This is a genomic window from Pseudonocardia sp. DR1-2 (genome assembly GCF_023717215.1).
GTDB lineage: Bacteria > Actinomycetota > Actinomycetes > Mycobacteriales > Pseudonocardiaceae > Pseudonocardia > Pseudonocardia alni.
Genome location: NZ_JAMQOF010000003.1, coordinates 630,211 through 735,985, shown reverse-complemented (window position 1 = coordinate 735,985; position 105,775 = coordinate 630,211). Strand labels below are relative to the sequence as shown.

Here is a 105,775-nt window from a genome sequence, read left to right as displayed (position 1 = left end):
TCCGCCGATGAAGCCGCAGCTCGTCGCGTCGACCGGGATGCCCGACCGGCAGGCGGTGCACCGTCGTCGGGAGCGGGTGGAGGCGATGCTGCACGAGCTGCCGGAGTCGGCCCAGGAGGCGATCCGGGAGCAGCACGCCGACAGCGACGCGCAGGCCGGCGGCGGTCCGTCGCAGGACGGCACCACCCGTCAGATGGCCCGCAGCGGCGCGACGGTGAGCGACGACCGTCCCACCGACATCCACCCGCGCATCACCGACGACACCCCCGACCCCGGCGGTCGTCACCAGCTCTCCGGCGGTGACCGGTGAGCATCCCCAGCCCCGTCACGCGGGCGCTCACCCCGGTCGGCAGGTTCTTCGGCCTGTTCGCCGAGATCGGCCGCCAGGGACTGCGCCGGCCGTTCCAGTGGCGCGAGCTCGTCGAGCAGACCTGGTTCGTCACCAAGGTCTCGGCGCTGCCGACCGCCCTGTTCACCATCCCCTTCGGCGCGACGATCGCGCTGCTGCTCGGTGAGCTGACCCGCCAGTTCGGCGCCCAGTCCCAGACCGGCGCCGGCGCGGTCCTCGCGATCGTGCAGCAGGCCGCCCCCATCGTCACCGCGCTGCTGATCTCCGGCGCCGGTGGCTCCGCGGTCTGCGCGGACCTCGGAGCCCGGACCATCCGCGAGGAGATCGCGGCGATGGAGGTGCTCGGCATCTCGCCGATCCAGCGCCTGGTCGTGCCGCGGGTGCTCGCCATGGGCATCACCGCGCTGGTCCTGAACGGGCTCGCGACCTGCGTCGGCGTCGCGGGCGGCTACTTCTTCAACGTGATCATCCAGGGCGGGTCGCCCGGTGCGTACATCAACAGCTTCTCGGCGATCGCGCAGGTCAGCGACATCGTCGTGTCGGAGCTGAAGGCGTTCCTGTTCGGCATCGTCGCCGGTGTCGTCGCCGCCTTCCGCGGCCTCAACCCGCCGCCCGGCGCGAAGGGCGTCGGTGACGCGGTGAACCAGGCCGTCGTCATCTCCTTCGTGCTCGTCTTCCTGATCAACCTCGTGCTCACCGCCCTGTACCTCGAGCTCGTCCCGCCGAAGGGCTTCTGATCCATGGCCACCCCACTCGGAACGCGGGCCCGACGGGCCGCCCAGGCGCCGCTGAACCAGCTCGAGGAGCTCGGCGACCAGCTGTCGCTCTACGTCCGGTCGATCCTCTGGATCCCGAAGACGCTGACCCGGTACAAGAAGGAGGTCGCCCGGCTGCTCGCCGAGGTCTCCTTCGGCTCCGGCGCGCTGATCGTCATCCTCGGGACCGTCGGCGTGATGGCGTCGTTGTCGCTGTTCGTCGGCTCGCTGGTCGGCCTGCAGGGCTTCCGCGCCCTGGACGCCCTGGGCGTCGAGGCGCTGACCGGCTTCATCACCGCCTACTTCAACACCCGCTCGATCGCCCCGCTGGTCGCCGCCTCGGCGCTGACCGCGACGCTCGGCGCGGGCTTCACCGCCCAGCTGGGCGCCATGCGGATCTCCGAGGAGATCGACGCGCTGGAGGTCATGGCGGTGCCCTCGGTGCCCTACCTGGTGACCACCCGGGTGGTCGCGGGCATCGTCGCGATCATCCCGATCTACACGCTCGGCCTGCTCGCCAGCTACGCCGCCTCGCGGATCAACGTCACGCTGATCAACGGTCTGCCCGGTGGTACCTACGACCACTACTTCGACCTGTTCCTACCGGTCAGTGACGTACTGCTGTCCTACCTCAAGGTGATCGTGTTCGCGACGGTGATCATCCTGATCCACTGCCACTACGGCTACTCCGCCAAGGGCGGCCCCGCCGGCGTCGGCGTCGCGGTCGGTCGCGCGGTGCGGCTGTCGATCGTGAGCACCGCCATCCTGGACTTCTTCCTGACGCTGGTCATGTTCGGCACCTCGACCTCGGTGCGGGTGGCCGGATGAGGTCCCCGAAGCGAGTGCTGCAGGGCCTGGCCTTCGTCACGGTCATCGTCGTCCTGCTCGGGCTGGCCGTCGCCCAGTACGTCGGCGCCTTCTCCTCCGGTGTCCCGGTGACCCTGAACGTCGCCCGGGTCGGCACCCAGATGCAGGAGCGGTCCGACGTCAAGGTCAACGGCCTGATCGTCGGGCAGGTCGACCAGGTCGTCTCGAACGGCACGGACACCAGCATCGAGATGTCGATGGACCCGCAGTTCCTCGACCAGATCCCGGAGAACGTCACCGCCCAGCTGCTGCCCAAGACGCTGTTCGGCGAGAAGTTCGTGTCGCTGGTCCCGCCGGCCGCGCCGTCGACGGCCCGGCTGGCCGCGGGCGACGTCATCCCCGAGGACCGCAGCCAGGCCGCGCTGGAGGTCGAGCGGGTGCTCGACGAGCTGCTGCCGCTGCTGCAGACCGTCCGCCCGCAGGACCTGGCGACCACCCTCGGCTCGCTCTCCCAGGCCCTGCAGGGCCGCGGCAACCAGCTCGGCGAGACCCTCACCCAGCTCAACACCCTGGTCGAGGGCCTCAACCCGGCCGTGCCGGACCTGCAGGAGGACATCCGCCAGCTGGCGACGTTCTCCGACAACCTGAACCAGGCGGCGCCGGACCTGCTCGACGCGCTCGACAACCTGACGGTCACCAGCCGCACGATCGTCGAGAAGCGCGAGGGGCTGCGGAACCTCTACCGCTCCATCACCGGCGCGTCGGACGACCTGCGGGCCTTCCTCGACGCGAACGGCGAGAACATCATCGGGCTGTCGGCGGCCAGCCGGCCGACGCTGGAGACGCTCGCGCGCTACTCGCCGGAGTTCCCCTGCCTGACCCGCCAGCTCGTCGAGCTGATCCCGAAGATCAACGACGCGATCCGGCCGGGCACCGACCGGGTGGGCGTCAACATCACCCTCGAGATCGTGGCGAGCAAGGGCAAGTACCTGCCGAACCAGGACGAGCCCGAGTACGGCGACGACCGCGGTCCGCGCTGCTACCCGATCCCGGTCCCGACCGGCACCCAGTACCCGCCGGACGGCCCGTTCCGGGACGGTTCCGTCCCGGGCCCGGCCCCGGCCGGGCAGCCGATGGGCAACCCCGAGGACTTCGGGGTCGACACCTTCGGCACCTACGACGGCACGAACAGCTTCGGTCTGATCCAGGACCAGAGCGCGCAGAACGGTGCGGGCGTGCTGCCCCCGCTGACCACCGCGCTCGGTCAGGCGGGCATCCAGCCGTCGTCCTACGACGGGGCGCACCAGAGCGGCTCGGTCGACATGGGCGTCGCGAACTCCGCCGGTGAGCAGGAGGTCGTCGCGCAGCTGCTGGCCGCCCACCAGGGCGGCTCCCCGCAGGCCGTCCCGGCCTGGAGCAGCACGATGGTCGGCCCGCTCCTGCGCGGCACGGAGGTGACGCTGACGTGAGCAGGCTCCCGATCTCGGCGCTGGTCAAGTTCCTGGTCTTCGCGCTGGTCACGGCGCTGGGCACGACGCTGCTCGGGCTGACCATCGCGAACGCCCGGGGCGGCCAGGTCACCGAGTACACCGCCCGGTTCAGCGACGCGACCGGCCTGCTGGCCGGCGACGACGTCCGCATCGCCGGTGTCGTCGTCGGGTCGATCAAGGACGTCCGCATCGTCGACCAGCGGGTCGCCGAGGTGGCGTTCGACGTCGACTCGTCCACCCCGCTGCCGGCGACGGTCGGCGCGACCCTGAAGTACAAGAACCTCATCGGCCAGCGCTACATGGCACTGGACCAGGGCGCGGGCCCGACCGGGGAGGACCTCCCCGCCGGCGGCCAGATCCCGATCGACCGGACCCGCCCCGCGGTCAACCTGACCGTGCTGTTCAACGGCTTCCAGCCGCTGTTCCAGGGGCTGGACCCGGACCAGATCAACAAGCTGTCCATGGAGATCGTCCAGGTCCTGCAGGGCGAGGGCGGCACGGTGCAGAGCCTGCTGGCCTCGACGTCGTCGCTGACCAACTCGATCGCCGACCGCGACCAGGTCATCGGCCAGGTCATCGACAACCTGAACCTGACCCTCGACACCGTGAACCGCAACGACGAGGGCCTCAACGAGCTGATCAGCTCGCTGCAGGCGCTGGTGTCCGGGCTGGCCCAGGACCGCGAGCCCATCGGCAACGCGATCCAGTCCATCGGCGAGCTGACCCAGGTCACCGGGTCGTTCCTGGAGGACGCCCGCCCGCCGCTGCGCGACGACATCCGCAACCTCGGCGACCTCGCGACCCAGCTCGACCAGGGCCGCCCCGCGATCGAGCGGTTCCTGCAGTACACGCCGTTCAAGCTGAACCGGATCGCCCGCGTCGGCTCCTACGGCAGCTGGTTCAACTTCTACCTCTGCGGCCTCGACGGCCAGATCGGCATCTCGCCGATCCTGCAGCCGACCTCGCTGGAGGACCTGGGCATCGGCCCGATCCGCAACCCCGAGCGGCGCTGTGGCCCGGACCCGTCCGGGATCGGGGCCGGCAACACCGTCCCGACCGACGGCTCGCAGCCCGGCGACCCCGCGGACAACCGCGCCCAGGACAACCCGTTGATGCGTGAGCCGACCACCGAGTCGGTCGGCGGCCTGCTGGACCAGGCGGCCGGCCGTGGCCCGGTCGACTCCAGCAGCGACCCGACCGCAGCGCTGCAGCCGGGAGGCAACTGATGGCACAGGCAGGGCAGAAGCGCCCCGTCCTGACGGCGGTGATCGGACTCGTGCTGATCGCGGCGCTGACACTGGCCGCGTTCAACTACGAGGCGATCTTCTCCGGGGCCACCCGCTACACCGCGGAGTTCCCCGAGGCGGCGGGCCTGCAGGCCAACGACCGCGTCACCGTGGCAGGAGTCGAGGCGGGCCGGGTGCAGAACGTCTCCCTCGACGGCGACCACGTGAAGGTCGAGTTCACCGTCGAGGACGCCTGGGTCGGCAACCGGACCACGGCGTCGATCGAGATCGCGACGCTGCTCGGCTCCAAGTTCCTCGCCCTCGACCCGCGCGGCGACGGCGAGCAGAACCCCGACGAGCCGATCGGGCGGGACCGGACCAAGTCCCCGTTCGACGTCGTCGACGCCTTCAACGGCCTCTCCGGCACGATCGACCAGCTCGACACCACGCAGCTCGCGTCGAGCCTGACCACGCTCTCGGACACCTTCCGCGACACCCCGCCGGAGATCCGCGGGGCCCTGGACGGGCTGTCCCGCCTGTCGAACACGATCTCCAGCCGCGACGGCGAGCTGAAGAAGCTGCTCGCCAACACCCGGCAGCTGTCGACCACGCTGGCCGACCGCCGCGGCGACGTCGTGAAGCTGGTGAACGACGGCAACCTGCTGCTCGGTGAGCTGCAGCGGCGCAAGGACGCGATCGCGAACCTGCTCGACGGCGTGCAGCGCCTGTCGATCCAGCTGCGCGGACTCGTCGCCGACAACCAGGCTCAGCTGCGCCCGGCCCTGGAGACCCTCGACCGCGTGCTGGCGGTGCTCGAGGAGAACCGCGACAACCTCGGCGAGATCCTCGACAAGGAAGCGGTGTTCGTCCGCGTGTTCGGCAACGCCCTCGGCAACGGCCGTTGGTTCGACAACTACCTGTGCGGCCTGCTGCCGCCGGTCGTGCCGCTCGGGGGTGACTGCTGATGGGGTCCTGGGCCAACGACCGGCGCCAGATCCAGTTCGGTGCCCTGATCGCCGTCGTCGCCGTCCTGGTGGCGAGCGCGATCTGGCTGATCACCTCCGGCGGCGGCCGTCAGGTCACCGCCTACTTCACCAGCTCCGCCGCGCTGTTCCAGGACAACGACGTGCGGGTGCTCGGCGTCCCGGTCGGCAAGATCGACCGGATCACGCCGGAGGGCGACCGGGTGCGGGTCGACATGACCATCACCGACGACGAGGTGCGCCTGCCGGCCGACGTCAAGGCCGCCGTCGTCTCGCCGAGCCTGGTCACCGGCCGCTACGTGCAGCTGACCCCGGTGTGGACCGGCGGCCCGGAGTGGAACGGCGAGCCGATCCCGCTGGAGCGCACCGCGTTCCCGCTCGGCGTCGACGACCTCACCCGGACCGCGACCGAGCTCTCCCGGGCGCTCGGCCCGCAGGGGGCGAACAAGGACGGCGCGCTCAACGACGTCCTGGACGTCACCGCGAGGAACCTCGACGGCAACGGCCGCGCGCTCAACGACACCATCCGCAACCTGGGTGGGCTCTCGACGACGCTGAACGGGTCCAGCGGTGACCTGTTCGGCACCATCACCGAGCTGCAGAAGTTCGTCGGGACGCTGCGGGAGAACGACCCCGGCATCCGCGAGCTCAACGGGAAGCTGGCCGACGTGACCGGCTTCCTCGCGAGCCAGCGCGGCGAGCTCGGCGGGGCGTTGAACCAGCTGTCCTACGCGCTCGGCGAGGTCGCCGACTTCGTGCAGGACAACCGGTCGACGCTGCGGTCGAACGTGGACAAGCTCGCGAGCGTCTCGCAGGAGGTCGTCGACCACCAGCGGGCGCTGTCCGAGATCGCCGACGTGGCCCCGGCCGCGCTGGGCAACCTCACCAACATCTACAACGGCTCCTCGGAGACCCTCGACACCCGGGCCAACATCAACGAGCTGGCCTACCCGCTGCCGGTGGCGATCTGCGAGATCCTCCGCCGCGGCGCGGGCCAGATCCCGGGTGGCCTGGACCAGCCCACCGCCGCCCTGTGCGACGGCCTGGCCCCGATCCTCGACGGCGCGGTGCCGCTGCCGACCCCGCAGCAGGTGCTCGAGCAGCTGCAGGCCGGCGGCTCCGGGGTCAACCCGGCGGTCCCCCAGCTGATGCCGGGCTCGCCGCTGTCGCTGACCGACCCGGGCTCGCAGCTGCGCGCCCCGGCCGACCCGCAGGCTCCCGCCCCCGGTGGGCAGCCCGCACCGGGTGCCACCGGCGCCCCGGCCACCCCGGCGCCGTCGACGACGACGGCCCCGCAGGCCACTCCCACCCCGGTCCCCGAGACCGAGGAGCGCGGGGGCGGCGGACTGTTCGGCCTGTTCGGAGGTGGATCGTGATCGGCTCCAGCGGCCGTGTCGGCCGGGTGTCGGCGCTGCTGACCGCCGTGGCCCTGTTCGCGGGCGGCTGCGGTGCGGTGGACGGCGGCCTGCGGGGCGTTCCGCTGCCCGGTGGCGCGAACCTGGGCGACGACCCGTACTCGGTGCAGATCGAGTTCGCCGACGTCGTCGACCTCGTCCCGCAGTCGATCGTGCGCGTCGGTGACGTCCCGGTCGGCGCGGTCGAGACCGTCGCCGTCGAGCCGGGGTCGTGGAACGCGCTGGTCACCGTCGCGGTGAACCGCGACGTCACGCTCCCGGCCAACGCCACCGCGCGGGTCCGCACGACCTCGCTGCTCGGTGAGAAGTTCGTCGAGCTGTCCCAGCCGACCGTCCCCGCCGAGGGCGACCTCGCCCGGAGCGGGAGGATCGGGCTGCAGGCCAGCGGGCGCGCGGCCGAGGTCGAGGAGGTCCTCGGGGCCCTGTCGCTGCTGCTCAACGGCGGTGGCGTGGCCCAGATCCGGACCATCTCCACCGAGCTGAACAACGCGCTGTCCGGCCGCGAGCCGCAGGTGCGGGCGCTGCTGGACAACCTCGACCGGCTCGTCGGCTCGCTCGACAGCTCCAAGGACGACATCAACCGGGCGCTCGACGGGCTCAACCGTCTGTCGGCCACCCTCGCCGAGCGTCGCCCGCAGATCGAGAACGCCCTGCAGAACATCAGCCCCGGTCTGCGTGAGCTCGAGTCCCAGCGCACCCAGCTGGTCGGCATGCTGCAGGCGCTCGACCGGCTGTCCGGCGTCGCGACCAACGTCGTCAACCGGTCCCGCGACGACCTGCTGGCCGACCTGGAGGCGCTGCGCCCGGTGCTGCGGAACCTGGCCGACTCCGGCCAGAACCTGCCGGACTCGCTGCAGCTGCTGCTGTCGATCCCGTTCACCGACGCGGCCACCGACGCCGTCGCCGGTGACTACGCCAACCTGTACGTGAAGCTGGACCTGGACCTCGGTTCGGTCCTGCGCAACATCCTGAACTCCAACCAGCTCGGGCTGCCGCTCGACCCGACGCAGCTGGCCCAGCTGCCGCCCACCGCGCAGCTGCTGACGCCGCTGCTCGGCGCCACACCGCGGCAGCCGGACCCGGCGGTCCCGGGTGCGCCCGCGCTGCCGCTGCTCGGGGCCGAGCAGCCCACCACCGCGCCGGCGCCGCCCGCCTCGGGCACCGCGCCGGCGACCCCGGCACCGTCGGCGACCCCGGCACCGAGCCCGACGCCGGAGCAGGGCTCCGGTGGCGGCGGCCTGCTCGGCGGACTCTTCGGAGGCGGATCGTGATCACCAAGACCGTCCGCTGGCAGCTGACCGCGCTGGTGCTCGTCACCATCGTGGCGGTCGGCTACGCGGGCTTCCGCTACGCCGGTCTCGACCGCATCTTCGGGGCGACGACGTACCCGGTCACGGTGGAGCTCGCCGACTCCGGCGGGATCTTCAGCGGCGCCGACGTCACCTACCGCGGCGTGAGTGTCGGCCGGGTCGGGCCGCTGTCGCTGACCGCCCGCGGTGTCGACGTCCAGCTCGACATCGAGAACTCCGCGCCGGCCATCCCGGCCGACGCCCGGGCCGTCGTCGGGAACCTCTCGCCGATCGGTGAGCAGTACGTCGACCTCCAGCCGGTGGCCGACGGCGGCGAGGCGCTCGCCTCCGGCTCGGTCATCCCGCAGGACCGCACCCGGACCCCGGTCCAGATCAACACCTTCCTGACCGAGCTGGACCAGCTCGTGTCGACGGTGCCGAAGGACTCGCTGCAGACCGTCGTCCGCGAGCTCGGCCAGGGCTTCGAGGGCACCGCGCAGCCGCTGCAGCAGCTGCTCGACACCACCGGGGAGTTCACCCGGGCCGCCACCGACGCGCTGCCGCAGACGACCGCGCTGATCCGCGACGCCCGTCCGGTGCTCACCACGCAGAACGAGGTGGCCCCGCAGTTCCAGGAGTTCAGCCGCGGCCTGCGCGAGGTCACCGAGCAGCTCAAGCAGTCCGACCCGGACCTGCGCCGGATCATCGACGACGGCCCGCGCCTGGGCGACCAGGTCAGCGGCCTGCTGCGGGAGAGCGGCCCCGGGCTCGGCGAGTCGATCGCGAACCTGCGGACGGTGACCGAGCTGCTGGCCCCGCGCCAGGCGGGTCTGCGCCAGCTGCTCGTGACCTACCCCGGCCTGGTGGCCGTCGCGCCGAAGGTCGTGCCCGGCGACGGGACCGCGCACCTCGGCCTGGTCGTCAACATCGCCGACCCGCCGGTCTGCACCCGGGGCTACGAGGGCACGCCCAACCGCGGTGGCCTCGACGTCTCCGAGCGACCGGTGAACGAGGACGCCCGCTGCACCGAGCCCCCCGGAAGCCCCACCAACGTGCGCGGAATGCAGAATGTCCAGAGGCCCCAGCCGCTCGAGGTGCCGGACTACTCCGGCAACTCGGGGTTCGGCGGCCACGGTGACGGTCACTACGGCGGCGACACCGCCGACGGACCGGCCCCGCGGCCGAACGCCGGGTCGCTCGGCGACGACCGTGCCGAGCGGGTCGCGACGCCGGGCCTGGTGACGAGCTTCGCCCAGATCCTGGGCGGTTGAGCACGACGGTCGCGCCCCGTCCGGGGCGTGACCGGCACGACGGCCGGGCCACACCCGGGCCTGGCCGGCACGACGACCGCGGGGGACCGCCGTCCGCCGGACGGCGCGGACCCCCACGGCCGGCCCACGGCCGCCCGGTGCGGTCGCCGAGCGGCTGTGCCCCCGCAGCCGGGAGGAGGAACGCTCCCCGATGAACACCGACGTTGCCGGCTCCGACGCCGACACGAAGGCCGGCCCGACGGCCGACACCCCCGACGGTGCCGCGCCCGTGGAGCCTGCCACCGGTCCGGACGGCGGCCAGGCCCCGCCCGGACCGCTCGCCAGGGCCCTGCCCGTGGCCGCCGTCGTCGCGGCGGTGCTCGCGCTCGTGCTGGGCGGCCTGTGGCTGTTCGCGCTGAACAGCGACGCCACCCAGGTCGCCCAGGCCCGCGACGAGGCGCTCCGTGACGCCCGCCAGGCCGTGATCAACCTGAACACCCTGGACCACAAGGACGCCCAGAAGGGCCTGGACCTGTGGATCCAGTCCTCGGCCGGGTCGGTCCGCGACGAGTTCGTGTCCAACCGCGACGCCTACGCCAAGCTGGTCACAGACCAGAAGCGCACCACCGCCGCGACCGTCACCGACGCCGCGGTGACCGAGGTCGACCCGCGCGCCGGGACCGCCCGGGTGCTCGCCGGCGTCGACGTGACCGTCACGCCCGAGGGCGGTCAGCCCGCCGTGACCCGCCAGCGCATCGAGCTCGGCATGGTCCGCACCGACGACGGCTGGAAGGTCGACGCACTGGAGCCGCTGGTCACCCCGGGCACGGGCTGACCCTCCGGCCCGACCCCCGGCCCCCCGGCGGTGCCCCGCACCGCCCCGCTCCCAGGTCGACCACCCCAGGAGGTCACCGCATGTCCACCCCCCGCCGCCGCCCTGCGGGCGGTATCCGCAGGCCCCAGGTCGCGGGCCGCCCGCGCACCCGCGCCGACGAGCCCGACGAGGAGGAGACCGGCACCGGCGGTGTCGCCCTCGACGAGCGCTCCGGTGACGCGGTCCCGTCCGCCGCACCGGTCCGCTCCGGCGACGCCGCGCGCACCGAGGCCCCCGGCACCGACGCCCCCGACACCGACGCCCCCGGCACCGACGCCGACGCCGCCCCGGCCGACGCCGACGGCGCCCCGCGTCGCCGGTCGTTGCTGGCCGCCCCGACGACCCGGCGCGCGACCGGCCTGCTGCTCGCCGTCACGGTGCTGCTCGTCGCGGCCGCCGCGTTCTTCGGCGCCGAGTGGTACCGCACGACCTTCACCGGGTCGGCGTCCAACACCGCGCTCACCGACGTCGGCACCACCGCGCAGGTCAGCGAGCAGGTCGGTGAGGCGATCACGAAGGTCTACTCCTTCGACTACGCCCGCCTCCAGCAGGCCGAGGACGACGCCCGCGGCGTCATCACCCCGGGCTTCCAGCCGGAGTTCGACAAGATCTTCGGCAGCGTGAAGGACCTCGCCCCGCAGCAGAAGGCCGTGGTCACCGCGACGATCCCGAAGCTCGCCGTGGCGAGCATCGACGGCGACCGCGCGACCGTCTACGCCTTCGTCAACCAGGTCATCCGCCGCCAGGCCGACGGCGGCGCCCCGCAGGAGGGTGCCGCGGCGGCCCGGCTGCGGGTCGACGCCCAGTTCGTCGACGGCCGCTGGAAGATCTCCGCGATGACGCCGGCCTGAGCAGGCCCACCCCGCCGTACCCCCGGGTGAACCGGGGGTACGGCGAGGAGCTACAGTTACTCCCGATCCACCGAAGACCGCAGGTCCGCGTCCTTCCCGAAGGGCGTACGAAGGTTCCGGGAGCGTCCGGACGGCCCGCGCAGGAGGACGAGGCGACACCGGGCGCGCGAGCGCCCCACGAACTTCCGACGCCCCGTGCTGCTGCGCACGGGGCGTTCGTCGTCTCCGGGGTCGGAGTGGGAACTGCGTCGGTGGCACCCCCAAGCACGTCCCACGTGCACGAGACCGACCCCCGAGAGGAGGGCAGCGATGGCAGCACCTGAGAAGGTCGCAGCGGTCGAGGAGATCACCAACCGCTTCCGCGAGTCGGACGCCTCGGTCGTGACCGAGTACCGCGGGCTCAGCGTCGCCAAGCTGACCCAGCTGCGCCGGGACCTGGGTTCGGACGCGAACTTCCGCGTCGCGAAGAACACCCTGGTCAAGCGCGCGGCGGCGGAGGCCGGGGTCCAGGGCCTGGACGACCTGCTCGCCGGCCCGACGGCCATCACCTTCATCAAGGGTGAGCCCGTCGAGGCCGCGAAGGCGATCAAGCAGTTCGCGAAGGACAACCCCGGTCTGACGATCAAGGGCGGGTACATGGACGGGCGCGCCCTGTCCACCGCCGAGGTCGAGCAGCTGGCGGACCTCGAGACCCGCGAGGTCCTGCTGGCCAAGCTGGCTGGCGCGATGAAGGCCAACCTGTCCAAGGCCGCCGGGCTGTTCAACGCCCCGGCCTCGCAGGTCGCCCGCCTCGCGCAGGCGCTGGCCGACAAGAAGGCCGAGTCCGGCGAGTCCGCCGCTCCGGCCGAGGCCGACGGCGACTCCGCCGAGAGCTGATCACCACCCCCATCTGTCTTTCGTAGAGAAAGGACCGCCACCATGGCGAAGCTGTCCACCGACGAGCTGCTCGACGCCTTCAAGGAGCTCACCCTGCTCGAGCTCTCGGACTTCGTGAAGAAGTTCGAGGAGACCTTCGAGGTCACCGCGGCCGCCCCGGTCGCCGTCGCCGCCGCGGGTGCCCCCGCCGCCGGTGCCGCCCCCGCCGAGGAGGAGAAGGACGAGTTCGACGTCGTCCTCGAGGCCGCCGGTGACAAGAAGATCCAGGTCATCAAGGTCGTCCGTGAGGTCGTCTCGGGCCTGGGCCTGAAGGAGGCGAAGGACCTCGTCGAGTCCGCGCCGAAGCCGCTGCTCGAGGGTGTCGCCAAGGAGGCCGCCGAGGCCGCCAAGACGAAGCTCGAGGAGGCCGGCGCCAAGGTCTCGCTCAAGTGACCTGAGCACCGCTCGCACGACGGGGCGCCGACCCACCGGGTCGGCGCCCCGTCGTCGTCTCCACCGGTCAGGTCTGCTCGCGGGCCCGCAGCTCGCGGCGCAGCACCTTGCCCGTGACGGTCTTGGGCACCTCGTCGAGCAGCTCCACCTGCCGCGGGTACTTGTAGGCCGCCATCCGCTCCCTGGTGAACGCGATCAGCTCCTCCGGGGTGGCCGAGGCACCGGCCCGCAGTGACACGAACGCCTTGACCGTCTCGCCCCGGTACTCGTCGGCGACGCCGACCACCGCGGCCTCCCGCACCGCGGGGTGCTCGTAGAGCACGTCCTCCACCTCGCGCGGCCACACCTTGTAGCCACCCGCGTTGATCTGGTCCTTCTTGCGGTCGACGATGTAGAACCAGCCGTCGGCGTCCATGTAGCCGACGTCCCCCGTTCTGAGTTCGGGCTGCGCGAGTTCCCCGGTGGGGAACGCGTGGGCCGTCTCCTCGGGCTTGCCCCAGTAGCCCGCGACGACCTGCGGCCCGGACGTGCAGATCTCCCCGATCTCGCCGGGCGGGAGCTCCGCGCCGTCGTCGTCGAGGATGCGCACGACGGTGCCGTAGATCGGGACGCCCACCGACAGCGCCCCGGACGCGGAGTCCACCGGTCCCTGGGTGCCGATCGGCGTCGCGTGCGACGGCGAGGTGGTCTCGGTCAGCCCGTAGATGTTGTGGATCCACAGCCCGAACGCCTCGTGGAACGCGGTGACCGTCGACGGCGGGATCGGCGCCCCGCCCGAGCAGATCGTGCGCAGCGACGCGAGCGCCTCCCGGTCGGCGTTCGGGGCGTTCATCAGCGCGATGAACACGGTGATCGCCCCGACGGTCAGGGTCGGCCGGTGCTCCCGGATGACGTCGACGCCCAGCGACGGCTCGAACCGGTGGAACAGCACCAGCGGCGCGGCCAGGTACTGGGCGAGGGTCACGTGCGCGATCAGCCCGGTGATGTGGAACAGCGGGGCGATGCCGAGGACGACCTCGTCGTCGCCGAGGCCGCACCAGGTGGCGTAGGCCTGGCTGGTGAAGACGACGTTGCCGTGGGTGTTCATCGCGCCCTTGGGCGGCCCGGTGGTCCCCGAGGTGTAGGTGAGGAACGCCGTGTCGCCGGCGGCGAACGACACCGGCGGGGGAGTGCTGCCCCGGTGCGTCCCCAGGAACGCGCCGAGGTCGGTGACGTCGTCGCCGGACAGGTCCGGCCGCGTGGTCCCGGGGAGGGCACGCGGGTCGTCACGGGTCTGGAACTCGCGCTCGGAGGTGGTGAGCACGGTGCGCACACCCGTCTGCCCGGCCAGCACGGTCCGCGCGACGCCGTCGTAGAGCGACTCCAGGCACACCAGCACCGACGACCCGGAGTCGCGGAGCAGCAGCTCCAGCTCCCGCTCCCGGTTCATCGGGTTGACCGACACCGCGACGCCGCCGGCCTTCCAGGTGCCGACCAGGCCGAGGACGAACTGCGGCACGTTCTGCAGGTACATCGCGACCCGCTCGCCCGCGGTGAACCCGCCGGCGAGCAGCCCGGCGGCGAAGGCGTCGGTGAGCTCGTCGAGCTCGCGGTAGGTGAGCGCGCCGTCGAAGTAGCGGATCGCGTCGCCGTCGGGGTTCCGCGCCACCGCGGCGCGGAACATCGACAGCGCGTCCGGGAAGTCCGGGGTGATGTCGTGCGGCTGGCCCTCGGCGTAGCGGGCCAGCCAGGGGCGGTCGGCGTAGGACATCAGCGGATCACGATCGGGTTCACCGGTGCCCCCGTGCCGTTGACGACCTTGAGCGGGGCCGCGGCGTAGAGGAAGCTCCACCGTCCGTCGGCGGCGCAGGCGTCGGCGAGGTCGTCGAGCCAGGCGATCTCGGTGAGGGCGACGCCGAGGTTGCGCATCAGCGCGCAGTGCAGCGGGAGCGCGACGCCGGTGTGCGGCTCGCTGGTCACCTCGTTGGCGATCGTGTCGGTGACGAGGTTCGGGATCTCCTTGCGCTGGAACCACTCCACGAGCTCGCGTGAGTAGGTGAGCCCGGGCTCGGTGAAGTCGGTGTAGAAGGTGGCCGGGTCGTTGAGCTCGTACCAGTACTTCATCCATCCGGTGCGGATGACGAGCACGTCGTGCGGCTCGATCGTGACGCCCTGTGCCTGCGCGGCGGCCTCGAGGTCGGTGTGGTCGAAGGTCTCGCCCTTGTCCAGCCACTCCTTGCCGCGGTGCCGGGCCATGTCGACGAGCACGCCCCGCCCGACGACGCCCTTCTCCGCGATCGGCAGCACCGAGGCCCGGTCCATCGCGTCGACGGTGGAGCGCGCGTCGTAGCCGTTCCAGAGCTTGCCGTCGTACCAGACGTGGCCGAGCGCGTCGTACTGCGTGGAGCCCTGCAGGAAGATGAGGGCGGTGTCGTCGGCGTAGTGCAGACCGCCGGGGAACTGCGGTGCGTCGGCCGAGTCCCAGGTGCCCTCGTCCATGACGTTCTGGCGCTTGATGCCCTCGCGGCCCGGCCACAGCGGGTCGCCCGGCGCCTCGGTGCGTCCCATGTGGATCTGCAGGGTGAACACCTCGCCGGAACGCACGTGCTGCACGCCCCGCAGGACCTCGCCCGCGTCCAGGTAGTTCAGGCAGCCCAGCTCGTCGTCGGGACCCCACTTGCCCCAGTTGCTGGGGGCGTCGTCGCCGAGGAGCTCGCGCATGGGAGGAGTGCTGTCGGACATCGTCGTCCTTTCGTCGCCGCCGGCCGTCACCGACCTGTGACCGATCGTTGGCGCCCCGACGACACCGTGTCAACCGTCACGCGGAGCGACCTGGAGGGGCGTCGGTGGACCGGTCGTCCCGGCAGGATGACCGCTCGTCGACGAAGTGGGACTTGACTCGGTGCGGCGTGCAGGTCACTCTTGGGCAACGGTGGTTGCCTGGATGCTGGAATCGGCGACCTGTCTCGACAGCTGCGCTCGCAGCGTCTATAGTCATTCTTTGCGCTGTCTGCGTCCAGACTCAAGCGCTCATGACCGGGGAAGACTTCCGGACCGATCCGTCGGCCGCCGGAGAGGGTTCGGCGGATATGGGTGCGGGGGTTCGTTCGTCCGTCAGCGCCCGACAACAGACGGCGTGCGACGTGGCTGGCTACCGGCTTCTCGATCCGGGGGGACCCCGATCGGATCGAGGGAGACGGTAGCGCCCGCCACCGGCGCACGCCAGACGAGAAGCGCAGTTCTCGGAAGGACGCATCTTGGCTGTCTCCCGCGCCGCCGCGACCACCTCGACCCTCTCCGCTTCGGCGAACCCGAACTACCCCGGCGCACCCACCCGGGTCACCTTCGCGAAGATCGCCCAGCCGTTGGAGGTCCCCGACCTTCTCGACCTGCAGATCCAGTCGTACGAGTGGCTGGTCGGCAGCGAGGCCTGGTTCCAGCGCCGGATCGAGGCCGGTGACGATCTCCCGGTGAGCGGTCTGGAGGAGATCCTCACCGAGATCTCGCCGATCGAGGACTTCTCGGGCTCGATGTCGCTGTCCTTCTCCGACCCCCGCTTCGACGAGGTCAAGGCCTCCGTCGAGGAGTGCCGGGACAAGGACATGACCTACGGTGCCCCGCTGTTCGTGACGGCGGAGTTCACGAACAACACCACCGGTGAGATCAAGTCCCAGACGGTCTTCATGGGCGAGTTCCCCGTGATGACCGACAAGGGCACCTTCATCATCAACGGCACCGAGCGCGTCGTCGTGTCGCAGCTCGTCCGTTCGCCGGGTGTCTACTTCGACCACGCGATCGACAAGACGACCGAGAAGGACGTCTACTCGGTCAAGATCATCCCGAGCCGGGGTGCGTGGCTGGAGTTCGACGTCGACAAGCGCGACACCGTCGGTGTCCGCATCGACCGCAAGCGCCGTCAGCCGGTCACCGTGCTGCTGAAGGCCCTGGGGTGGACCGCCGAGCAGATCGGTGAGCGTTTCGGGTTCTCCGAGACGATCATGACGACGCTCGAGAAGGACAACACCGCGGGCCAGGACGAGGCGCTGCTCGACATCTACCGCAAGCTGCGCCCCGGCGAGCCGCCGACGCGCGAGTCGGCCCAGGCGCTCCTGGAGAACCTGTTCTTCAAGGACAAGCGCTACGACATGGCCAAGGTCGGTCGCTACAAGGCCAACAAGAAGCTCGGCCTCGACATCGACAACTCGGTCGGCACGCTGACCGAGGAGGACGTCGCCACCACCATCGAGTACCTCGTCCGGCTGCACGCCGGCGAGACCACGATGGCCGTGGGCTCCGGTGACTCCGCGCGGGAGATCCCGGTCGAGACCGACGACATCGACCACTTCGGCAACCGGCGCCTGCGCACCGTCGGCGAGCTGATCCAGAACCAGGTCCGGGTCGGTCTGTCCCGCACCGAGCGGGTCGTCCGCGAGCGGATGACCACCCAGGACGTCGAGGCCATCACGCCGCAGACCCTGATCAACACCCGGCCGATCACGGCCGCGATCCGGGAGTTCTTCGGCACCTCGCAGCTGTCGCAGTTCATGGACCAGCACAACCCGCTGGCCGGACTGACCCACAAGCGCCGCCTGTCGGCGCTCGGCCCGGGTGGTCTGTCCCGTGAGCGTGCCGGCATGGAGGTCCGCGACGTCCACCCGTCGCACTACGGCCGCATGTGCCCGATCGAGACCCCGGAGGGTCCGAACATCGGTCTGATCGGCTCGCTGGCGTCCTTCGCGCGGGTCAACCCGTTCGGCTTCATCGAGACGCCGTACCGCAAGGTCGTCGAGGGTGTCGTCACCTCCCAGATCGACTACCTGACCGCCGACGAGGAGGACCGCTTCGTCGTCGCCCAGGCGAACGCCCGCCTCAACGAGGACGGCTCGTTCGCCGAGGACCGGATCCTGGTCCGCCGCAAGGGCGGCGAGGTCGACCTGATCTCGCCCTCCGGCGTCGAGTACATCGACGTCTCGCCGCGCCAGATGGTGTCGGTCGCGACGGCGATGATCCCGTTCCTCGAGCACGACGACGCGAACCGTGCGCTGATGGGCGCGAACATGCAGCGCCAGTCGGTGCCGCTGCTGCGCTCGGAGTCGCCGCTGGTCGGTACCGGCATGGAGCTGCGTGCCGCCGTCGACGCCGGTGACGTCGTCACCGCCGAGTCCGCCGGTGTCGTCGAGGAGCTGTGCGCCGACTACATCACCGTCATGGACGACGAGGGGCAGCGTCAGACCTACCGTCTGAACAAGTTCCGCCGCTCGAACCAGGGCACCTGCAACAACCAGAAGCCCATCGTCGACGAGGGGCAGCGGGTCGAGGTGGGCCAGGTGCTCGCCGACGGTCCCTGCACCGAGAACGGCGAGATGGCGCTGGGCAAGAACCTGCTCGTGGCGATCATGCCGTGGGAGGGCCACAACTACGAGGACGCGATCATCCTGTCGCAGCGCCTCGTGCAGGACGACGTGCTCACCTCGATCCACATCGAGGAGCACGAGATCGACGCGCGCGACACGAAGCTGGGCGCCGAGGAGATCACCCGGGACATCCCGAACGTCTCCGAGGACGTGCTGGCCGACCTCGACGAGCGCGGCATCATCCGGATCGGCGCCGAGGTCCAGCCCGGCGACATCCTGGTCGGCAAGGTCACGCCCAAGGGCGAGACCGAGCTGACCCCGGAGGAGCGCCTGCTCCGCGCGATCTTCGGTGAGAAGGCGCGCGAGGTCCGCGACACCTCGCTGAAGGTCCCGCACGGCGAGAACGGCAAGGTCATCGGCATCCGGGTCTTCTCCCGCGACGACGACGACGAGCTGGCCCCGGGCGTCAACGAGCTGGTCCGCGTCTACGTGGCCCAGAAGCGCAAGATCTCCGACGGCGACAAGCTCGCCGGCCGGCACGGCAACAAGGGCGTCATCGGCAAGATCCTCCCGCAGGAGGACATGCCGTTCCTCCCGGACGGCACGCCGGTCGACATCATCCTGAACACCCACGGTGTGCCGCGTCGTATGAACATCGGCCAGATCCTGGAGACCCACCTCGGGTGGATCGCCAAGTCCGGCTGGGAGATCGAGGGCACGCCCGAGTGGGCGGCGCAGATGCCCGAGGAGCTCTACTCGGTGCCCGCCGACACGAACACCGCGACGCCGGTGTTCGACGGTGCGCGCGAGCACGAGATCACGGGTCTGCTGGGCTCGACCCGTCCCAACCGGGACGGCGAGCGGATGGTCGGTCCGGACGGCAAGGCGCAGCTGCTCGACGGCCGCTCCGGTGAGCCGTACCCGTTCCCGGTCGCGGTCGGCTACATGTACATCCTGAAGCTGGCCCACCTGGTGGACGACAAGATCCACGCCCGGTCGACCGGCCCCTACTCGATGATCACCCAGCAGCCGCTGGGCGGTAAGGCGCAGTTCGGTGGCCAGCGCTTCGGTGAGATGGAGTGCTGGGCGATGCAGGCGTACGGCGCCGCCTACACCCTGCAGGAGCTGCTGACGATCAAGTCCGACGACGTCGTGGGCCGCGTGAAGGTCTACGAGGCGATCGTCAAGGGCGAGAACATCCCGGAGCCGGGGATCCCCGAGTCGTTCAAGGTGCTCCTCAAGGAGCTGCAGTCGCTCTGCCTGAACGTCGAGGTGCTCTCCAGCGACGGTGCGGCGATCGAGATGCGGGACGCCGACGACGAGGACCTCGAGCGCGCCGCGGCGAACCTGGGCATCAACCTGTCCAGCCGCCCGGGCTCGGAGTCGATGACCGTCGACGACGTCGTCAACTGACCCCCGTCCGACCAGCCGCCCTTTAAACGAAGAAACAGAGGACATACGTGCTCGACGTCAACTTCTTCGACGAACTGCGCATCGGCCTGGCCACCGCCGAGGGCATCCGCCAGTGGTCGCACGGTGAGGTCAAGAAGCCCGAGACCATCAACTACCGCACCCTGAAGCCGGAGAAGGACGGGCTCTTCTGCGAGAAGATCTTCGGTCCGACCCGGGACTGGGAGTGCTACTGCGGCAAGTACAAGCGCGTCCGGTTCAAGGGCATCATCTGCGAGCGCTGCGGCGTGGAGGTCACGCGCGCCAAGGTGCGTCGTGAGCGGATGGGCCACATCGAGCTGGCCGCCCCGGTCACGCACATCTGGTACTTCAAGGGCGTCCCGAGCCGGCTGGGCTACCTGCTCGACCTGGCCCCCAAGGACCTCGAGAAGATCATCTACTTCGCGGCGTACGTGATCACCTCGGTGAACACCGAGCTGCGGCACAACGACATGTCCACGCTCGAGAACGAGATGAGCGTGGAGCGCCGCCGGGTCGAGCAGACCCGCGACGCCGACCTCGAGGCCCGCGCCCAGAAGCTCGAGGCCGACATCGCCGAGCTCGAGGCCGAGGGTGCCAAGGGCGACGTCCGCCGCAAGGTCAAGGACGGCGGCGAGCGCGAGATGCGTCAGCTGCGCGACCGTGCCCAGCGCGAGCTGGACCGGCTCGACGAGATCTGGACGACGTTCACCAAGCTCGACGTCCAGCAGCTCATCGCGGACGAGTCCATCTACCGCGAGCTCTACGACCGCTACGGCGACTACTTCACCGGTGCCATGGGTGCCGAGGCGATCCAGAAGCTGCTGGAGAACTTCGACATCCCGGCCGAGGCCGAGAAGCTGCGCGAGATCATCCGGTCCGGCAAGGGCCAGAAGAAGCTGCGTGCGCTCAAGCGCCTGAAGGTCGTCGCGGCGTTCCAGACCACCGGCAACTCGCCGATGGGCATGGTGCTCGACTGCGTGCCGGTCATCCCGCCGGACCTGCGCCCGATGGTGCAGCTCGACGGTGGCCGCTTCGCGACCTCGGACCTGAACGACCTGTACCGCCGGGTCATCAACCGGAACAACCGCCTCAAGCGACTGATCGACCTCGGCGCGCCCGAGATCATCGTCAACAACGAGAAGCGGATGCTCCAGGAGTCCGTCGACGCGCTGTTCGACAACGGCCGTCGTGGCCGGCCGGTGACCGGTCCGGGCAACCGCCCGCTCAAGTCGCTGTCCGACCTGCTGAAGGGCAAGCAGGGCCGGTTCCGGCAGAACCTGCTCGGCAAGCGCGTCGACTACTCGGGCCGTTCGGTCATCGTCGTCGGCCCGCAGCTGAAGCTGCACCAGTGCGGTCTGCCCAAGCAGATGGCGCTGGAGCTGTTCAAGCCGTTCGTGATGAAGCGCCTGGTGGACCTCAACCACGCGCAGAACATCAAGTCCGCCAAGCGGATGGTCGAGCGCGGCCGCTCGCAGGTGTGGGACGTGCTCGAGGAGGTCATCTCCGAGCACCCCGTGCTGCTGAACCGTGCGCCCACGCTGCACCGTCTCGGCATCCAGGCCTTCGAGCCGCAGCTGGTGGAGGGCAAGGCCATCCAGCTGCACCCGCTGGTCTGCGAGGCGTTCAACGCGGACTTCGACGGTGACCAGATGGCGGTGCACCTGCCGCTGTCGGCCGAGGCGCAGTCCGAGGCCCGCGTGCTGATGCTGTCGTCGAACAACATCCTGTCCCCGGCGTCGGGTCGCCCGCTGGCGATGCCGCGTCTGGACATGGTCACGGGTCTGTACCACCTGACCCGTCTCCGCGAGGAGGCCCACGGCGCCGGGAACCACTACGGCTCCGCGGCCGAGGCGATCATGGCCTACGACCGCAAGGTCCTCCACCTGCAGGCGCCGATCAAGATCCGGCTCCCGCAGGTCACCCCGACCCCGGGCACGGACGCCGAGACCGTGACCGAGGACGGCGTCTGGACCGCGGAGACCACGCTCGGGCGGGTGCTGTTCAACGAGCTCCTGCCGGCGGACTACCCGTTCGTCAACGAGCCGCTGCCGAAGAAGCGCCAGGCCACGATCGTCAACGAGCTGGCCGAGCGCTACTCGATGACCGAGGTCGCGCAGGTCCTGGACCGGCTGAAGGACGCGGGCTTCTACTGGGCCACGCGCTCCGGCGTCACGATCTCGATCGCGGACGTGCTGGTCCCGCCGGCCAAGGCGGGCATCCTCGAGGAGTACGAGGCGAAGGCCGACCAGATCAACAAGCGCTACCAGCGTGGTGCCCTGTCGCACCAGGAGCGCAACGACGAGATGGTCAAGATCTGGAGCCGGGCGACCGAGGAAGTCGCCAAGGCGATGGAGCAGAACTTCCCCGAGGACAACCCGATCCCGACGATCGTGCAGTCCGGGGCCGCGGGCAACATGACCCAGATCCGCCAGCTGGCGGGCATGAAGGGTCTGGTCGCGAACCCCAAGGGCGAGTTCATCCCGCGTCCGATCAAGGCCTCGTACCGCGAGGGCCTGTCGGTGCTGGAGTACTTCATCTCCACGCACGGCACCCGTAAGGGTCTGGCGGACACCGCGCTGCGGACCGCGGACTCCGGGTACCTGACCCGTCGTCTGGTCGACGTGTCGCAGGACGTCATCGTCCGCGAGGTCGACTGCGGCACCGAGCGCGCCATCCCGATGGCGGTCACCGAGGAGACGAGCGACGGTCGGTTCATCCCGCACCGTTACCTGCGCACCTCGGTGTACGCCCGGACCTCCGGCGAGGAGATCACCGCGGCGGACGGCACCGTGCTGGTCCGCAAGGGCGACGACCTCGGCGACGCCGTGCTCGACGCGCTCGTCGCGGCCGGCGTCAAGACGGTCCGGGTCCGCTCCGCGCTGACCTGCGCCTCGGCCACCGGTATCTGCGGCATGTGCTACGGCCGCTCGATGGCCACCGGCAAGCTGGTGGACGTCGGCGAGGCCGTCGGCATCGTCGCCGCACAGTCCATCGGTGAGCCCGGCACCCAGCTGACGATGCGTACGTTCAAGCAGGGTGGCGTCGCGGGTGACGACATCACGACCGGTCTGCCGCGTGTCACCGAGCTGTTCGAGGCCCGGGTCCCGCGCGGCAAGGCGCCGATCGCCGACGTCGACGGCCGCATCCGCATCGAGGACGGCGACCGGTTCTGGAAGATCACGCTGATCCCGGACGACGGCGGCGAGGAGATCGTCTACGAGAAGCTGTCCAAGCGGCAGTGGCTCGGGATGACCACCGTCGACGGCACCGAGCGTCCGCTCGCGGACGGCGACCACGTGACGGTCGGCCAGCTGCTCCTCGAGGGCATGGCGGACCCGCACGAGGTGCTGCGTGTCATGGGCCCGCGTGAGGTGCAGCTGCACCTCGTGCGTGAGGTGCAGAAGGTGTACCGCACGCAGAGCGTGGACATCCACGACAAGCACATCGAGGTCATCGTCCGGCAGATGCTGCGCCGGGTCACGATCATCGACTCGGGTGCGACCGAGTTCCTGCCCGGTGCACTGGCCGAGCGGGGCGAGTTCGAGTCCGAGAACCGCCGGGTCGTCGCCGAGGGTCTGGAGCCGGCCTCCGGCCGTCCGGTCCTGATGGGGATCACCAAGGCCTCGCTGGCGACGGAGTCGTGGCTGTCCGCGGCCTCGTTCCAGGAGACCACCCGCATCCTCACCGATGCCGCGATCAACGGGAAGCGCGACAAGCTCGTCGGGCTCAAGGAGAACGTGATCATCGGTAAGCTGATCCCGGCCGGTACCGGCATCAACCGGTACCGCAACATCCAGGTCCAGCCGACCGAGGAGGCCCGCGCGGCCGCCTACGCGCTGCCGAGCTACGACGACGGCTACTACAGCCCGGACGTCTTCGGCACGGGCACCGGTGCCGCGGTGCCGCTGGACGACTACGACTTCGGTCGCGACTACCGCTGAGGTAGCCGTCCGGTCCGGACCCACGACGGTGGGTCCGGACCGTGACCGGACAGGTCCCGGACGGGGCCGGACACCGCGCTCCCGTGGCGGTGCCCGGCCCCGTTCGTGCGTTCCGGGTCCGCCCCGCGGGGAGCGGGCCTCAGCGCAGGCAGTCCGCCCGCAGGGCCAGGCCCAGGGTGCGCAGCGAGGCGTCGGCCTCCGCCAGCAGCCCGGCCAGCGTCGGGAAGGCGTGCCACATGCCGGTCGCGCGCTCGTAGGTGACCGGTGTCCCGGCCGCGCGGGCGCGCTCGACGAGGGTGTCGGCGTCGTCGACGAGGATCTCGTCGGCACCGGCGACGACGTGCAGCGGCGGCAGCCCGGCCAGGTCCGCCTCGAGGGGCAGGAGCTCGGGGGCGCCGGTGTGCGGGCCCGCGTAGTCGGCGACGGCGTCGGGCAGCCACGACGGGTCCAGCATCGCGTCGGAGACGACGTTACGGGTGAGCGCGTCCGCGGTGCAGGACAGGTCCAGCCAGGGCGAGATCAGCCCGATCGAGCCCGGGAGGTCCTCGCCGGCCGCGCGCAGTCGCAGCAGCAGCGACATGGTCAGCCCGCCGCCCGCGGAGTCGCCGGCCACCGCGATGTGCCGGGCCGGGATCCCCGCGCCCCGCAGGGCGGTCCAGGCGGCGTACGCGTCGTCGAGGGCGGCCGGGAACGGGTGCTCCGGGGCGAGCCGGTAGTGCGGCGCGAGGACCGCGCTGCCGGTGGCGTGCGCGAGCCCGGCGAGCAGCGGCCGGTGCGACGCCGAGGAGCCCACGAGGTATCCGCCGCCGTGCAGGTAGAGCACCCGGTGCGGGGACAGCGGCCCGGGCGGTGCGACGACCGCGGTGGGCACGCCGCCGAGCGTCCCGAGGTCCCGGCGGGTGCCGCGGGGGAGCGGGAGCGACGCGCCGACGAGGTCGAGTCCACGCCGTCGCAGGGCGACGGGTAGTGTCGGGGCGAGCAAGGGCGCGATGAGTGCGCGCGTGGCGAGGCGGTTGACGGCCGTCGGCAGGTGCATACCGGACCGTAACCGTCCCTCCGTCGCCACCGTCCACAGGGTGATCCACACCGTGATCGACACGGCGGGATCGTGCTGGGGCGCAGTCATCGCCCACCACCGATCCGACCGCGACGAGCGGCCGTCGATCTGCGACGAGCGGGTGAGTCCGCTTGCCAGTGACGGCGTCGTGCGGCATCGTCGGGTCATCACAGGTCTCCTCCGGGGCGTCGTCCCGGGGGATCCGAGGACCATCGAAGCCCCCGATGGTCCCGAAGGCAGGTCCGAGGCGAACGCCCGGAACGGACCCGCTTTGACCGTGTCGAAGAGGGCCGGGTATTCTCATGTCTTGTGCTCGGCTCCGGTCGGGCAGGTCCGCGTGTCCCGTGGTGTGCACCGATCCGTTGGTTCCGACCCTCAGATCTGTGGTTGCGCCCCGGAGCAGGGCACGCCGGACGTCCCGACAGCCTCCGCGGGGCCCTTCCGGCCCCGAGCGTGCCCGGGACGACACGCCCGACCTCGGGGTCCGGCGCGACGGTGGCGGAGTCCGGCGAGAGCCGGCAGCCACGCCGGCGCCCGGAGCCCGGGACACCGAACCAAGATCACCAGTGTCACGGCGAGCGAGACAGTCGAGCCACGTCGACGGGAAGAAGTAGACGGTTCATGCCCACGATCCAGCAGCTGGTCCGCAAGGGCCGCGAGGACAAGGTCTCCAAGACCAAGACCGCCGCGCTGAAGGGAAGCCCCCAGCGCCGCGGGGTCTGCACCCGCGTGTACACCACCACGCCCAAGAAGCCGAACTCGGCGCTGCGCAAGGTCGCCCGTGTGCGCCTGTCCAGTGGCATCGAGGTCACCGCGTACATCCCCGGTGAGGGCCACAACCTGCAGGAGCACAGCATCGTGCTCGTGCGCGGTGGTCGTGTGAAGGACCTCCCCGGCGTGCGCTACAAGGTCATCCGTGGGTCGCTGGACACCCAGGGCGTGAAGAACCGCAAGCAGTCCCGCAGCCGCTACGGCGCGAAGAAGGAGAAGAGCTGATGCCCCGCAAGGGCCCCGCCCCGAAGCGTCCGCTGGTCTCGGACCCGGTCTACGGCTCGCCGCTGGTCACCCAGCTGGTGAACAAGGTCCTCAAGGACGGAAAGCGGTCGCTCGCCGAGCGCATCGTCTACGCCGCCCTCGAGGGCACCCGTGACAAGACCGGCACCGACCCGGTCGTCACGCTGAAGCGCGCTCTCGACAACGTGAAGCCGGCCCTCGAGGTCCGCAGCCGCCGCGTCGGTGGCGCGACCTACCAGGTCCCCGTCGAGGTCCGTGCCGTCCGGCAGACCACCCTGGGGCTGCGTTGGCTGGTCACCTACTCCGGCCAGCGCCGTGAGAAGACCATGGTCGAGCGCCTCATGAACGAGCTGCTCGACGCCAGCAACGGCCTCGGCGCCAGCGTCAAGCGGCGCGAGGACATGCACAAGATGGCGGAGTCGAACCGCGCCTTCGCCCACTACCGCTGGTGACCGGCCGACCGTCGGGCGCCAACTCGCGATCCAGGGAGAGCTGAGCAGTGGCAGCACAGGACGTGCTGACGGACCTCACCAAGGTCCGCAACATCGGCATCATGGCCCACATCGACGCCGGTAAGACGACCACGACCGAGCGGATCCTGTACTACACGGGGATCAACTACAAGCTCGGCGAGGTGCACGACGGCGCCGCCACCATGGACTGGATGGAGGAGGAGCAGAAGCGCGGCATCACGATCACGTCGGCCGCGACGACCTGCTTCTGGAAGAACCACCAGATCAACATCATCGACACCCCCGGGCACGTCGACTTCACCGTCGAGGTGGAGCGGTCCCTGCGGGTGCTCGACGGCGCGGTCGCGGTCTTCGACGGCAAGGAGGGGGTCGAGCCGCAGTCCGAGCAGGTCTGGCGGCAGGCCACCAAGTACGACGTCCCCCGCATCTGCTTCGTCAACAAGATGGACAAGCTGGGCGCGGACTTCTACTTCACCGTTCAGACGATCAAGGACCGCCTGAACGCGACCCCGCTCCCGCTCCAGATCCCGATCGGCTCCGAGAACGACTTCATCGGTGTCGTCGACCTGGTCGAGATGCGCGCGCTCACCTGGCGCGGCGAGGTCGCCAAGGGCGAGGACTACACCGTCGAGGACATCCCGGCGGACCTCCAGGCCAAGGCCGAGGAGTACCGCACGGCGCTCGTCGAGGCCGTCGCCGAGACCGACGACGAGCTCATGGAGCTCTACCTCGGTGGCGAGGACCTGACGACCGAGCAGATCAAGACCGGTGTCCGCGCGCTGGTGACCAACCGCGCCGCCTACCCGGTCCTCTGCGGCTCGGCCTTCAAGAACAAGGGCGTCCAGCCGATGCTGGACGCGGTGATCGACTACCTGCCGTCGCCGTACGACGTGCCGCCGGTCGAGGGTTTCCTCACCGACGGCGAGACGCCGGCGAGCCGCAAGCCGTCGAAGGACGAGCCGTTCTCGGCCCTCGCCTTCAAGATCGCCGCGCACCCGTTCTTCGGCAAGCTGACCTACATCCGGGTGTACTCGGGTCAGGTCGCCGCCGGCGCCCAGGTCATCAACTCGACCAAGGACCGGAAGGAGCGCATCGGGAAGCTCTTCCAGATGCACTCCAACAAGGAGAACCCGGTCGACGAGGCCGTGGCCGGCCACATCTACGCGGTCATCGGCCTGAAGGACACGACCACCGGGGACACGCTCTGCGACCCGCAGAACCCGATCGTCCTCGAGTCGATGACCTTCCCGGACCCGGTCATCCAGGTCGCCGTCGAGCCCAAGTCGAAGGCGGACCAGGAGAAGCTCTCGCTGGCGATCCAGAAGCTGGCGGAGGAGGACCCGACGTTCCAGGTCTCCCTGGACGACGAGACCGGCCAGACCATCATCGCCGGCATGGGCGAGCTGCACCTCGAGGTGCTGGTCAACCGGATGAAGTCCGACTACAAGGTCGAGGCCAACATCGGTAAGCCGCAGGTGGCCTACCGGGAGACCATCAAGAAGGCCGTCGAGAAGTTCGAGTACACGCACAAGAAGCAGACCGGTGGCTCGGGTCAGTTCGCCCGCGTCATCATCAAGCTCGAGCCGCTCACCAGCGGCGACGGTGCGCTGTACGAGTTCGAGAACAAGGTCACCGGTGGCCGTGTCCCGCGGGAGTACATCCCGTCGGTCGACGCCGGTGCCCAGGACGCCATGCAGTACGGCATCCAGGCCGGCTACCCCGTCGTCGGTGTGAAGCTCACGCTGCTGGACGGTCAGTACCACGAGGTCGACTCCTCGGAGATGGCCTTCAAGGTCGCCGGTTCGATGGCGTTCAAGGAGGCGGCCCGCAAGGCGAGCCCCGCCATCCTCGAGCCGATGATGGCCGTCGAGGTGATGACGCCCGAGGACTACATGGGTGACGTCATCGGCGACCTGAACTCCCGCCGCGGCCAGATCCAGGCCATGGAGGAGCGGGCCGGTGCCCGTGTCGTGAAGGCGACCGTGCCGCTGTCCGAGATGTTCGGCTACGTCGGCGACCTGCGGTCGCGGACCCAGGGCCGGGCGAACTACACGATGGTCTTCGACTCCTACGCCGAGGTTCCGGCGAACGTGGCGAAGGAGATCATCGCGAAGGCCACGGGCGAGTAAGAGCTCCCCGGGGCGGGCCCCAGTGCCCGACCTGCTCGGAGGGTGCGGTCCGCGGATCGGTAAGGTCCGCGGCCCGCACCACCCGACACCCACAGACCTGCCGTCAGCACGGCGGAGTACAGACACGAGTCCAGGAGGACCCAGCAGTGGCGAAGGCGAAGTTCGAGCGGACCAAGCCGCACGTCAACATCGGCACCATCGGTCACATCGACCACGGCAAGACCACGCTGACGGCGGCCATCACCAAGGTTCTGCACGACAAGTTCCCGAACCTCAACGAGGCTTCGGCGTTCGACATGATCGACAAGGCGCCGGAAGAGCGCCAGCGCGGTATCACCATCTCGATCGCGCACGTCGAGTACCAGACCGAGAAGCGGCACTACGCGCACGTCGACTGCCCCGGGCACGCCGACTACGTGAAGAACATGATCACCGGTGCCGCCCAGATGGACGGCGCGATCCTGGTGGTCGCCGCGACCGACGGCCCGATGCCCCAGACCCGTGAGCACGTGCTGCTCGCGCGTCAGGTCGGCGTGCCGTACATCGTCGTCGCCCTGAACAAGGCGGACATGGTCGACGACGAGGAGATCATGGAGCTCGTCGAGATGGAGGTCCGCGAGCTGCTGTCGGCTCAGGACTACCCGGGCGACGACCTCCCGATCGTGCGCGTCTCGGCGCTGAAGGCGCTCGAGGGCGACGACAAGTGGGCCGAGGCCATCGTCGAGCTCATGGACGCGGTCGACGAGGCCATCCCGGAGCCCGAGCGCGACATCGAGAAGCCGTTCCTCATGCCCGTCGAGGACGTCTTCACGATCACCGGTCGCGGCACGGTCGTCACCGGCCGTATCGAGCGCGGCATCGTCAAGGTCAACGAGACCGTCGACATCGTCGGCATCCGGCCGAACAAGACCTCGACCACCGTCACCGGTGTCGAGATGTTCCGCAAGATCCTCGACGAGGGTCGCGCCGGCGAGAACGTCGGTCTGCTCCTGCGCGGTATCAAGCGTGAGGACGTGGAGCGCGGCCAGGTTGTCGTGAAGCCGGGTTCGATCACCCCGCACACCGAGTTCGAGGGCCAGGTGTACATCCTGGGCAAGGACGAGGGCGGCCGTCACACCCCGTTCTTCAACAACTACCGTCCGCAGTTCTACTTCCGGACGACCGACGTGACCGGCGTCGTGACCCTCCCGCAGGGCACCGAGATGGTCATGCCGGGTGACAACACCACCATGAGCGTTCAGCTGATCCAGCCGATCGCCATGGAGGAGGGCCTGCAGTTCGCCATCCGTGAGGGTGGCCGTACCGTGGGCGCCGGCCAGGTCACCAAGATCAACGCGTGACGTGACGGGGCCGTCCCCCGGGGCGGCCCCGTTACCCACCCCCCGGTCGAGGGTGCCGCACAGCGGTGTGTCATCCTTGACGGGTTGCACGATGAGCATGGCGCGTGGAAGCGCCGCCTCTGTTCCCGGTCTCCGGTAGTCCAGGGGTCGCGGACCACGCGCCATGTTCGTTGTCAGCCCCGGTTCCGTGGTCCGCCGCGTGAACCAGGGAGATTCCGAGCGACATGCCCGCCCCAGATGGGGGTGGGACGCGGTGACCCGGGCACAACCATGCGGGTAGGGCGCGACACGCCCGACCTCGTGGACCGGAGAGCCCCGGCAGGACGAGTGCTCCAGGGGACTGGACGCGCGACTCCGGGCCGACAGAGACCTGAACAGAGCACGGGCCGCAGCCGGCCCGCCGGACATCCGGTGGCAGCACGGCGCGAGTTCTTACGGGGCCGAACCGCGACACCCCCGCGGCAGGAAGAAGAGGACGACCGACGACCATGGCGGGACAGAAGATCCGCATCAGGCTCAAGGCCTATGACCACGAGGCAATCGACGCGTCTGCTCGCAAGATCGTGGAGACCGTGACGCGTACCGGTGCCCGGGTCGTCGGCCCCGTGCCGCTGCCTACCGAGAAGAACGTGTACTGCGTCATCCGCTCGCCGCACAAGTACAAGGACTCGCGCGAGCACTTCGAGATGCGCACGCACAAGCGACTCATCGACATCCTCGACCCGACGCCCAAGACGGTCGACGCGCTCATGCGCATCGACCTGCCGGCGAGCGTCGACGTCAACATTCAGTGACGGCGGGGTGGAGACGATGACTGCTGCATTCAAGAAGACGACTGCCACCAAGCAGACGAAGAAGGTCACCGGCCTCCTGGGCACCAAGCTCGGGATGACCCAGTTGTTCGACGAGAACAACCGCATCGTGCCGGTCACCGTGGTCCAGCTCGGGCCGAACGTCGTGACGCAGGTGCGCTCGCAGGAGACCGACGGCTACACCGCCGTCCAGCTGGCCTACGGGGCCATCGACCCGCGCAAGGTGAACAAGCCGGAGTCCGGCCACTTCGCCAAGGCCGGCGTCACCCCCCGGCGCCACGTCCTGGAGCTCCGCACCTCCGACGCCGCCGAGTACACCACCGGCCAGGAGGTCACCGTCGAGGCGTTCGCCGAGGTGGCCGAGGTCGACGTGGTGGGCGTGACCAAGGGCAAGGGCTTCGCCGGTGTCATGAAGCGCCACGGGTTCAAGGGCCTGGGCGCCTCGCACGGCACGCAGCGCAAGCACCGTTCGCCGGGCTCCATCGGCGGCTGCGCCACCCCGGGCCGCGTGTTCAAGGGTGTGCGCATGGCCGGCCGGATGGGTTCCGACCGCCAGACCACGCAGAACCTGAAGGTCCACCGGGTGGACGCCGAGCGCGGGCTGCTGCTCGTCAAGGGCGCCGTCCCCGGTCCGCGCGGTGGCCTCGTCGTGGTGAAGACCCCCGCGAAGGGTGATGGCAAGTGAGCACCGTGCAGATCAAGACCCCCGAGGGTTCCGCCTCCGGCAGCGTCGAGCTCCCGGACCACGTCTTCGACGTGACGGCGAACATCGCCCTCATGCACCAGGTGGTGACCGCGCAGCTCAACGCCGCGCGTCAGGGCACGCACGACGTGAAGGGTCGCGGCGAGGTCCGCGGCGGTGGCAAGAAGCCGTACCGGCAGAAGGGCACCGGTCGCGCCCGTCAGGGCTCGATCCGCGCGCCGCAGTTCGCCGGTGGTGGCATCGTCCACGGCCCGACGCCCCGCGACTACTCGCAGCGGACCCCGAAGAAGATGAAGGCCGCCGCCCTGCGTGGCGCCCTCTCCGACCGGGCCCGCGCCGGCGCCGTGCACGTCGTGTCCGCCTTCTCCGAGGGCGACGCGCCGTCGACCAAGGCCGCCCGCAAGGCGATCGAGGCCGTCGTGCCCGACGCCCGCCGGGTGCTCGCGGTCGTCGAGCGTTCCGCGGAGAACGCCCTGCTGAGCCTGCGCAACCTGCCGCAGGTCCACCTGATCGCGCCCGACCAGCTGAACACCCACGACGTGCTCGTCAACGACGTCGTGCTGTTCACGCAGGCGGCGCTGGACGAGTTCCTGGCCGGCCCGATCGCGAAGCCGAAGGCTGCCGGCCGCCGCGCTGAGGAGGCCGACAAGTGATCACGGACCCGCGGGACGTGCTGCTCGCGCCGGTCGTCTCGGAGAAGAGCTACGGGCTGCTCGACGAGCGCCAGTACACCTTCGTCGTGGCACCGGACGCGAACAAGACCCAGATCAAGATCGCCGTGGAGAAGGTGTTCGGGGTCAAGGTGACCAGCGTGAACACGCTGAACCGCCCGGGCAAGCGCAAGCGCTCCCGCACCGGCTACGGCAAGCGCAAGGACACCAAGCGCGCGATCGTCACGCTCTCCGAGGAGAGCAAGTCGATCGACGTCTTCGGTGGCCCGGCGAGCTGAGGGAGCGAGCTGACCCATGGCCATTCGTAAGTACAAGCCGACCACCCCGGGCCGTCGTGGCTCGAGCGTGTCGGACTTCGCCGAGATCACCCGGGACACCCCCGAGAAGTCGCTGCTGCGCCCGCTGCACAACAAGGGCGGCCGCAACGCGCACGGGCGGATCACCACCCGTCACCAGGGTGGCGGACACAAGCGCGCCTACCGTCTGATCGACTTCCGTCGTAACGACAAGGACGGCGTGCCGGCGAAGGTCGCGCACATCGAGTACGACCCGAACCGCACCTCGCGGATCGCACTGCTGCACTACGCCGACGGCGAGAAGCGCTACATCATCGCGCCGGCGAAGCTCAAGCAGGGCGACAAGATCGAGAACGGTCCCCGGGCCGACATCAAGGTGGGTAACAACCTGCCGCTGCGCAACATCCCGACGGGCACCGTGGTGCACGCGATCGAGCTCCGCCCCGGTGGCGGCGCCAAGATCGCGCGCTCGGCCGGTGTCGGCGTCCAGCTGGTCGCCAAGGACGGGCCCTACGCGCAGCTGCGGATGCCCTCCGGCGAGATCCGCTACGTCGACGTGCGCTGCCGCGCCACCGTCGGCGAGGTGGGCAACTCGGAGCACGCCAACATCAACTGGGGTAAGGCCGGCCGTATGCGGTGGAAGGGCAAGCGCCCGACCGTCCGTGGTGTCGTCATGAACCCGGTGGACCACCCGCACGGTGGTGGTGAGGGCAAGACCTCCGGTGGCCGCCACCCGGTGAACCCGGCGGGCAAGCCCGAGGGCCGCACCCGCAAGAGCAAGCCGTCCGACAAGTTGATCGTCCGCCGGCGTCGTACCGGCAAGAAGCGCTGAGCAGGGAGGTAAGACATGCCGCGCAGCCTGAAGAAGGGCCCCTTCGTGGACGACCACCTGCTCAAGAAGGTGGACGTCCTCAACGAGTCCGGCAAGAAAACCGTCATCCGCACGTGGTCCCGTCGGTCCACGATCATCCCGGACATGATCGGTCACACCATCGCCGTGCACGACGGCCGCAAGCACGTCCCGGTGTTCGTGTCCGACTCGATGGTCGGTCACAAGCTGGGCGAGTTCGCCCCCACCCGGACCTTCCGGGGCCACATCAAGGACGACCGCAAGGCGCGTCGGCGCTAGCAGCCGGCCCGAGTAGCGACTAGGAGAGGTGGAGAAAATGGCAGAGACCACTGCCGAGACCACCGGCGCTGCGCTCGAGCCGACTCGTGCGCGCGCCGTGGCGCGGTTCGTCCGCAGCTCGCCGACGAAGACCCGTCGTGTCGTGGACCTGGTCCGCGGCCTGCCGGTCGACGAGGCGCTGGCGATCCTGCGGTTCTCGCCGCAGGCCGCGGCGGAGCCCGTCGCGAAGGTCGTGGCGAGCGCCGCGGCCAACGCCGAGAACAACCTGGACCTGGACCCGGAGACCCTCGTGGTCGCCGTGGCGATGGTCGACGAGGGCCCGACGCTGAAGCGGATCCGGCCGCGCGCCCAGGGGCGTGCGTACCGCATCCGCAAGCGGACGAGCCACATCACCATCGAGGTCGAGTCGGTTCCGCAGAAGGCCGGCCGTCGTGGTGCGAAGGGGAGGGCCCGCTGATGGGGCAGAAGATCAACCCGCACGGCTTCCGCCTGGGCATCACCACGGACTGGAAGTCGCGCTGGTACGCGGACAAGCAGTACTCCGAGTACGTCAAGGAGGACGTCGAGATCCGCCGCATGCTCTCCAAGGGCATGGAGCGGGCCGGCATCTCCAAGGTCGAGATCGAGCGCACCCGGGACCGCGTGCGGGTGGACATCCACACCGCGCGTCCGGGCATCGTGATCGGCCGTCGTGGCGCGGAGGCCGACCGGATCCGGGGCAACCTCGAGAAGCTGACCAAGAAGCAGGTCCAGCTGAACATCCTCGAGGTCAAGAACTCCGAGTCCGACGCGCAGCTCGTCGCCCAGGGCGTCGCCGAGCAGCTGTCGAACCGGGTCGCCTTCCGGCGTGCGATGCGCAAGGCCATCCAGTCGGCCATGCGCAGCCCGCAGGTCAAGGGCATCCGGGTCCAGTGCTCGGGCCGCCTCGGCGGTGCCGAGATGTCGCGGTCGGAGTTCTACCGCGAGGGTCGGGTCCCGCTGCACACGCTGCGTGCCGACATCGACTACGGCCTGTTCGAGGCCCGGACCTCCTTCGGCCGCATCGGCGTGAAGGTCTGGATCTACAAGGGCGACGTCGTCGGTGGCCGTCGCGAGGGCGTCCCGGCCGCCGCCGAGGCCCCGGGCCGCGGCCCGCGCCGCGAGCGTCCGGCCCGGCGCCGTTCCGGTGCCTCGGGCACCACTGCGACCAGCACCGAGGCCGGGCGTGCCGCGCAGAGCGCGGGCCAGGCCGGCGGCGCCGCGACGGCGACCGCCGAGGCCCCGGCCTCCGGTGAGAACCAGAGCAACGGTGGGGAGAGCTGACCGATGCTGATCCCACGCAAGGTCAAGCACCGCAAGCAGCACCGTCCCAAGCGCAAGGGCATGGCCAGCGGTGGTACCGCGGTCACCTTCGGCGACTGGGGCATCCAGGCGCTGGAGCCGGCCTACGTGTCCAACCGGCAGATCGAGTCGGCGCGTATCGCGATCAACCGGCACATCCGTCGTGGCGGGAAGATCTGGATCAACGTCTTCCCGGACATCCCGATGACCAAGAAGCCGGCCGAGGTCCGCATGGGTTCCGGTAAGGGTTCGCCCGAGAAGTGGGTCACGAACGTCAAGCCGGGCCGGGTGCTCTTCGAGATGAGCTTCCCGAACCGCGAGGTGGCGCACGAGGCCCTGACCCGTGCGATCCACAAGCTGCCCATGAAGTGCCGGATCGTGTCCCGTGAGGGTGGTGACATCTGATGGCGAGCAGTGGCAACACCAAGGCCGCCGAGCTGCGCGAGCTCTCCGACGAGGAGCTGGTCGTGCGTGTCCGGGAGGCCAAGGAGGAGCTGTTCAACCTCCGCTTCCAGATGGCCACCGGGCAGCTGGACAACAACCGGCGGCTGCGGGCCGTCCGTCACGACATCGCGCGGTGCTACACCGTGATGCGCGAGCGTGAGCTCGGCCTTTCCGCCGCACCGACCGAGAGCGAGGGCGCGGCGTGAGCGACGAGCAGAAGAACGACGAGCGCGGGGAGCGCAAGGTCCGCGAGGGCCTGGTCGTGTCCGACAAGATGGAGAAGACGATCGTCGTCTCCCTCGAGGACCGGGTGAAGCACCCCCTGTACGGCAAGGTCATCCGCCGGACCAGCAAGGTCAAGGCGCACGACGAGGGGAACACCGCCGGTATCGGCGACCGTGTCCGCCTCATGGAGACCCGTCCGCTGTCGGCGACCAAGCGCTGGCGGCTGGTGGAGATCCTCGAGAAGGCCAAGTAGGAGTCGAAGTGATCCAGCAGGAGTCGCGGCTGCGCGTCGCCGACAACACCGGTGCCAAGGAGATCCTGTGCATCCGGGTGCTGGGCGGCTCCGCGCGGCGCTACGCCGGGATCGGCGACGTCATCGTCGCCACGGTCAAGGAGGCCATCCCCGGCGCCGGCGTGAAGCGTGGTGACGTCGTCAAGGCGGTCATCGTGCGCACCAAGAAGGAGAAGCGCCGTCCCGACGGCAGCTACATCCGTTTCGACGAGAACGCCGCCGTGCTGATCAAGGCGGACAACGGACCTCGGGGGACCCGTATCTTCGGCCCGGTCGGGCGCGAGCTGCGCGACCGCAAGTTCATGAGGATCATCTCCCTGGCCCCGGAGGTGCTCTGACATGAAGGCGAAGATGAAGGTCAAGAAGGGCGACACCGTTCTGGTGATCGCCGGCAAGGACAAGGGTGCACGGGGCAAGGTCATCGCGGCCTACCCGGAGCGCCAGCGCGTGCTGGTCGAGGGCGTGAACCGGATCAAGAAGCACACCCGGATCAGCCAGAACCAGCGCGGGGCCGAGAGCGGCGGGATCGTCACCCAGGAGGCCGCCATCCACGTCTCGAACGTGATGGTGTGCGACTCCGACGGCAAGCCGACCCGTATCGGCAAGAAGGCCGTCGAGGGCGAGGACGGCACCACCCGCCGCGTCCGGATCTCCAGGCGCAACGGGAAGGAGATCTGAGATGACCACGGCTGAGAAGACCGTGCCGAGGCTCAAGCAGCGGTACCGCGACGAGATGCTTGACAAGCTCCGCGAGGAGTTCGGCTACACCAACGTCATGCAGATCCCCGGCCTGACCAAGGTCGTGGTGAACATGGGTGTCGGTGACGCCGCCCGCGACTCGAAGCTGATCGACGGTGCGCTGCGGGACCTGGCCACCATCACCGGCCAGAAGCCGCAGCTGCGTCGCGCCACCAAGTCCATCGCGCAGTTCAAGCTGCGCGAGGGCATGCCGATCGGTGCGAAGGTGACCCTCCGCAACGACCGGATGTGGGAGTTCCTCGACCGTCTCCTGACCATCGCGCTGCCCCGTATCCGCGACTTCCGTGGCCTCGAGGGCAACCAGTTCGACGGGCGTGGCAACTACACGTTCGGCCTGAACGAGCAGTCGATGTTCCACGAGATCGACCCGGACTCCATCGACCGGCCGCGGGGCATGGACATCACGGTCGTGACCACCGCGACCACGAACGCCGAGGGCCGGGCGCTGCTGCGCCACCTGGGCTTCCCGTTCAAGGAGAGCTGAGCGAATGGCGAAGAAGGCGCTCATCAACAAGGCGAACGCGAAGCCGAAGTTCGCCGTGCGGGGTTACACCCGCTGCAACAAGTGCGGCCGGCCGCGTGCCGTGTTCCGCAAGTTCGGCCTCTGCCGCGTGTGCCTGCGAGACATGGCGCACGCCGGCGAGCTGCCGGGTGTGAGCAAGTCCAGCTGGTGATCCGACCGCCCCGCGTCCGCGGGGCAGCGGATCCGATCGCCGCAGGCCCGCACCGGTGCGGTGCCCCGCACAGGGGCACCGCGCCGGTACGAGGAACCACGGCGGGAAAGAGACAGACACCATGACGATGACCGATCCGATCGCAGACATGTTGACCCGTCTGCGGAACGCGAACTCGGCCTACCACGACCGCGTCGTGATGCCCCACTCGAAGCTGAAGGTCGCCATTGCGGAGATCCTTCAGAAGGAGGGCTACATCGCGGCACACCACACCGAGGACGCCGAGGTCGGCAAGTCCCTGGTCGTCGAGCTGAAGTACGGCCGCAACCGTGAGCGCAGCGTCGCCGGTCTGCGCCGGGTGTCCAAGCCCGGTCTGCGTGTGTACGCGAAGTCGACGAACCTGCCGCGGGTCCTGGGTGGCCTCGGCATCGCGATCATCTCGACCTCTCAGGGTCTGATGACCGACCAGCAGGCCTACCGGAGCGGCGTGGGCGGGGAAGTCCTCGCCTACGTCTGGTGAGAGAGGGGTAACGAACGATGTCACGCATCGGAAAGCTGCCCATCACCGTCCCGTCCGGCGTGGAGATCACCATCGACGGCCGCACGGTCACCGCGAAGGGCCCCAAGGGCACCCTGTCGCACACCGCCGTCGAGCCGATCACGATCGAGCGCGATGACGACGGCACGGTGCTGGTGAAGCGGCCGAACGAGGAGCGCGAGACCCGGGCCTACCACGGCCTGACCCGCTCCCTCGTCAACAACATCGTGGTCGGCGTCAGCGCCGGCTACGAGAAGAAGCTGGAGATCCACGGCGTGGGTTACCGCGTGCAGCTGAAGGGGCAGAACCTCGAGTTCGCCCTGGGCTACTCGCACCCGGTCGTCATCGAGCCGGCGGAGGGCATCACCTTCGCGGTCGAGTCGCCGACCCGGTTCTCGGTCTCCGGCATCGACAAGCAGCTGGTCGGCGAGACCGCTGCCAACATCCGGAAGCTGCGCCGCCCCGACCCGTACAAGGGCAAGGGTGTGCGGTACGCCGGCGAGCAGGTCCGCCGCAAGGTCGGAAAGACGGGTAAGTGATGGCCGAGACGAACGAGACGGTGTCGGGTTCCGCCCGCCGCCGGATGGCGTCCCAGGTGGCGCGCAAGCGCCGCGACTCGCGCATCCGCCGGCACGCCCGGCTCCGGAAGAAGATCTCCGGGACGCCGGTGCGTCCGCGGCTGGCGGTCAACCGCTCCTCGCGGCACATCACCGTCCAGCTGATCGACGACCTGGCGGGCCACACGCTGGCCTTCGCGTCCTCGCTGGACGCCGAGGTGCGTGGCGTCGAGGGCGACAAGAAGGCCAAGGCGGCCAAGGTCGGCGAGCTCATCGCCGCCCGGGCCAAGGAGGCGGGCATCTCCACGGTCGTGTTCGACCGCGGCGGGCTGGCCTACCACGGGCGCATCGCGGCCCTGGCCGACGCCGCCCGCGAGGGAGGCCTGGAGTTCTGATGAACCAGACCGAGAAGATCGAAGGGACTGTCTGATGCCGGGACGTACGCGGCGTGACGGCGGAGCCCCGGGCGGCAGCGGTGGGAACGACAACCGCAACAACCGGGACCGCCGGGACGGTGGCCGTGGCGGGGCGGCCCAGGACAAGACCCCGTACATCGAGCGGCTGGTCACGATCAACCGCGTGGCCAAGGTCGTCAAGGGCGGCCGCCGGTTCAGCTTCACCGCGCTGATGATCGTCGGCGACGGTGACGGCCTGGTGGGCGTCGGCTACGGCAAGGCCAAGGAGGTGCCGGCCGCGATCGCCAAGGGCGTGGAGGAGGCGAAGAAGAACTTCTTCCGCGTCCCCCGCATCGGCGGCACGATCGTGCACCGCGTGCAGGGTGAGGCCGCCGCCGGCGTCGTCATGCTGCGCCCGGCCTCCCCGGGTACCGGTGTCATCGCCGGCGGCCCGGTCCGCGCGGTGCTGGAGTGCGCGGGGATCTCGGACATCCTGTCCAAGTCCCTCGGCTCCGACAACGCCATCAACATCGTGCACGCCACGGTGGCGGCGCTGAAGTCGGTGCAGCGTCCGGAGGAGGTCGCGGCCCGCCGCGGCCTGCCGCTGGAGGACGTCGCCCCGGCGAGCATGATGCGCCAGCGCGCCGAGGCCGACGCGGCGAAGGTGTGAGCGACATGGCCACGTGGAAGATCACCCAGGTGAAGAGCCGGATCGGCTGCAAGCAGAACCAGCGCGACACGCTGCGCTCGCTCGGCCTGCGCAAGATCCGGCAGTCGGTGGTGCGTGAGGCGGACCCGCAGACCCGCGGTTACGTCCACACCGTGCGCCACCTCGTGACCGTGGAGGAGGTGCAGTCGTGAGCGAGAACGAGAACTCCGTCATCAAGCTCCACGACCTGCGGCCGGCCCCGGGCTCGAAGAAGGCGCGGACCCGTGTGGGTCGCGGTGAGGGCTCCAAGGGCAAGACCGCCGGTCGCGGTACCAAGGGCACCAAGGCCCGCAAGACGGTGTCCCCGCGCTTCGAGGGCGGGCAGATGCCGCTGCACATGCGGCTCCCGAAGCTCAAGGGCTTCAAGAACCGCTTCAAGGTCGAGTACCAGGTCGTGAACGTCGGCGAGCTGGCCACCCTGTTCCCGAAGGGTGGCGAGATCGGTCCGGCCGAGCTGGTCGAGGCGGGCGCGGTTCGCAAGAACCAGCTCGTGAAGGTCCTCGGCGAGGGCGAGCTCTCGGGCGTCGCCCTGACCGTGAAGGCCCACAAGTTCTCCGCGTCCGCGCGCGAGAAGATCTCGGCGGCCGGCGGCTCGGTCTCCGAGCTGTAGGCCCCACCGCACGTCCCCCGGCGCCGTCCGTGGCGCCCGCTCCACCCCAGGTGGACCGGGCCCGTGGGCGGCGCCGAGGCGTTTCCGGGCCGCTGTTACAGTCACTTCCGGACCGAGTGTCCACCGATTACCTGGCGCGCCTCGAGGCGCGCAGCCCCCGCCGGTACACACCGGCCCGGGTGTCCCGCGAGGCGCGGAACGCGCGTCGACCAACCCGGCCGACCCCTCAGGGGCCGGCGCAGGCGGTGTCGGGCCGCCGACGTCGTAGGAGGATCACCGAGTGCTCAGCGCAGTCCGGGCGGCCCTGACCACGCCGGATCTCCGCAAGAAGATCCTCTTCACGCTGGCGATCGTGGCGGTGTACCGGCTCGGGGCGAACATCCCCTCGCCGGGGGTGTCGTACCCCAACATCCAGGAATGTGTCCGTCAGGTCGAGGGCGGCGACAACGCCAGCGTCTACTCCCTGATCAACCTGTTCTCCGGCGGGGCACTGCTCCAGCTGTCGATCTTCGCGCTGGGCATCATGCCCTACATCACCGCGAGCATCATCGTGCAGCTGCTGCAGGTCGTCATCCCGCGGTTCGAGCAGCTGAAGAAGGAAGGCCAGTCCGGCCAGGCCAAGCTCACGCAGTACACGCGGTACCTGACGATCGGCATCGCGGTGCTGCAGGCCACCGGCTTCGTGGCGCTTGCCGAGCGCGGTCAGCTGTTCCAGGGCTGCGCGCTCCCGATCATCCCGGACTCGTCGGTCTTCACGCTGATCGTCATCGTGATCGTCATGGTCGCCGGGACCACGCTGGTGATGTGGCTGGGCGAGCAGGTCACCGAGCGCGGCATCGGCAACGGCATGTCGCTGCTGATCTTCGCCTCCATCGCGCACCGCATTCCCGCCGAGGGCCGGCTGATCCTGGAGAACTCCGGCGGCCTGGTCTTCGCCGGCGTCTGCGTCTTCGGTCTCGCGATCATCGCCAGCGTCGTGTTCGTGGAGAACGGCCAGCGCCGGATCCCGGTGCAGTACGCCAAGCGCATGGTCGGCCGCCGGATGTACGGCGGCACCTCGACCTACCTGCCGCTCAAGGTCAACCAGGCCGGTGTCGTGCCGGTGATCTTCGGTAGCTCGCTGCTCTACCTGCCCGACCTGGTCGCCCGGCTCGCCGGGAACGACGGCGGCTGGTTCCAGCAGTTCGTGCAGACCTATCTCGTCGATCAGTCCAATCCCGTGCACATCGTGTTGTACGTAGCACTGATCATCTTCTTCACGTACTTCTACGTCGGCATCACGTTCAACCCCGACGAGCGCGCCGAGGACATGAAGAAGTACGGCGGATTCATCCCGGGCATCCGCCCGGGCCGGCCCACCGCGGAGTACCTGAACTTCGTGCTCAGCCGCATCACGCTGCCGGGATCGCTCTACCTGGGCCTCATCGCGGTGCTCCCGAACTTCTTCCTCGGGATCACCGGCAGCGGCCAGAACCAGAACTTCCCGTTCGGCGGCACGGCCGTGCTGATCATGGTCACCGTGGGCCTCGACACCCTGAAGCAGATCGAGAGCCAGCTCATGCAGCGGAACTACGAGGGTTTCCTGCGTTAGGCTCGCCGGAACGTGGCCGAGCGGGAACCCCGGTGCGGGGCCCCGGCCCCGATCGTGGTGCCTCGGGCATCGTGTGCCGGCGAGGACGCCGGCGCCATGGACGACAAGACTTCAGGAGGTCGGGTCTCGTGCGACTCGTTCTGGTGGGACCGCCCGGTGCCGGCAAGGGGACCCAGGCTGAGCAGATGGCCAAGCGGCTCGACGTCCCGCACATCTCGACCGGGGACCTGTTCCGGGCGAACCTGCGTGACGAGACCGAGCTCGGTCGCGAGGCGAAGCGCTACATGGACGCCGGGGACCTCGTCCCCGACGAGGTGACCGTCGCGATGGTGCGCGACCGGCTCGGCGACGCCGACACGGCGAGCGGTTTCATCCTCGACGGCTTCCCGCGCAACGTGGCCCAGGCGGGCTCCCTGTCGGAGATCCTGTCCGACAAGGGCCTGGAGCTCGACGCCGTCGTCCAGTTCGACGTCGACGACGAGGTCGTCGTGCAGCGGCTGCTCGGCCGCGGCCGCAGCGACGACAACGAGGACACCATCCGCAACCGGCAGCGGGTCTACCGCGAGGAGACCGCTCCGCTGCTGGACCACTACCGTGACCGGCTGGTCACGATCGACGCCGTCGGCGAGATCGACGAGATCACCGACCGGGTCTTCTCGGCGCTGCACAACCGCAACGGCTGAGACCCGGTCGGCGCCGGCACCACCGGCGCCACGGCGGGGAACCGAGGGACGGACACATGAACGGTCGCGGCGGTATCCGCGGGGCCATCGCCCGCTACCGGGGTCGGGACATCGAGCTCAAGACCCACGGTCAGCTCGAGGCGATGCGGGTGGCGGGTGCGCTGGTCGCGGCCACGCTGGCCGCGGTCACCGAGCACGCGAAGCCCGGTGTCAGCACGGCGGAGCTCGACGCGCTCGCCGAGCAGACGATCCGCGACGGCGACGGTGTCCCCTCGTTCCTCGGTTACCACGGTTTCCCGGCGAGCATCTGCGCCTCGGTGAACGAGCAGATCGTGCACGGCATCCCGTCGCCGAAGCAGGTGCTCGCCGAGGGAGACCTGATCTCGGTGGACTGCGGTGCGATCGTCGACGGCTGGCACGGCGACTCCGCGGTGACCATCGCCGTCGGGGACGTGTCGCCGGAGGACCTCGCCCTGTCCGCGGCCTGTCGGGGCGCGATGGAGGCGGGGATCCTCGCCGTCCGCGACGGGGCCCGGCTGACCGACGTCTCGTACGCCATCCAGGAGGCGTGCCGGTCCGCGGCGCTGGCCGACCGCGCCGACTACGGGATCGTCGCCGAGTACGGCGGCCACGGCATCGGCACGTCGATGCACATGGACCCGTTCCTGCCCAACCACGGCGAGCCGGGCAAGGGGCCGCGGCTGCGCCCGGGCATGGCCCTGGCCGTCGAGCCGATGCTCGTCGCGGGGGACCCGGACACCCTGGAGCTCGAGGACGGCTGGACGGTCGTCACCGCGGCGGGCGGCCGGGCCGTGCACTGGGAGCACACCGTCGCCGTCACCGAGGACGGGCCGTGGCTGCTGACCGTGCCCGCCGGCGCACCGGACCGCCCCGGAGCCTGAGCCCCGCGCCACCGGTACCCGACGCGCTCCGCGCGGGTACTGGTCCGTGACCGGGTCGGTCCGTTACCGTCGGTCTGCCGGGCGTCTACCACGCCCGTCACCCCCGCCTGCACCGGCCTCGCACGGCCTCCGTACACTGGACCATCGGCGCGTCCTGTGACGTCCGCTCCGTGTGCTCCGTGTATCCCACAGTGTTCCCGGTCCGGCTCCGTCCGCGCGCGCCGAACCGGTCGTCGGCACCGCTGTCGACCGGGGCAACCGACACCTGTCACGGATAGCGGAGGACATGGCCAAGAAGGACGGGGCGATCGAGGTCGAGGGCCGGGTCGTCGAACCCCTGCCGAACGCGATGTTCCGGGTGGAGCTGGAGAACGGCCACCGGGTACTCGCGCACATCAGCGGGAAGATGCGCCAGCACTACATCCGGATCCTTCCGGAGGACCGGGTGGTCGTCGAGCTGTCGCCCTACGACCTCAGCCGCGGCCGCATCGTCTACCGCTACAAGTGACGACCAGCTCCACCACGGTCGGTCGCGAGACCCACAAGAACGACACACAGAGGCAGACGACGTGAAGGTCAAGCCGAGCGTCAAGAAGATCTGCGACAAGTGCCAGGTGATCCGCCGTCACGGCCGGATCATCGTGATCTGCTCGAACCTGCGCCACAAGCAGCGCCAGGGCTGAGCAGAGCGGTACCGGTCGCGATCCTCTGATCGCGCAGCAGAAGCCCCCGATGCACCTGCCGGGCCACACGGGCCCGGTAGTACCCCCGGAACCAGGCCGGGGCCCGTTCAGCTCAGCGGCGGAACGGGACGGGCATCGGGAAGACCTGGGACGACAACAAGGAGACCACGCCGCATGGCACGTGTTGCCGGCGTCGACCTCCCCCGCGAAAAGCGGTTGGAGATCGCGCTCACCTACATCTTCGGGGTCGGACGTACCCGGTCCAAGGAGATCCTCGAGGCCACCGCGCTGAGCCCCGACCTCCGGTCGAAGGACCTGACCGACGAGGACGTCAGCAAGCTCCGCGAGTACATCGAGGCGAACCTGCAGGTCGAGGGTGACCTGCGCCGTGAGATCCAGGCGGACATCCGCCGGAAGATCGAGATCGGTTCGTACCAGGGCATCCGTCACCGTCGCGGCCTTCCGGTCCGCGGCCAGCGCACGAAGACCAACGCGCGCGGCCGCAAGGGTCCGAAGAAGACCGTCGCCGGTAAGAAGAAGGCAGGTAAGAAGTAATGCCGCCCCGCGCACGTCAGGGTGCCGGACCCAAGAAGGTCCGCCGTCGCGAGAAGAAGAACGTCGCGCACGGTCACGCCCACATCAAGTCCACGTTCAACAACACGATCGTGTCGATCACCGACCCGACCGGTGCCGTCATCGCCTGGGCCTCGTCCGGGCACGTCGGCCTGAAGGGCTCCCGGAAGTCGACGCCGTTCGCCGCGCAGCTCGCCGCCGAGAACGCCGCCCGCAAGGCGATGGACCACGGCATGAAGAAGTGCGACGTCTTCGTCAAGGGCCCCGGCTCCGGACGTGAGACGGCGATCCGCTCGCTGCAGGCGGCCGGCCTCGAGGTCGGCACGATCTCCGACGTGACCCCGCAGCCGCACAACGGCTGCCGTCCGCCCAAGCGGCGCCGGGTCTAGGGGAAGGGAGAACCACCATGGCTCGCTACACCGGCCCCATGACCCGCAAGTCCCGCCGACTGAAGACCGACCTCGTCGGCGGCGACCAGGCGTTCGAGCGTCGTCCCTACCCGCCCGGCCAGCACGGCCGGATCCGGATCAAGGAGACCGAGTACCTCCTGCAGCTGCAGGAGAAGCAGAAGGCCCGCTTCGGCTACGGCCTGCAGGAGAAGCAGCTCCGCGCTTACTACGAGGAGGCGCACCGTCGCGAGGGCAAGACCGGCGACGAGCTGCTGCAGATCCTCGAGTCGCGCCTCGACAACGTCGTGTACCGCGCGGGCCTCGCCCGCACCCGGCGCATGGCCCGTCAGCTGGTGAACCACGGCCACTTCCTGGTCAACGGGAAGAAGGTCGACATCCCCAGCTACCGGGTGTCGCGCTACGACATCATCGACGTCAAGGACAAGTCGCGGAACACCGACCCGTTCGTCATCGCCAAGGAGACCCAGGGCGACCGCCCGGTCCCGGCGTGGCTGCAGGTCGTCCCGTCGACCCTGCGGATCCTGGTCCACCAGCTGCCCGAGCGCGCTCAGATCGACACCCAGGTCACCGAGCAGCTCATCGTCGAGTTCTACTCGAAGTAGCTCGACACGCCGTCGCCCCGCAGGGAGGGGCGGCGGTTCCCACTGCGACATCAAATAGCGGTTGTCGCAGGTGCGAAGGAGGCACACACCCATGCTGATCTCTCAGCGACCCTCACTGGCCGAGGACGTCGTCACCGAGACCCGGTCGCGGTTCGTCATCGAGCCGCTGGAGCCGGGCTTCGGCTACACCCTCGGTAACTCCCTGCGCCGGACGCTGCTGTCGTCGATCCCCGGTGCTGCCGTCACGTCCATCCGGATCGACGGCGTCCTGCACGAGTTCACCACCGTGCCGGGGGTCAAGGAGGACGTCACCGACATCATCCTCAACCTCAAGGAGCTCGTCGTGAGCTCCGAGGAGGACGAGCCGGTGACGATGTACCTGCGCAAGCAGGGCCCGGGTGCGGTCACCGCGGGGGACATCGTCCCGCCCGCCGGTGTCACCGTGCACAACCCGGACCTGCACATCGCCTCGCTCAACGACAAGGGCCGGCTCGAGGTCGAGCTCGTCGTCGAGCGTGGTCGCGGGTACGTCCCGGCGATGCAGAACAAGGCCACCGGTGCCGAGATCGGCCGTATCCCGGTCGACTCGATCTACTCGCCGGTGCTGAAGGTGACCTACAAGGTCGAGGCCACGCGAGTCGAGCAGCGCACCGACTTCGACAAGCTCATCCTCGACGTCGAGTCGAAGCCGTCCATCACCCCGCGGGACGCGCTGGCCTCGGCCGGCAAGACCCTGGTCGAGCTGTTCGGCCTGGCCCGCGAGCTGAACGTGGACGCCGAGGGCATCGAGATCGGCCCCTCCCCGCAGGAGGCGGACACCATCGCGGCGTTCGCGATGCCGATCGAGGAGCTGGACCTCACGGTCCGGTCCTACAACTGCCTCAAGCGCGAGGGCATCCACACGGTCGGCGAGCTCGTCGGCCGCAGCGAGGCGGACCTGCTCGACATCCGCAACTTCGGCGCCAAGTCGATCGACGAGGTCAAGATGAAGCTCGTCGGTCTCGGCCTGGCCCTCAAGGACAGCCCGCCCGGGTTCGACCCGTCGGCGGCGGCGAGCGACTACGGCGTCGACGGTGGGAGCGGGTTCGACCCGGACACCTTCGGTGACGACGGTCAGGACTACGCAGAAACGGAGCAGTTGTAGCCATGCCCCAGCCCACCAAGGGTGCCCGCCTCGGCGGGTCGCCCGCGCACCAGCGGCTGATCCTGGCCAACCTGGCGACCTCGCTGTTCGAACACGGCCGGATCACCACCACCGAGGCCAAGGCCCGGCGGCTGCGTCCGTACGCGGAGCGGCTGATCACCAAGGCCAAGGCCGGCGACCTGCACAACCGGCGCGAGATCATGAAGGTGATCCGCGACAAGTCGGTCGTGCACCGCCTCGTCACCGAGATCGGCCCGTTCTTCGCGGACCGCAACGGTGGCTACACCCGGATCACCAAGACGATGCCGCGCAAGGGCGACAACGCCCCGATGGCGGTCATCGAGCTGGTCCAGCAGAAGACGGTGACCGACGAGGCCAACCGTGCCCGTCGTTCGGCCGCGTCGCAGGCCGCGGCCTCCGCCCCGGCCGCCGCGTCCTCGGACGAGGAGACCACGGTCGAGTCGACCGAGGCCACCGAGGCCGAGGTCACCGCCGCCGACGAGGCCCAGGAGGCCGCCGAGAAGGCGGTCGACGCCGCGGTCGAGGCCGAGGAGGTGGCCCCGGGTTCCGAGGCCGCCGACAAGGCCGTCGACGCCGCTGCCGCCGCGGAGGAGGCCGCCGAGGAGGCTGCCGAGGCCGCCGAGGACTCGAAGAAGGAGTCCGGCTCCTGAGCCGAGCGCACCACACCGACGAGCCCGCCGTCACCGACGGCGGGCTCGTCGGCGTTTCCGGTGCCCCCGATCCGGGGGCCGGGACCGTCCGGCTGCGGCTCGACGTCGCCTACGACGGCACCGACTTCTCCGGATGGGCCCAGCAGCCGACCCGGCGCACCGTGCAGGGCGTGCTCACCGAGGCCCTGTCGACCGTGCTGCGCACCCCGCTGCGGCTCACCGTCGCCGGGCGCACCGACGCCGGGGTGCACGCGTCCGGCCAGGTCTGCCACGTCGACCTCCCGGAGACGCTCGCACCGCAGATCGACGGCCTGCTGCGGCGGTTGAACCGGCTGCTCCCGCCCGACGTGCGGGTGCACGGCCTCGGGCGGGTACCCGACGCCTTCGACGCCCGCTTCTCCGCGCTGCGCAGGCACTACCGCTACCGGGTCACCACGGCCCCGTTCGGGGCCGAGCCGCTGCGGGCGCGGGAGACCGTCGCCTGGCCGTATCCGCTGGACCCGGAGCCGATGAACGCCGCCTCGGCACTGCTGCTGGGCGAGCACGACTTCGCCGCGTTCTGCAAGCGCCGCGAGGGCGCGACGACCGTACGCGCGCTGCAGCGCTTCGACTGGTCGTCCGCGCAGGGCGAGCCGGACGTGCTGGTCGCGGCGGTCTCCGCGGACGCGTTCTGCCACTCGATGGTCCGCAGCCTGGTCGGCGCGGTGTTCGAGGTCGGCCGTGGGCGCAGGCCCGCCGACTGGCCCGCGGGACTGCTGCGCCGCGAGCTGCGCGCCTCCGAGGTGACCGTCGCGCCGCCGCACGGCCTGTCGCTGACCGGCGTCGACTACCCCGCCGACGACGAGCTCGCCGCCCGCGCCGAGCGGACCCGGCGGATCCGGGTACCGGGCGAGGGCTGAGCAGACCCCGCCGGGGCCGGCCGGACGCGGCCGGCCGGGTGGGGCCGGGACCGGCCCCGGTGTGACCGGTCCGGACGGCGCGGACGGGGACCTCGCGGACGGGGACCTCGCGGACTGCGCGAGCGGCCTCAGGAGACCGGCCGCACCCAGGCCGGGTGCGGCGGCCCGGGGACCCGGTGCGTCCGGCGGGCGTCGAGCGCCAGGGCCACGCCCAACCAGACCAGTGACACCGACCAGCCGGCGAGGGCCAGCGAGCCGAGGACGTACAGCGGCTCGGTCGGCCCGGCGGGCAGCCCGGCCGACTCCAGCAGCACCGTCAGCGGGGCGCGCACCGAGTCCGCGGTGTCGCCGAAGTCGGGCATCAGCAGCCCGCCGGCGAGCAGGAACCCGGCGCAGGCGACGAACGGGGCGGTCACCGCCGGGCCGAGCACCCGGCGTCGCAGCACGGTCAGCGACAGCACCGTCGGGACCGTCAGGAGGGCCGGTCCTACCAGGGTCACGATCAGGATGATCAGGAACCACCCCGGCGCGGTGAACCGCAGGGCCGCGAAGGCCAGGAGGGCGCCGGCCTGCAGGGCCACGTTCAGGTTCGTCCGCATGCCGACGATCGTGGCGGACCGGGCCCGGCCGCGGAATCCGCAGGACTACGGGCCGGACGGAGCAACCCGTGTCAACAGTCGGTTACCGAGGTTCCGTCCCGCGCGGTCCGCGGGTCACAGTGGCGCGGTGACCACCGAGAACACCGTCGGCGCGGCCGCGGACCGCGGATACGGCGACCGCATCGTCGCCGTCGAGCCCGGCTCCACCGAGCCCGTGCCGGACTCCGAGCGGCACGGCAGACCCCGCCAGCTGTTCTGGACGTGGACCTCGCCGAACCTGGAGTTCGCGACGATCTTCGTCGGCGTGCTGTCGGTGACGGCGTTCGGGCAGTCGGTGCCCGCGGCGGTCGCGGCGATCGTCGTCGGGAACCTGCTCGCCGCGCTCGCCCACGGGATCCTGTCCGCCCGCGGACCCGCCGCCGGGGTGCCGCAGATGGTGCTGGGGCGGCTCGCGTTCGGCCACCGCGGCAACGCACTGCCCGCCGCGTTGATGACGATCACCTCGGGCTTCGGCTGGTTCGCGGTGAACAGCGTCAGCGCCGCCTTCGCCCTGTCGGCGATCACCGGCGGCGGGACGGTCGCGTGGCTGGTGGCGGTGGTCGTCGTCCAGGTCGCCGTCGCGTTCTTCGGGCACAACCTGGTGCAGGCGTTCGAGCGGCTCGCCTTCCCGCTGCTCGCGGTCGTGCTCGGGGCCGGGGCGGTGCTGGTGCTCGCCGCGTCGGACCCGGGGGCGGCCGCGTCGCCGGACGGGGTGGGCGGGGTCGGCGGGTTCCTGCTGACCGTCGGCGCCGTCGTCGGGTACTCGGCGGGCTGGAGCCCCTACGCCGCGGACTACTCCCGCTACCTGCCCCGCTCGGTGTCGGCGCGGGCCACCGGCCTCGCCGCGGGCGGCGGCCTGTTCCTGTCCACCACGGTGCTCATGACGGTCGGTGCGGCGTCGGTCGGTGCGGCGACGGCGGCCGGGCTCGACTCGGACAACCCGGTGGCGAACTACACCGGCCTGCTGCCCGGGTGGCTGGCCGTGCTGACCCTGGTCGCCATCGCGGTGGGGGCGGTCGCGGCGAACGTCCTCAACGTGTACTCCGGGGCGATGGCGTTCCTCGCGCTCGGCATCGACGTGCCGCTGGCGCGGGCGCGGGCCGTCGTCGCGGTGGCGTTCGGGGCGGTCGGGTTCGTGATCGCGCTGGTCGCCCTCGGCGATGCCGCGGCCGGGTACGAGGCGTTCCTGCTCGTCGTCGTGTACTGGGTCGGGCCGTGGCTCGGGGTGGTGCTCACCGACCAGTGGCTGCGCCCGACCGACCCCGGTCTGCTCTACGACCGCACCTACCGCAACCACGCGGGCCCGGTCGCCCTCGTCGCCGGCATCGTCGTGTCGGTGCTGCTGTTCGCCAACCAGGAGCTGTTCACCGGGCTGGTGCCACGGCTGCTGCCCGGGATCGGTGACGTGACCTTCCTGGTCGGACTGCTGCTCTCGGCCGGGCTCTACGCGCTGCTGGTGCGCCGCACCGCCGCCGGAACGCCCGGGGGTACCCGGTGAACGCGCTCATCCCGACCGTGGACCTGGCCGCGCCGGACCCGGCCGCGGTGGACACCGCGCTGCAGCGGGCCGGGTTCCTGCAGGTCGTCGGGCACGGGGTGCCGGACGACGCGGCCTGGGCGGTACGGGCCGCCGCACGGGACTTCTTCGCGCTGCCCGAGGCGGTCAAGCGCGGCTACGCGGTCGGAGTCGGCGGGCGGGGGTGGCTGCCGCCCGGCGTCGAGGCCAACGACCGCGTGGAGGGCGGTGACTCCCCGCCGGACCTCAAGGAGTCCTTCGCGGTGGGACCGTTCGCGCCGACCGGTGACGCGGAGACCGACGCGGTGTGGTTCCCGCCGAACGTCTGGCCGGCGCAGGTCCCGGCGCTGCGGGAGGCGGTGACCGCCTACTGCACGGCGATGACCCGTGTCGCGGGCGCGCTGCTGGAGCTGTGCGCGGGGGCGCTCGGGCAGGAGCCGTCGACACTGCGCGACCTCGCGACGCACCCGACGTGGACGTTCAACATCAACCGCTACCCGCCGATGACCGAGACCGGGACCCCGCTGCCCGGGCAGTTCCGGATCGGCCCGCACACCGACTTCGGCACCGTCACCCTGCTCGACCGCGAGCCGGGGGCGGGCGGGCTGCAGGTCGACGTCGAGGGGCACGGCTGGACCGACGCGCCGTACACCCCGGGTGCGCTGACGGTGAACGTCGGCGACCTGCTCGCGCACTGGACCGGGCACCGCTGGCGGGCCGGGCGGCACCGGGTGCTGCCGCCGCAGGCCCACGCCCCGGCCGAGGACCTGGTGTCGCTGGTGTTCTTCTTCGAGCTGGACCACGACGCCGTCGTCACGCCGCTGGCCCCGCCGCTCGGCCGGACGGCGCTGGAGCCGGTGGTGTCCGCGCCGTTCCTGCGCGAACGCCTGGACGCGATCTCGGTATAGGTTCGCGCGCATGGATCCGAGCTGGCTGGACGTCGCGGTGGAGCAGGCCCGGGCCGGGCTGGCCTCGGGCGGCATCCCGATCGGCGCCGCACTCGTCGGACCGGACGGGGAGGTCCTCGGGCGCGGCCACAACCGTCGGGTGCAGGACGGCGACCCGACGGTGCACGGCGAGACCGCGGCGTTCCGCGACGCGGGCCGCCGCCGCGACTACCGGTCCACGACGATGGTCACCACGCTCTCGCCCTGCTGGTACTGCTCGGGGCTGATCCGTCAGTTCGGGATCGGCGCGGTGCTCGTGGGGGAGGCCCGGACCTTCCACGGCGGGCACGGCTGGCTGGCCGAGCACGGGGTGCGCGTGCAGGTGCTCGACGACGCGCGCTGCGTGGACATGATGACCGCCTTCGTCGCCGAGCGCCCCGACCTGTGGAACGAGGACATCGGCGTCGCGGAGTAGCGCTCAGCCCGCCGTGAGCGGGACGTCCGGGTCGAGCTCGATCGCGACCTCGCGCAGCGCCACGTCGAGCACCGACCAGACCCACCGGGCCAGGTGCTCGGCGAGCTCGTCGAGCGGGAGCGGGTCCGCCGAGGAGAGCCAGCGCTCGGTCGCGCCGTCGACCAGCCCGACCGCGCCGGCGGCCAGCGGCGCCGCGACGGTCGCGGGCAGCCCGGGGTAGCCACCGGTCAGCAGGCCGGTCATCCGGTCGGCGATGCGGTGCCGGATGTCGGTGACCGCCGTCGTGACCCCGGCGGCGCGCAGCACGTACCGGTAGAGCTCGGTGTGCGCGGCGAGCCACCGCACGTGCGCGGCGATGGCGGCGACGAGCATCTCCCGCGGCGTCCCGCGCGGGCTCCACACCGGCGCGAGCGCCTCGGAGTAGAGCCCCAGCGCGGCCTCGGCGATCGCGCCCTGCAGGTCCTCCAGGCCGTCGAAGTGCCGGTACAGCGCGGGCCGGGGCACCCCGGCGCGCCCGGCGATCTGCTCGGTCGTGGCCTCCGGTCCGTGCTCGGCGATCGCGGCCATCGCGGCCTCGACGACCTCGGCCCGCCGGGCCGCCCGCTGTCCGGCCCAGCGGCGGGCGCGGCCGTCGCCGGGGGTCACGGATCCGTTCACCCGGCCATCATCCCGCGCCCGGTTGACACCGCGCCCGGTGCCACCGATGATTCGACGATAAGGGGTACGCGCTGTACGGGATACTTTCTGTCACGGATGCGGCCCGACCGTCGACGACGACCGGAGGACCGACCGTGACCGAGACGGCGACCGACAACGGGCCCGGCCCACGCCCCCGCAGGCTGACCGGCGGCGACGTCGGCATCCCGCCGCGGCACCTGGACTTCCGGCTGCCCGAGCAGATGGTCCGCTGGGCCTACGCCGACAACGCGACCGCGACGCTGTTCCTCGCGATGCTCTCGGCGATCTTCCCGCCGGGGGAGGATTTCTTCGTCCGCTCGGTGATCCACTTCCGGGACCGGGTGACCGACCCGGAGCTGCGCGCCCGGGTCGCCGGGTTCACCGCGCAGGAGGTCATCCACAGCCGCGAGCACGACCGGCTCAACGAGGCGTTCCGCTCCCGCGGCTTCCCGGTGCACGTACCGGAGTCCGCGGTCGCGCTCGCGCTGAAGGTCCTCGACCGCACCTCGCCGCGGCAGCAGCTCGCCTGCACCGCGCTGATGGAGCACTTCACCGCGGTGATGGCCGAGGACATCCTCGGCAGCGACGAGTTCGCCGGGCGCGTGCACGCCGACATCCGCGAGCTGTGGCACTGGCACGCGCTCGAGGAGCTCGAGCACAAGTCCGTGACCTGGGACGTCTACGAGCTCATCGGCACCGACGGCCCCGAGCGCGGCCGCGCCGCCCCGCTGGTGGTCGCCACCGTGCTGCCCGCGGTCGTGTTCGGGTGGGCGTACCTGCTCGTGCAGCAGGGCGTCTGGCGGCGGCCGCGGGACCTGCGCGAGGGCTACCGGCTGCTGTTCGGGCGCGGCCAGTTCCTGCGCCGCGTGCTGGGCCGGATGCCCGTCTTCGGGCACCCGCGCTTCCACCCCGACCGGCACGACACCCGGGCGCTGGAGCAGCGCTGGCGCGACACCCTCTTCGGCGACGACGGCGCCCTGGCCGAGCAGCTGCGCCGTCCGGTCCGCGAGGCCTGACTCAGCTCCACGGCCGCAGCACCCGCCCGGCCCATGCCGCGAGCAGCGCCTCGTCGTGGCTGACGGCGAGGACGCCGAGCCCGCGGCCGTCGACCTCGGCGGCGACGACCGAGACCAGGGCCGCGGTGCTCGACGCGTCGAGCATCGCGGTCATCTCGTCGCACAGCAGGTAGTCCGGCCGGGGCGCGAGCGCACGGGCCAGGCAGGCGCGCTGGAGCTGGCCGTCGGACACCTCGTGCGGCCGGCGTCCGCGCAGCTCGGCGGTCAGCCCGACCTGCGCGCACACCTCGTCGACGCGGGCGGTGACCCCGGACGCCCGGGCGGCGCGCAGCGGCTCGGCCACGATCTCCTCGCAGGTCAGCCGCGGGTCGGTCGAGGCCCGCGGGGACTGGAACACCACCCCGATCCGGCGGCGCAGCGGCGCGGGCGCGTCGAAGCGGAACCGGCGGACCGGCTCGTCGTCGACGGTCACCCGGCCCGACCACGGTGCGTGCAGCAGCGCCAGCACCCGGGTCAGCGTCGACTTCCCGCACCCCGACGGCCCGGCCAGCCCGAGCACCGACCCCCGTTCCACGGCCAGGTCCACGCCGTCGACGACGGCGTGCCCGGCCCGCCACCCGGCCCGCACCCCCTCCGCGCGCAGGCTCACCGCGACCCCGCCCCGGACCGGGCCGCCGCGGGGAGCGCGGGGGCGGTCGGCGGATGGCAGGACACGCTCCGCCCACCCCGGCGGACCGGGACGGGGTCGCCGGAGCAGTCGCCGGCGACCGGGCAGCGTGGGGCGAACGCGCAGCCGTCGGGCAGCGCGGACAGCTCCGGCGGGTGCCCGGGCACCGGGGTGAACCCGGCGTCGGGCAGCGCACCGAGCAGGCCGGCGGTGTAGGGGTGCCAGGGGGCCGTGAACACGTCGTCGGCGGGGCCGGTCTCGACCAGCCGCGAGGCGTACATGACGGCGACGTCGTCGGCGACGGCGCGGGCGGCGCGCAGGTCGTGGGTGATCAGCAGGACGGCGCGGCCCTCCGCGGCCAGCCCGGCCAGCAGCGTCGTGACGTGGTCGACCAGCGGCCGGTCGAGCCCGGCGGTCGGCTCGTCGGCGAGCAGCACCGGTGGGTCCCCGGCGAGCGCGGCGGCGAGCCCGGTGCGCTGGGCCTGCCCGCCGGACAGCTCGTGCGGGTGCAGCGCGGCGACGTGGCGGGGCAGCGCGGCGCGGTCGAGCAGGTCGGCGACGGTGGCCGTCGCGCCGAGCCGGGCCAGGGTCTCGCGCAGCTGGGCGCCGACGGTGCGGGTGGGGGTGAAGTGGGTGGCGGCGGACTGGGGGACCAGCCCGACCAGCCGTCCGCGGACCCGGTCGCGCAGCACGGACTCGGGTGCGGTGAGGAGCTCCACCGGATCGGACCGCTCCGGCGGGGTCAGGAGTGCCGACCCGCGGATCGACGCGGTGCCCGGCAGCAGCCCGGTCAGGGCCTCGGTCAGCACCGACTTGCCACAGCCGGACTCCCCGACGAGCGCGGTCAACCGCCCGGCACGCAGGTCCAGGTCGGCGTCGGTGACCGCGCGGACCGTGCGGGCGCGACGCCCGCGCCCGACCCGGAAGGCGACGTCGAGGCCGCGCACCGCGAGCACCGTGCCGGATGCGGCGCCACCGGGCCCGGTCACAGCGCCTGCTCCGACCGCCGGCGCGGGAGTGTGCGGTCCCGCCACCAGGCCGCGATGCCGGCGACGCACAGCGTCGTCGCGGCCAGCAGCACGCTCGGGAACACCACGATCCACCAGGAGCCGAGCAGCACGGCCTGTCTCCCCTCGCCGAGGATGGTGCCCAGGCTCGCCAGGTGTGGTGGCAGGCCGAGGCCGAGGAAGCTCAGTGCGGTCTCGTGCCACACCGCGTGCGGCAGGATCAGCACCGCCGAGAGCACCGCCTGCGGCGCGACCGCGGGCAGCAGGTGCCGGCGCAGGACCCGGCGCCGGGACGCGCCGCCGGAGATCGCGGCGTCGACGAACGGGCGGGTGCGCAGGGTCAGGATCTCCGCGCGCACGACGCGGGCCACCGTCGTCCAGTGGGTCAGCCCGATCGAGGCGATCACCGCGAGCACGCTGCCCCGGTAGAGCGCGACGATCACGATGCCGAGCAGCAGGTGCGGGACGGCGTTGACGGCGTCGACCAGGCGCATCGCGATCCGGTCCCACCAGCCGCCGAGCAGCCCGGACAGCGCCCCGAACAGGGTGCCGATCACCGTCGAGAGCACGGCGCAGGCCGCGGCGACCTGCAGCGACACCCCCAGCCCGGCGAAGCTGCGCAGCAGCACGTCACGGCCCACGGAGTCGGTGCCGAACGGGTGCGCGGGCGAGGGCGGCAGCCGGATCGCGGTGTAGTCCACGGCGCCCTCGTCGAGCCCGCCGAGCCACGGCACGAGTACTGCGGCCGCGACGAGCAGGACCAGCCCGCCGGCGCCGGCGACCAGCCGGGCCCGCCCGGACCGGCGACGGCCGCGGGGCGAGCCGGGGCGCGGCCGGCCGGCCGGGAGCCACGGGCGGGGGGCGACGGCGGTCTCAGACATCGGCGTCCACCCGGGGGTCCAGCAGCAGCACGGTCAGGTCGGCGACGAGCGACCCGGCCAGCACCGCCACCGCCGAGAGGAGGGTCAGCGCGGCGAGCAGCGGGAAGTCCACGGCCAGCGCCGCGGTGACCACGGCCGCCGCGATCCCCGGCCAGGAGAACACCGTCTCCACCAGCACGGCGCCGGTCACGAGCTCCGGCAGCCGGTTGCCCAGCACCGTCACGAACGGCAGCAGCGCGGTCGGCAGGGCGTGGCGCAGCACGACGAGACGCTCGGGCAGCCCGCGGGCCCGGGCGCCGGCGACGTGGTCGTCGTCGAGGGAGGCCAGCAGCGAGGCCCGCACGTGCAGCACCAGCCACGGCGTCTGGGAGACCCCCAGTACCAGCGCCGGCAGCACCAGGTGCCTGCCCACCTGGCCGAACGTGGGTGCGGCCCCGGCATCGGTGAGCCCGGCGACCGGCAGCACCGGCCAGGCCACGGCGAACACCGCGATCGCACCCAGGGCCAGCACGAACGGCGGCAGCCCCTCCAGGGTGTGCCCGACCGCGGTGACGGCCCGGTCGAACCAGCCGCCCTGCCGCCACGCCGCGACGGTCCCGGCGGCCAGGGCCAGCACCAGCGACACGAGCAGGGCCAGGGTGACCAGCAGCAACGTCCACGGGAGCCGCTCGGCGACCACCTGGGCCACCGGCTGCCGCATCGACAGGCTCTGCCCGAGGTCGCCGGTCAGCAGCCCGCCCAGCCACCGGAGCAGCTGTTCGCCCACGCTCGCGTCCAGCCCGAGCGAACGTTCGGCGGCGGCGATGTCGGCGTCGCTCGCGGAGAAGATCCCGACCCCGAAGTACTGGTACACCGGCCGGAACGGCGACGCCGCCGCCAGCAGGAACACCCCGACCGCGACCAGCAGCACCGTCGGGACGCCGAGCAGCAGCCGCAGCCCGGCCAGCCGGGCCACCGCGCGGCCGCGGTGCCGGCCCGGGAGCACGGCCGTCACGAGCGGGGCGTCCAGTCCTGCAGGTTCCACCACGGGCCCCAGGTGGTGCCGTGGGTGTGCGGCTCGACGACGGGGGTGTAGCCGTCCCAGGCGTCGCGGGTGACGTAGCTGTGGCCGAGGAAGGCCAGGAAGACCATGCCGGGGTCGGCGACGTAGGCCCGCTGGAACTCCTTCACCGCCGCGGTGCGGGCGGCCTCGTCGGGCGCCCGCAGCGCGGTGTCCAGCGCCGCGTCGACGGCGGCGTTGCGGTAGGAGCCGGGGTTGTTGAACCCGTCGGCGGCGTTCGACGAGTGCAGCAGCTGCCACGCCTTGAACCCCGGGTCGAACGGGTCGCCGCCGCCGAGCACGAGCGCGTCGGCGCCCATCCGCGGCTCGATCGCCTCCCAGCCGAGTCCCTCCAGCCGGACGTCGATCCCGGCTGCGCGCACGTCGGAGGCGAACGCCTGGGCCAGGTCGCGGCGCACGGTGTCGGTGGCCGGGTACATCAGCGTGAAGCGCGCGGCCTGCCCGCCGCGGACGCGCACCCCGTCGGGCCCGGGGACCCAGCCGGCCCGCTCCAGGATCCGGCCCGCCTCCGCGGGGTCGAAGGTGAACGTCGCCGAGGGCTCGACCTGCTCGGGCAGCACGCCCGGGATCGGGTGGTGGGCCGGTTCGCCCTGGCCCGCGAGGAACGCGTCGATCATGCCCTGGCGGTTCACCGAGCGGTTGAGCGCCGCGCGGATCGCCGGGTCCGCGGTGACCGGGTTCGCGAACGGCAGCGCGACGGTGCGGTAGTCGGCGCTGGCGTGCTCGCGCAGCGCCAGCCCGCTCTGCTGCGCGACCGCGCGGGCCAGCGCCGGCGGCAGCACGGTCCCGTCGAACTCACCGGCGGCGGTGCGCTGGGCACGGGTGTTGTCGTCGGTGGCGAACACGACGGTCACCCGGGTCACCGAGGGTGCACCGCCCCAGTAGCCGGGGTTCGACTCCATGACCATCGTGTCGCCGCGCCGCCACTCGGCGAGCCGGTACGGGCCGGTGCCGACGGCCCGGGTGTTCACCGGCAGGCCGGAGACGGGGCCGCCGCCCTCGAGGACCTCCGACGGCAGGATCCCGGAGGTGAGCCGGGCCGGGAACGCGCCGTAGGGGTAGGACAGCCGGAACCGCACGGCGTCGTCGCCGACGGCCTCGACCCCGGCGAGCATCGGCACGCTCGACCGGATCGTCGCGGCGCGGGCCGGGTCGAGGATCGCCGCGTAGGTGGCGACGACGTCCTCGGGCCCGAAGGCCGACCCGTCGTGGAAGGTGACGCCGGGGCGCAGCGGCACCGTCCAGGACAGGCGGTCCGGTGACGACGTCGCCGGGCCGGAGGCGAGCGCGGGCTGCAGGGTGCGCTGCGCGTCGCGGGCGTAGAGACCGTCGTAGAACTTGCTCGCGCCCTCCGCCCCGTAGCCGAGCAGCGGGTTGAGGTCGTCGGGCTCGTAGCCGTCGGCGAGGGTCATGGTGGTGCCGTCCCCGGCCGGGCCCGCCTCACCCGGGGCGGCGGTGGGCGCGGAGCAGCCGGCCACGAGGGCGGCGGCCACCAACGGGACGACGATGTTCCGGAGGGTGATCACGCAACGGCACATTATGGGCAACAGAGTGAGGGTGGCAACGAACTGGACCGATCGGTCAGGTGGCGTACTTCTACGCAGTGACCGCGGACCGGCTCCGCCGGGGCCGCGGCCGACCTACCGTCCGGGCGGTGCGCACCGATCCCGCCCCCGCGCGCGTGCAGCGCGCCCCGGCGACCCGCGACCAGGTCGACGCCCACCGGTTCGGTGTGCGCCGGATGGAGGCCGCGCTGGTGCGGGGGGACCCGGTGCCGCTGCACGAGCAGATCCGCTCGCAGCGGCGCGCCGTGTTCGCCGGAGTGCTGGTCGGGCTGCTCGCGCTCGGGGTGGCGGCGCTGCTGGCCCGGGTCGACCCGGCCACCGACTGGCGCTCCCGGGCGCTGGTGCAGGGGCAGCGCAGCGGCGTGCTCTACGCCGTGGTCCGCGACCCCGACCGGTCCGCGCTGCTCGTGCCGGTGCCCGACCCGGTCGCGGGACGGCTGGTCCTCGCCGCGCACGGTCGCGACGACGGTGCCACCGCCGTGCCCGTCCCGGTGCCCGACGACGCACTGGCCGCCGCGCCGCGCACCGCGCCGGCGGCCGTCCCCGGCACCGTCGGCGTACCGCTCGACGGGGTCCCGGTCCCACCCGCGTGGGCGGTCTGCGACACCCGCGGCGAGGGCTCCGGCGCCGGGACCACGACGGTGCTCGCGGGGTCGCTCGGACCCGTCCCGGCCGGACCGGAACCGGTGGCCCTGCTGACCGCCGAGGGCGGCGCGACCTACCTGGTCCACGACGGCGCCCGGCACCGGATCGACCCGTCCGACCGGAACGCCCTCGACGGGCTCGGCCTGCTCGGCGCGCCCGTCCGCCGGGTCGGCGACGGTCTGCTCTCCGCGATCCCGGAGGGCGCGCCGCTGCGGGTCCCCGCCCCCGGACCGACACCCGTCGCGGGGCTGGGGCGGAACGGGGACGTCGTGCGCAGCCAGTCGCTCGGGGCAGGGTCGACGTACTTCCTGGTGGTCGACGACGGGCTCGCCCGGATCCCGGTCACCCTCGCCGACGCCGTCCGCTCCCGGACCGGGCAGGCCGAACCGGCGACGCTGCCGCCCGGACTGGTCGACGACGTCGGGCAGACGCGGGTGCCCGGGGCCGAGGCCTGGCCCGCCGCCCGGGCCGAGGTCACCGAGGTGCCCCCGGTGCTGTGCGGGACCTGGCGCGAGGGACGGCGCGCACTCGTCGCCGGCACCGGGGAGCCGGTCGCGCCCGGCGCGGTGCGGGTGCGCCTCGCCGGTGCCGACGACGCCGGGCCGGGTCTCGACACCGTGGTGCTGCCGGGGAGCGGCCCGGGGCCGCTGCGGACCGGGCCGGCCGACACCGGCGGCGGTGACGGCGGGACGCGGCTGCTGCTCGCCGCGTCCGGTGCGGTGCACGGCGTCGCGGACGCCGGGACCGGGCGGGCGCTCGGGATCGGGGAGGCGGGGGACGCACCGGCGGAGATGGTGCGCCTGCTGCCGCGGGCGGGGGTCCTGAGCGTCGCGGCGGCGCGGGAGGTGGCGGACCTGCCGGGCTGAGCCGCGGTTCAGGGCCGGCGCCGCAGCCCCGCCAGCGCCGCGACGAGCGCCCCGCCGACCGCCGCGACCGCGCCGACCCCGGCCACCACGGGCAGGTCCGGTGGCGGGGCCGACGCGAGCGGCAGCGGGGCCCGGCCCGCCCCGGGCGGCCCGGCGCGGCCGCCGGGCCCGGCGGGGTCGTCCGGGGTCAGGAGCAGCGGTTCCGCGGTCAGCGCGGCCTCCGGGTCGAGCACACCGTGGCCGGTGCGGCCGTCGCCCGCGGTGGGGCGGGCCGTGGCGCGCAGCCGGTCTCCGACCTGGCGCGGGGTGAGCATCGGGAACCGTTCGCGCAGCAGCGCCGCGATCCCCGCGACCAGCGGCGCCGAGTACGACGTGCCGCGGACCACCGCACCGTCCGGTCCGGACGGACGGGGCAGGTCCGCCCCCGGAGCGGCGAGGTCCACCCAGGGGCCCGGCACGGAGAAGTCGCCGGGGACGTCGTCGCCGTCGACCGCGCCGACGGCGAGGACCGTGTCGTAGGACGCGGGTAGCGGCCGCAGGTCCGGGTCGCCGGTGCAGGTGCCGCTCCCGTCGATGTTCCCGGCCGCGGCGACGACCAGCACCCCGGCCCGCTCGGCGCCCTCGACGGCCTCGCGCAGCGCGGCCCCCGCGGAGTCGACCTGCGCGGACGGCACGCACACCACCTCGGACACGTTGACGACGCTCGCGCCGAGTGCGACGGCCCGGTCGATCGCCGCGGCCAGGGTGCGGATCTCGCCGGCGGGTCGCTCGGTGCCGTCGGTGCCGCGGACGGCGAAGCGCCCGGAGGACTGGCGCAGGGACAGGATCCGGGCGCCCGGCGCCATGCCCGCGCCGAGCCCGGTGACGGGGTCGGCGGCTCCGGCGAGGAGCAGCGCGACATCGGAGCCGTGGCCGTCGCAGTCGGTGAGACCGTCGCCGCCGGTCAGGTAGTCCCCGCCGCCGCTGAGCCGTCCGGCCAGCCGGGGCAGCGGCGCCACCCCGGTGTCGACGACGGCGACGAGCTGCCCCGCACCGGTCGCGAGATCCGGGGGCGGCTGCGGGACCGCACCGCGGACGGCGCCCGGGCCGTCGTCGCCGGGCGGGGTGCAGGCGCGCGTCTGCCGCAACCCGTCGGCCGGCCCCGGCGGTCCGGGCTCGGCCGCCGCGGCGACCGGCCGCGTCCACACCCCGTCGCCTGCCCCCGCACCCGGTGCGGGGGGTGTGGCGACCCCACAGGGGGTGTGGACGGCGCACGACGCGGCGGGGGTGACGGAGGGGGCGGCAGCGGGCGGGGTGGGCAGGGGGAGAGCGAGCAGGGATGCCGCCAGCAGCGGCACGGCCCGCCGGGCCGGGCCGGTCACAGGGTGCGGACCAGGGCGAACAGGCCCATCGCGGCCAGTGCGGCGGGCACGGCGGCGGCGGTGAGGACGAGCTCGCACACGTCGAGCGCCCGGCGGGCCGGCGGTGACGGGTTCGTCCGCGCGGCCGCGGCACCCGCGCCGACGGCGAGCAGCAGCCCGGCCGCGACGGCGAGCCGCGGCGCGGGGTCCAGCGTGAGCGCGGCCGGGACGGCGGCGGTGGCGACCGCGACCACCGCGGCCCCGGTCAGGACGCGTGCCGCCGCGGGCTCGACGAGCGCACGGGCCCGCAGGAGCAGCACCGCCGCCGTCACCACCAGCAGCAGGCCACCGGTCCAGCCCCCGGTCGCGGCGACGGCGGCGGCCCCGGCGGCCGCGACCGCGGTGCCGGCCAGCGTCCCGGTGTGCAGGCCGCGGGCCAGCCCGGCCCGGGCGGTCAGCTCCGCACCGGGCAGCACCCGCTCGGCGCCCGCGACGGACTCGGCGTCGGTCGGGACGGCCGGGGCCGGGATCCCGGCCAGGCGCAGCGCCAGCCGGGGCAGCAGGGGCCCTGCGGCCAGGGCGGGCGCCGCGAGCCCGGCCGCGACGGCCGTCACCGGGGCCTCCAGCAGCAGCCGGGCCAGCGCCGCGGCGGCGGTCCCGGAGGCGGCCAGGGCGACCGCGAGCAGGACCGGGGACACCGCCCGCGCGATCGCCTGACCCGCGGCGGCGGCCAGACCGGTCCCGGCGGCGGCGAGCAGCAGAGCCCCCGCCCCGGCAGGTGCGGGCAGCGCGGTGAGCCCGGCCGTCGCCGCGGCGGGGACGGCACAGAGTGCGGCGGCGGTCGTGAGCCGGTCGTCGTCGCGGGCGCGGTGGGCGACCAGCAGCGCCACGACGGCGCCGGCGGCGGCGAGCGCGCACGCCCACGGCCGCCACGAACCGTCCACGGTGGACAGCACGGCGCCCGCGGCGGCCGTCGCCAGCACGGCCGCCGCCGTCCCGGACCAGCGCGCCGTCCCGGCGGCGTCGGCCGCACCGCGCACCGCGGCGGCGACGGTCTCGGCGGCGTCGTCGAGCACCGGCGGCGCGGGCGCCGGGCGCGGCGGGCCCAGGTGCAGCAGCTCGCCCTCGTGGACACCGAGCTCGTCGAGGGTGGCGCCGGCGGGCAGCGGGCCGCCCGCCGGGCCGGTGAACCGCCAGGCCTGCGGGGTGTCGGTGGCTGCGCGGCCCAGCAGCTCGCGCACCATCGGGACCAGCTCGGCGACGGCGACGTCGGCCGGCAGCGCCACGTCGAGGCGCCCGCGCGGGGTGTGCACCCCGACCCGGGTCCAGCGGCCGGGCACCGGCCCGTACGTGGTGGCGGGCACCGCGTCGCCGGGGCCGGTCGCGGCCGGTGCGGGCAGGACGGAGGTCACGGGCGGCTCCCTGGCAGATCTCCCCGAACGGCCCCGGCGGGCCCGGGGCGGCTGCGAGTATCCGACGGCCCCGGTGCCGCCGTGGGCGTTCGGGAGAACCGTGAACGGGAGGCGCGTGGCGATGGCGGGGACCGTCGGGATGCGACGTCCGCGGCGCTCGGTGCCCGAGCTGCCCGGCGGCGAGCTGGTGCTCGAACCGCCGCCCGAACCGGAACGCCCGGTCCCCGGCGGCCTCGCGGCGCGGCTGCTCCCGCTGGCGATGGTCGGCGGGGCGCTGCTGTTCGTCGTGCTGGGCCGCGGGGACACGAGCACCTGGCTGTTCGGCGGGATGTTCGCGCTGTCCGCGCTGGGCATGCTCGCCGGCGGCGGCCGCGGCGCCGGCGCGCGCACCGCGACGATGGACGAGGACCGCCGCGACTACCTGCGCTACCTCGACGTCCTGGGCGGGCGGGCCCGCGCGATCGCCGCCGAGCAGCGGCACGCGCTGGAGAGCGTGCACCCCGACCCGGGCGCCTGGCCGGACGTGCTCGCCGCGGACCGGCTGTGGGAGCGCCGCCCCGGTGACGACGACTTCGGCCGACTGCGCGCCGGGCGCGGCACCCAGCGCCTCGCCACCCGGCTCACCGCCCCGCACACCGGTCCGATGGAGACACTCGAACCGCTGTCCGCGCTGGCGCTGCGCCGTCTCCTGCGCCGATGGTCCACCGTGGACGATCTTCCGGTCGCCGTCGACACCCGCGCCTCGGCGACGATCTGGCTCGAACCGGACCCGGACGCCGCCCCGGTACTCGACCTCGCCCGGGCACTGGTCGCCCAGTACGTCACCTGGCACGGTCCCGACGACGCGCGGCTCGCCGTCGTCGCGCCGGGGGGTGCGGTCGCGCGCTGGGAGTGGGCGAAGTGGCTGCCGCACGTCGCCCACCCGCGGCTCGCCGACGCCGTCGGGCCGGTCCGGATGATCACCGACGACCCGGACCGGGTGCGGCGCTGGTGGGTCGACGAGCCGTCCGCGGCCCAGCAGCACCTGCTCGTCGTGCTCGACGGGGCCGCCGACACCCCGGGCGCGTGGGCCGGGCTGCCCGGCGTCACCGTGCTGCGGCTGGGGCCCGCGGGCGGGCGCAGGCCCGCGGCGTCGGTGCTGCGCCTGGCCGCCGGGACCGGGCCCGACGGCGTGCGCACGCTGCGCCGGGGCGGGCCCGGCGGCCGGGAGGTCGGCGTCCCCGACGGGCTCGTCGTCGCCGAGGCGCTGGCACTCGCGCGCCGGCTCGCGCGCTACCGCCCGGACGGCGACGCCGACGTCGTCACGTCCGGTGTGGACAGTGGGGCGACCGGGTTGCCGTCGCTGCTCGGACTGTCCACGACGGACCCGGCCGGGGTCGCCGCGCTGCGCGGCCGGCGGGGGCCGGGGGAGCGGCTGCGGGTCCCGCTGGGCACCGACGACGGCGGCCGGCCGGTGCTGCTCGACCTCAAGGAGTCCGCGCAGGGCGGTGCGGGTCCGCACGGGCTGTGCATCGGCGCGACCGGCTCCGGCAAGAGCGAGCTGCTGCGCACCCTCGTCCTCGGGCTGGTCGCGACACACACCGCCGAGGAGCTCAACCTGGTGCTCGTCGACTTCAAGGGCGGCGCGACGTTCCTCGGGCTCGCCGGGCTGCCGCACACCTCCGCGGTGATCACCAACCTGGCCGAGGAGCTGACCCTGGTCGACCGGATGGCCGACGCGCTCGCCGGGGAGATCACCCGCCGCCAGGAGGTGCTGCGCGCCGCGGGGAACCTGTCGTCGCTGGCCGAGCACGACGCGCTGCGCCGGGACGGGGCACCGCTGGCGGCGCTGCCGTCGCTGCTGGTCGTCGTCGACGAGTTCTCCGAGCTGCTCGCCCAGCGGCCGGAGATGATCGACCTGATGGTGACCGTCGGGCGGCTCGGCCGCTCGCTCGGCATCCACCTGCTGCTGGCCTCGCAGCGACTGGAGGAGGGACGGCTGCGCGGCCTCGAGTCGCACCTGTCCTACCGGATCGCGCTGCGCACCTTCTCCGCCGCGGAGTCCCGCGCGGTGCTGGGCGTGCCCGACGCGCACCTGCTCCCGCCGACGCCCGGTGCCGCGTACCTGTCCGCGGGCACCGACGAGCTGGTGCGCTTCCGGGCCGCCTACGTCTCCGGCCCGGACACCCCGCGGGCCGAGCGCCGCCGCGCACCCGGGGCGCCGCGGCTCGCGCTGCCGTTCCGCGCGGGCCCGGTCGCGCTGCCCGCCTCGGCGCAGCTCCCGGCGCCGGACCACGGGCCCGCGCCCACCGGCACCGTTCTCGACCGCATCGCCGGCGCGGTGTCCGGGCCCGGTCCGCGCGCGCACCGGGTGTGGCTGCCGCCGCTGGCGGAGCCGCCGCCGCTGCCGGTGGTGCTCGGCGACCCGCTGGTCCGGGCCGGGCGCGGGTTGTGCGCACCGGGACCGGTCGGACGGCTCGCCGCGCCGGTCGGGCTCGTCGACCGGCCCTACGCCCAGCGGCGCGACCCGCTGGTGCTGGACCTGTCCGGCGCGGCCGGGCACCTCGCCGTCGTCGGGGGGCCGCGGTCGGGGAAGTCGACCGCGCTGCGCACCGTCGTCACCGCGCTCGCGCTCACCCACACCCCGGCCGAACTGGGCGTGCACGTGCTCGACCTCGGCGGCGGCACGCTCGCCCCGCTGGCCGGGCTGCCGCACGTCGGGACCGTCGCCGACCGCCGCGCCGGCGACCTGGTGCGACGGGTGGTGGCCGAGACCGTCGCCGCCGTCGACGAGCGCGAGCAGCTGTTCGCCGCGCACGGCGTGGCCGGGATCGAGGAGTTCCGGGCCCGGCGCGCCGCGGGCGGGTTCGCCGGGGTGACCGCCACCGACCTGCTGCTCGTCGTCGACGGCTACGCGGCGCTGCGCGCCGGGTTCGAGGACCTGGACGAGAAGCTGACCGCACTCGCCGCCCGCGGGCTCGCCTACGGCGTGCACCTCGCGCTGTCCGCCGCCCGCTGGGCCGAGATCCGCCCGGCGCTCAAGGACCAGCTCGGCAGCCGGGTCGAGCTACGGCTGGGCGACCCGTCGGACTCCGAGGTGGACCGCCGTCGTGCCGCCGCGGTGCCCGCCCTGCCCGGGCACGGCCTGTCCGCCGACGGCGAGGCCACCGTCGTCGCCGCGCCCTGCCTGGTCCCCGGCACCGACCCGGCCCGGGAGATCGACGACGCCTGGGACGGCCCGTCGGTCGGCCCGGTGCGGCTGCTGCCCACCCGGATCGAGGTCACCGAGCTCCCGAGCGGCCCGGGCCGCGGGCCCGCGCTCGGCGTCGACGAGGACCGGCTCGCCACCGTCGAGCTCGACCCGGACGAGCCGCACCTGCTCTGCTTCGCCGACTCCGGCGGCGGCAAGACGACCCTGCTGCGGACCCTCGCCCACGGCATCGCCGCGCGATGGACGCCCGAGCAGGCGCGGATCGTCGTCGTCGACCACCGGCGGACGCTGCTCGGCGGGGTCCCGCAGAGCCACCTGCTCGCCCACACCTCGACCGCGCAGGCCACCACCGACGCCTGCGCCGAGATCGCGGGCTCGCTCGGACGGCGGCTGCCCGGCCCGGACGTCACCCCGGCCCAGCTGCGGGAACGGTCCTGGTGGAGCGGGCCGGACGTGTGGCTGCTCGTCGACGACTACGACCTCGTCGTCCCCGCGGCGGGGGCGGCCGGCACGCACCCGCTGCTCGCGCTCGCCGAGTACCTGCCGCAGGCCCGCGACGTCGGCCTGCACGTCGTGCTCGCGCGACGCACCGGCGGGGCCGGGCGGGCGCTGTTCGACCCGGTCCTCGGGCGGCTGCGCGAGCTGGGCGCCCCCGGCCTGGTCGGCTCCGGCAGCCCCGACGAGGGCGCGCTGCTGGAGAAGGTCCGTCCCGGGCCGATGCCACCCGGCCGCGGCGTGCTCGTCGACCGGCGGGCCGGGGCGCGACGGGTGCAGCTGGCGTGGACCGAGCCGGGGTGAGCGGCGTCGCGGTCGCCGTGCACGACCGCCGCGACGCGGTGCTGCTCGCCGCCGCGGACGCCGCCGGGCTGCGCTTGGTCGCCGCGGCCCCGCCCGGCACACCCCCGGCGACGGCCGTCGCGGACTTCTTCGGCGACGAGCCGCCCGGGGTCGTGGTCCGGGTCGGGACGACGGCGGGCGGCGCCTTCCCCGGAGGCCCGCGGGTGCTGGTGGTCCCGGCCGCGGTCGCGGTGCTCGCGGCGGAACCGGAGCTGCCGGACGGGCCGGTCCTGGTCGTCGACGACGACGTGGTGCTGGTCCGCGACGGGGTGCCGGAGCGCGTGGGCGAGCGGGGCACCGACCTCGCGTGTCTCGTGCGGGCGACCGGTGCGGAGCTGGTCGTGGTCGCCGGGACGGTCGGCCCGCTCCCCGGGGAGCACAGTGCGGCCGACACCCGGGCCGCCGACACCCGGACCGCGGGCACTCGGGCCACGGGCACTCGGGCCGCGGGGCGGCCCGGCGGCCTGCCCGGGTACCGGCTCCCGTGCCCGGTGCGCGTCGCCGGGCGGCGGCCCGCCGGCGGCGAGCCCTGGGGTCCGGAGGCGGCGGCGGTGGTCGGGGCTGCGGTGCTGGGCGCCTCCGTGCTCGCCGACCCCGGCCCCGACACGGTCGTCCCGCCGCCCGGCGCGGGCGAGACGCCGGAGGAACCGGACCGGCCCGGCCCCGCCACCCCGCCTGCCGAGGGCCCGGACCGCGCCCGGGCGGCGATCGTCGTCGCGGGGGTGCTGGGCGCGGTCCTCCTCGGTACCGGGCTGCTGCTCGGTGGCCCGCGCCCGGTGAGCCCGGCCGGGGCCACGGTCGCCCAGTACGGCTACGCCGCCGCGCTGCCCACCGGCTGGGAGCACACCGGCGGCGACCCGCAGCGCCGACGCGTGCTGCTCACCCCCGCCGGCGGCCCGGACGGGGCCGACCTCCTCGTGCTGGAGCGCAGCCCGCTCGGCTACGACGCCGGACGCGAGCCCGACCGGGCCCGCCGCGAGCTCGCCGCGCTGGTCGGTGACCCCGGGCCGGTGCCCGCGACGGTCGGCGGCCGCGCGGTCCTGCGCTGGACCGAGACACCGGGCGACGGGACCGTCGTCGACTGGCACGTCGTGTTCTCCGGCACCGACGAGCTCGTCGCCGGGTGCCGGCGGCCGGTGGGCGCCCCGGTCGCCGTCGCCTGCGCCGAGGTCGTCGCGACGCTGCACCGGGTGCCCTGAGGCCCCGGCGTTCCCGGTCGCGAACGGTCCGCCCGGAACGGCCACGGCCACCGGCGCGCCCTGCCACTGTGCGCGGGCCGGGGGCACCGCGCCCCCGGGCCCGGGAGCCGCCGACACGGCCGCGCCGGGGTCCGATCAGGGACGAGGTGGGACGTATGGCCGACGGGTTCGGCACGACGACCGAGGAGATGGTCCGCGCGGCGGGCCAGGTGCGGGCGGTGAGCGACGCCGTCAACGGCGAGCTCGGCCGCCTGCGCAGCCGGCTGGGACCGCTGCAGGGCCAGTGGTCCGGCACCGCGGCGACGGCGTTCGCCCAGCTGATGGCCAAGTGGGACACCGAGGCGCGGCGGCTGAACGAGGCGCTGGGCGCGATCGGTGAGCAGCTCGGCGGCACGGCGACGACGTACCAGCAGCAGGAGGACCAGAACCGCACCGCCATCACGTCGGTGCTCGGGTGAGGGGGAGCCACACCATGGGATCCGAGATCAAGGTCACCTTCAGCGCGCTCGAGACCGCGTCGGCCGACACCGTCGCGACGACCGCACGCATCAACTCCCAGCTCGAGGACCTCCGGCGGCAACTGGCGCCGATGGTCGCGACCTGGACCGGCGACGCGGCGGCCACCTACCGGGCGTCGCAGCAGAAGTGGGACACCTCGGCGGCCGAGCTGACCACCACCCTGGGCACCATCGGGAAGCTCGTCGGCCAGGCCGGTCAGAACTACCGGGCCACCGAGCAGGCGAACCGGGCCCGGTTCGCCTGACACCCGGTCCGGGGGCCCGGACGACCCCCTTGCGTCCGCCCCCGGAACCGGCGGGTACGCTTGGCTCTCGTTGTGCAGCGGTGGAGACCCGCGGGCGCCGTCCTCCGGCGACAGCGGCGGGATCGAGCGTCCCTCCGGCGTCCACCAGCAGCACGCTGAGGAACCAGAGACTAGAGAGTGGGCCGGAACCCGTGCGGACGGCCCACCAGCCGAGAACGACGACGAGGTAGATCCGTGCCCACGTACAGCCCCAAGCCCGGCGACATCCAGCACGCCTGGCACGTGATCGACGCCGAGGACGTGCGCCTCGGTCGGCTCGCCACCCACGCTGCCACGCTGCTGCGCGGGAAGCACAAGCCGACCTACGCCCCGCACGTCGACAACGGCGACTTCGTGGTCATCGTGAACGCGGAGAAGATCTCGGTGTCCGGCAACAAGCGTGCCGACAAGTTCATCTACCGCCACTCCGGCTTCCCGGGTGGCCTCCGCCAGCGCTCCGTCGGCGAGATGATCGACAGCCAGCCCGACCGCCTCGTCGAGAAGGCGATCAAGGGCATGCTGCCGAAGAACCGTCTCGGCCGCGCCATGGCCAAGAAGCTGAAGGTCTACGCCGGCCCGGCGCACCCGCACGAGGCCCAGAAGCCGCAGCCGTTCGAGATCAAGCAGGTCAGCCAGTGACCACCCCGAGCAACGAAGAGGGACAGCCCGTGACCAGCCCCGAGAACGGACCCGACGAGGTCGTCGACGCGGTCGAGACCGAGGGTGCGGCCGCCGAGGCGACCGAGACCGAGGCCACCGAGACCGAGGTCGCCGACGTCGACTACACCATCGGTGACGCCGCCGACTTCGACGCCGACGAGTTCGCCGCCGAGGCACCCGTGCTGGGTGACCGCCCGGTCCAGACCGTCGGCCGCCGCAAGGAGGCCGTCGTCCGCGTCCGGCTGCTGCCGGGCACCGGTGGGTTCACCCTCAACGGCAAGCCGCTCGAGGTGTACTTCCCGAACAAGCTGCACCAGCAGATCGTGAAGGAGCCGCTGGTCCTCCTCGAGAAGACCGAGCGCTTCGACATCTTCGCCAACCTCAAGGGTGGCGGCACCGCGGGTCAGGCCGGCGCGCTGCGCCTGGCCATCGCCCGTGCGCTGGTCGAGCTGGACTCCGAGGACCGCCCGCCGCTGAAGAAGGCCGGCTGGCTGACCCGTGACGCCCGCGCCGTCGAGCGCAAGAAGTACGGCCTCAAGAAGGCCCGCAAGGCGCCCCAGTACTCCAAGCGCTGATCGCACACCGGATGCCTCGTCTCTTCGGAACCGACGGCGTCCGGGGCCTGGCCAACGGCGAACTCCTCACTCCGGAGTTCGCCGTTGGCGTCTGTGCCTCGGCCGCCCGCACGCTCTCGAACGGCTCCGGCCGCCGGCCCCTCGCGGTCGTCGGACGCGACCCCCGCGCGAGCGGCGAGATGCTCGAGGCCGCGGTCGTCGCCGGGCTCACCTCGGCCGGTGCGGACGCGATCCGGGTCGGTGTGCTGCCGACCCCGGGCGTCGCGCACCTGGTCGCCGAGACCGGCGCCGACCTCGGCGTGATGATCTCCGCGTCGCACAACCCGATGCCCGACAACGGCATCAAGCTCTTCGCCGCGGGCGGCCACAAGCTGCCCGACGACGTCGAGGACGCGATCGAGCAGCAGCTGGCCGCCGGGCTCGGCGCCCGCCCCACCGGGGAGGGCATCGGCCGCGTCTGGGACGCCCCGGACGCCACCGACGTCTACGTCGCGCACCTGCTCTCCGCCGCGCCCGGCTCGCTGTCCGGGCTGCGCGTGGTCGTGGACTGCGCGCACGGCGCCGCGGCGCTGGCCGCGCCGGAGGCCTACCGCCAGGCGGGCGCGGACGTGATCGCGCTGCACGCCGAGCCGGACGGGCTCAACATCAACGACGGCGTCGGGTCCACCCACCTGGAGCCGCTGCGGTCCGCGGTGCTCGAGCACGGCGCCGACCTCGGCATCGCCCACGACGGCGACGCCGACCGCTGCCTGGCCGTGGACGGGACGGGCGCCGTCGTCGACGGTGACCGGATCATGGCCGTGCTGGCGCTCGCCATGCGCGACGCCGGCGAGCTCGCCCACGACACGCTCGTCGCCACGGTGATGAGCAACCTGGGCCTGCACATCGCCATGCGCGAGGCCGGGATCACGCTGGACACCACCAGGGTCGGCGACCGCTACGTGCTGGAGCGGCTGCGCGAGGGCGGGTTCACCCTCGGCGGCGAGCAGTCCGGGCACGTGGTGCTGCCGGGCCACGCCACCACCGGCGACGGTCTGCTCACCGCCCTGCGGCTCATGTCGCGGGTCGCGCAGACCGGCACGTCGCTGGCCGAGCTCGCCTCGGTGGTCACCGTGCTGCCGCAGGTGCTGCGCAACGTGGCCGTCGCGGACAAGGACGCGGTCGCCGGGTCGGCGGACGTGGCCGAGGCCGTCGCGAAGGCCGAGGCCGAGCTGGGGGACACCGGCCGGGTGCTGCTGCGCCCGTCGGGCACCGAGCAGCTCGTCCGCGTGATGGTCGAGGCGCCCAGCGCGGGCGAGGCCGACGCCGTCGCGGGCCGGCTCGCCGAGGTCGTCGCCGCCGCGCGCTGAGCGGGACACCGCCCGACACCGGGGCCGTCACCCACACCGGGTGGCGGCCCCGGCGTCGTCGCGGGTTCGCGATCGCGACCGGGATCCCGGCGACCCGGCCCGCCCGGCCGGACCGGCCGGGATGCTGGCGCGATGAGACCGGAGCTGCTGCGTGACCCCGCCGCGCTGGACCGTGCCGCCCGCGGGCTGGACGACCTCGCCGACGGGCTACCCGGCACGGTCGACGGGCCGGCGGGGGACCGGGCGGTCCGGCTGCTCCGCGTCGCCGACGAGCTGAACTCGCTCGCCGCCGCGGCCCGGCGTGCCGCGGCCACCGCCCGCACCGCCGACGACGACACCGTCGCCGTCCTGCGCGCCGCCGACCGGCACGTTCCCGCCCCGCCCGGGGCGGGAACGTGCTGATCGACGGGCCGCCCGGGACAGCGGAGCAGGCCGCGGCGCTGCGGGAGCTGGTGGGCAGGCTCGACGACGTCGCGGGGGTGCTCGCGGGGATCCGTACCGCCGTCGCCGACGCCTGGGACGACCCCGCGGGCCGGGAGTGGCTCGGGCGGCTCGACCTCGTCGGGCGGGAGGTGCGCCGGCTCGCCGACGAGACCGCCCACGACGCCGCCCAGCCCCACGACCCGCGGCACCGCGGTCCGGAGTCCGACGACCCGCGGCCCCACGGCGGCGCGCGGCCCGACGGCACCGCGGACCCGGACGTCCCGGGGATGCTGCTGCCCGGCCTCACCGGCATCCGCGTCCCCGACCGTCGCGGCCCGGTGGCGCCGTCGCTCACCCCGTCGTCCGTCCCGGACGGTCCCGCCGGGCGCTGACGGGACCGCCCACCGGGCCGCGCGGGCCGGGGTCACAGGTCCGAGGCCACCAGGTCCGCCTCGATCCCCGCCGCGGCCTGCAGCAGCCGTGGCAGGTGCCGCCCGGTCAGCTCCTCCCGCGAGGCGACGCCGACGTGCGTCGACACGTTCACCGCCGCGATCACCCGTCCGGCCCGGTTGCGCACCGGCGCCGCGACGCCGCGCAGGCCGTCCTCCAGCTCGCCCTCGACCAGTGCCCAGCCCTGCTCCCGGGCCCGCACGACGGCCTCGCGCAGCGCGGCCACGTCGCGCACCGTCTGGTCGGTCCGCCGCTGCACGGTGACCGAGGCCAGATGGGCGTCGAGCTCGTCGTCGGGCAGGCCCGCGAGCAGGACCCGGCCCATCGACGTCGCCCACGCCGCGTAGCGGGTGCCGACGGTGATCCGCAGGCCGCTCAGCCGCGAGCTCTGCGCCAGCGCGAGGTACACCACGTCCGGCCCGTCGAGCTCGGTCAGCGACGCCGTCTCCCGCAGCTCGTAGGACATGGACTGCAGGTGCGGCAGCGCGACGTCGACGAGCGAGAGCCCCGACAGGTAGGCGTAGCCGAGCTCCAGCACCCGCGGCGTCAGCTCGAAGCGGTCCCGGCCCGAGCGGCGCGCGTAGCCGAGGTCGACGAGGGTGAGCAGCAGCCGCCGGGCGGTGGCCCGGTCCAGGTCGGTGCGGGCGGCGACCTCGCTGAGCGTCATCGACGGCGTGTCCGGCCCGAACGCGCGGACCACCCGGAACGCCCGCTCCACGGCCCGCACGAAGTGGCGCTCCTGCCCTGCCTCGGCCGGCTCTGCCGTCATCGGACCCCTCTCCGGTCGACACCGGGCCCGACCCTACCGGCGCGCGTCCCGGCGACCCGGTCTTGCGATCACGCGTCACCGGCCCGTACGGTTCGTGCGCACAGCACACAGACGTGCGCACAGCGCACAGCTCGTCGTCGCAAGGACGCGCACAGGAGAAGGTCATGACACAGCCGTCATCAGCCCCGGCCGGAGCGCGGCGCGCCGCCGCCGGCTCGTTCGTGGGCGCCGTCGTCGAGTGGTACGACTTCCTGCTCTACGGGGTCGTCGCCGCACTCGTCTTCGGCCCCCTGTTCTTCCCGAGCGAGAGCCCCACCGCCGGCGCGCTGGCCGCGTTCGCCACCTTCGGCATCGGCTTCCTGTTCCGCCCGCTCGGCGGGATCGTCTTCGGCCACCTCGGCGACCGGATCGGCCGCAAGCGCACCCTGGTCTGGACCATCGCGATCATGGGCCTGACGACGGCGGCGATCGGCCTGCTGCCGACGTTCGACCAGGTCGGCTACCTGGCCCCGGTCCTGCTGGTCGCGCTGCGCTGCGTGCAGGGCCTCGCCGTCGGCGGGGAGTGGGCGAGCGCCGCGCTGCTCGCCGTCGAGCACGCCCCGAAGCGGTGGCGGGCGCTGTACTCCAGCGGCGTGCAGGTCGGTTACTCGGTCGCGCTGCTGATGGTGAACGGCTTCGTCGCGATCCTGGTCGCGTCGATGGACGAGGGCGCGTTCGAGGCCTGGGGCTGGCGGATCCCGTTCTTCTTCGGCCTGCTGCTGACCCTGGTCGGGCTGTGGATCCGGTCCGGCGTCGACGAGTCCGAGACGTTCAGGAAGGCCGCCGCCGCGCAGGCCGCCGAGCCTGCGGAGAAGCAGAAGCTGCCGGTGCTCGAGGCCCTGCGCCGCCACCCCGGCGCGTTCGCCAAGATCGTCGCGCTGCGCCTGGCCGAGCTGCTGACCATGTACATCGTCGTCACGTTCGCGCTGGCCTACGCCACCGGCCAGTACGGCTTCACCCGCGGGTTCATGCTCGGCGTCGGCCTGCTCGTCGGTGGGCTCGGGATCATCACCATCCCGCTGTTCGGCTGGCTGTCCGACCGCTACGGCCGCCGGCCCGTCTACCTGGTCGGTGCCGTCGTCGCGGTCCTCGCGTCGGTGCCGTTCTTCGTCGCGATGGAGCAGGGCTCGGCCGTGCTGCTCGTGCTGTGCGCGGTGCTGCTGGTCAACATCGGCCACGACGCGATCGTCAGCGTGCAGCAGCCGCTGTTCACCGAGATGTTCGGCGCGCGGCACCGCAACAGCGGCGCGGGCCTGGGCTACCAGCTCGCCAGCGTCGTCGGCGGCGGGTTCACCCCGTTCATCGCCACCGCGCTCGTCGCGCTCGGCGGCGGCAGCTGGTACCTCGTCGCCGCCTACCTGTGCGGCGGCTGCCTGATCTCGCTGCTCGTCGCGGCGTTCATGAGCTACGCCCCGCACGGCGAGGACGAGGACGCGCCGGCCACCCCGGCGGCCTCGCACACCTGACCGCACCACCCGACGACCCGGGAGACCCCATGACGACCGCACCGGCCGTGCCCGCCACCACCGTGGCCGTACGGCTCACCGCCCCCGGGCGCCTCGACCCCACCCCGGTCGCGACGCCCGCTCCCGGACCCGGCGAGGTCCTCGTCCGGGTCACCGCCGTCGGCCTGTGCGGCACCGACCTGGCCGTGCGCAGCGGCGCCCGGCCGGTCCCGGCGCTGCCGTGGACGGTCGGGCACGAGGGCGGCGGCCGGGTCGTCGCCGTCGGGGACGGTGTGGACCCGGGCCGGGTCGGTGAGGTCGTCGTGGTGGAGCCGAACATCGCGTGCGGGCGCTGCCGGTTCTGCGCCGCGGGCCGCACCTCGGCCTGCCCGGACCGGCGCAGCCTCGGGGTGAACGCGCCCGGGCTGCTCGCCGGGCTCGTCGCCGTCCCCGCCGGGTACGCGCACCCGCTCCCCGCCGGGCTCGACCCGGACCTCGCCGAGCGGGTCGTCGCCTGCGTGGAGCCGTGGGTGGTCACCCGGGCCGCGCTGCGCCGGGCCGCCCCGGAGCCCGGGTCCCGCTGCCTGGTCGTCGGAGCGGGCAGTCAGGGCACCCTGCTGTGCGCGACCCTGCTGGCGGCCGGGCACGTCCCGGTCGTCGCCGAGCCGCACGACGGCCGTCGCCGCCGCGCCCTGGACCTGGGCGCCGAGGAGCTCGTCCCCGGCGAGGTGTTCGCGACGGTGTTCGAGACCTCCGGCGCGCCCGCCGCCTGGTCGAGTGCCACCGCGGCCGTCGACCGGGCCGGGACGCTGCTGCTGATCGGCCAGCACGACGGCCCGTCGACGGTCAACACCCACGACCTCGTCCAGCGGCAGGTCACCGTCACCGGGTCGCTGATCTACGACCACCCGCACGACTTCGCCGCCGCGCTCGCGGACCTGCCCGCGGTCGCGGACACCCTCGCCGGGCTGATGGAGCCCGAGCCGTTCGGGCCCGGGCGGGCCGGCGCGGCGTTCGACGCCGTCGCCGGGGCCGACCGGAAGGTGTGGCTGGCGCCCTGAGCGCCCCGTCCGCGCGCTGATCCGCGGCCCCCCGGCGCTGATCCGCGCCGCGCGCGGTGATCCGTTCCGCGCGCGGGTCCGGACACGCGCGAACGACGGATCACCGCGCGCCGGGTGGATCGTCACGTGGTCCGGGCGGCGGATCACCGCGCGCCCGGCGGAGGACCGGGGTCAGCCGCCGATGCCGAGCAGGCCCGGGGAGCGCTCCTCGGACTCCTCCTGGGGCTTGGGGGTGAGGTCCACCACCGGCGCCCCGGGGACGTTCCCCGAGGTCAGCGAGGACACCCGCTTCTCGTTCTGCAGCTCCTGCATGAGGAACGCCGTCACCAGCGCCCGGGTGATCTTCCGGGTCCGGTGCTGCGGGCGGTTCTGCAGCAGGAAGCTCGTCCAGTGCCTGCCCTCGCAGAACCCGAGGTGCCCGGCCTTCTCGATCTCGCGGAGCGTCACGTCGGTGCCGGCCTCGTGCTGGGCGGCGGCGATCCGCTGCGCGTGTCCCTCCATGGGGGCCAGCGAGTCGACGGCGGCGGCGAGGTGCAGCGTCGGGACGGTCACCGCGGCGGCCGCCTCGATCGCGGACGGCTTCACCTCCGACGCGGCGAGGGTCACCAGCGCGCCGAGGCGCTCACGCTGGGCCGCGGCGAGGACGGCGGCGCCGCCCCCGGTGCCGTGCCCGACCAGCGCGGTCTTGCGGGCGTCGACGCTGACGTGGCCGTCGCCGAGCCGGACGCCGACGCACACGTCGAGGACGGTGTTCAGGTCCGTGGCGAACCGGGCGACGCTCGGGACCGGGCCGCGCTGGGTGTTCGGCGCGGCGGCGACGAAACCCCAGGTCGCGAGATGGCGCAGCAGCTCGTGGTAGCGGTGCGCGGGCTGCAGCCACGCGTGCCCGATCACCACAGCGGGCAGCTGGTAGCCCTCCGCGGGGGTGTAGACGATGCCCGGCAGACCGATCAGGCCCAGGTCGCCGTGCTTCACCGGGTTCGGCCCCGGACGCGACAGCACACCGAGGGCGTCCTTGGCCCCCTTCATCGACGGGGGTCGGGTCACGCTGGTCCGGGCCACGGTCGGCACCGTACCGGTGCAGGTCACCGCGTGCCCGACTCGCACGGACGTCCGGCGTGGCGCCGGACCGACCCCGTCGCCGGAAGATCGGCAACCGGGCGTCGATACGCTCATCCGTATGTGTGGCATCGTCGGTTACGTCGGTCATCGGTCCGCACTCGACGTCGTCCTCGGCGGCCTGCGACGACTGGAGTACCGCGGTTACGACTCCGCCGGCGTCGCGCTGCCGGACGGCGGTGAGCTGCTGGTCGAGCGCAAGGCCGGAGCCCTGGCCAACCTGGAGGCACGCCTCGAGGAGATCGGTCGCGACCGGTTCACCGGGACCTCGGGCATCGGGCACACGCGGTGGGCCACGCACGGCCCGCCCACCGACCGCAACGCCCACCCGCACCGCAGCAGCGACGGCAGGGTCGCGGTCGTCCACAACGGCATCATCGAGAACTTCCTGGAGCTGCGCGCCGAGCTGGAGGCCCGTGGCATCTGGGCGGAGTCCGACACCGACACCGAGACCGCCGCGCACCTGGTGGCGCTGGCCCACGCCGACGGCCCGACGAAGGGCGATCTGCCCGCGTCGGTCCGCGCCGTCGCCCGCCGGCTGGAGGGCGCGTTCACCCTGGTCGTGACGCACGCCGACGAGCCGGAGCGGATCGTCGCCGCCCGTCGCAACTCGCCGCTGGTGCTCGGCATCGGCGAGGGGGAGACGTTCCTGGCCTCCGACGTCGCGGCGTTCATCGAGTTCACCCGCGACGCCGTCGAGCTCGGCCAGGACCAGGTCGTGACGATCACCCGCGAGGGCTACGACGTCACCGACTTCCACGGGGAGCCGGTCGGGGTCAACCCGTTCGAGGTGACCTGGGACCTCGCCGCCGCCGAGAAGGGCGGCCACGACTACTTCATGCTCAAGGAGATCGAGGAACAGCCGACCGCGATCGCCGACACCCTGCGCGGGCACCTCGTCGACGGCCGGATCGTCCTCGACGAGCAGCGTCTGACCGACCAGGACCTGCGCGACGTCGACAAGGTCTTCGTCGTCGCCTGCGGCACCGCCTACCACTCCGGGCTGCTCGCGAAGTACGCGATCGAGCACTGGACCCGGATCCCGGTCGAGATCGAGCTGGCCAGCGAGTTCCGCTACCGCGACCCGGTGCTGGACCGCTCGACGCTGGTCGTCGCGATCTCCCAGTCCGGCGAGACCGCCGACACCCTGGAGGCGCTGCGCCACGCGAAGGAGCAGAAGGCCCGGGTGCTGGCCATCTGCAACACCAACGGGGCGCAGATCCCGCGCGAGTCCGACGCGGTGATCTACACCCACGCGGGTCCGGAGATCGGCGTCGCCGCGACCAAGACCTTCACCGCCCAGGTCGCCGCGAACTACCTGGTCGGCCTGGCCCTGGCCCAGGCCCGCGGGACCAAGTACCCCGACGAGGTCGTCCGCGAGTACGAGGCGCTGGAGGCGATCCCGGCGGCCGTCGCCGAGGTGCTGGAGTCCCTCGGCGAGGCCCGTGCGCTCGGGCAGGAGCTGGCGCCGTCGAAGGCGGTGCTGTTCCTCGGCCGCCACGTCGGCTACCCGGTGGCGCTGGAGGGCGCGCTCAAGCTCAAGGAGCTCGCCTACATGCACGCCGAGGCCTTCGCGGCCGGCGAGCTCAAGCACGGCCCGATCGCGCTGATCGAGGACGGGCTGCCGGTCGTGGTGGTGATGCCGTCGCCGAAGGGGCGCGCGGTCCTGCACTCCAAGCTGCTGTCCAACATCCAGGAGATCAAGGCGCGCGGGGCGCGGACCGTGGTCCTCGCCGAGACCGGCGACGAGACCGTGCGCCCGTTCGCCGACCACCTCTTCGAGCTGCCCGCGGTGCCGACGCTGCTGCAGCCGCTGGTCGCGACGATCCCGCTGCAGGTGATCGCGGCCGAGATCGCCCGGGCCCGCGGCTACGACGTCGACAAGCCCCGCAACCTGGCGAAGTCGGTCACCGTCGAGTGATCACCGGTCGTGGGGCGGAGCGTGCGCGACGCGGGCGTCCCGCTCCACAACCGTCGATCATGGTCGCCCGGCGCTAGCCTCGCGGCCATGCACGGGCTCCACACCGCGGACCAGGTACGGGCGGCCGAGGCGGCCATGATGCGCACCGTCGGCGACGGGGTGCTGATGCGCCGGGCCGCGGCGGGGCTCGCGCACCACGTGCGGGAGTTCCTCGGCGCGACCTACGGCCGCCGGGTGGTGCTGCTCGTCGGGGCGGGGGACAACGGCGGCGACGCCCTGTGGGCCGGTGCCGAGCTGCGCCGCCGGGGCGCGCACGTCACCGCGGTGCTGCTGGCGCCGGACCGTGCGCACCCGGCGGGCCTCGCCGCGCTGCGCGCCGCCCGCGGGCGGGTGCTGGCCCTGCACCCGCCCGGCCCGGCCGCAGGCTCCGGCCCCGCCGCGGGCGGCGACACCGGCACCGGCAGCGACCCCGGGACCGGCCCCGGCGACAGGACCGGCACCGGCGCCCCGGCCGCCGGCGCGCTCGACCCGGCGCGGGCGCTGGTGGCGGGGGCGGACGTCGTCGTCGACGGGATCGTCGGCATCTCCGGGCGCGGTGCGCTGCGCGACCCGGCCCCGGAGCTGGTCGCCGCCGCCGACGGGGCGGGTGTGCCGATCGTGGCCTGCGACCTGCCCTCGGGTGTCGACTGCGACACCGGGGCGACCGACGGGCCGCACGTCCGCGCCGCGCTGACGGTCACCTTCGGCTGCCGCAAGCCGGTGCACGCCCTCGCCGCCCCGCTCTGCGGCCCGGTGCGGCTGGTGGACTTCGGGCTCGGGCCGTTCCTCGAGGGGATCGAGCCGCACGCGCGGGTGCTGTCCGACGGCGACGTCGGTGCCCGCTGGCCGGTCCCGGGACCCGACGACGACAAGTACAGCCAGGGCGTCGTCGGGATCGCCGCCGGGTCGGCCACCTACCCCGGCGCCGCCGTCCTCGCCGCGGGGGCCGCGGCCCTGGCCACCTCCGGGATGGTCCGCTTCGCCGGGTCCGCCGCCGACGAGGTCCGCAGGCACTGGCCGGAGATCGTCGCCACCGGCGACATCACCGACGCGGGCCGCACCCAGGCCTGGGCGGTCGGGCCGGGGCTGGGCACCGGCGGGCAGGGCCGGGCGGTGCTGGAGGAGGCGCTGGACCGCGAGGTGCCGCTCTGCCTCGACGCCGACGCGATCACCCTGCTCGCACAGGACGCCCACCTGCGGATGCGCATCCACGGCGAGCCCGTCGTGCTCACCCCGCACGCGGGGGAGTTCGCCCGGATCGCGGGCGAGGTCGGGCCCGACCGGATCGGCGCCGCCCGCCGCGCCGCCGCCGACCTCGGGGTGACGGTGCTGCTGAAGGGGAACGCGACCGTCGTCGCCGCACCGGACGGACGGGTGCTGGTCGACCCGGCCGCGGACTCCTGGGCCGCCACCGCGGGCTCCGGCGACGTGCTCACCGGCATGATCGGCGCGCTGCTGGCCGCCGGGCTGGACCCGTGGTGGGCGGCGGGCTGCGCGACGCTGGTGCACGCCCGCGCCGCGACGGCGGCCGCCCGGGAGCACGGGCTGCCGCCGGTCCCGGCACCGGCGTCGGCGATGCAGGCGGCGATCCCGGTCGCGCTGCGGTCGGTCCGGTCGGCGGCGTCGGGGCACTGAAGCGGCACACCGGCGGACCTGCGCCGGGAGCGGGTTGTTAGCGTTCCGCGCGTGCCGAAGATCCTGACCAGCCTCCCCGTCGGCGAGCGCGTCGGCATCGCCTTCTCCGGTGGCCTCGACACCTCCGTCGCCGTCGCCTGGATGCGCGAGAACGGCGCGGTCCCCTACGCCTACACCGCCGACCTCGGACAGCCCGACGAGCCCGACCTCGTCGCCGTCCGCGAGCGTGCGCTGGAGTACGGCGCCGAGGCCGCCCGCGTCGTCGACTGCCGTCGTGCACTGGTCGACGAGGGCATCGCCGCGATCGCCTGCGGCGCCTTCCACATCCGCGCCGGCGGGATGCCCTACTTCAACACCACCCCGATCGGCCGCGCCGTCACCGGCACCCTGCTGGTCCGCGCCATGGCCGACGACGGCGTCTCCATCTGGGGCGACGGCTCGACCTTCAAGGGCAACGACATCGAGCGGTTCTACCGCTACGGCCTGCTCGCCAACCCCGCCCTGCGGATCTACAAGCCGTGGCTGGACGAGGCGTTCGTCGACCAGCTCGGCGGCCGCGCGGAGATGAGCGCCTGGCTGGGCGAGCGGGAGCTGCCCTACCGGGACTCCGCGGAGAAGGCGTACTCGACCGACGCCAACATCTGGGGCGCCACCCACGAGGCCAAGAGGCTCGAGCACCTCGACACCTCGATCGAGATCGTCGAGCCGATCATGGGCGTGCGGTTCTGGGACCCGGCCGTCGCGGTCGAGACCGAGGACGTCACCGTCGAGTGGGAGTCCGGTCGCCCCGTCGCGATCAACGGCACCCGCTACGACGACCCGGTCGCGCTGGTCACCGAGGCCAACCGGATCGGTGGTCGGCACGGCCTGGGCATGACCGACCAGATCGAGAACCGGATCATCGAGGCCAAGAGCCGCGGCATCTACGAGGCCCCGGCGATGGCACTGCTGTTCGTCACCTACGAGCGGCTGGTGTCGGCGATCCACAACCACGACTCGCTGTCGGCCTACGAGGAGCAGGGCCGCCGGCTCGGCAGGCTCCTCTACGAGGGGCGCTGGCTGGAGCCGCAGTCGCTGATGCTGCGCGAGTCCCTGACCCGCTGGGTCGGCAACGCGGTCACCGGGTCGGTCACGCTGCGGCTGCGCCGCGGCAACGACTGGTCGGTGCTCGACACCCGCGGCCCCGCCCTGGCCTACGCCGAGGACCGGCTCTCGATGGAGCGCGTCGAGGACGCCCCGTTCACCCCGGGCGACCGCATCGGCCAGCTCACCCTGCGCAACCTGGACCTGGCCGACTCCCGCGCCAAGCTGGAGCAGTACTCGGCCACCGGGATGCTCGGCGGCGAGTTCGGCACGTTCGTCGGCGAGATCGAGGCCGGGCGTGCGGCGGAGATCACCGCGACGCCGTCGGACCCCGACGCCGAGCAGGCCGAGGAGTCCCTCGACCGCGCCGCGATGGAGGCCGGGACCGACTGAGCCGGGCTCGGGACCGGGCCGCGGCGGACCGGGATGCGATGATCGGGGCCGTGCTACCCACGACCGACCCCGCACCCGGTCCGCGGCCCCGGCCCGGACCGGGCGCACCGGCGGCCGAGGCGGTGGTCGACCTCGACGCCGTCCGGCACAACACCCGGTACCTGTCGGGTCTCGCGTCCGGGGCCGAGACCATGGTCGTGGTCAAGGCCGACGGCTACGGCCACGGCGCCGCCGCCGTCGCACGGGCGGCGCTGTCGGCCGGGGCGACCCGGCTCGGCGTCGCCACCCTGGAGGAGGCGCTCGCGCTGCGGGCCGACGGCGTCGACGCGCCGCTGCTGTCCTGGCTGCACCTGCCCGACGCCGACTTCGCCGCCGCCGTCGCCGCGGGGGTGGAGCTGTCGGTGTCCGGCCGCGTGCACCTCGCCGCGGTGCTGGCCGGTGCCCGCGCCGCGGGCCGCCCGGTCCGGCTGCACCTCAAGGCCGACACCGGGCTGTCGCGCAACGGCTGCCCGCCCGGCGAGTGGCCCGCCCTGCTCGACGACGTCTCCGACGGCGTCGCCGACGGCACCTGCGAGGTCGCGGCCGTGTGGTCGCACCTGGCCGCCGCCGACGAGCCGGGCCAGCCCGCCGTCGACAGCCAGGCCGCGCGGCTGCACGCCGCCGCCGCGCTCGCCCGGGACCGCGGGTTCGCCCCGCAGCTGCACCTGTGCAACTCGGCGGGCCTGATGACCCGCCCCGACCTGCACCTCGACGTCGTCCGGCCGGGGATCGCCGTCTACGGGCTCGACCCGATCGCCCGCCCCGCAGACAGCCCGCTGCGCCCGGCGATGACGCTCCGCGGCCGGGTCGCGCTCACCAAGACCGTCGAGGCGGGCGAGGGCGTGTCCTACGGCCACGAGTGGGTCGCCCGCGAACCGCGCACGCTGGCACTGGTGCCGCTGGGCTACGCCGACGGCGTCCCGCGCCGGCTCAACGACGGCGGCCGGATGCGCGTGCGGATCGGCGGCACGGTCCGGCCGGTCGCCGGGCGGGTCTGCATGGACCAGTTCGTCGTCGACTGCGGGCGGCCGGGGGTACTGCCGGTCGCGATCGGCGACCCGGTCGAGCTGTTCGGCACCGGCGCCGACGGCGGACCGACGGCCCGCGAGTGGGCCGACGAGCTGGGCACCATCCACTACGAGATCGTCACGGGCGTCCGGGGGCGGGTGCGCCGCACGGTGACCGACGGGCGCGGGGGAGTCGCATGAGCCGCAGGGGATGGACCGTCGCCGGGATCGCGGGCGGTGTGGTCGGCGCGGCGGGCGCCGCGGCCGGGGTCGGCGTCGCCGCGCAGCGACGCAAGATCGCCGCCACCCGTCGCAGCCTGGCCACCGAGATGTCCGCGCACGCCGGGACGCCGCCGGGCACCGTCGGCGAGGAGATGTCGGTGATGGCCGACGACGGCGTCCGCATCGCCTGCGAGGTGGTCGCGCCGGCCGACGGCTCGGAGCCCGCGCTGACGGTGGTGCTGGTGCACGGCTTCGCCCTGGACCGGCGCACCTGGTCCGAGCAGCGGCCGCACCTGGCCGGGCTGACCGGCCCGTCGGTGCGGATGATGCTCTACGACCAGCGCAGCCACGGCCGCTCCGAGCGGGCACCCGCGGACTCCTGCACGATCGACCAGCTCGGCCGCGACCTCGACGCCGTCATCCGCGCGCTGGCCCCCGAGGGTCCGCTGGTGCTGGTGTCGCACTCGATGGGCGGCATGACCGTGATGGCGCTGGCCGAGCAGCACCCGGAGCTGTTCCACGAGCGCGTCGCCGGGGTGGCGCTGGTGTCGACCTCGGCGGGGGAGATGGCGTCCTCGGGGCTGCCGGGTACGTTCCTGTCCCGGCGCAACCCGGTCATCCGGGCCCTCGGCGGGCTCGCCGCGTGGCAGCCCGGCCTGGTCGAGACGGGCCGGCGCGCGCTGGGCGACATCATCTGGGTGTTCACCAAGCGCTTCGCCTACGGCGACCGCCAGGTCGACCCGCGGATGGTCGACCTCGTCGACACGATGATCGACTCGAACGCCGTCGGCGCGCTCACCGACTTCGTCGACACCCTCGGCACCCACGACCGGCTCGCGGCGCTGCCCGGCCTGTCCGGCTGCGAGGTGCTCGTCCTGGCCGGCGACGGCGACCGGATCATCCCGTGGCGGCACAGCGAGGTCATCGCCGAGGCGATCCCGACCGCCCGGCTGGTGCGCCTGCCCGGGGTCGGGCACATGCCGATGCTGGAGCAGCCCGAGGTCGTCGACGCCGAGCTCGACGCGCTGATCGCCCGCACCACCGAGCGCACCGCGGGCGGCGGGCTGCGGGCCAAGCGCCCGCCGCAGCTCACCGACACGACCGACGACGAGCAGGCCGAGTCGGGCGGCGCGCTGCAGGGCCTGCTGCGCAGCGCGGGCCGGGTCCGCCGGGGCAGCCGCACCCCGGCCCGGGCCGGCCGGTCCCGGAAGAAGGACCGGCCGTGATCCCCGCCCCCGGCGCGGACGCCGTCGTCACCGAGCTGCCGACCGTCGCCGACACCGAGGCCTTCGGTGAGACGGTCGGGCGCGAGCTGGTCGCCGGTGACGTCGTGCTCCTGGCGGGCCCGCTCGGCGCGGGCAAGACCGCCCTGGTCCGCGGCCTGGCCCGCGGGCTCGAGGTGACCGGCACGGTGGCCTCGCCGACCTTCGTGATCGCCCGCGAGCACCCCTCCGCGGGCGACGGCCCGGCCCTGGTGCACGTCGACGCCTACCGGCTGATCGGAGACGGCACAGCGGCCCGACCACCCGATGTCGCGGCCGAGCTGGACGACCTCGACCTCGACACCGAGCTGGACCGGGCGGTTGTCGCCGTCGAGTGGGGGGTCGGGGTCGCGGAGCGGCTCGCCGGGTCCGCGGTGACGATCACGCTGGAGCGCCGCGACGACGACACCCGGGTCGCGACGCTGCGCCGCACCGCGCGTCCGTAGGCTCGCGGGCGTGCTGGTACTGGCCCTCGACACCGCGACGACCGTCGTCACCGCCGGTCTCGTCGACCTCGGCCCCGACGGCGGACCGCGGACCCTCGCCGCCCGCGCGCACGACGGCCGCCGCCACGGCGAGCTGCTGATGCCCGCGGTCCGTGCGCTGTGCGCCGAGGCGGGCCACGCGCTCGCCGAGGTCGGGGCGGTGGTCGTCGGTGCCGGTCCGGGCCCGTTCACCGGGCTGCGGGTCGGGATCGCCTCGGCCACAGCACTCGGCCACGCCCTGGACGTGCCGGTGCACGGCGTCGTCACCCACGACGCCCTCGCCTGGGGGCTGCACACCGGCGGGAATCTGCTGGTCGTCACCGACGCCCGGCGCACGGAGGTCTACTGGGCCGCCTACGACGCGTCCGACCCCGCCGACGCCCGCTCGGTCCGCAGGCTGACCGGTCCGGCCGTCGAGGCCCCGGAGGCGCTGGCCGCGCGCCTGGACGAGCTGGCGATCGGCACCGTGGTCGGCGATCCGGCGTTCGCCCGGCGGCTCGGCCGCGAGATCGGCGGCCCCGGCGCCCCGACCGTCGACGGGCTGGTCGGCGTCGCCGCGGCGGACCTGCTCGCCGGCCGGGCCCCCGCCCCGGTCGAGCCGCTCTACCTGCGCCGCCCCGACGCCGCCCCGCCGACCGGCCGCAAGCGCGTCACCGCGTGAACGCCACCGTCTCGCTGGGCCCGCTGTACCGGGCCGACGCGGCGCGCTGCGCGGAGCTGGAGGAGATCCTGTTCCCCGGGGACGACCCGTGGAGCGCGCAGGCCTTCCGCGACGCCGTCTCCTCCGGCCAGCTCTACCTCGCCGCCCGCGCCGGTGACGAGCTGGTCGGCTACGCCGGGCTCGCCGTCGTCGCCGGGCCGCCGATGGCCGAGGCGGAGGTGCACACGATCGGCGTCGACCCGGCGTGGCAGGGCCACGGCATCGGCCGCGCGCTGCTGCGGGGTCTGCTCGCCGTCGCCGACGAGCTGGCGGCCACGGTGTTCCTGGAGGTCCGCACCGACAACGTCCCGGCCCGCACGCTGTACGAGAGCCACGGGTTCACCGTGGTCGGGCTGCGCAGGCGCTACTACCGGCCGTCGATGGCCGACGCCCACACGATGCGCCGCGACCGCGTGCGGAAGGCCGCTCAGGACGTCGCGGACAGGTAGGACAGCAGGCGCAGCTCGTCGTCGGTCAGCTCCAGGGTGAGCATCGGCAGCAGCTGTTCCAGCTGTTCGACGGTGCGTGCGCTCGCGATCGGCGCGGTCACCGCGGGCTGCGCGGCCAGCCAGGTCAGGGCGACCGCCGGGACCGGGACGCCGTAGCCGGCGGAGATCTCGTCGAGCCCGGCCAGCACGGCGCGGCCGCGGGAGTCCAGGTACGCCGCCGCGCCCTCGGCGCGCGGGCCCTCCGGGGCGGGGGAGTCGGGCCGGTACTTACCGGTCAGGAAGCCCTTGGCCAGCCCGTAGTACGGGTGGACGGCCAGCTTCTCCGACTCCGCGAGCGGGGCCAGACCCGCCTCGAAGGCGTCGCGCTCCATGAGGTTGTAGTGCGGCTGGATGGTGCTGAACGCGGTCAGCCCGTCGCGCGCGGAGATCTCCAGCGCCGACCGCAGCCGCTCCGGGGAGAAGTTCGACGCGCCGACCTCGCGGACCAGTCCCTCGCGGACCAGGGCGTCGAACGCGTCGAGGGTCTCCTCCTGCGCGGTCGCCTCGTCGTCGCGGTGGGCGTAGTAGAGGTCGATCCGATCGGTGCCCAGGCGGCGCAGCGAGTCCCGCGCCGCGGCCGCGACGTTCGCCGCCGACAGGCCCTCGCGGCCGGGCAGCGCGCCGACCTTCGTCGCGAGGTGCAGCGCGTCGCGGTTGCCGCGGGCGGCCATCCACTCGCCGAGGATCGTCTCGGACTCGCCGCCGGAGTTCCCCGGTGCGCGCCACATGTAGGAGTCCGCGGTGTCGATCATCCGTCCGCCGGCGGCGACGAACGCGTCGAGGACGGCGAACGAGGTCTCCCTGTCCGCCGTCCAGCCGAAGACGTTCGCGCCGAGAACCAGGTCAGCCACGCGTCCGAACCTACTCCGCTACAGCGGTCGCAGGCCCGGCCGACGGTCCTCGGTCACGAACCGTCCGCGGGTCTGCACCGGGGCGCCCGGCCGGCTCACGAACGGCACCACCTTGAACTCGGCCTCCATCCGGTCCGCGGTGAACCGGGTGCTGACGTAGCCGCGGCGGTTGTTGTGGAACCGGATGTGCGGGTTCTCGGCGAGGACGGCGTCGGAGCCGGTCTGCTTCTCCGAGCCGTCGCCGCCCGAGGTGATCGAGCTGGACACCAGCTCGGTCCCGACCACCGGCGAGGCGGGGTCGTCGAAGCGGCGCTTCACGTCGGCGCCCCAGTGCGCGTGCACATCGCCGGTGAGCACGACGAGGTTGCGTGCGCCGCCGCGCCGTGTGGCCGCGGTCCAGGAGTCGACGACGCGGTCCCGGGAGCCGGGGTAGCCGTCCCACGCGTCGGGGTTGAAGCCGCGCCCGGCGCCCGGGGTGAAGTCGACCTGGGAGAAGAACACCTGCTGGCCCAGCACGTCCCAGCGGGCGCGGGAGCGGGCGAAGCCGTCGGCGATCCAGCGTTCCTGCGCCGACCCGGGCAGCGAGCGGGCCGGGTCGGTGCGTTCCGCGCAGTCGCTGCGGAAGGTGTCCCCGCAGGGCTGGTCGCCGCGGTACTGGCGGGTGTCGAGCATGTGGAAGGTGACCAGCCCGCCCCAGCCGACGCGGCGGTACAGCCGCATGGCGGCGCCGCGGGGGCGCTGGGCGGCGCGCAGCGGCATGTTCTCCCAGTAGGCGCGGAACGCGGCGGCCTTGCGGGCGGTGAAGTCCCCAGGCGGGTCGAGCGGGAGCTCCCGCACGTCGCCGGCCCAGTTGTTCTCGACCTCGTGGTCGTCGAACACGACGAGCCAGGGCGCGGCCGCGTGCGCGGCCTGCAGGTCGGGGTCCGCGTGGTACTGGGCCAGGCGCTGCCGGTAGCCGGCCAGCGTGGTCGTCTCCGGGCCGGCGTGGTCGCGCACGTTCCCGCCGGGCGCGACGTAGTCCTCCGCCGGGTACTCGTAGATGTAGTCGCCCAGGTGCAGCAGCACGTCCGGGCGCTCCTCGGCCATCCGCCGGTACGCGGTGAACCACCCGTGCTCGAACTGGGAGCAGGAGGTGAAGGCCATGTGCACCGGCGTCATCGCCGCCGGCGGGGGCGCGGTCCGGGTGCGGCCGGCGTCGGAGACGGTGCGGCCCACGCGGAAGCGGTAGTGGTAGTCCCGGCCGGGGCGCAGGCCCGGCACCTCGACGTGCACGCTGTGGCCCGCGTCCGGCCCGGTGCGGACCCGGCCGCGACGCACGACCCGGGTGAAACGCTCGTCGTCGGCGATTTCCCACTCGACGTCGGTGGCGCGGTTCCCGAGCCCGCCCAGGCCGTCCTCGGCGACGGGGTCGGTGGCGAGCCGGGTCCACAGCACGACCGAGGTCGGATCGGGTTCCCCGGAGGCGACGCCGAGCCCGAACGGGTCGCCCGGCGGCCGGGCCGGGGCGGGTCGGGGCGCCGCGGCGGCGGCGCCGGGCAGCAGGGGTGCGGCGGCGGTGACGGCGGCGGCGGTGAGTCCGGCGCGCAGCAGCGAACGGCGGGAGGTGACCACGATGTGCAGTGCAACGCTCCCGATCGAGTGACACCGGGCCGCCGGGCGACGAGCACGTGAACAACGGGCGACGACCGGGAACTCCCGACACGCCCGAACGGCGCGGTTGAGCCCCCGCTCGGCTTCTGGCACTCTCATGGATAGAGTGCCAACGCGCGCGGCGGACGACCTCCGCCCCGGCACCCGCGACGGCGGGGCGGGAGTCGCCACGTGCGCGCTGCTGACACCGCTAGAGAACCCGTGACACCGGATTCACCCCAGGAAGGGGAGGTCATCGTCGTGGCGAACATCAAGCCGCTCGAGGACAAGCTCGTCGTCCAGGCCAGCGAGGCGGAGACCACCACCGCCTCCGGCATCGTCATCCCGGACACCGCCAAGGAGAAGCCCCAGGAGGGCAAGGTCCTGGCCGTCGGCCCGGGCCGGGTGGACGACAACGGCAACCGCGTCCCGCTCGACGTGGCCGTCGGCGACGTCGTCATCTACTCGAAGTACGGCGGCACCGAGGTCAAGTACAACGGCGAGGAGTACCTGATCCTCTCCGCGCGCGACGTGCTGGCCGTCGTCAACTGACGCGAGGCACCGCCTGACGTACCGCCCCGGGTGGTCCACCCTCACGGGTGGCCCGCACCGGGGCGGTCGCGTCTCTCCCCCGAGAACCCGAGTATCCCGAGAGGCAGCGAGAACAAGACATGGCGAAGCAGATCAGCTTCGACGAGGAGACCCGTCGCGCGCTCGAGCGCGGCGTGAACCAGCTCGCCGACGCGGTGAAGGTGACGCTCGGCCCGCGCGGCCGGCACGTCGTCATCGACAAGAAGTTCGGCGGCCCGACCGTCACCAACGACGGCGTCACCATCGCCCGTGAGGTCGACCTCGAGGACCCGTACGAGAACCTCGGCGCGCAGCTGGCGAAGACCGTCGCGACCAAGACCAACGACGTCGCGGGTGACGGCACCACCACCGCCACCGTGCTGGCCCAGGCGCTGGTCAAGGAGGGTCTGCGCAACGTGGCCGCCGGTGCGGCGCCGTTCGCGCTGGGCCAGGGCATCGCCGCGGCCTCGGCCAAGGTCTCCGAGGTGCTGCTGGCGAAGGCCACCCCGGTCGACGCCAAGAGCCACATCGCGCAGGTCGGCGCCATCGCCTCGCGCGAGCAGGAGATCGGCGACCTGATCGCCCAGGCGATCAACACCGTCGGCAAGGACGGCGTGATCACCGTCGAGGAGGGCTCCACCCTCTCGACCGAGCTGGAGATCACCGAGGGTCTGCAGTTCGACAAGGGCTACCTGTCGCCGTACTTCGTCACCGACTCCGAGTCCATGGAGGCCGCGCTCGACGACCCGTACATCCTGCTGCACCGCGACAAGATCGGGTCCATCCAGGACCTGCTGCCGCTGCTGGAGAAGGTGCTCGGCGAGGGCAAGCCGCTCCTGATCATCGCCGAGGACGTCGAGGGCGAGGCGCTGTCCACCCTGGTCGTCAACTCGATCCGCAAGACCGTCAAGGTCGCCGCGGTCAAGTCGCCGTTCTTCGGTGACCGCCGCAAGGCGTTCATGGACGATCTCGCGGTCGCCACCGGCGGTCAGGTCATCAACCCCGAGGTCGGCCTGAAGCTGAACGAGGCCGGGCTCGAGCTGCTGGGCCGCGCGCGTCGCGTCGTCGTCACCAAGGACGCCACCACGATCGTCGAGGGCGCCGGCTCCAAGGCCGACGTCGAGGGTCGTGTCGCGCAGCTCAAGCGCGAGATCGAGGAGTCCGACTCCGACTGGGACAAGGAGAAGCTCCAGGAGCGCCTGGCCAAGCTCTCCGGCGGCGTCGCGGTCATCAAGGCCGGTGCCGCCACCGAGACCGCGCTCAAGGAGCGCAAGCACCGCATCGAGGACGCCGTCGCGGCGACCCGTGCGGCGGTCGAGGAGGGCATCGTCCCCGGCGGCGGTTCCGCGCTGGTGCACGCCGCGGCCGAGCTCGAGGGCGGGCTGGGCCTGACCGGTGACGCCGCGACCGGTGTCGCGATCGTCCGCAGGGCACTGTCGGCGCCGCTGTTCTGGATCGCCGAGAACGGTGGCGACGAGGGCGCGATCGTCGTGTCCCGCGTCGCCGAGGGCGGCTGGGGGACCGGGTACAACTCGGCCACCCGCTCCTACGGCGACCTGCTGGCCGACGGCGTCATCGACCCGGTCAAGGTGACCCGGTCGGCGGTGGAGAACGCCGCGTCCATCGCGCGCATGGTGCTGACCACCGAGAGCGCCGTGGTGGACAAGCCGGAGAAGGCCGACCCGGCCCCGGCCGGTGGCCACGGGCACGGTCACGGTCACTGATCCGGTCCGAGCACGACGACGGCGGGCGACCCTCGGGTCGCCCGCCGTTGTGCGTTGCGGGGCAGGAAGTGTGTGCCGTCCGACGGGAGATGGGAGCCCCCGCCGGTCGGGGCTCTCTAGGCGGTGTGAATCTCCACCGGCTGGACGGTCGCCTCGGCGGCGACCTTGAGCGTGCGGCGCGGACCGCGGATGATCGCGTCCCGCTCGGACTCGGACAGGCCGCCCCAGATGCCGTAGGGCTCGTGCACCTTCAGCGCGTGCTCGCGGCACTGCTGCACCACGGGGCACTCGGAACAGACCTGCTTCGCTCGGGTCTCACGACGGGCCCGGGCGGGACCGCGCTCACCCTCGGGATGGAAGAAGAACGCGCTGTCCATCCCCCGGCAGGCTCCCTCCATCTGCCAGTCGTAGATGTCGGCGACCGGGCCGGGAAGCCTCCGGATGTCCGCCATGTTCGTCACCTGCCTTCGCTATCGAACCTGACGACGCTCAGATTCCCTGGCCATGGCGGCCGCAAACCTGATTCGAGGTGAACGATGGTGCACGTCCGACAGGGTGGTGCACGGCGGGCGCCGTCGGCGGAGGTCCGGGCCCTGCTCGCCGGGGTGGTGACGGACCGGGAGGTGGCCGCGGCGGCGCGCCCGGACGGGCCGGCGGAGCTGCGGTGGGCGGCCGCCGTCGCCCGGGGCGGCTCCGGGCACTACGCGGCCGCGGCCGCGCTCCTCGACGGGGTGCGCCGCGACCCGGCGACCGGGGTCGTGCCGCGGGCGCACGCGACCGTCACCCGGGCCTCGCACCTGCGCCAGCTCGGCGGGCACCGCGCCGCGGCCGCACTCGACGGCGCCGCGCTCCGGCTGGTGCTGCCGGGCGCGGTGACCCCGGGCGACCCCGGGCCGTGGGGCCTCGGCCGGGCCGCGGCCGTCGCCGACGCGCTGACCGGGCTCGCCGCCGACGCGCTCGGCCGCCTCGACGCCGCGACCGCCGCCGTGCTGCTGCGCCGGGCCGGGCCGTGGTGCGGTCCGCACGGCCACCGCACCCGGGTCCGCCACGGCTGGGTGACCGCGGAGACGGCACTGGTCGCGGGCGACCCGGCCGCGGCGCTCGCCGCCGCCGACGAGGCGCTGGCCGGGGCGCGGGCGCTCGGGTCCGCGCGGCACGTGCTCAAGAGCCGCCTGGTCCGGGCGGTCGCCGCCGGGGTGGCGGGGCACGACCGGGCGGACGTCGTCGCCGAGCTGGACGCGGTGGCCGCGGACGCGCTCGCGCACGGACTGCTACCGCTGCACCGCCCCGCGCTGCTCGCCCGGTCCGACCTCACCGGGCCGGGACCAGGGCCGGACGGAGCAGCGGACCCCGCCGGAGATGGTCCGGATGCCGTACCCGCTCGGCCGTACCGCGGGCGCCGCGGGGCCGATCGGGCGACCCCGGAGGCCGGTTCCGGACCGGTCGCCGGAGCGCGACACGCCGGAGCGTCACCATTCGATACGCGCAGTCGCCGAGCGGATGCGGAGGGTCGCCGACATGCGGTGTTGCACACGGTGAGCGTCCTCTATACGCGAAGTGACCGTAGCGGGCGAGACCTGCTGCGGGAGTAGTGCCCGGAGCCGGGCCCGGACGATGTACCGTACGGACTACTCCATTCGGCGACGCTTCACCCACATGACGCTGATGCACGTGGGTCAGAGCGCCGAACGGAGGGCACAAAATCGCCCCGACCGTGTCAAGGTGAGAGTGTCACCCGCCGATTCGGAGGGTGAAGAATCACCCGGCTGCAGGAAGCTGCAGGAAGGAATCGTCGTGACGACGGTACTCATCTGCGACGATCGTCGCAGCGTCCGCGAGGGACTGACTCGCGTCATGTCCGCGGTCCCGGGGGTCCAGCGCATCGACTGCGTCGCCCACGGGGACGAGCTCCTCGCCCGCTACGCCCGCCAGTCCGTCGACGTCGTCCTGGTCGGGACGCAGCGTGCTGTGCCCACCGGGGTGGAGGCCACCCGGCGACTGGTGGCCGCCCACCCGCAGGCCAACGTCATCGTCTTCGGAGCCCCGGACGACGCCGGCAGCATCGCCGCCGCCATCGCCGGTGGGGCACGCGGTTACCTGCGCTGGGACGCCTCGCGTCCCGAGCTGGTCGCCGCGCTGGCGCACACCCTGGCCAGCACCTCGGTGCCGACCCCGCGCGTGCCCACCGACCCGGGGGTCCAGCTCACCGAGCGCGAGCTCCAGGTGCTGCGCGGGATGAGCCAGGGCAAGAGCAACGGCCAGATCGGCCGCGAGCTCTACCTCTCCGAGGACACCGTGAAGACCCACGCCCGCCGGCTGTTCCGCAAGCTCGGCGTCCGTGACCGCGCACAGGCCGTGGCCCACGGCTTCCGGCGCGGCCTGGTGTCCTGACCGGGTCCCCACCCGGAACGGCACGAGAACGCACCACCGAGCGACCGACCCCGAACCGGCCGCTCCACCCACCCGTCCGCGGGTGGGCATCGTGAGCCGGACCGACCCCCGCGGTCCGGCTCCACGCCCGGACATCCCCGTGTCCGGCCCACGCACCCGGGCCGCTGCAGACCCCGCGGCCCGCACCCGGGACACCACGCCCGGGACCCCCGCCCCGACCGGCTCCGGCCGGTCCGGCGCCCCGGTGACGGGACGCCGGTCGTGCTCCCCGCGACCGGACCCCGCCGGGGCGCACGGCCGCCCCGGGCGAGGCCGACGACGGATCCGCCGGACGCCGTAACCGTCCGCCCCCGATCGGCCCTCGTCCGACGAGCGGTCGGGGGGACGCCGGGAATCGTCATCCGGCGTCCCCCTCGTCCCTGGTGTCACATGCGTCGCCGCAGCCCCGCGGCCCCGGCGGCGACCCGTCCGGACTCCGCGCCGAACCGGACGCGACCCGCGCCGGGCGGTCCACCGCCGGTGATCGGGCACGGACGATCTTCACTGCGTCCGGTGACCGCAAATCTGCGGTGGGTGACGAACCGCTCGCCGACCGTGGCCGCCCCGTGGACGTGTTCCGGTGCGGCCCCGCGCAACCCGGAACAGTGCACGATCGTCTGATCTGACATGGAGCGACTCCCGTCGGCGAGCCCCGCTCGGATACGGTGGATCCGAGCCGATCCCACCTGCGCGGACGCGGGTTGCCTCCACGATCGGATGACACTGCTGGAAGCTCGTAACGCCTGGGCGGTTCCCCACGATGAGTGAATCAAGAGACGTTCCCGACGAGTGGATCGAAGCGGCCATGGCCGGCGATCGGTCCGCGGTCGAGCGCGTTCTCGCCATGATTCGGCCCCTCGTCGTGCGCTACTGCCGCGCCCGTCTGGGGACCGACCGAGGGTCCGTCTCGGCGGACGATGTCGCCCAGGAGGTCTGCGTGGCCGTGCTCACGGCGTTGCCGGGGTATCGGGTGCAGGGTCGCCCGTTCCTCGCCTTCGTCTACGGCATCGCGTCCCACAAGGTCATCGACGCGCACCGGGCTGCGTCCCGGAACCGCTCGGAACCGATGGCCGACGTGCCGGACCGCATGGAGTCGTCCGACGGTCCGGAGTCCCGGGCCCTGCAGGTGGAACTGTCGGAGGAGATGTCCAAGCTCCTGGAGATCCTTCCGGACAAGCATCGGGAGATCATCGTGTTGCGCGTGGTCGTGGGCCTGTCCGCGGAGGAGACCGCGGCGGCCGTCGGCTCCACCCCGGGCGCCGTCCGCGTCGCCCAGCACCGGGCGCTGGCCCGGCTGAGGAAGATGATGAGTGAGGAGGTGGTCCGGGATGCGTGACCAGGGTCCGCACGGTCCGGGCTTCCCCCCGCCGCCCGGTGAGGGCTGGGAGCGCCCGCCCGCACCGGTGACGCGTGGTCGCTTCGGCGAGCCCCGCCCTCCCCGTACCGACGGCCACACCAACGGCCACTCGCATCCGCTCGGTCACCGGGGTCACCCGGTGCCGTTCGACGGGCGCACCGTCCCGCAGCCGGTCGTGCCGCGGCACGCCGCCCGCGCCGACGAGTGGGACGACCTCGACGGCGTCGAGGACGACGGCCCGATCGACCTCGTCGAGCTCCAGGCCGACGACGAGCTGATCAATGCCCTGTCCTCCGGGCTCGGCGTGTCCGGCCCCGGCCGGCGCGGCTACGACGTCGACGACCACCTGGCCGCGATGCTCTCGTCCTGGAAGGACGAGGTCGAGCGCGACCCGATCCCGCAGCTCCTCGACACCGACGAGGCCGTGCAGATCCTGCAGCCGGCGAAGCCGTCGCGGAAGGTCTCCTTCCTGCGTCCGCTCGTCGCCGCCGCGGCGGTCGCGGCGTGTGCGCTGGCCGTCGTCTCGATCAGCGCGCACGAGGCCGAGCCGGGCGACGCCCTGTGGGGTGTCTCCCGGGTGCTCTACAGCGAGCGCGCCGAACAGGTGCAGGCCGCGACCACGCTGCGCGAGGGCATCGAGCGGGTCAACGCCAAGCTCGCCGCCGGGGACACCGTCGGTGCGCAGCAGGAACTCGCCGCGCTCGGCCCGCTGGTGGACCGCACCGCGCCCGACCTGCGGAACGACTTCGAGCAGCAGAACCGCTTCCTGAGCCAGAAGGTCGCCGAGACCCCGCCGGGCACGCCGACCGACCCGCGGTCGCCGCTGCGCGACGGGACCCCGGCCCCGCCGCCCCCGGTCTCCGAGGGCGACGAGGACACCCCGGCGCCGGACCCGCGTCCGACGCAGGGCGAGACCACCCCGGGCGGCCCGACCTCCCCGGAGGGCACCACCGACCCGTCCGTGCTGAACGGGCCGGGTGAGACCTCGCCCACGACGTCGCCGTCGCCGTCGGAGACCTCGCCGACGACGGAGGGTCAGGCGGACCCGACGACCCCGACGACGGCGCCCACGACCCGGCCCACCGCGGCCGGGGAGGGGCAGGCCGACCCGTCGGACGACACCACGACCCCGCCGTCGTCGACGACGACCGGTGCGGTGAGCAGCACGCCGAACTGACGCGGTCGGGCACGCAGCACGGCGACGGGCCCCGGAGGATCTCCTCCGGGGCCCGTCGTGTGTCTCGGGGGGTGCCGCGCTCAGTCGGCGAGGGTCGCGTCGGCGTACCCGCGGCAGTACTCCCACGTGACGTAGTGCGCCGGGTCCGGGTCGTAGGCCGGCTCGTGCGGCCGCATCCGGCCCTCGTCGAGCAGCTGCTGCAGGCTCGCGCGCAGCAGGTTCCACTCGTGGAAGTGCTGTTCGCCGCAGTCCGCGCAGTCGACGACGATCCCGCGGACGCCACGGCCCGCCAGCAGCGCCTGGTACACGGCGAGGTCCGCCAGGTCGGCCAGGATCTCGCCGCGATCGGTCTCGTTCAACGGGGGGACATCGGAGTCACCGGAACCCGGCCACGGGCCGTCACCACGGTCGTCATAGGCCTGCATCGAGAGCGCAGGGTCATCCGGGTCTCCGGCGAACGGGTCCGGTGGCAGCGCCTCTGGTGACACGGCGTACACGGTACCGGTGCAGGAGGGTCGGGCCCCGGCCCACCCCGGGGTGGTGGACGTACGATGGCGGCCTGCGGCGGGAGCCCGCCGTCAGCGTCGACCGCACCGCCTCGACAACACTGCTTCGACCGCAAGAGGAGCCCCGGAGAGATGACGAGCGAGATGGGCGGCCTGCCGGACAAGTTCGCGATGCTCGGACTGACCTTCGACGACGTGCTGCTGCTGCCCGCCGAGTCGGACGTGATCCCCAGCTCGGCCGACACGTCGAGCCAGGTGACCCGCCGGGTGCGGGTCCAGGTTCCGCTGGTGTCGTCCCCGATGGACACCGTCACCGAGTCCCGGATGGCCATCGCGATGGCCCGCGCCGGCGGTCTCGGCGTGCTGCACCGCAACCTCTCCCCGGACGCACAGGCGGCCCAGGCCGAGGTCGTGAAGCGGTCCGAGGCCGGCATGGTGACCGACCCGGTGACCTGCAGCCCCGACGCGACGCTGGCCGACGTCGACGCGCTGTGCGCCAAGTTCCGGATCTCCGGTGTGCCGGTGACCGACGAGACCGGCCGGCTGGTGGGGATCATCACCAACCGCGACATGCGCTACGAGGTCGACACCGACCGGCCCGTGTCGGAGGTCATGACCCGCGCGCCCCTGGTGACGGCCAAGGTCGGCGTCACCGCGGAGGCCGCACTGGGCCTGCTGCGCCGGCACAAGCTGGAGAAGCTGCCCATCGTCGACGGCGACGACATGCTGCGCGGCCTCATCACGATCAAGGACTTCAACAAGACCGAGCAGTACCCGCTGGCGACCAAGGACCCGGACGGGCGGCTCGTCGTCGCCGCCGCGGTCGGGGTCGGCGACGACGCCTACGCCCGCTCGATGCAGCTCGTCGAGGCCGGTGTGGACGTCCTGATGGTCGACACCGCGCACGGCCACTCCCGCCGGGTGCTGGAGACCGTCGCGAAGCTGCGCGCCGAGGTCGGCGACCACGTCGACGTCGTCGGCGGCAACGTCGCCACCTACGAGGGGGCCAAGGCGCTCGTCGAGGCGGGCGCGGACGCGGTCAAGGTCGGCGTCGGGCCGGGCTCGATCTGCACCACCCGCGTCGTCGCCGGGGTCGGCGCCCCGCAGATCACCGCGATCTACGAGGCCACCCGGGCGTGCGCCCCGGCCGGCGTCCCGGTCATCGGCGACGGCGGCATCCAGTACTCCGGTGACGTCGCCAAGGCCATCGCGGCCGGCGCGTCGACGGTCATGCTGGGCTCGCTGCTGGCCGGCACCGCGGAGTCGCCGGGTGAGGTGGTCCTCGTCGGGGGCAAGCAGTTCAAGACCTACCGCGGGATGGGCTCGCTCGGCGCCATGCAGGGCCGTGCCGGTGCCGCGGGCCGGTCCTACTCCAAGGACCGCTACGCCCAGGACGACGTGCTCAGCGAGGACAAGCTCGTCCCCGAGGGCATCGAGGGCCGGATCCCGTTCCGCGGGCCGCTGTCCTCGGTGGTGCACCAGCTCGGCGGCGGGCTGCGCTCGGGCATGGGCTACGTCGGCGCGCAGACCATTCCGGACCTGCAGCAGGCGCGCCTGGTGCGGATCACCGCGGCCGGTCTCAAGGAGAGCCACCCGCACGACATCACGATGACCGTCGAGGCCCCGAACTACGCCGCCCGGTAGTCACGGGGGCCCCAGCACCATCCTGAGCAGCGCCGCTTAGGGTGGTGCCCGTGCGTGACCTCGTGGAGATCGGGATGGGCCGGGAGGCCCGTCGTGCCTACGACCTCGACCAGATCGAGATCGTCCCGTCGCGGCGGACCCGCAGCTCGAAGGCCGTCTCGACGGCCTGGCAGCTCGACGCCTACCGCTTCGACATCCCGCTGATGACCCACCCCACCGACGCGGTGGTGTCGCCGGACTCGGCGGTGCGGATCAGCGAGCTCGGCGGGCTGGGGGTGCTGAACGCCGAAGGCCTGTGGGCCCGGCACGCCGACCCGAAGGGCGCGCTGGAGCGTGTCGTCGCGGCGGCGACCGGCGACGAGCCGGACTCCGCGGTGGCGCTGCTGCAGGAGCTGCACCAGGCCCCCATCCAGCAGGACCTGATCACCGAGGCGCTGCGCCCGCTGCGCGACGGCTCGCACACGGTGGCGGCACGGGTCAGCCCGCAGCGCGCGCGTGAGCTCACCCCGGCGCTGCTCGCCGCGGGCGTCGAGATCCTCATCGTGCAGGGCACGATCATCTCCGCCGAGCACGTCTCGGACGACGAGCCGCTCAACCTCAAGGACTTCATCGCCGAGCTGGACGTCCCGGTCGTCGCCGGCGGGGTGGGGGACTACCGCACCGCGCTGCACCTGATGCGCACCGGCGCCGCCGGCGTCATCGTCGGGTACGGGCAGTCCACCTCCACCACCACCGACGAGGTGCTGGGGGTCGGGGTGCCGATGGCGACCGCGATCGTCGACGCCGCGGCCGCCCGCCGCGACTACCTCGACGAGACCGGCGGCCGGTACGTGCACGTGATCGCCGACGGCGGCATCGGCACCTCCGGTGACATCGCCCGTGCCGTGGCCTGCGGCGCCGACGCGGTCATGCTCGGCGAGCAGCTGGCCGAGGCCGCGGAGGCCCCCGCGGGCGGGCTGTACTGGACCTCGTCGGCGGCGCACCCGTCGCTGCCGCGCTCGGAGGTCACCGGCCTCGCGCGGTCCGGGCGGACCCTGGAGCAGGTGCTGTTCGGGCCGACCGACAGCCCGTACGGCACGACGAACCTGTTCGGCGCGCTGCGGCGGGCGATGGCGAAGACCGGCTACTCCGACCTCAAGGAGTTCCAGCGGGTCGGGCTGAACCTGCGTACCTGAGTCACCCCTCGGCGGTCACGGCCGCCACGAACTCCGCGGCCCGCTCTCGCAGCCCGGCCCGTCGCTCGTCGACGGTCGTGCCGGGGGCGGGCTTGAGCGCGGCCGTCGCCGTCTCGACGCGGACGTGCTCGGCGCAGGCCAGGTCGGCGCAGATGTAGGTGCCGACGGTGTCGCCCTGGCGCCCCTTCGCACCGCGGCGCGGGGCGGCGAACAGCGCGACCCCGCCGACGGTGTGGGTGGTCCGGCACAGCGCGCACATCGCCGCCGCGCGGGTGGCACCGGTGGCGGCGCGCAGCACGACGCCGGCCGGGCCGTCGTCGGTGGGGACCAGCAGCACCCCGCGGTCGGGGGCCTTCGGGTCACGCCAGCCGCGGACGTCGTCGAGCCGGTCGGGGTCCAGGTCGCGGACCCACGCGGGCAGGACCATCCGCGTCGCCTCCCCCTTGGAGCAGTTGGTGAGGGCGCGGCGGATCCGGGTCTCGGTCGGGCTGGTCACGGCGGGCCACGCTAGGCGCCCGTCGCCGCGGGGGTCGAGCGGGTTTCGCGCGGTAGGTTCGACGGCGACGCCGTCGTCAGCCAGGAGGAGCCCGCCGATGAGCCGCCCCACCGCCGGAGCCGCCATGGGCGGTGGACGAGCCTTCGTCGACGCGACCGGGACCCCGGTGCCGCTGCGCGGACCGGTCGTGCGGGTGGTGGCGACCGACCCCCGGGTGGGGGAGCTGCTGCTGGAGCTGGGCGCCCAGCTGGTCGGCTGCGCGGGGACGCTCGACGGCGTCGACGCGGTCGGCGACGACCGCAGCCCGGACCCGCAGGCGGTGCGGGCGCTGCGCCCGGACGCGATCGTCACCGGGACCGCCGACGGCCGGTACGACCTGGCCGACCCGGCCCTGCTCGGACGGCTGCGCGACATCGCTCCGACGGTCGCCGTCGACCTGGGGCGCCGCGCCGCGAGCGCCGCGGACCTGCGGGCGCTGCTCGGGTCGGTGCAGCCGCCGCCGCTGCGCTCGCGCGGGCGGCACGAGGACTGAGGCTCAGCCCGCCAGGACGGCGCGGACGCGGTCGGTGACGGCGGTCAGGTCGTCGCGCACCAGGTTCGCCTGCGCGGTGAAGACCGACAGCTGCGACGGGTCCAGCGCGAGCGCCCCGGAGGTCCCCGCGGTGGCGGCGGCGGTGCCGTGGTCGAGCAGCGCGGTCCAGGACGTCTGCGCGACGGCGTCGGGCACGGCGTCGTAGGCCCGTGCGGCGTCGATGGCGGCCTGCAGCCGCCCGCAGGCGACGGCGAGCGCCACCGCGTCCTGACGGCCCGCGGCGTCGGCGACGCGGGTGAAGCCGTCGCCGATCGCGGTGAGGTGGGTGAGCCCGCCGTTGTCGCGCCAGGCGGTCATCGCGACGACCGGGTCCCCGGCCCACAGCCCGGTCCCGGCGGCGGACCCGACCAGCGACGCCGCGACGGCCTGCGGCAGCGGCGGGCCCTGCGGCACCGTCGGGCCGGAGGCGGTCACGGTCCGCGGGGTGGGCAGCGGCGAGGTCGCCGACGGGGTCATGATCAGGCCCGCGGCGGCGATCGCCGCGGTGCCGGTGGCGGCGGCGCACAGGAACACGGGCAGGATGCGGGCCCGGAACGCGCGGGCCCGGGGAACGACCGGGGCCCCGGGAACCGGCTGTGCGGACTCCCGGACCGGCTCCGCGACCGCGGGCTCGTCGACGGGGGCCGCGACGGGGGGCGCGGCGGGTGCCTGCACCGGGGCGACCGGGGCCGGGGTCCCGCCGAGCAGCCCGGTGGTGCCGAGCGCCCCGAGGCCCAGCGCGTCCACCCCGAGCGCGCCGGTGCCGAGCGTGCCGGCGGCCGGGCGGGTCTCCTGCTCCGGCGCGGGGCGCTGGGCGGGGACGAGCGGCGCGGCGGTCGTGGTGGTGGCGCCGTCGACGGCCGGGTCGGCGGGGGTGTCGCCGGTGCCGGTGGTGTGGCCGGTCGGGGTGGTGGCCATCGGGGTGCCTCCAGGTCGTACGGTGCCGTCCTCCCCCCATCGGAGCAACCGGGCCTCGCCGTTACGCCGTACCGCCCGCGGCCGGCGGGGATCATCAGGATCGAGGAGACGGTACGGACGACGGGTGACCTGGATCGCCCGTTTACCCTGGTCGTGTGCAGACCCCGACCGTCCTCGTCGTGGACTACGGCGCCCAGTACGCGCAGCTCATCGCCCGTCGCGTGCGCGAGGCGGACGTCTACTCCGAGATCGTGCCCGCGTCCCTGCCCGTCGCCGAGATCGTGGCCCGCGAGCCCGCCGCTGTGATCCTCTCCGGCGGCCCCGCGAGCGTGTACGCCGACGGGGCCCCCGCGGTCGACCCGGCGCTGTTCGAGGCCGGTATCCCGGTGTTCGGCATGTGCTACGGCTTCCAGGCGATGGCCCGGGCCCTGGGCGGCGAGGTCGCCCACGACGGCACCCGCGAGTACGGCCGCACCGAGGTCGCGCTGACCGGTACCCCCGGCACGCTGCACGAGGGACTGCCCCGCACGCACCCGGTGTGGATGAGCCACGGCGACTCGGTGACCGCGGCCCCGGCGGGATTCACCGTCACCGCGTCGACCGACCGGGTCGCGGTGGCCGCGTTCGAGGACACCGACCGGCGCCTGGCCGGCGTGCAGTACCACCCCGAGGTCGGGCACTCGCCGCACGGCCAGGAGGTGCTGCGCCGGTTCCTGCACGACATCGCGGGCATCCGCCCGTCCTGGACCACGGCGTCGATCATCGACGAGACCGTCGAGGCGATCCGTGCCCAGGTCGGCGACGGCCGCGCGATCTGCGGGCTGTCCGGCGGGGTCGACTCCGCCGTCGCCGCCGCGCTCGTCCAGCGCGCCATCGGTGACCGGCTGACCTGCGTGTTCGTCGACCACGGGCTGATGCGGTCCGGGGAGCGCGAGCAGGTCGAGAAGGACTTCGTCGCCGCCACCGGCGCGACCCTGCACGTCGCCGAGGCCGCCGACCGGTTCCTCGACGCGCTCGCCGGGGTCACCGAGCCCGAGCAGAAGCGCAAGATCATCGGCCGGGAGTTCATCCGGGTCTTCGAGACGGCCACGGCGGAGGTGGTCGCCGACCACCACGTCGGGTTCCTGGTCCAGGGGACGCTCTACCCCGACGTCGTCGAGTCCGGCGGCGGCGACGGCACCGCGGTGATCAAGAGCCACCACAACGTCGGCGGTCTGCCCGACGACATCGAGTTCGACCTGGTCGAGCCGCTGCGCGCGCTGTTCAAGGACGAGGTCCGGATGGTCGGTGCCGAGCTGGGGCTGCCCGAGGTCATCGTCGCCCGCCAGCCGTTCCCCGGCCCCGGCCTGGGCATCCGGATCATCGGCGAGGTCACCCGGGACCGGCTGGAGACGCTGCGGGCCGCGGACGCGATCGCCCGCGAGGAGCTGACCGCGGCCGGGCTGGACCGGGAGATCTGGCAGTGCCCGGTGGTGCTGCTGGCCGACGTCCGCAGCGTCGGTGTGCAGGGCGACGGCCGCACCTACGGCCACCCGATCGTCCTGCGCCCGGTGTCCAGCGAGGACGCGATGACCGCGGACTGGACCCGGCTGCCCTACGACGTCGTCGAGCGGATCTCCACCCGGATCACCAACGAGGTGTCCGAGGTCAACCGGGTCGTCATCGACGTGACGAGCAAGCCCCCGGGCACCATCGAGTGGGAGTGACCGGGGCCTGACGTAACAGGGGCGGGGCCGATGTCTCGGCCCCGCCCCGGCCAGCCCGGGCCTCGCGGTGTCCGACCCCCGTCGGACACCGCTGCCACGCGGGCGGCGGCGGGTCCGGCGGCGCTCCCCAGCCCGCCGGCTCCCGTGATGCCCCTTTAGTCGTCCGATGTGGCCCGGGAGTTACGCACGCTCGCCATCAGGAATGCGATCCCGGCCACAACGGCGGTCCCGGCGAGCACCCAGCGCAGGTCGACGACCTCCCACGGGGCGATCCCGAGGACCCCGCACACCGCGACCAGCAGCGACAGGACCCCGGCGACGAGGGCGAACGGGTCGGCGCGACGGGCGAGCGAGCTATCCACGGGTGACCTCCACGGTTCCCAGCTCGGCCCGCAGGTCGAGCTCCAGCACCCGGCCACCGGGTCCGTCCGGGCCGGGGTCGTTCACGGTCAGGTCCACGTCCTGCCCGGTGCGGGTCTGCCCGTCGACGGTCAGGTCGCCGGTGCCCACCGAGCTGCGGACGAGCAGGTCGGCGTCGCGCGGGACGCGGATCTCCACCGCGCCCGCGCCGACCTCGGCCCGGGTGCGGACCGGTCCGGTCGCGCCGGGCGTCGCGGTGAGGTCGAGGCGGGTCAGGTCGAGCTGGACCGAACCGGTGCCGCGCCGGTACTCCGGGGCGAGCTGCGCGACGGTCGCGGGGGCCTCGACGGTCTCCCCGACGCCGCCGCGCACGGCCCAGCCGTCGGGTCCGACGGCGTCGTTGAGCGGGATGGTGGCCGCCGTGACGAGTGCGAGCAGCACCGCGAACGGCACCAGCCAGCGTCCGGCGCGCCGCAGCGCGCCGACGACCAGCCCGATCCCGACGACGGCGAGCGCGGCCCCCGGGACGGCCGAGGCCGGCACGGCACCCGGTGCGGCCAGGGCGAGCACCCCCACCATCCCGGCGACGACGAGCGACACGGCCAGCGTGATCGGTGTGAGCGTCGAGCGGGGCGCCGGGGGCGGACCCGGCTCCGGGCCCGGTTCGGGCAGGTCCCAGGCGAACGGTGCGGCGCCGAGCGGGTCCCAGGCCGGTGGCGTCACCTGCGCCACGGTGGGGGCGTGCGGGTCCGCGACCCACGGCACCACGGGTGTCGGCGACGCGGCGGCCTCCCGGGCCCCGGGCCGGTTCCCCCGGGTCACGTGCAGCGCGACGAGCAGCGCGACGGTGACGACGGCGGGAATGACGCGGTCGGCGGACAGCACCAGCGGGACGGCCAGCAGCGCGGCCAGGACCAGCAGCGTCACCGACAGCGCGGAGGACGGTCCGCTGCGCGGCGGGACGGGGCTGCCGGGCGGGCCGGCGTCCGGCAGGACCGCGCAGCCCGCCAGGTAGAGCGGGATGCCGGGGCCCACGATCGCGGCGACGACGAACCCGACCCGGACCAGCGTCGGGTCGATCTCGTAGCGGCGCGCGATCGCGGCGGAGACGCCGGCGAGCTTGCGGTCGTCGCGCGGACGCAGGGGCCGGGAGTCCCACATGTCGCGCATGGTGTTCCGGGCCGTCGACGACGCCGACGGTGGTCGGCCGCTCCCGGGCAGCTGCGTCTGGTTCATGGCGTCGAGCCTGCCGCCCGGGCGGGCCCCGGCGTCTCGGGGACAACCCCGAGAGGACCCCGGTCCCGATCCGGAGGGGATCCGGCGCGGGTCGTGTGACGATGGGGTCGTGAACAGCTCGGACCCCTCGACCGGTACCGCACCGGGGTCGGCGGACGCGCCGACGCGGCCCACCGCCGCTCCGTGGGCGGCCCCGTCGCCCGGTGTCGCGCCGCCCGGTACCGCCCGGCCCGGTGCCGCCGCACCCGGGGCGACCGTGTCCGGAGCTGACGGGCCCGGGGCCGACGGGGGACCGGGGCCGACGGTGCCCGTGCCCGCCGGCCCGGTGCCCTCGCCGCCCGGAGACGCCGTCCCCCCGCGGCCGGGCGGCCCGGTACCGCCGCGCCCCGGTGCACGCGTCCCGCTGACCCGGCGCCGCTCCGGCCGGATGGTCGGCGGCGTCGCGGGCGGGGTGGCCGACCACCTCGGCGTCGACGTCCGCTGGATCCGGGCGGCCTTCGTCGCGCTGACCCTGCTCGGCTGGGCGGGGGTCCTGGCCTACGGCCTGCTGTGGGTGTTCCTGCGGCAGGAGGCCGCCGTCGTCGAGCGGACCGTCACCCGGTCCGAACGCCTGCAGGCCGCCGGGCTGCTGACGCTGGGGCTGGGGTTGTCGCTGGTCGCGGCGACCTCGGGTTCGGCCGTGCTCGGCTGGATCGCCGGCCCGCTGGGGCTGGCGACGGTCGGTGCGGCCGTCGTGTGGCGGGAGGCCGACGAGGCGCAGCGACGGCGGTGGGCGCGCGACGCCCGCAGCCGCGTCACGGGCGGTCGTGCGGCGCTGGCGCGCACCGTGCTCGGAGCCGCGCTCGTCCTGACCGGGCTGGCGGTGTTCCTGCTCGGCAACCTGGACCTGAGCCAGGTGCGGTTCGGGATCCTCGCGGCGCTGGCGACGCTGCTGGGCGTCGCGGTCCTCACCGTCCCCTGGTGGGTACGGCTGGTGCGCGACCTCGGCGAGGAGCGCCGGGCCCGCGCGGTCGCCGCCGAGCGCGCCGAGATCGCCGCGCACCTGCACGACTCGGTGCTGCAGACCCTCGCGCTGATCCAGCGCCAGTCCGGCGACCCGCGCGAGGTGCAGCGGCTGGCCCGCGGCCAGGAGCGGGAGCTGCGTGCCTGGCTCTACGGGCCGGGCGGGCGCGCCCGGGGCGGCGGCGGCAGCCCGGACGCGGTGGAGACGCTGCTGTCGGCGGCGATCACGCGCGTCGCGGGCGAGGTGGAGGACACCTACGCGGTGGCCGTCGGCCCGGTGCTGGTCGGTGACGCCGAGCTCGACGACGACCTGCGCGCCCTGGTCCTGGCGGCGCGCGAGGCGATGGTGAACGCGGCGAAGCACTCGGGGACGTCCGAGGTCGACGTCTACGTGGAGGTCGAGCCCGCCTCGGACGAGGGTCCGGGCGCGGCCGAGGTGTTCGTGCGGGACCGCGGCACCGGTTTCGACCCGGATGCGGTGTCCGACGACCGGCACGGCCTCGCGGACTCGGTGCACGCCCGGATGCGCCGCCACGGCGGCACGGTCCGGATCCGCACCGGGGCCGGGGAGGGTACGGAGGTGCGGCTGTCGATGCCGCTGACGGAGAAGGAGACGGCATGACCACCGCCGACGCGCCGGGGACTCCGGCCGGTCCGGACGACACCGGTATCCGGGTCTACCTGGTCGACGACCACGCGTTGTTCCGGTCCGGCGTGCGCGCCGAGCTGGACCGTGGCGACGGGCGCAGCCCCGTGCTGGAGGTCGTCGGTGAGGCGGGCTCCGTCGACGAGGCGGTGGCCGGCGTCGGGCACCTCGCGCCGGACGTGGTGCTGCTCGACGTGCACATGCCCGGCGGCGGGGGCGCGGAGATCCTGCGCCGGGCGCGCGCGGCGGGCACCGAGTCGGTGTTCCTGGCTCTGTCGGTGTCCGACGCCGCGGAGGACGTCATCTCGGTGATCCGGTCCGGAGC

106 protein-coding genes and 3 pseudogenes (1 of these 109 cut by a window edge) are annotated in these 105,775 nt (G+C 73.4%); 87 read left to right on the top strand and 22 right to left on the bottom strand.

The genetic code is table 11. From position 1 onward, the window contains the following. The 13 genes and pseudogenes from ND486_RS12265 to rplL all read left to right on the top strand — a co-directional run. Nucleotides 1–310, top strand: a pseudogene (locus ND486_RS12265) (ABC transporter ATP-binding protein); the annotation flags it as partial. Continuing rightward, nucleotides 307–1,086 (top strand): ABC transporter permease, encoded by a 780-nt coding sequence (locus tag ND486_RS12260; protein WP_224401413.1) that lies wholly within the window; start codon nucleotides 307–309, stop codon nucleotides 1,084–1,086. The pseudogene ND486_RS12265 and the gene ND486_RS12260, both read left to right, overlap by 4 nt. 3 nt (nucleotides 1,087–1,089) lie before the next feature. Next, a complete protein-coding gene (locus ND486_RS12255; protein ID WP_161152754.1) occupies nucleotides 1,090–1,932 on the top strand; it encodes an ABC transporter permease in 843 nt (280 codons plus the stop codon). After that, nucleotides 1,929–3,380: an MCE family protein gene (locus tag ND486_RS12250; protein ID WP_251784419.1), complete on the top strand. Its 1,452-nt coding sequence runs from the start codon at nucleotides 1,929–1,931 to the stop codon at nucleotides 3,378–3,380. Before ND486_RS12255 ends, ND486_RS12250 begins: the two co-directional genes overlap by 4 nt. A gap of 11 nt (nucleotides 3,381–3,391) precedes the next feature. Further along, a pseudogene (locus ND486_RS12245) lies at nucleotides 3,392–4,369 on the top strand (MCE family protein); the annotation flags it as partial. Nucleotides 4,370–4,626: 257 nt separating this feature from the next. Next, nucleotides 4,627–5,592, top strand: a complete 966-nt coding sequence (locus ND486_RS12240) for an MCE family protein (protein ID WP_208826775.1) — start codon at nucleotides 4,627–4,629, stop codon at nucleotides 5,590–5,592. Continuing rightward, on the top strand, nucleotides 5,592–6,986 hold the full coding sequence (locus ND486_RS12235) for an MCE family protein (protein WP_251784418.1): 1,395 nt from the start codon (nucleotides 5,592–5,594) through the stop codon (nucleotides 6,984–6,986). Before ND486_RS12240 ends, ND486_RS12235 begins: the two co-directional genes overlap by 1 nt. After that, the gene (locus ND486_RS12230) at nucleotides 6,983–8,296 is read left to right on the top strand and encodes an MCE family protein (RefSeq protein ID WP_251784417.1); all 1,314 of its coding nucleotides are present in this window, start codon (nucleotides 6,983–6,985) and stop codon (nucleotides 8,294–8,296) included. The genes ND486_RS12235 and ND486_RS12230 overlap by 4 nt, the downstream gene beginning before the upstream one ends. Beyond that, on the top strand, nucleotides 8,293–9,585 hold the full coding sequence (locus ND486_RS12225) for an MlaD family protein (RefSeq protein ID WP_251784416.1): 1,293 nt from the start codon (nucleotides 8,293–8,295) through the stop codon (nucleotides 9,583–9,585). Before ND486_RS12230 ends, ND486_RS12225 begins: the two co-directional genes overlap by 4 nt. 190 nt (nucleotides 9,586–9,775) lie before the next feature. Next, the gene (locus ND486_RS12220) at nucleotides 9,776–10,399 is read left to right on the top strand and encodes a hypothetical protein (RefSeq protein WP_251784415.1); all 624 of its coding nucleotides are present in this window, start codon (nucleotides 9,776–9,778) and stop codon (nucleotides 10,397–10,399) included. A gap of 80 nt (nucleotides 10,400–10,479) precedes the next feature. Then, nucleotides 10,480–11,289 (top strand): nuclear transport factor 2 family protein, encoded by an 810-nt coding sequence (locus tag ND486_RS12215; RefSeq protein ID WP_251784414.1) that lies wholly within the window; start codon nucleotides 10,480–10,482, stop codon nucleotides 11,287–11,289. A gap of 309 nt (nucleotides 11,290–11,598) precedes the next feature. Beyond that, nucleotides 11,599–12,165 (top strand): 50S ribosomal protein L10, encoded by a 567-nt coding sequence (gene rplJ / locus ND486_RS12210; protein WP_020622230.1) that lies wholly within the window; start codon nucleotides 11,599–11,601, stop codon nucleotides 12,163–12,165. A gap of 42 nt (nucleotides 12,166–12,207) precedes the next feature. Continuing rightward, entirely contained in the window at nucleotides 12,208–12,597 is a 390-nt protein-coding gene (gene rplL / locus ND486_RS12205) for a 50S ribosomal protein L7/L12 (RefSeq protein WP_062397856.1), read from the top strand. Between the two features lie 67 nt (nucleotides 12,598–12,664). On the opposite strand, the gene ND486_RS12200 is transcribed toward rplL, so the two are convergent. Both ND486_RS12200 and ND486_RS12195 read right to left on the bottom strand, forming a co-directional pair. Then, nucleotides 12,665–14,347 (bottom strand): AMP-binding protein, encoded by a 1,683-nt coding sequence (locus tag ND486_RS12200; RefSeq protein WP_251784413.1) that lies wholly within the window; start codon nucleotides 14,345–14,347, stop codon nucleotides 12,665–12,667. Next, entirely contained in the window at nucleotides 14,347–15,318 is a 972-nt protein-coding gene (locus tag ND486_RS12195) for a cyclase family protein (protein WP_208825141.1), read from the bottom strand. The genes ND486_RS12200 and ND486_RS12195 overlap by 1 nt, the downstream gene beginning before the upstream one ends. A 515-nt stretch (nucleotides 15,319–15,833) precedes the next feature. Between ND486_RS12195 and ND486_RS12190 the strand changes: the two genes are divergently transcribed. Further along, on the top strand, nucleotides 15,834–19,343 hold the full coding sequence (locus ND486_RS12190; protein WP_062397851.1) for a DNA-directed RNA polymerase subunit beta: 3,510 nt from the start codon (nucleotides 15,834–15,836) through the stop codon (nucleotides 19,341–19,343). 47 nt (nucleotides 19,344–19,390) lie between these two features. Continuing rightward, nucleotides 19,391–23,302 carry a DNA-directed RNA polymerase subunit beta' gene (locus tag ND486_RS12185; RefSeq protein WP_251784412.1) on the top strand — a complete coding sequence of 1,304 codons (3,912 nt, stop codon included), beginning with the start codon at nucleotides 19,391–19,393 and terminating at the stop codon, nucleotides 23,300–23,302. A 139-nt stretch (nucleotides 23,303–23,441) separates the two neighbouring features. Here ND486_RS12185 and ND486_RS12180 read toward each other — a convergent pair whose 3' ends face one another. Next, complete coding sequence (locus ND486_RS12180) at nucleotides 23,442–24,338, bottom strand: alpha/beta hydrolase (protein ID WP_251784411.1); 897 nt, start codon at nucleotides 24,336–24,338, stop codon at nucleotides 23,442–23,444. Nucleotides 24,339–24,980: 642 nt separating this feature from the next. Between ND486_RS12180 and rpsL the strand changes: the two genes are divergently transcribed. The 36 genes from rpsL (at nucleotide 24,981) to truA (ending at nucleotide 47,607) form a co-directional block, all read left to right on the top strand. Continuing rightward, nucleotides 24,981–25,355, top strand: coding sequence for a 30S ribosomal protein S12 (gene rpsL, locus ND486_RS12175; RefSeq protein ID WP_020622943.1), 375 nt, complete (start codon nucleotides 24,981–24,983; stop codon nucleotides 25,353–25,355). After that, a complete protein-coding gene (rpsG, locus tag ND486_RS12170) occupies nucleotides 25,355–25,825 on the top strand; it encodes a 30S ribosomal protein S7 (protein WP_020622942.1) in 471 nt (156 codons plus the stop codon). The genes rpsL and rpsG overlap by 1 nt, the downstream gene beginning before the upstream one ends. Before the next feature lie 47 nt (nucleotides 25,826–25,872). Beyond that, nucleotides 25,873–27,975 (top strand): elongation factor G, encoded by a 2,103-nt coding sequence (gene fusA / locus ND486_RS12165; protein WP_308215839.1) that lies wholly within the window; start codon nucleotides 25,873–25,875, stop codon nucleotides 27,973–27,975. Nucleotides 27,976–28,121: 146 nt separating this feature from the next. Then, nucleotides 28,122–29,315, top strand: a complete 1,194-nt coding sequence (gene tuf / locus ND486_RS12160) for an elongation factor Tu (protein WP_062397848.1) — start codon at nucleotides 28,122–28,124, stop codon at nucleotides 29,313–29,315. 488 nt (nucleotides 29,316–29,803) lie between these two features. After that, a complete protein-coding gene (gene rpsJ / locus ND486_RS12155) occupies nucleotides 29,804–30,109 on the top strand; it encodes a 30S ribosomal protein S10 (RefSeq protein WP_003938093.1) in 306 nt (101 codons plus the stop codon). A 16-nt stretch (nucleotides 30,110–30,125) separates the two neighbouring features. Further along, nucleotides 30,126–30,812 carry a 50S ribosomal protein L3 gene (gene rplC / locus ND486_RS12150; protein WP_051050086.1) on the top strand — a complete coding sequence of 229 codons (687 nt, stop codon included), beginning with the start codon at nucleotides 30,126–30,128 and terminating at the stop codon, nucleotides 30,810–30,812. Next, a complete protein-coding gene (gene rplD, locus ND486_RS12145) occupies nucleotides 30,809–31,483 on the top strand; it encodes a 50S ribosomal protein L4 (RefSeq protein ID WP_073576470.1) in 675 nt (224 codons plus the stop codon). Before rplC ends, rplD begins: the two co-directional genes overlap by 4 nt. Beyond that, nucleotides 31,480–31,779 (top strand): 50S ribosomal protein L23, encoded by a 300-nt coding sequence (gene rplW / locus ND486_RS12140; protein WP_062397845.1) that lies wholly within the window; start codon nucleotides 31,480–31,482, stop codon nucleotides 31,777–31,779. The genes rplD and rplW overlap by 4 nt, the downstream gene beginning before the upstream one ends. Before the next feature lie 16 nt (nucleotides 31,780–31,795). Further along, the gene (gene rplB, locus ND486_RS12135; RefSeq protein WP_062397843.1) at nucleotides 31,796–32,629 is read left to right on the top strand and encodes a 50S ribosomal protein L2; all 834 of its coding nucleotides are present in this window, start codon (nucleotides 31,796–31,798) and stop codon (nucleotides 32,627–32,629) included. 15 nt (nucleotides 32,630–32,644) lie between these two features. Then, on the top strand, nucleotides 32,645–32,926 hold the full coding sequence (gene rpsS, locus ND486_RS12130) for a 30S ribosomal protein S19 (RefSeq protein WP_062397841.1): 282 nt from the start codon (nucleotides 32,645–32,647) through the stop codon (nucleotides 32,924–32,926). Between the two features lie 37 nt (nucleotides 32,927–32,963). Beyond that, nucleotides 32,964–33,383, top strand: a complete 420-nt coding sequence (gene rplV, locus ND486_RS12125) for a 50S ribosomal protein L22 (protein WP_062397838.1) — start codon at nucleotides 32,964–32,966, stop codon at nucleotides 33,381–33,383. Then, a complete protein-coding gene (gene rpsC / locus ND486_RS12120) occupies nucleotides 33,383–34,228 on the top strand; it encodes a 30S ribosomal protein S3 (RefSeq protein WP_020622933.1) in 846 nt (281 codons plus the stop codon). The genes rplV and rpsC overlap by 1 nt, the downstream gene beginning before the upstream one ends. A gap of 3 nt (nucleotides 34,229–34,231) precedes the next feature. Further along, nucleotides 34,232–34,651 (top strand): 50S ribosomal protein L16, encoded by a 420-nt coding sequence (gene rplP / locus ND486_RS12115; protein WP_020622932.1) that lies wholly within the window; start codon nucleotides 34,232–34,234, stop codon nucleotides 34,649–34,651. After that, on the top strand, nucleotides 34,651–34,896 hold the full coding sequence (rpmC, locus tag ND486_RS12110) for a 50S ribosomal protein L29 (protein ID WP_020622931.1): 246 nt from the start codon (nucleotides 34,651–34,653) through the stop codon (nucleotides 34,894–34,896). Before rplP ends, rpmC begins: the two co-directional genes overlap by 1 nt. Beyond that, complete coding sequence (gene rpsQ / locus ND486_RS12105; RefSeq protein ID WP_062397834.1) at nucleotides 34,893–35,168, top strand: 30S ribosomal protein S17; 276 nt, start codon at nucleotides 34,893–34,895, stop codon at nucleotides 35,166–35,168. Before rpmC ends, rpsQ begins: the two co-directional genes overlap by 4 nt. An 8-nt stretch (nucleotides 35,169–35,176) precedes the next feature. Beyond that, nucleotides 35,177–35,545: a 50S ribosomal protein L14 gene (rplN, locus tag ND486_RS12100; protein ID WP_010228481.1), complete on the top strand. Its 369-nt coding sequence runs from the start codon at nucleotides 35,177–35,179 to the stop codon at nucleotides 35,543–35,545. A gap of 13 nt (nucleotides 35,546–35,558) precedes the next feature. Further along, nucleotides 35,559–35,885 carry a 50S ribosomal protein L24 gene (rplX, locus tag ND486_RS12095; RefSeq protein WP_062403788.1) on the top strand — a complete coding sequence of 109 codons (327 nt, stop codon included), beginning with the start codon at nucleotides 35,559–35,561 and terminating at the stop codon, nucleotides 35,883–35,885. A gap of 1 nt (nucleotide 35,886) precedes the next feature. Further along, nucleotides 35,887–36,450, top strand: coding sequence for a 50S ribosomal protein L5 (rplE, locus tag ND486_RS12090; RefSeq protein ID WP_062397831.1), 564 nt, complete (start codon nucleotides 35,887–35,889; stop codon nucleotides 36,448–36,450). Nucleotides 36,451–36,454: 4 nt separating this feature from the next. Continuing rightward, entirely contained in the window at nucleotides 36,455–36,640 is a 186-nt protein-coding gene (locus ND486_RS12085; RefSeq protein ID WP_020622927.1) for a type Z 30S ribosomal protein S14, read from the top strand. A gap of 121 nt (nucleotides 36,641–36,761) precedes the next feature. Next, nucleotides 36,762–37,160: a 30S ribosomal protein S8 gene (gene rpsH / locus ND486_RS12080; protein WP_062397829.1), complete on the top strand. Its 399-nt coding sequence runs from the start codon at nucleotides 36,762–36,764 to the stop codon at nucleotides 37,158–37,160. 17 nt (nucleotides 37,161–37,177) lie between these two features. After that, the gene (gene rplF / locus ND486_RS12075) at nucleotides 37,178–37,717 is read left to right on the top strand and encodes a 50S ribosomal protein L6 (protein ID WP_062397827.1); all 540 of its coding nucleotides are present in this window, start codon (nucleotides 37,178–37,180) and stop codon (nucleotides 37,715–37,717) included. Beyond that, entirely contained in the window at nucleotides 37,717–38,130 is a 414-nt protein-coding gene (rplR, locus tag ND486_RS12070; protein WP_280118285.1) for a 50S ribosomal protein L18, read from the top strand. The genes rplF and rplR overlap by 1 nt, the downstream gene beginning before the upstream one ends. A 34-nt stretch (nucleotides 38,131–38,164) precedes the next feature. Further along, entirely contained in the window at nucleotides 38,165–38,800 is a 636-nt protein-coding gene (gene rpsE, locus ND486_RS12065; RefSeq protein ID WP_062397823.1) for a 30S ribosomal protein S5, read from the top strand. A gap of 5 nt (nucleotides 38,801–38,805) precedes the next feature. Next, a complete protein-coding gene (gene rpmD, locus ND486_RS12060) occupies nucleotides 38,806–38,991 on the top strand; it encodes a 50S ribosomal protein L30 (RefSeq protein ID WP_062403786.1) in 186 nt (61 codons plus the stop codon). Further along, entirely contained in the window at nucleotides 38,988–39,449 is a 462-nt protein-coding gene (rplO, locus tag ND486_RS12055; protein ID WP_208622979.1) for a 50S ribosomal protein L15, read from the top strand. Before rpmD ends, rplO begins: the two co-directional genes overlap by 4 nt. A 280-nt stretch (nucleotides 39,450–39,729) precedes the next feature. Then, nucleotides 39,730–41,040 (top strand): preprotein translocase subunit SecY, encoded by a 1,311-nt coding sequence (secY, locus tag ND486_RS12050; RefSeq protein WP_073576464.1) that lies wholly within the window; start codon nucleotides 39,730–39,732, stop codon nucleotides 41,038–41,040. Between the two features lie 128 nt (nucleotides 41,041–41,168). Continuing rightward, nucleotides 41,169–41,723 (top strand): adenylate kinase, encoded by a 555-nt coding sequence (locus ND486_RS12045; RefSeq protein WP_251784410.1) that lies wholly within the window; start codon nucleotides 41,169–41,171, stop codon nucleotides 41,721–41,723. A gap of 56 nt (nucleotides 41,724–41,779) precedes the next feature. Then, on the top strand, nucleotides 41,780–42,625 hold the full coding sequence (gene map, locus ND486_RS12040; protein WP_251784409.1) for a type I methionyl aminopeptidase: 846 nt from the start codon (nucleotides 41,780–41,782) through the stop codon (nucleotides 42,623–42,625). 286 nt (nucleotides 42,626–42,911) lie between these two features. Beyond that, a complete protein-coding gene (infA, locus tag ND486_RS12035) occupies nucleotides 42,912–43,133 on the top strand; it encodes a translation initiation factor IF-1 (RefSeq protein WP_010228514.1) in 222 nt (73 codons plus the stop codon). A gap of 61 nt (nucleotides 43,134–43,194) precedes the next feature. Further along, nucleotides 43,195–43,308 (top strand): 50S ribosomal protein L36, encoded by a 114-nt coding sequence (gene rpmJ, locus ND486_RS12030; RefSeq protein WP_020622917.1) that lies wholly within the window; start codon nucleotides 43,195–43,197, stop codon nucleotides 43,306–43,308. 174 nt (nucleotides 43,309–43,482) lie between these two features. Further along, entirely contained in the window at nucleotides 43,483–43,863 is a 381-nt protein-coding gene (gene rpsM / locus ND486_RS12025; protein WP_020622916.1) for a 30S ribosomal protein S13, read from the top strand. Then, nucleotides 43,863–44,270, top strand: coding sequence for a 30S ribosomal protein S11 (gene rpsK, locus ND486_RS12020; protein ID WP_020622915.1), 408 nt, complete (start codon nucleotides 43,863–43,865; stop codon nucleotides 44,268–44,270). Before rpsM ends, rpsK begins: the two co-directional genes overlap by 1 nt. Before the next feature lie 17 nt (nucleotides 44,271–44,287). Next, nucleotides 44,288–44,893, top strand: coding sequence for a 30S ribosomal protein S4 (gene rpsD / locus ND486_RS12015; protein ID WP_060710555.1), 606 nt, complete (start codon nucleotides 44,288–44,290; stop codon nucleotides 44,891–44,893). 91 nt (nucleotides 44,894–44,984) lie between these two features. Then, nucleotides 44,985–46,037, top strand: a complete 1,053-nt coding sequence (locus ND486_RS12010; RefSeq protein ID WP_062397812.1) for a DNA-directed RNA polymerase subunit alpha — start codon at nucleotides 44,985–44,987, stop codon at nucleotides 46,035–46,037. Nucleotides 46,038–46,039: 2 nt separating this feature from the next. Next, a complete protein-coding gene (gene rplQ / locus ND486_RS12005; RefSeq protein WP_062397810.1) occupies nucleotides 46,040–46,708 on the top strand; it encodes a 50S ribosomal protein L17 in 669 nt (222 codons plus the stop codon). Nucleotides 46,709–46,800: 92 nt separating this feature from the next. Continuing rightward, complete coding sequence (gene truA, locus ND486_RS12000) at nucleotides 46,801–47,607, top strand: tRNA pseudouridine(38-40) synthase TruA (RefSeq protein WP_251784444.1); 807 nt, start codon at nucleotides 46,801–46,803, stop codon at nucleotides 47,605–47,607. Nucleotides 47,608–47,735: 128 nt separating this feature from the next. Here the strand turns inward: truA and ND486_RS11995 are convergent, their stop codons facing one another. Further along, nucleotides 47,736–48,206, bottom strand: a complete 471-nt coding sequence (locus ND486_RS11995) for a hypothetical protein (RefSeq protein WP_251784408.1) — start codon at nucleotides 48,204–48,206, stop codon at nucleotides 47,736–47,738. 127 nt (nucleotides 48,207–48,333) lie between these two features. Here ND486_RS11995 and ND486_RS11990 point away from each other — a divergent pair, with 127 nt between their 5' ends. Genes ND486_RS11990 through ND486_RS11980 form a run of 3 tightly spaced genes read left to right on the top strand, consistent with a single transcriptional unit; the run spans nucleotide 48,334 to nucleotide 51,123 of the window. Then, the gene (locus ND486_RS11990; protein WP_251784407.1) at nucleotides 48,334–49,743 is read left to right on the top strand and encodes a cytosine permease; all 1,410 of its coding nucleotides are present in this window, start codon (nucleotides 48,334–48,336) and stop codon (nucleotides 49,741–49,743) included. Next, entirely contained in the window at nucleotides 49,740–50,669 is a 930-nt protein-coding gene (locus ND486_RS29705; protein ID WP_251784406.1) for an isopenicillin N synthase family oxygenase, read from the top strand. Before ND486_RS11990 ends, ND486_RS29705 begins: the two co-directional genes overlap by 4 nt. Before the next feature lie 10 nt (nucleotides 50,670–50,679). Further along, on the top strand, nucleotides 50,680–51,123 hold the full coding sequence (locus ND486_RS11980) for a nucleoside deaminase (protein WP_251784405.1): 444 nt from the start codon (nucleotides 50,680–50,682) through the stop codon (nucleotides 51,121–51,123). A gap of 3 nt (nucleotides 51,124–51,126) precedes the next feature. Here the strand turns inward: ND486_RS11980 and ND486_RS11975 are convergent, their stop codons facing one another. Further along, entirely contained in the window at nucleotides 51,127–51,780 is a 654-nt protein-coding gene (locus ND486_RS11975; protein ID WP_226369637.1) for a TetR/AcrR family transcriptional regulator, read from the bottom strand. 134 nt (nucleotides 51,781–51,914) lie between these two features. On the opposite strand from ND486_RS11975, the gene ND486_RS11970 reads away from it, so the two are divergent. Beyond that, nucleotides 51,915–52,817 (top strand): metal-dependent hydrolase, encoded by a 903-nt coding sequence (locus ND486_RS11970; protein ID WP_251784404.1) that lies wholly within the window; start codon nucleotides 51,915–51,917, stop codon nucleotides 52,815–52,817. Between the two features lies 1 nt (nucleotide 52,818). On the opposite strand, the gene ND486_RS11965 is transcribed toward ND486_RS11970, so the two are convergent. From ND486_RS11965 to ND486_RS11945, 5 genes are read right to left on the bottom strand one after another with little or no spacing between them, the layout of a single operon-like run. Then, nucleotides 52,819–53,466: an ABC transporter ATP-binding protein gene (locus tag ND486_RS11965; RefSeq protein WP_251784403.1), complete on the bottom strand. Its 648-nt coding sequence runs from the start codon at nucleotides 53,464–53,466 to the stop codon at nucleotides 52,819–52,821. Further along, complete coding sequence (locus tag ND486_RS11960; RefSeq protein ID WP_251784402.1) at nucleotides 53,463–54,473, bottom strand: ABC transporter ATP-binding protein; 1,011 nt, start codon at nucleotides 54,471–54,473, stop codon at nucleotides 53,463–53,465. Before ND486_RS11960 ends, ND486_RS11965 begins: the two co-directional genes overlap by 4 nt. Continuing rightward, on the bottom strand, nucleotides 54,470–55,372 hold the full coding sequence (locus ND486_RS11955) for an ABC transporter permease (protein ID WP_251784401.1): 903 nt from the start codon (nucleotides 55,370–55,372) through the stop codon (nucleotides 54,470–54,472). The genes ND486_RS11960 and ND486_RS11955 overlap by 4 nt, the downstream gene beginning before the upstream one ends. Continuing rightward, on the bottom strand, nucleotides 55,365–56,366 hold the full coding sequence (locus tag ND486_RS11950) for an ABC transporter permease (RefSeq protein ID WP_251784400.1): 1,002 nt from the start codon (nucleotides 56,364–56,366) through the stop codon (nucleotides 55,365–55,367). Before ND486_RS11950 ends, ND486_RS11955 begins: the two co-directional genes overlap by 8 nt. Next, nucleotides 56,363–57,958 (bottom strand): ABC transporter substrate-binding protein, encoded by a 1,596-nt coding sequence (locus tag ND486_RS11945; protein WP_251784399.1) that lies wholly within the window; start codon nucleotides 57,956–57,958, stop codon nucleotides 56,363–56,365. The genes ND486_RS11950 and ND486_RS11945 overlap by 4 nt, the downstream gene beginning before the upstream one ends. A 128-nt stretch (nucleotides 57,959–58,086) precedes the next feature. On the opposite strand from ND486_RS11945, the gene eccB reads away from it, so the two are divergent. Then, nucleotides 58,087–59,508, top strand: coding sequence for a type VII secretion protein EccB (gene eccB / locus ND486_RS11940; protein ID WP_251784398.1), 1,422 nt, complete (start codon nucleotides 58,087–58,089; stop codon nucleotides 59,506–59,508). Nucleotides 59,509–59,516: 8 nt separating this feature from the next. Here eccB and mycP read toward each other — a convergent pair whose 3' ends face one another. Together mycP and eccD are read right to left on the bottom strand one after the other, a co-directional pair. Then, nucleotides 59,517–60,695 (bottom strand): type VII secretion-associated serine protease mycosin, encoded by a 1,179-nt coding sequence (mycP, locus tag ND486_RS11935; RefSeq protein WP_251784397.1) that lies wholly within the window; start codon nucleotides 60,693–60,695, stop codon nucleotides 59,517–59,519. 170 nt (nucleotides 60,696–60,865) lie between these two features. Then, a complete protein-coding gene (gene eccD / locus ND486_RS11930) occupies nucleotides 60,866–62,260 on the bottom strand; it encodes a type VII secretion integral membrane protein EccD (RefSeq protein ID WP_251784396.1) in 1,395 nt (464 codons plus the stop codon). Nucleotides 62,261–62,399: 139 nt separating this feature from the next. On the opposite strand from eccD, the gene eccCa reads away from it, so the two are divergent. From eccCa to ND486_RS11885, 9 genes are all read left to right on the top strand, one after another. After that, complete coding sequence (eccCa, locus tag ND486_RS11925) at nucleotides 62,400–66,248, top strand: type VII secretion protein EccCa (protein WP_251784395.1); 3,849 nt, start codon at nucleotides 62,400–62,402, stop codon at nucleotides 66,246–66,248. Next, nucleotides 66,245–67,486, top strand: coding sequence for a type VII secretion-associated protein (locus ND486_RS11920; protein ID WP_251784394.1), 1,242 nt, complete (start codon nucleotides 66,245–66,247; stop codon nucleotides 67,484–67,486). Before eccCa ends, ND486_RS11920 begins: the two co-directional genes overlap by 4 nt. A gap of 155 nt (nucleotides 67,487–67,641) precedes the next feature. Next, nucleotides 67,642–67,944 carry a WXG100 family type VII secretion target gene (locus ND486_RS11915; protein WP_073576448.1) on the top strand — a complete coding sequence of 101 codons (303 nt, stop codon included), beginning with the start codon at nucleotides 67,642–67,644 and terminating at the stop codon, nucleotides 67,942–67,944. Nucleotides 67,945–67,958: 14 nt separating this feature from the next. Beyond that, nucleotides 67,959–68,249: a WXG100 family type VII secretion target gene (locus tag ND486_RS11910; protein WP_062397784.1), complete on the top strand. Its 291-nt coding sequence runs from the start codon at nucleotides 67,959–67,961 to the stop codon at nucleotides 68,247–68,249. Nucleotides 68,250–68,483: 234 nt separating this feature from the next. Continuing rightward, nucleotides 68,484–68,927, top strand: a complete 444-nt coding sequence (gene rplM / locus ND486_RS11905) for a 50S ribosomal protein L13 (RefSeq protein ID WP_062397782.1) — start codon at nucleotides 68,484–68,486, stop codon at nucleotides 68,925–68,927. Between the two features lie 29 nt (nucleotides 68,928–68,956). Next, nucleotides 68,957–69,523 (top strand): 30S ribosomal protein S9, encoded by a 567-nt coding sequence (rpsI, locus tag ND486_RS11900; protein WP_083474823.1) that lies wholly within the window; start codon nucleotides 68,957–68,959, stop codon nucleotides 69,521–69,523. 11 nt (nucleotides 69,524–69,534) lie between these two features. After that, complete coding sequence (gene glmM / locus ND486_RS11895) at nucleotides 69,535–70,872, top strand: phosphoglucosamine mutase (RefSeq protein ID WP_251784393.1); 1,338 nt, start codon at nucleotides 69,535–69,537, stop codon at nucleotides 70,870–70,872. 132 nt (nucleotides 70,873–71,004) lie between these two features. Further along, nucleotides 71,005–71,274, top strand: coding sequence for a hypothetical protein (locus ND486_RS11890; RefSeq protein ID WP_251784392.1), 270 nt, complete (start codon nucleotides 71,005–71,007; stop codon nucleotides 71,272–71,274). Next, nucleotides 71,268–71,687: a hypothetical protein gene (locus ND486_RS11885; RefSeq protein ID WP_251784391.1), complete on the top strand. Its 420-nt coding sequence runs from the start codon at nucleotides 71,268–71,270 to the stop codon at nucleotides 71,685–71,687. The genes ND486_RS11890 and ND486_RS11885 overlap by 7 nt, the downstream gene beginning before the upstream one ends. Before the next feature lie 32 nt (nucleotides 71,688–71,719). Here the strand turns inward: ND486_RS11885 and ND486_RS11880 are convergent, their stop codons facing one another. Continuing rightward, on the bottom strand, nucleotides 71,720–72,514 hold the full coding sequence (locus ND486_RS11880) for an IclR family transcriptional regulator C-terminal domain-containing protein (protein ID WP_062397775.1): 795 nt from the start codon (nucleotides 72,512–72,514) through the stop codon (nucleotides 71,720–71,722). Between the two features lie 164 nt (nucleotides 72,515–72,678). Between ND486_RS11880 and shiA the strand changes: the two genes are divergently transcribed. Then, nucleotides 72,679–74,019: a shikimate transporter gene (gene shiA, locus ND486_RS11875; RefSeq protein WP_251784390.1), complete on the top strand. Its 1,341-nt coding sequence runs from the start codon at nucleotides 72,679–72,681 to the stop codon at nucleotides 74,017–74,019. A gap of 29 nt (nucleotides 74,020–74,048) precedes the next feature. Further along, a complete protein-coding gene (locus tag ND486_RS11870) occupies nucleotides 74,049–75,059 on the top strand; it encodes a zinc-binding dehydrogenase (protein WP_251784389.1) in 1,011 nt (336 codons plus the stop codon). A 171-nt stretch (nucleotides 75,060–75,230) separates the two neighbouring features. Here ND486_RS11870 and ND486_RS11865 read toward each other — a convergent pair whose 3' ends face one another. After that, entirely contained in the window at nucleotides 75,231–76,121 is an 891-nt protein-coding gene (locus ND486_RS11865) for a dienelactone hydrolase family protein (protein WP_251784388.1), read from the bottom strand. 118 nt (nucleotides 76,122–76,239) lie between these two features. On the opposite strand from ND486_RS11865, the gene glmS reads away from it, so the two are divergent. The 8 genes and pseudogenes from glmS (at nucleotide 76,240) to rimI (ending at nucleotide 85,413) form a co-directional block, all read left to right on the top strand. Continuing rightward, nucleotides 76,240–78,099 carry a glutamine--fructose-6-phosphate transaminase (isomerizing) gene (glmS, locus tag ND486_RS11860; RefSeq protein WP_251784387.1) on the top strand — a complete coding sequence of 620 codons (1,860 nt, stop codon included), beginning with the start codon at nucleotides 76,240–76,242 and terminating at the stop codon, nucleotides 78,097–78,099. 87 nt (nucleotides 78,100–78,186) lie between these two features. Next, complete coding sequence (locus tag ND486_RS11855; protein WP_251784386.1) at nucleotides 78,187–79,773, top strand: NAD(P)H-hydrate dehydratase; 1,587 nt, start codon at nucleotides 78,187–78,189, stop codon at nucleotides 79,771–79,773. A gap of 51 nt (nucleotides 79,774–79,824) precedes the next feature. Continuing rightward, nucleotides 79,825–81,097 (top strand): annotated as a pseudogene (gene argG, locus ND486_RS11850) (argininosuccinate synthase); the annotation flags it as partial. Nucleotides 81,098–81,299: 202 nt separating this feature from the next. Beyond that, complete coding sequence (gene alr, locus ND486_RS11845; protein ID WP_251784385.1) at nucleotides 81,300–82,496, top strand: alanine racemase; 1,197 nt, start codon at nucleotides 81,300–81,302, stop codon at nucleotides 82,494–82,496. Then, entirely contained in the window at nucleotides 82,493–83,743 is a 1,251-nt protein-coding gene (locus tag ND486_RS11840) for an alpha/beta fold hydrolase (RefSeq protein ID WP_251784384.1), read from the top strand. Before alr ends, ND486_RS11840 begins: the two co-directional genes overlap by 4 nt. Continuing rightward, nucleotides 83,740–84,225 carry a tRNA (adenosine(37)-N6)-threonylcarbamoyltransferase complex ATPase subunit type 1 TsaE gene (tsaE, locus tag ND486_RS11835; protein ID WP_251784383.1) on the top strand — a complete coding sequence of 162 codons (486 nt, stop codon included), beginning with the start codon at nucleotides 83,740–83,742 and terminating at the stop codon, nucleotides 84,223–84,225. Before ND486_RS11840 ends, tsaE begins: the two co-directional genes overlap by 4 nt. A 10-nt stretch (nucleotides 84,226–84,235) precedes the next feature. Then, nucleotides 84,236–84,925 carry a tRNA (adenosine(37)-N6)-threonylcarbamoyltransferase complex dimerization subunit type 1 TsaB gene (gene tsaB, locus ND486_RS11830; RefSeq protein ID WP_251784382.1) on the top strand — a complete coding sequence of 230 codons (690 nt, stop codon included), beginning with the start codon at nucleotides 84,236–84,238 and terminating at the stop codon, nucleotides 84,923–84,925. Next, nucleotides 84,922–85,413: a ribosomal protein S18-alanine N-acetyltransferase gene (rimI, locus tag ND486_RS11825; protein ID WP_251784381.1), complete on the top strand. Its 492-nt coding sequence runs from the start codon at nucleotides 84,922–84,924 to the stop codon at nucleotides 85,411–85,413. Before tsaB ends, rimI begins: the two co-directional genes overlap by 4 nt. Here rimI and ND486_RS11820 read toward each other — a convergent pair. Further along, nucleotides 85,392–86,303: an aldo/keto reductase gene (locus tag ND486_RS11820; RefSeq protein ID WP_251784380.1), complete on the bottom strand. Its 912-nt coding sequence runs from the start codon at nucleotides 86,301–86,303 to the stop codon at nucleotides 85,392–85,394. The genes rimI and ND486_RS11820 overlap by 22 nt on opposite strands. 18 nt (nucleotides 86,304–86,321) lie before the next feature. Beyond that, complete coding sequence (locus tag ND486_RS11815) at nucleotides 86,322–87,914, bottom strand: alkaline phosphatase D family protein (protein WP_251784379.1); 1,593 nt, start codon at nucleotides 87,912–87,914, stop codon at nucleotides 86,322–86,324. Between the two features lie 279 nt (nucleotides 87,915–88,193). On the opposite strand from ND486_RS11815, the gene groES reads away from it, so the two are divergent. Together groES and groL are read left to right on the top strand one after the other, a co-directional pair. After that, the gene (gene groES, locus ND486_RS11810) at nucleotides 88,194–88,484 is read left to right on the top strand and encodes a co-chaperone GroES (protein WP_020623960.1); all 291 of its coding nucleotides are present in this window, start codon (nucleotides 88,194–88,196) and stop codon (nucleotides 88,482–88,484) included. 119 nt (nucleotides 88,485–88,603) lie between these two features. Then, nucleotides 88,604–90,226 (top strand): chaperonin GroEL, encoded by a 1,623-nt coding sequence (gene groL / locus ND486_RS11805; RefSeq protein ID WP_178376004.1) that lies wholly within the window; start codon nucleotides 88,604–88,606, stop codon nucleotides 90,224–90,226. A 116-nt stretch (nucleotides 90,227–90,342) separates the two neighbouring features. Here the strand turns inward: groL and ND486_RS11800 are convergent, their stop codons facing one another. Further along, nucleotides 90,343–90,678 carry a WhiB family transcriptional regulator gene (locus ND486_RS11800; RefSeq protein ID WP_062403765.1) on the bottom strand — a complete coding sequence of 112 codons (336 nt, stop codon included), beginning with the start codon at nucleotides 90,676–90,678 and terminating at the stop codon, nucleotides 90,343–90,345. An 87-nt stretch (nucleotides 90,679–90,765) separates the two neighbouring features. On the opposite strand from ND486_RS11800, the gene ND486_RS11795 reads away from it, so the two are divergent. The 4 genes from ND486_RS11795 to ND486_RS11780 all read left to right on the top strand — a co-directional run bounded on the left by ND486_RS11795 (nucleotide 90,766) and on the right by ND486_RS11780 (nucleotide 95,190). Next, entirely contained in the window at nucleotides 90,766–91,818 is a 1,053-nt protein-coding gene (locus tag ND486_RS11795) for a hypothetical protein (protein WP_251784378.1), read from the top strand. Between the two features lie 202 nt (nucleotides 91,819–92,020). After that, nucleotides 92,021–92,617, top strand: a complete 597-nt coding sequence (locus ND486_RS11790) for a response regulator transcription factor (RefSeq protein WP_010225624.1) — start codon at nucleotides 92,021–92,023, stop codon at nucleotides 92,615–92,617. Between the two features lie 799 nt (nucleotides 92,618–93,416). After that, nucleotides 93,417–93,992, top strand: a complete 576-nt coding sequence (locus ND486_RS11785; protein WP_062397752.1) for a sigma-70 family RNA polymerase sigma factor — start codon at nucleotides 93,417–93,419, stop codon at nucleotides 93,990–93,992. Nucleotides 93,993–94,152: 160 nt separating this feature from the next. Next, nucleotides 94,153–95,190, top strand: coding sequence for an anti-sigma-D factor RsdA (locus tag ND486_RS11780; RefSeq protein WP_251784377.1), 1,038 nt, complete (start codon nucleotides 94,153–94,155; stop codon nucleotides 95,188–95,190). An 80-nt stretch (nucleotides 95,191–95,270) separates the two neighbouring features. Here the strand turns inward: ND486_RS11780 and ND486_RS11775 are convergent, their stop codons facing one another. Then, nucleotides 95,271–95,663: a DUF5319 domain-containing protein gene (locus tag ND486_RS11775; protein WP_218622931.1), complete on the bottom strand. Its 393-nt coding sequence runs from the start codon at nucleotides 95,661–95,663 to the stop codon at nucleotides 95,271–95,273. Between the two features lie 165 nt (nucleotides 95,664–95,828). Between ND486_RS11775 and guaB the strand changes: the two genes are divergently transcribed. Together guaB and ND486_RS11765 are read left to right on the top strand one after the other, a co-directional pair. Continuing rightward, nucleotides 95,829–97,340 carry an IMP dehydrogenase gene (guaB, locus tag ND486_RS11770; RefSeq protein WP_178376007.1) on the top strand — a complete coding sequence of 504 codons (1,512 nt, stop codon included), beginning with the start codon at nucleotides 95,829–95,831 and terminating at the stop codon, nucleotides 97,338–97,340. A gap of 50 nt (nucleotides 97,341–97,390) precedes the next feature. Further along, the gene (locus tag ND486_RS11765) at nucleotides 97,391–98,515 is read left to right on the top strand and encodes a GuaB3 family IMP dehydrogenase-related protein (protein ID WP_208823117.1); all 1,125 of its coding nucleotides are present in this window, start codon (nucleotides 97,391–97,393) and stop codon (nucleotides 98,513–98,515) included. A gap of 1 nt (nucleotide 98,516) precedes the next feature. On the opposite strand, the gene ND486_RS11760 is transcribed toward ND486_RS11765, so the two are convergent. Next, nucleotides 98,517–99,011, bottom strand: coding sequence for an FBP domain-containing protein (locus ND486_RS11760; protein WP_073576428.1), 495 nt, complete (start codon nucleotides 99,009–99,011; stop codon nucleotides 98,517–98,519). Nucleotides 99,012–99,108: 97 nt separating this feature from the next. Between ND486_RS11760 and ND486_RS11755 the strand changes: the two genes are divergently transcribed. Then, complete coding sequence (locus ND486_RS11755; protein WP_145983100.1) at nucleotides 99,109–99,543, top strand: hypothetical protein; 435 nt, start codon at nucleotides 99,109–99,111, stop codon at nucleotides 99,541–99,543. 3 nt (nucleotides 99,544–99,546) lie between these two features. Here ND486_RS11755 and ND486_RS11750 read toward each other — a convergent pair whose 3' ends face one another. Further along, the gene (locus ND486_RS11750; RefSeq protein WP_251784376.1) at nucleotides 99,547–100,500 is read right to left on the bottom strand and encodes a hypothetical protein; all 954 of its coding nucleotides are present in this window, start codon (nucleotides 100,498–100,500) and stop codon (nucleotides 99,547–99,549) included. Nucleotides 100,501–100,655: 155 nt separating this feature from the next. On the opposite strand from ND486_RS11750, the gene guaA reads away from it, so the two are divergent. After that, nucleotides 100,656–102,206, top strand: coding sequence for a glutamine-hydrolyzing GMP synthase (guaA, locus tag ND486_RS11745; RefSeq protein ID WP_062397738.1), 1,551 nt, complete (start codon nucleotides 100,656–100,658; stop codon nucleotides 102,204–102,206). Nucleotides 102,207–102,361: 155 nt separating this feature from the next. On the opposite strand, the gene ND486_RS11740 is transcribed toward guaA, so the two are convergent. Both ND486_RS11740 and ND486_RS11735 read right to left on the bottom strand, forming a co-directional pair. Continuing rightward, nucleotides 102,362–102,568, bottom strand: a complete 207-nt coding sequence (locus ND486_RS11740) for a hypothetical protein (RefSeq protein WP_073576424.1) — start codon at nucleotides 102,566–102,568, stop codon at nucleotides 102,362–102,364. After that, entirely contained in the window at nucleotides 102,561–103,802 is a 1,242-nt protein-coding gene (locus ND486_RS11735) for a PspC domain-containing protein (RefSeq protein WP_251784375.1), read from the bottom strand. Before ND486_RS11735 ends, ND486_RS11740 begins: the two co-directional genes overlap by 8 nt. 304 nt (nucleotides 103,803–104,106) lie before the next feature. Between ND486_RS11735 and ND486_RS11730 the strand changes: the two genes are divergently transcribed. After that, entirely contained in the window at nucleotides 104,107–105,426 is a 1,320-nt protein-coding gene (locus tag ND486_RS11730) for an ATP-binding protein (RefSeq protein ID WP_251784374.1), read from the top strand. Further along, nucleotides 105,423–105,775 carry the 5' portion of a response regulator transcription factor gene (locus tag ND486_RS11725; protein ID WP_062397730.1) on the top strand. The gene runs 352 nt beyond the window's last position, so the window shows 353 of its 705 coding nt (coding positions 1–353); the start codon lies at nucleotides 105,423–105,425; its stop codon lies off the right edge, out of view. Before ND486_RS11730 ends, ND486_RS11725 begins: the two co-directional genes overlap by 4 nt.

Bases quoted from the DNA above. Each gene is read 5' to 3' on its own strand.
- ND486_RS12255 (WP_161152754.1), top strand. From the start codon at position 1,090: ATGGCCACCCCACTCGGAACGCGGGCCCGACGGGCCGCCCAGGCGCCG.
- ND486_RS12250 (WP_251784419.1), top strand. From the start codon at position 1,929: ATGAGGTCCCCGAAGCGAGTGCTGCAGGGCCTGGCCTTCGTCACGGTC.
- ND486_RS12240 (WP_208826775.1), top strand. From the start codon at position 4,627: ATGGCACAGGCAGGGCAGAAGCGCCCCGTCCTGACGGCGGTGATCGGA.
- ND486_RS12235 (WP_251784418.1), top strand. From the start codon at position 5,592: ATGGGGTCCTGGGCCAACGACCGGCGCCAGATCCAGTTCGGTGCCCTG.
- ND486_RS12220 (WP_251784415.1), top strand. From the start codon at position 9,776: ATGAACACCGACGTTGCCGGCTCCGACGCCGACACGAAGGCCGGCCCG.
- ND486_RS12215 (WP_251784414.1), top strand. From the start codon at position 10,480: ATGTCCACCCCCCGCCGCCGCCCTGCGGGCGGTATCCGCAGGCCCCAG.
- rplJ (WP_020622230.1), top strand. From the start codon at position 11,599: ATGGCAGCACCTGAGAAGGTCGCAGCGGTCGAGGAGATCACCAACCGC.
- rplL (WP_062397856.1), top strand. From the start codon at position 12,208: ATGGCGAAGCTGTCCACCGACGAGCTGCTCGACGCCTTCAAGGAGCTC.
- ND486_RS12200 (WP_251784413.1), bottom strand. From the start codon at position 14,347: ATGTCCTACGCCGACCGCCCCTGGCTGGCCCGCTACGCCGAGGGCCAG.
- ND486_RS12195 (WP_208825141.1), bottom strand. From the start codon at position 15,318: ATGTCCGACAGCACTCCTCCCATGCGCGAGCTCCTCGGCGACGACGCC.
- ND486_RS12180 (WP_251784411.1), bottom strand. From the start codon at position 24,338: ATGCACCTGCCGACGGCCGTCAACCGCCTCGCCACGCGCGCACTCATC.
- rpsL (WP_020622943.1), top strand. From the start codon at position 24,981: ATGCCCACGATCCAGCAGCTGGTCCGCAAGGGCCGCGAGGACAAGGTC.
- rpsG (WP_020622942.1), top strand. From the start codon at position 25,355: ATGCCCCGCAAGGGCCCCGCCCCGAAGCGTCCGCTGGTCTCGGACCCG.
- rpsJ (WP_003938093.1), top strand. From the start codon at position 29,804: ATGGCGGGACAGAAGATCCGCATCAGGCTCAAGGCCTATGACCACGAG.
- rplC (WP_051050086.1), top strand. From the start codon at position 30,126: ATGACTGCTGCATTCAAGAAGACGACTGCCACCAAGCAGACGAAGAAG.
- rplB (WP_062397843.1), top strand. From the start codon at position 31,796: ATGGCCATTCGTAAGTACAAGCCGACCACCCCGGGCCGTCGTGGCTCG.
- rpsS (WP_062397841.1), top strand. From the start codon at position 32,645: ATGCCGCGCAGCCTGAAGAAGGGCCCCTTCGTGGACGACCACCTGCTC.
- rplV (WP_062397838.1), top strand. From the start codon at position 32,964: ATGGCAGAGACCACTGCCGAGACCACCGGCGCTGCGCTCGAGCCGACT.
- rpsC (WP_020622933.1), top strand. From the start codon at position 33,383: ATGGGGCAGAAGATCAACCCGCACGGCTTCCGCCTGGGCATCACCACG.
- rplP (WP_020622932.1), top strand. From the start codon at position 34,232: ATGCTGATCCCACGCAAGGTCAAGCACCGCAAGCAGCACCGTCCCAAG.
- rpmC (WP_020622931.1), top strand. From the start codon at position 34,651: ATGGCGAGCAGTGGCAACACCAAGGCCGCCGAGCTGCGCGAGCTCTCC.
- rplX (WP_062403788.1), top strand. From the start codon at position 35,559: ATGAAGGTCAAGAAGGGCGACACCGTTCTGGTGATCGCCGGCAAGGAC.
- rplE (WP_062397831.1), top strand. From the start codon at position 35,887: ATGACCACGGCTGAGAAGACCGTGCCGAGGCTCAAGCAGCGGTACCGC.
- ND486_RS12085 (WP_020622927.1), top strand. From the start codon at position 36,455: ATGGCGAAGAAGGCGCTCATCAACAAGGCGAACGCGAAGCCGAAGTTC.
- rpsH (WP_062397829.1), top strand. From the start codon at position 36,762: ATGACGATGACCGATCCGATCGCAGACATGTTGACCCGTCTGCGGAAC.
- rplF (WP_062397827.1), top strand. From the start codon at position 37,178: ATGTCACGCATCGGAAAGCTGCCCATCACCGTCCCGTCCGGCGTGGAG.
- rplR (WP_280118285.1), top strand. From the start codon at position 37,717: ATGGCCGAGACGAACGAGACGGTGTCGGGTTCCGCCCGCCGCCGGATG.
- rpsE (WP_062397823.1), top strand. From the start codon at position 38,165: ATGCCGGGACGTACGCGGCGTGACGGCGGAGCCCCGGGCGGCAGCGGT.
- rpmD (WP_062403786.1), top strand. From the start codon at position 38,806: ATGGCCACGTGGAAGATCACCCAGGTGAAGAGCCGGATCGGCTGCAAG.
- map (WP_251784409.1), top strand. From the start codon at position 41,780: ATGAACGGTCGCGGCGGTATCCGCGGGGCCATCGCCCGCTACCGGGGT.
- infA (WP_010228514.1), top strand. From the start codon at position 42,912: ATGGCCAAGAAGGACGGGGCGATCGAGGTCGAGGGCCGGGTCGTCGAA.
- rpsM (WP_020622916.1), top strand. From the start codon at position 43,483: ATGGCACGTGTTGCCGGCGTCGACCTCCCCCGCGAAAAGCGGTTGGAG.
- rpsK (WP_020622915.1), top strand. From the start codon at position 43,863: ATGCCGCCCCGCGCACGTCAGGGTGCCGGACCCAAGAAGGTCCGCCGT.
- rpsD (WP_060710555.1), top strand. From the start codon at position 44,288: ATGGCTCGCTACACCGGCCCCATGACCCGCAAGTCCCGCCGACTGAAG.
- ND486_RS12010 (WP_062397812.1), top strand. From the start codon at position 44,985: ATGCTGATCTCTCAGCGACCCTCACTGGCCGAGGACGTCGTCACCGAG.
- rplQ (WP_062397810.1), top strand. From the start codon at position 46,040: ATGCCCCAGCCCACCAAGGGTGCCCGCCTCGGCGGGTCGCCCGCGCAC.
- ND486_RS11995 (WP_251784408.1), bottom strand. From the start codon at position 48,206: ATGCGGACGAACCTGAACGTGGCCCTGCAGGCCGGCGCCCTCCTGGCC.
- ND486_RS11980 (WP_251784405.1), top strand. From the start codon at position 50,680: ATGGATCCGAGCTGGCTGGACGTCGCGGTGGAGCAGGCCCGGGCCGGG.
- ND486_RS11955 (WP_251784401.1), bottom strand. From the start codon at position 55,372: ATGTCTGAGACCGCCGTCGCCCCCCGCCCGTGGCTCCCGGCCGGCCGG.
- eccCa (WP_251784395.1), top strand. From the start codon at position 62,400: ATGCGACGTCCGCGGCGCTCGGTGCCCGAGCTGCCCGGCGGCGAGCTG.
- ND486_RS11915 (WP_073576448.1), top strand. From the start codon at position 67,642: ATGGCCGACGGGTTCGGCACGACGACCGAGGAGATGGTCCGCGCGGCG.
- ND486_RS11910 (WP_062397784.1), top strand. From the start codon at position 67,959: ATGGGATCCGAGATCAAGGTCACCTTCAGCGCGCTCGAGACCGCGTCG.
- glmM (WP_251784393.1), top strand. From the start codon at position 69,535: ATGCCTCGTCTCTTCGGAACCGACGGCGTCCGGGGCCTGGCCAACGGC.
- ND486_RS11890 (WP_251784392.1), top strand. From the start codon at position 71,005: ATGAGACCGGAGCTGCTGCGTGACCCCGCCGCGCTGGACCGTGCCGCC.
- ND486_RS11880 (WP_062397775.1), bottom strand. From the start codon at position 72,514: ATGACGGCAGAGCCGGCCGAGGCAGGGCAGGAGCGCCACTTCGTGCGG.
- shiA (WP_251784390.1), top strand. From the start codon at position 72,679: ATGACACAGCCGTCATCAGCCCCGGCCGGAGCGCGGCGCGCCGCCGCC.
- ND486_RS11870 (WP_251784389.1), top strand. From the start codon at position 74,049: ATGACGACCGCACCGGCCGTGCCCGCCACCACCGTGGCCGTACGGCTC.
- glmS (WP_251784387.1), top strand. From the start codon at position 76,240: ATGTGTGGCATCGTCGGTTACGTCGGTCATCGGTCCGCACTCGACGTC.
- ND486_RS11855 (WP_251784386.1), top strand. From the start codon at position 78,187: ATGCACGGGCTCCACACCGCGGACCAGGTACGGGCGGCCGAGGCGGCC.
- ND486_RS11840 (WP_251784384.1), top strand. From the start codon at position 82,493: ATGAGCCGCAGGGGATGGACCGTCGCCGGGATCGCGGGCGGTGTGGTC.
- groL (WP_178376004.1), top strand. From the start codon at position 88,604: ATGGCGAAGCAGATCAGCTTCGACGAGGAGACCCGTCGCGCGCTCGAG.
- ND486_RS11800 (WP_062403765.1), bottom strand. From the start codon at position 90,678: ATGGCGGACATCCGGAGGCTTCCCGGCCCGGTCGCCGACATCTACGAC.
- ND486_RS11785 (WP_062397752.1), top strand. From the start codon at position 93,417: ATGAGTGAATCAAGAGACGTTCCCGACGAGTGGATCGAAGCGGCCATG.
- guaB (WP_178376007.1), top strand. From the start codon at position 95,829: ATGACGAGCGAGATGGGCGGCCTGCCGGACAAGTTCGCGATGCTCGGA.
- ND486_RS11755 (WP_145983100.1), top strand. From the start codon at position 99,109: ATGAGCCGCCCCACCGCCGGAGCCGCCATGGGCGGTGGACGAGCCTTC.
- ND486_RS11750 (WP_251784376.1), bottom strand. From the start codon at position 100,500: ATGGCCACCACCCCGACCGGCCACACCACCGGCACCGGCGACACCCCC.
- ND486_RS11735 (WP_251784375.1), bottom strand. From the start codon at position 103,802: ATGAACCAGACGCAGCTGCCCGGGAGCGGCCGACCACCGTCGGCGTCG.